At 41.0% G+C, this 115,343-nt stretch carries 62 protein-coding genes (2 of these 62 cut by a window edge); 28 read left to right on the top strand and 34 right to left on the bottom strand.

Going from position 1 to position 115,343, the window contains the following annotated elements; translation table 11 throughout:
• From R3E32_25530 to R3E32_25520, 3 genes are all read right to left on the bottom strand, one after another.
• Window positions 1-307, bottom strand: partial view of a hypothetical protein gene (locus R3E32_25530; protein MEZ4888115.1) — the beginning only. Its footprint begins 1,175 nt before the window's first position; only the first 307 of its 1,482 coding nucleotides appear in the window; its start codon is at window positions 305-307; its stop codon lies off the left edge, out of view.
• Window positions 308-460: 153 nt separating this feature from the next.
• Window positions 461-2,941, bottom strand: a complete 2,481-nt coding sequence (locus R3E32_25525) for a TonB-dependent receptor (GenBank protein MEZ4888114.1) — start codon at window positions 2,939-2,941, stop codon at window positions 461-463.
• A gap of 261 nt (window positions 2,942-3,202) precedes the next feature.
• On the bottom strand, window positions 3,203-4,141 hold the full coding sequence (locus R3E32_25520; protein MEZ4888113.1) for an alpha/beta hydrolase: 939 nt from the start codon (window positions 4,139-4,141) through the stop codon (window positions 3,203-3,205).
• Between the two features lie 818 nt (window positions 4,142-4,959).
• Between R3E32_25520 and fabG the strand changes: the two genes are divergently transcribed.
• Entirely contained in the window at window positions 4,960-5,703 is a 744-nt protein-coding gene (gene fabG / locus R3E32_25515) for a 3-oxoacyl-ACP reductase FabG (GenBank protein MEZ4888112.1), read from the top strand.
• A gap of 196 nt (window positions 5,704-5,899) precedes the next feature.
• Window positions 5,900-7,318 carry a hypothetical protein gene (locus tag R3E32_25510; GenBank protein MEZ4888111.1) on the top strand — a complete coding sequence of 473 codons (1,419 nt, stop codon included), beginning with the start codon at window positions 5,900-5,902 and terminating at the stop codon, window positions 7,316-7,318.
• On the opposite strand, the gene R3E32_25505 is transcribed toward R3E32_25510, so the two are convergent.
• On the bottom strand, window positions 7,315-8,322 hold the full coding sequence (locus R3E32_25505; protein MEZ4888110.1) for an AraC family transcriptional regulator: 1,008 nt from the start codon (window positions 8,320-8,322) through the stop codon (window positions 7,315-7,317). The two genes, R3E32_25510 and R3E32_25505, sit on opposite strands and share 4 nt — an antisense overlap.
• Before the next feature lie 142 nt (window positions 8,323-8,464).
• Here R3E32_25505 and R3E32_25500 point away from each other — a divergent pair, with 142 nt between their 5' ends.
• Together R3E32_25500 and R3E32_25495 are read left to right on the top strand one after the other, a co-directional pair.
• A complete protein-coding gene (locus tag R3E32_25500; protein ID MEZ4888109.1) occupies window positions 8,465-8,905 on the top strand; it encodes an SRPBCC domain-containing protein in 441 nt (146 codons plus the stop codon).
• 12 nt (window positions 8,906-8,917) lie between these two features.
• Window positions 8,918-9,139 carry a hypothetical protein gene (locus R3E32_25495; GenBank protein ID MEZ4888108.1) on the top strand — a complete coding sequence of 74 codons (222 nt, stop codon included), beginning with the start codon at window positions 8,918-8,920 and terminating at the stop codon, window positions 9,137-9,139.
• Between the two features lie 146 nt (window positions 9,140-9,285).
• Here the strand turns inward: R3E32_25495 and R3E32_25490 are convergent, their stop codons facing one another.
• Complete coding sequence (locus R3E32_25490) at window positions 9,286-11,343, bottom strand: SUMF1/EgtB/PvdO family nonheme iron enzyme (GenBank protein MEZ4888107.1); 2,058 nt, start codon at window positions 11,341-11,343, stop codon at window positions 9,286-9,288.
• 110 nt (window positions 11,344-11,453) lie between these two features.
• Here R3E32_25490 and R3E32_25485 point away from each other — a divergent pair, with 110 nt between their 5' ends.
• Window positions 11,454-11,591: a hypothetical protein gene (locus tag R3E32_25485; protein MEZ4888106.1), complete on the top strand. Its 138-nt coding sequence runs from the start codon at window positions 11,454-11,456 to the stop codon at window positions 11,589-11,591.
• Between the two features lie 131 nt (window positions 11,592-11,722).
• Here the strand turns inward: R3E32_25485 and R3E32_25480 are convergent, their stop codons facing one another.
• The 3 genes from R3E32_25480 to R3E32_25470 all read right to left on the bottom strand — a co-directional run bounded on the left by R3E32_25480 (window position 11,723) and on the right by R3E32_25470 (window position 51,389).
• Window positions 11,723-11,827, bottom strand: a complete 105-nt coding sequence (locus R3E32_25480) for a T9SS type A sorting domain-containing protein (GenBank protein ID MEZ4888105.1) — start codon at window positions 11,825-11,827, stop codon at window positions 11,723-11,725.
• A 19-nt stretch (window positions 11,828-11,846) separates the two neighbouring features.
• On the bottom strand, window positions 11,847-12,254 hold the full coding sequence (locus R3E32_25475; protein ID MEZ4888104.1) for a helix-turn-helix transcriptional regulator: 408 nt from the start codon (window positions 12,252-12,254) through the stop codon (window positions 11,847-11,849).
• A gap of 279 nt (window positions 12,255-12,533) precedes the next feature.
• Window positions 12,534-51,389, bottom strand: a complete 38,856-nt coding sequence (locus tag R3E32_25470) for an SdrD B-like domain-containing protein (GenBank protein ID MEZ4888103.1) — start codon at window positions 51,387-51,389, stop codon at window positions 12,534-12,536.
• Between the two features lie 736 nt (window positions 51,390-52,125).
• Between R3E32_25470 and R3E32_25465 the strand changes: the two genes are divergently transcribed.
• Window positions 52,126-55,287 carry a carboxypeptidase regulatory-like domain-containing protein gene (locus R3E32_25465; GenBank protein MEZ4888102.1) on the top strand — a complete coding sequence of 1,054 codons (3,162 nt, stop codon included), beginning with the start codon at window positions 52,126-52,128 and terminating at the stop codon, window positions 55,285-55,287.
• Window positions 55,288-55,393: 106 nt separating this feature from the next.
• On the opposite strand, the gene R3E32_25460 is transcribed toward R3E32_25465, so the two are convergent.
• A complete protein-coding gene (locus tag R3E32_25460) occupies window positions 55,394-56,503 on the bottom strand; it encodes a heparan-alpha-glucosaminide N-acetyltransferase domain-containing protein (protein ID MEZ4888101.1) in 1,110 nt (369 codons plus the stop codon).
• Between the two features lie 151 nt (window positions 56,504-56,654).
• On the opposite strand from R3E32_25460, the gene R3E32_25455 reads away from it, so the two are divergent.
• Complete coding sequence (locus R3E32_25455) at window positions 56,655-58,025, top strand: Gfo/Idh/MocA family oxidoreductase (GenBank protein ID MEZ4888100.1); 1,371 nt, start codon at window positions 56,655-56,657, stop codon at window positions 58,023-58,025.
• A gap of 195 nt (window positions 58,026-58,220) precedes the next feature.
• Here R3E32_25455 and R3E32_25450 read toward each other — a convergent pair whose 3' ends face one another.
• Window positions 58,221-58,889 (bottom strand): hypothetical protein, encoded by a 669-nt coding sequence (locus tag R3E32_25450; GenBank protein ID MEZ4888099.1) that lies wholly within the window; start codon window positions 58,887-58,889, stop codon window positions 58,221-58,223.
• A 293-nt stretch (window positions 58,890-59,182) separates the two neighbouring features.
• On the opposite strand from R3E32_25450, the gene R3E32_25445 reads away from it, so the two are divergent.
• The 11 genes from R3E32_25445 (at window position 59,183) to dusB (ending at window position 76,016) form a co-directional block, all read left to right on the top strand.
• Complete coding sequence (locus tag R3E32_25445; protein MEZ4888098.1) at window positions 59,183-60,277, top strand: thioredoxin family protein; 1,095 nt, start codon at window positions 59,183-59,185, stop codon at window positions 60,275-60,277.
• Window positions 60,278-60,665: 388 nt separating this feature from the next.
• Window positions 60,666-63,008 carry a 7TM diverse intracellular signaling domain-containing protein gene (locus tag R3E32_25440; GenBank protein MEZ4888097.1) on the top strand — a complete coding sequence of 781 codons (2,343 nt, stop codon included), beginning with the start codon at window positions 60,666-60,668 and terminating at the stop codon, window positions 63,006-63,008.
• 8 nt (window positions 63,009-63,016) lie between these two features.
• Window positions 63,017-63,634 (top strand): dephospho-CoA kinase, encoded by a 618-nt coding sequence (coaE, locus tag R3E32_25435; protein MEZ4888096.1) that lies wholly within the window; start codon window positions 63,017-63,019, stop codon window positions 63,632-63,634.
• A gap of 88 nt (window positions 63,635-63,722) precedes the next feature.
• Window positions 63,723-64,097 (top strand): response regulator, encoded by a 375-nt coding sequence (locus tag R3E32_25430; protein ID MEZ4888095.1) that lies wholly within the window; start codon window positions 63,723-63,725, stop codon window positions 64,095-64,097.
• Window positions 64,098-64,100: 3 nt separating this feature from the next.
• Window positions 64,101-65,417, top strand: a complete 1,317-nt coding sequence (locus R3E32_25425) for a hypothetical protein (protein ID MEZ4888094.1) — start codon at window positions 64,101-64,103, stop codon at window positions 65,415-65,417.
• Window positions 65,418-65,949: 532 nt separating this feature from the next.
• Complete coding sequence (locus R3E32_25420; GenBank protein ID MEZ4888093.1) at window positions 65,950-68,241, top strand: WG repeat-containing protein; 2,292 nt, start codon at window positions 65,950-65,952, stop codon at window positions 68,239-68,241.
• Window positions 68,242-68,394: 153 nt separating this feature from the next.
• Window positions 68,395-69,615, top strand: coding sequence for a hypothetical protein (locus R3E32_25415; protein ID MEZ4888092.1), 1,221 nt, complete (start codon window positions 68,395-68,397; stop codon window positions 69,613-69,615).
• A gap of 644 nt (window positions 69,616-70,259) precedes the next feature.
• Entirely contained in the window at window positions 70,260-72,566 is a 2,307-nt protein-coding gene (locus tag R3E32_25410; protein MEZ4888091.1) for a WG repeat-containing protein, read from the top strand.
• 297 nt (window positions 72,567-72,863) lie between these two features.
• Window positions 72,864-74,099, top strand: a complete 1,236-nt coding sequence (gene hutI, locus R3E32_25405; GenBank protein ID MEZ4888090.1) for an imidazolonepropionase — start codon at window positions 72,864-72,866, stop codon at window positions 74,097-74,099.
• Window positions 74,100-74,260: 161 nt separating this feature from the next.
• Complete coding sequence (locus R3E32_25400; GenBank protein MEZ4888089.1) at window positions 74,261-74,809, top strand: DinB family protein; 549 nt, start codon at window positions 74,261-74,263, stop codon at window positions 74,807-74,809.
• Window positions 74,810-74,981: 172 nt separating this feature from the next.
• A complete protein-coding gene (dusB, locus tag R3E32_25395) occupies window positions 74,982-76,016 on the top strand; it encodes a tRNA dihydrouridine synthase DusB (protein MEZ4888088.1) in 1,035 nt (344 codons plus the stop codon).
• Between the two features lie 85 nt (window positions 76,017-76,101).
• Here the strand turns inward: dusB and R3E32_25390 are convergent, their stop codons facing one another.
• The 8 genes from R3E32_25390 to R3E32_25355 form a co-directional block, all read right to left on the bottom strand.
• Window positions 76,102-76,374: a hypothetical protein gene (locus R3E32_25390; protein ID MEZ4888087.1), complete on the bottom strand. Its 273-nt coding sequence runs from the start codon at window positions 76,372-76,374 to the stop codon at window positions 76,102-76,104.
• 81 nt (window positions 76,375-76,455) lie between these two features.
• Window positions 76,456-77,295, bottom strand: a complete 840-nt coding sequence (locus R3E32_25385; GenBank protein MEZ4888086.1) for a hypothetical protein — start codon at window positions 77,293-77,295, stop codon at window positions 76,456-76,458.
• Between the two features lie 156 nt (window positions 77,296-77,451).
• Window positions 77,452-80,136 (bottom strand): CARDB domain-containing protein, encoded by a 2,685-nt coding sequence (locus R3E32_25380; protein ID MEZ4888085.1) that lies wholly within the window; start codon window positions 80,134-80,136, stop codon window positions 77,452-77,454.
• Window positions 80,137-80,382: 246 nt separating this feature from the next.
• A complete protein-coding gene (locus R3E32_25375; GenBank protein MEZ4888084.1) occupies window positions 80,383-80,832 on the bottom strand; it encodes a hypothetical protein in 450 nt (149 codons plus the stop codon).
• A 118-nt stretch (window positions 80,833-80,950) separates the two neighbouring features.
• Window positions 80,951-84,166: a PKD domain-containing protein gene (locus tag R3E32_25370; GenBank protein MEZ4888083.1), complete on the bottom strand. Its 3,216-nt coding sequence runs from the start codon at window positions 84,164-84,166 to the stop codon at window positions 80,951-80,953.
• A 79-nt stretch (window positions 84,167-84,245) separates the two neighbouring features.
• Window positions 84,246-85,052, bottom strand: a complete 807-nt coding sequence (locus R3E32_25365; protein MEZ4888082.1) for a mechanosensitive ion channel — start codon at window positions 85,050-85,052, stop codon at window positions 84,246-84,248.
• Between the two features lie 60 nt (window positions 85,053-85,112).
• Window positions 85,113-85,400 carry a hypothetical protein gene (locus R3E32_25360; protein MEZ4888081.1) on the bottom strand — a complete coding sequence of 96 codons (288 nt, stop codon included), beginning with the start codon at window positions 85,398-85,400 and terminating at the stop codon, window positions 85,113-85,115.
• Window positions 85,400-85,951 (bottom strand): sigma-70 family RNA polymerase sigma factor, encoded by a 552-nt coding sequence (locus tag R3E32_25355; protein MEZ4888080.1) that lies wholly within the window; start codon window positions 85,949-85,951, stop codon window positions 85,400-85,402. The genes R3E32_25360 and R3E32_25355 overlap by 1 nt, the downstream gene beginning before the upstream one ends.
• Window positions 85,952-86,260: 309 nt before the next feature.
• Between R3E32_25355 and R3E32_25350 the strand changes: the two genes are divergently transcribed.
• The 5 genes from R3E32_25350 (at window position 86,261) to R3E32_25330 (ending at window position 91,320) form a co-directional block, all read left to right on the top strand.
• Complete coding sequence (locus tag R3E32_25350; GenBank protein ID MEZ4888079.1) at window positions 86,261-87,529, top strand: YHS domain-containing (seleno)protein; 1,269 nt, start codon at window positions 86,261-86,263, stop codon at window positions 87,527-87,529.
• Window positions 87,522-88,649, top strand: coding sequence for a PAS domain-containing sensor histidine kinase (locus tag R3E32_25345; GenBank protein ID MEZ4888078.1), 1,128 nt, complete (start codon window positions 87,522-87,524; stop codon window positions 88,647-88,649). The genes R3E32_25350 and R3E32_25345 overlap by 8 nt, the downstream gene beginning before the upstream one ends.
• Before the next feature lie 20 nt (window positions 88,650-88,669).
• Window positions 88,670-89,734 carry a response regulator gene (locus tag R3E32_25340; GenBank protein ID MEZ4888077.1) on the top strand — a complete coding sequence of 355 codons (1,065 nt, stop codon included), beginning with the start codon at window positions 88,670-88,672 and terminating at the stop codon, window positions 89,732-89,734.
• A 55-nt stretch (window positions 89,735-89,789) separates the two neighbouring features.
• Window positions 89,790-90,776: an NAD(P)H-quinone oxidoreductase gene (locus tag R3E32_25335; GenBank protein ID MEZ4888076.1), complete on the top strand. Its 987-nt coding sequence runs from the start codon at window positions 89,790-89,792 to the stop codon at window positions 90,774-90,776.
• Window positions 90,777-91,080: 304 nt separating this feature from the next.
• Window positions 91,081-91,320, top strand: a complete 240-nt coding sequence (locus R3E32_25330; GenBank protein MEZ4888075.1) for a hypothetical protein — start codon at window positions 91,081-91,083, stop codon at window positions 91,318-91,320.
• Window positions 91,321-91,410: 90 nt separating this feature from the next.
• On the opposite strand, the gene R3E32_25325 is transcribed toward R3E32_25330, so the two are convergent.
• Window positions 91,411-92,358, bottom strand: coding sequence for a J domain-containing protein (locus R3E32_25325; protein MEZ4888074.1), 948 nt, complete (start codon window positions 92,356-92,358; stop codon window positions 91,411-91,413).
• A gap of 293 nt (window positions 92,359-92,651) precedes the next feature.
• Between R3E32_25325 and R3E32_25320 the strand changes: the two genes are divergently transcribed.
• On the top strand, window positions 92,652-93,827 hold the full coding sequence (locus R3E32_25320) for a CofH family radical SAM protein (GenBank protein ID MEZ4888073.1): 1,176 nt from the start codon (window positions 92,652-92,654) through the stop codon (window positions 93,825-93,827).
• 261 nt (window positions 93,828-94,088) lie between these two features.
• On the opposite strand, the gene yidD is transcribed toward R3E32_25320, so the two are convergent.
• The 4 genes from yidD to rho all read right to left on the bottom strand — a co-directional run bounded on the left by yidD (window position 94,089) and on the right by rho (window position 96,886).
• Entirely contained in the window at window positions 94,089-94,340 is a 252-nt protein-coding gene (gene yidD / locus R3E32_25315; protein MEZ4888072.1) for a membrane protein insertion efficiency factor YidD, read from the bottom strand.
• Window positions 94,340-94,792 (bottom strand): ribonuclease P protein component, encoded by a 453-nt coding sequence (locus R3E32_25310; GenBank protein ID MEZ4888071.1) that lies wholly within the window; start codon window positions 94,790-94,792, stop codon window positions 94,340-94,342. Before R3E32_25310 ends, yidD begins: the two co-directional genes overlap by 1 nt.
• A gap of 184 nt (window positions 94,793-94,976) precedes the next feature.
• Window positions 94,977-95,132, bottom strand: coding sequence for a 50S ribosomal protein L34 (gene rpmH, locus R3E32_25305; protein ID MEZ4888070.1), 156 nt, complete (start codon window positions 95,130-95,132; stop codon window positions 94,977-94,979).
• 62 nt (window positions 95,133-95,194) lie between these two features.
• Window positions 95,195-96,886: a transcription termination factor Rho gene (rho, locus tag R3E32_25300; protein MEZ4888069.1), complete on the bottom strand. Its 1,692-nt coding sequence runs from the start codon at window positions 96,884-96,886 to the stop codon at window positions 95,195-95,197.
• A gap of 401 nt (window positions 96,887-97,287) precedes the next feature.
• On the opposite strand from rho, the gene R3E32_25295 reads away from it, so the two are divergent.
• The gene (locus tag R3E32_25295; GenBank protein ID MEZ4888068.1) at window positions 97,288-97,956 is read left to right on the top strand and encodes a YceI family protein; all 669 of its coding nucleotides are present in this window, start codon (window positions 97,288-97,290) and stop codon (window positions 97,954-97,956) included.
• 84 nt (window positions 97,957-98,040) lie between these two features.
• On the opposite strand, the gene R3E32_25290 is transcribed toward R3E32_25295, so the two are convergent.
• The 3 genes from R3E32_25290 to R3E32_25280 all read right to left on the bottom strand — a co-directional run bounded on the left by R3E32_25290 (window position 98,041) and on the right by R3E32_25280 (window position 99,738).
• Entirely contained in the window at window positions 98,041-98,325 is a 285-nt protein-coding gene (locus R3E32_25290) for a hypothetical protein (GenBank protein MEZ4888067.1), read from the bottom strand.
• Between the two features lie 80 nt (window positions 98,326-98,405).
• Window positions 98,406-99,179, bottom strand: coding sequence for a hypothetical protein (locus R3E32_25285; protein MEZ4888066.1), 774 nt, complete (start codon window positions 99,177-99,179; stop codon window positions 98,406-98,408).
• Window positions 99,180-99,225: 46 nt separating this feature from the next.
• The gene (locus tag R3E32_25280; GenBank protein ID MEZ4888065.1) at window positions 99,226-99,738 is read right to left on the bottom strand and encodes a hypothetical protein; all 513 of its coding nucleotides are present in this window, start codon (window positions 99,736-99,738) and stop codon (window positions 99,226-99,228) included.
• A 406-nt stretch (window positions 99,739-100,144) separates the two neighbouring features.
• On the opposite strand from R3E32_25280, the gene R3E32_25275 reads away from it, so the two are divergent.
• Entirely contained in the window at window positions 100,145-100,546 is a 402-nt protein-coding gene (locus R3E32_25275) for a hypothetical protein (protein ID MEZ4888064.1), read from the top strand.
• Between the two features lie 14 nt (window positions 100,547-100,560).
• Here R3E32_25275 and R3E32_25270 read toward each other — a convergent pair whose 3' ends face one another.
• The 7 genes from R3E32_25270 to R3E32_25240 form a co-directional block, all read right to left on the bottom strand.
• Window positions 100,561-102,195: a hypothetical protein gene (locus R3E32_25270; protein ID MEZ4888063.1), complete on the bottom strand. Its 1,635-nt coding sequence runs from the start codon at window positions 102,193-102,195 to the stop codon at window positions 100,561-100,563.
• A gap of 19 nt (window positions 102,196-102,214) precedes the next feature.
• Entirely contained in the window at window positions 102,215-104,353 is a 2,139-nt protein-coding gene (locus R3E32_25265) for an AAA family ATPase (GenBank protein MEZ4888062.1), read from the bottom strand.
• Between the two features lie 21 nt (window positions 104,354-104,374).
• Window positions 104,375-105,850, bottom strand: a complete 1,476-nt coding sequence (locus R3E32_25260) for a sigma-54 dependent transcriptional regulator (GenBank protein MEZ4888061.1) — start codon at window positions 105,848-105,850, stop codon at window positions 104,375-104,377.
• A gap of 43 nt (window positions 105,851-105,893) precedes the next feature.
• A complete protein-coding gene (locus R3E32_25255) occupies window positions 105,894-106,721 on the bottom strand; it encodes a hypothetical protein (GenBank protein ID MEZ4888060.1) in 828 nt (275 codons plus the stop codon).
• A 22-nt stretch (window positions 106,722-106,743) separates the two neighbouring features.
• On the bottom strand, window positions 106,744-108,015 hold the full coding sequence (locus R3E32_25250) for a hypothetical protein (GenBank protein MEZ4888059.1): 1,272 nt from the start codon (window positions 108,013-108,015) through the stop codon (window positions 106,744-106,746).
• Complete coding sequence (locus R3E32_25245) at window positions 107,966-111,082, bottom strand: hypothetical protein (protein ID MEZ4888058.1); 3,117 nt, start codon at window positions 111,080-111,082, stop codon at window positions 107,966-107,968. The genes R3E32_25250 and R3E32_25245 overlap by 50 nt, the downstream gene beginning before the upstream one ends.
• Before the next feature lie 71 nt (window positions 111,083-111,153).
• Window positions 111,154-112,389, bottom strand: a complete 1,236-nt coding sequence (locus tag R3E32_25240; GenBank protein ID MEZ4888057.1) for a polyprenyl synthetase family protein — start codon at window positions 112,387-112,389, stop codon at window positions 111,154-111,156.
• A 528-nt stretch (window positions 112,390-112,917) separates the two neighbouring features.
• Here R3E32_25240 and R3E32_25235 point away from each other — a divergent pair.
• Entirely contained in the window at window positions 112,918-113,166 is a 249-nt protein-coding gene (locus R3E32_25235; GenBank protein MEZ4888056.1) for a hypothetical protein, read from the top strand.
• Here the strand turns inward: R3E32_25235 and R3E32_25230 are convergent.
• Window positions 113,163-114,470: a deoxyribodipyrimidine photo-lyase gene (locus tag R3E32_25230; GenBank protein ID MEZ4888055.1), complete on the bottom strand. Its 1,308-nt coding sequence runs from the start codon at window positions 114,468-114,470 to the stop codon at window positions 113,163-113,165. The genes R3E32_25235 and R3E32_25230 overlap by 4 nt on opposite strands.
• 215 nt (window positions 114,471-114,685) lie before the next feature.
• Between R3E32_25230 and mltG the strand changes: the two genes are divergently transcribed.
• Window positions 114,686-115,343: the 5' portion of an endolytic transglycosylase MltG gene (gene mltG / locus R3E32_25225; protein ID MEZ4888054.1), read on the top strand. The gene runs 422 nt beyond the window's last position; 658 of the gene's 1,080 nt are visible here — the first part of the coding sequence; the start codon lies at window positions 114,686-114,688; its stop codon lies beyond the right edge, outside the window.

The raw sequence follows: 115,343 nt of genomic DNA, 5'->3' as shown, positions 1-115,343 counted from the left end.
TCATTTCTTCTCCCATGCTCCGAAACCGAAAGGATAAAATGACCAACATGGTCACAAAACCCAAATAAACGCTGATACCCAAGTGCATAAATGCCGCCAATCCATCTACATACACAAAGCCTGGATTGATAATAAAAGTAGCCGCCGAAGCCGTTGCAGCAGCTAAAGTCACCCCGACTTGCAGCGGAGATAAGTCGCCTTTACCGATGGCGAAACTACTGAATCCATCTGTTTTTTTGTGTCCAAGCCATCCGAGGTAGGCTGTGCCAATAAGGTAAATTGAAAAGAGTATCCAAGCCAGTATCATAAATTGAAGGTAAATTTCATGCTAAAAAATAAGTTCCTCATTTGAATTAAAGACTTTTGAAGTTTTGCTTTAAAAATTTTCTATTGTAAAGAAAATCAATACTTTTCAAAGAAAAACTTCAAAAGTCCAAATCGGAAAGTTATTTTTTAAACATTACTTAGCAGAACTTATTGCAGGTAACTTCATCTTCAATTCTAAGGTGTATAAACCTCTTGTGGGAGCAGATGCTGTAAACTCTCTTAGTTCTTGATTGAACAAATTGCTGGCGGCTGCCGAGACCGTAAAACGGTCGTTAATGTGGTATCCTAAACTCAAATCTACGGTGGTGAATCCTCCAAGTGGCCCATAATTGTAAGTATCTCCACTGCGAGCGTCTTCTATGATAGGCACACCTCGATAGACCAATTCGGGATGACTTTGTGATGCAATTTGGAAGCTGGAGAAGTAATCGTAGGCTTGTACCCAACGTGCAAACACGCCTCCAAACCATTTGTCACTGCTGTAATTCAAACCTGCACCTGCTTTGTGTGTAGGTGCATTGACAAGAATATCCAAAAAATTCACCACACCATCTTTGTTGAAGTCGTTGTCGAGGTCATTTTCATCTACCGAATAGTCGAAGAAAGAGTAGTTGAATGTACCACTCAATTGAGGGGTGAAATAGTACGTTGCACCCAAGTCAAAACCATAGGTATTGACCTTTCCGAAATTGACGTAGGACAATACCAAACCATTCCAAGCTGCAAAACCTGACTGTACTTCTTCAATTGGTGTATCTCCCCGATGCGTAGCTACACCAATAACCGTAGCTGGACTTAGAAAATCTTCGGACACATTATAGTAAGCATTGACATCTATGAACAATTTACTATCTGCCATACTGCCACGATATCCCAACTCAAGCGACTGGATTTTTTCTACCTTTTGTTTTTCTACTTTAGAGCCATCTATTAGCGTAAAACCTTCTGCATTGCCCAAAATAAGCCCTGCAAACAAGTCTCCAAACATATTCAAAATCGTAGGGGAAGCAATTCCTTTTCCGTAGGTCAATCGCCAAGTTCCTTTTTCTCCAACGTTCAACAATCCAAATTTGGGGATAAAGTTGAAGTCATAGATTTCATGGTTGTCTGCTCTTGCTGCGGCAATCACTCTCCAGCGTTTGTCAATTTCATAATTTAGGTGGACATAACCTCCAAATTGACTCACATCTATGTATTCGCTACCATCCAACAAGTAACTTCCCAAGCTGTTCGCTTTGTCGAGTTGGTATTGCAGTCCTGTCACCAAAGACAATTTACCGAAAGTATTGTTGTATTGTACCTCAGCATTCCATCGACGAGAATCATCCTGAAACAATGCACCATTTCCATACGAACCTTCTCCTCTCGCTACGGCATCCGAAAATCCTGCATCCAACAATGCATAGTAGTTTTTGGTGCGCTGGTCAATCGCATAGGTGCTGTCAGTTTTACTGATGGTGTAGTAGGCTTGTGCAAACCAGTTTTTACCAGAAAATTTGAGTTGGTAATAGTTGATCATCCAATCCTTGATTTGGTTGCGACCAACATTGGTAGGCGAAAGGTAGGTGCTGTTGCTGTAGCCTGTATTGAAGGCAATGTCCAAATTATTGGAAGGGGTAAAATAAAGTCCTGCTTCGGCTCGAAGGAAGTTCACATCTTCATCAAGTTCCAATTCATTGTAGCCCTCTTTGATGCCATCGGGAATGGCATTTCCCATATCGTTCATCGCTCCTACTCGGTCAATGTAAACCGAATCAGAAAACTCAAACTCGGTAGCAGAAGTATATTCACCCACCACTTTGAAGGCAAATTTATCGCTTACCACTTGTGCATGACGTAAACGAGCAGAAAAAAACGAATTGCCATCGCCACTCACGCCAGGATTCAACACAACCGTTGTGCCTGCCGAAGTTCGAGGATCTTTGGTGATTGTATTCAGCAATCCATTGTGGGCATTAGGCCCGTACAAAGTCGAGTTGGGTCCCAAGATGACTTCAATCTGCTCAATGTCTTCTTTGACAGTCGTAGAAAGAGGACCGAATGGCAATCCCGTAGCTACCAATGTCGAAAAACGTCCATCGGTTACTTGCAGGTTTTTGGCGTTGAAATTGGAATTGAAGCCTCGAATATTGAAGGCGGGAGTCGCAATTCCCGCACGGAAATAATCTATCCCTTTTTGTCGGGCAATTAATTCACCAGGGTTTCCTGCATATTCTTCAATTTCTCTCGCAAAAACGGTTTCAATAGTTGCGGGACTTTCGGTTAGTTTTTCAGGTTTTCGAGAACCAGAGATGACCACTGCATCCAACTCTGTGCCTTTTGATAGCGTAAAGTCCATAGTAGTCGTACTCCCTGCGGTTACTGTCACCGCTTTTTCGATGGCACTAAAACCAATATAACTAACCACAAGCGTATGTTTGCCAGCTTCCACCGAAAGCGAATATGCACCATTTTCATCGCTCACTGTCCCCGTAGTTGTTCCTTTGATGACAAGGTTTGCGCCAATCAAAGTTTCTCCGTCTTGACTGTTTACCGTACCAGTTAATTTGCCTGTTTGTGCGACCACAACGGCACACCATAAACCAGTAATTATTAGAGTAAGTAGTTGTTTCATAAATACATGATGTTTTAAAGAAAGGTTATACAATTATGTATTAATCAATTAAATTGATTTGTTTGTTAAAAGGCTGTTTGTATCAAATTGGCGGCTAATTCAACGGAACGAATTTAAATGAAAAGCATTGAACTCTGAACAGACAAAATGAAAAATAAGGGGTGGACTTATCTATAAATAAAGTGCAAAAACTTCAATAAAACCCTGTTAATGATTATTTTATTAAAAACCATCTCTAACATAGACTAAATCCTTTTGGCACTACTTCAAAAAATTCAAAATAACGTTATTGACCTCCTCTGATTGTTCCCACTGTACGAAATGTCCTGCATTCGGAATCATCTTCAATGTGCTTTTTGCAATTCGTTCATCTCCACTTTTGGCGACTTCAATAGGCGTGAGTGTTGGATGTAGGTATTTGTTAGGGATGAGGTAATCGTTCTCCCCATAGATTACTAAAGTTGGAATATTGATTTCTGCCAAACGCTCAAAAACAGGCTCGTCCAACATTCCCTTCACACACTTCGGCACCATCTCACAATAGTCATCATACTCCGCTGTCTGACGCATATACAATCGGTCTTCAATCATAAACCGAGCATCGTCGGGCATTTGAAAAAAATTGATTTCAAAGTTTTTCGCAATTTGCTCTTCGGTCGTTGCTTTGATAAGTTCGGCAGTATAAACGCTTTGCAGCCAAGTGCTTTCTGTTTCGGTGAAAGTCTCAAAACCCGCTGGCGCAATGAGTATCAATTTTTTAATATTTTGGTCACTCTTCAAAACGGTGTGCATTGCAGTTTGACCTCCCATAGAATGTCCTACCAAAATCACCTTTTTGAGCTTCAATTCGTCCATAAAAGAGCGCACCGTTTCTGCAAAAAAGGTCATATCCGACACCTCATTTTTCTTGCTCGACTTTCCATAACCTGGCAAATCCACTGCAATACAACGATAGTCTTCCTTCAATACCTCTATGTTCTTTGTCCAAGCCTTGAGATAGCTGCCCAATCCATGCAAAAACAACAAAGTACATTTACCTTTTCCTTCGTCTATATAAGCGATTTTGGTGCTATCTAAAAGCTCAATATGATGCACTTCATAAGGGTATTCCCAATCTTGCATTGACTTTTGATTTTCGGTTTGAGCGAATAAATTACTGTTGAAGCACAAACTCAACAACACTATGAAAACGTTTTTCATTTCAGCGGGTTTTGCTTACAAATGTAGGCTAAAACTTTGCTTACAATCCACTCAAAAGCACTGCAATTCCCTCCAATTTGAAAAATTTTGCTACTTGACTTTTGAAGTAAAATAACTACATTTTGTGCAAAAAGTCAATTTGACTATTGAAGTAAATTTTGTTTTTTAGCCTTTTAAAAATTAATTTATAAAACAATCTGTTTACCTTGACCGAGTTTGTTTTTTAGACTGCAATTTTTTGGATTTATTTGGTTGCTCCTCATTCATAGCCCATAAATTAATTCTATCTGTGCCTTTAAGTTTTTGACAAGTTCTTGGAGCATGAAAGAGGGATTTGACCCTTCTTGATTGTAGTAAAAAAAGGGAAAAGAGGAGTTAAGAACAGATTGCTGTTTGAAGATGGAGCGAAGCGGAATCAAGTTTCAAGCTATTTAGCCTCTTTTTCTTTTTGGTTCTGTGACAATTTTTGTGGAAGCAATAAAGACTTCGGAAGTTTCATTTTATGAGAGGTTAATTTTTAGCGAAATAGTTTTTTGATTTTGTGAGCAGCAAACTTCCGAAGTCTCAAATCACAGATTTTGTCAAAGAACCAAAATATTTAAGCTTTCCATTAGTCCACCCACTTACTTTTTCAAATAAACAAGTCATTACCAAATAATTATTCCAACCAAAACCACAAAACCCTCCAAAGTCCGACACCTTTATCCCATATTCCATTTGATTTACCTTTTGTCAAAATGTATTTTTACAATTCATTCGACACATCATTTGTGCCGTTATCACAACAACTATTCACATTCAAACTGTTATACTAAAAAATGAAAAGATTACAAAACAAAGTCGCCATCATAACAGGTGGCGCACAAGGCATTGGCAAGGCAACAACCGAAAAATTTTTGAACGAAGGTGCATCCGTTGCGATATGGGACATCAACCAAGAAAAAGGGCAAATGGTGGCAGAATATTTGGCGGGTGAAGGGCGAGAAGTACGGTTTTACCGAGTCAATACCGTTGATTTGGAGCAAGTACATCAGGCGGCTCAAGCTGTTTTTGAAGACTTTGGGAGAATTGATATTTTGGTGAACAATGCAGGAATCACACGAGATACTTCCTTGAAGAATATGTCCTCGCTTCAATGGCAACAAGTAATTGATGTCAATCTAACAGGTGTATTTAATTGCACCAAAGCTATTTATCCTTATCTTGCAGAACAAGGTTCTGGGCGAATTCTCAATGCGGCTTCGGTAGTAGCACATTATGGCAATTTTGGACAGACCAACTACGTGGCTTCAAAGGCTGGTGTAATCGGTATGACCAAGGTTTGGGCGAGAGAATTTGGCAGAAAAGGAATCACCGTCAATACCGTCGCTCCTGGATTTGTAAATACCGAAATGGTGGAAACCGTTCCCGAAAAAATCATTGATGAATTGAAAGGGAAAACACCGCTTGGAAGATTGGGAGAAGCGGAAGACATCGCTAATGCCTACCTTTTCCTTGCGTCTGACGAAGCTGCTTTTATCACAGGAGCAGTTTTGAATGTAGATGGCGGATTGGTTTTGTAAATATACTATGATAAAAAATGATATTTAATCCTTACACTTACTTAGTCCTCCTCCTGCCCTCCTTAAATGATAAGTCCTTCTTTGGAGTGAGATTTAGGGGGAGGAAAGTTGAGAAGCTTGGCAATAGAGGAATTTTAAGAAATTCCTACTACATAAATATATTTTCTTCATTCCTAAGAAAAAAAATTGATTAGGCATGAGAAAACCATTACAGAAGTTCACCAACTTTGCGAATACACTTCTTCCACACGAAACAAAATACCTCTTGTCCATTCAGCAGTTTAACGACTCTCAAAGGTTGGATATATTGAAGCAGGTGGATTACAATGCCTATCACATCGAACAGTTTACGCCCTACAATGCGGCAATAGACAAGCGCAAATACAATCACCTCCAAAATTGGATAAAAGCACAATTGGATGCAATTGATGTCGACCAGCAATTCAATTGGATGCTCGACATGGAGCAGAAAATTATGATTGACACCATACAGATGGAGGAAGAAAGAGCTTTGTTGAAGTCCATCAAAAACTACCAACATGCGGCTTTCTTTTTCACCAAGTTTTATGAGTTGGTCGAACATTACCGACACTTTTTGCTGATTCGCCTACGCTATGCAGACCATCAGTTGGCGAATGATTTTTTGAAGAAACATCGAGATATATACTTGCAGAACAAGGAGATTCACGAAAAACTGCACGATGCGACTTTGGATATTGTAGAGCAGTATTCGGGCAAAACTGCCGAATCGAGCCAATGGGAGGCATGGTTGACCGATGTATTTTACAACGAAGAATTGGAGGGAAAAATTCGCTACCTCGCTTTGGTACGGCTCACATTTATCAGCTACAACTACCGAAAATACGACCTACTCCGTGAAAAATTTGACCACCTTGACGAAAAATTCTCGCAGGGAATTCACTACTCCAAAAGACTGCTGCTCAATTACTACAACAATCGCTTGATGCTTCATTCACACTTTCGAGAATACGACAAGGCAGTGTATTTTGGCTACCTTTCTGTGCGAACCCAAAACCACGATTACCTGCTCTATGCCAACAATCTCTGTGCGGTATTGCTGCGTTTGGATCGCAATCAGGAAGCATTGCAGCTGATGCGAACAGCCTCTCCTGCAGCCCAAAAAACCAAAAACTTTCACAATCGGGTCAGTTTTGTGGCTTTTTTTATGGAGGCTTTGAATAAAAATGGAATGTACAGCAATGCGGAAAATTATGGCAATATTTTTTTGAAGGCACACTACAAAGAGGTTTTGCAGTACCGATGGCATTTGTTCTTTTCGGTTTATTTGGAGGCATTTCTCCACCAAAAACAATATGAGAAACTATTGAAGACTGCTCAAAAATACCGATTGCAGGAACGTGATAAGTCTTATCGAAACAATGCCAACTACTTGCCGATTATCCCTTTATACATTGAAGTCGCCCGCTTCAAAGAGGCTTATATTCAGCGAAAAGATTTTATCCAAGTTTTGCAGGTTTATGCAGAGCAATATCAAAACGATGTAAACAAACATTCTGCCTTCAAAAAACTGTTGGATACATTGAGAACTTGGTTGCCTGAATTGAGCGGCTTTTTTTCGGAATTGAAGTACTAAAGTACCTGCCGATACGCCTCTGGACTTTTCTCCGTCCAACGCTTGAAAGACCGAATAAAAGAACTTGCATCCGCATAGTCCAATAAATAGGCAACCTCTTTCACACTCAGGGCTTTGTTCTTCAAATACTCTACTGCAAACTGCCGCTTCAAATTGTCCAATACATTTTTGTAGGTCAAGTCTTCTTCTTTAAGCCGCCTTTGAAGGGTTCGCACGCTGATGTTCAAATTTGAGGCAACTTGTTCTATGGTAGGGAATTGTGGCTTCAACAAATTGACGATGGACTGGCGCACTATTGTCGAAAATTTTCCTTCAGTTTGCAGACTCATTAGCTTCTGTTCGGCATATTGCACCAAAATCTGCAGCAAATAATAGTCACTTGTGATAACTGGCTCGGCAATGTGTTTTTTGTCCAAATAAAAGGCAGTAAAAGGCTGATTGAAGTAAATAGGACATTTGAAAAGTCGCTCGTACTCTTCCATTTGTGAAGGTCGGGAATAAGCAAAATGGATGCGGTTGGGGTAATATTGTTGACGGGTGAGGGTGTGAAATTCTCGGAGGGTAAACGCTACCGTACCATCCATCGTATGCCGCACAGCCTGTGGTGATTGCGCTGCCCAGATTGGATTGGGATGCAAAGACAATTCCCATTCGTCCTGCTTTTCCTTCAACTGAAAAGGCATCGCCTGACAACCCAAATTCGCAAACTCCACCATGTACTTCAATGCCTCCTCAACCGTTCGGCTACTCTGTACAATTTGCACAATCAAACCCGCCGCAGAAAGCGACAAATACTCTCCCAAATGCAAACCCAAACAAGCGTCAGCCGTGAGCTGCAATGCTTTTTCTATCACCGCATTGTATATTCCCGCCTCAAACATCAACTCATCATTGTTCAATTCATACATTCCCCTACCCACTAAATCAAGTAAAATTCTTTGGTCAGCTCCTTGTTTGGCCGCAAACTGAATGATGTGGGCGATAAATCTGGCTCTGAATGTCATATCGAATAAGGATTTGATTGGCTTCAAAAATAAGCATTTGACACGAAATGTCTATCCTTCGGCATCTAATGCTAATCCTTCAAGGGCGGTTTACCTGTATCTTTGCACTATCATTTTAACAATACTACAACACATTTTCAACATGAAAAATATTCGCACAGAAATCGTCATCAACGCTACTCCTTCAAGCATTTGGAAACACCTAATGGACTTCAACAAATACCCTCAATGGAATCCTTTTGTGCATATCACAGGAAAAGCCGAAGTAGGTAGCCAACTCGAAAACAGCTTTTTTTTGGAGGAACAAAAACCGCAGGTCTTTCGTCCAGTAGTTTTGGAAGTTGAAACGGAGAAGGCTTTTCGATGGGAAGGTAGTTTGTTTTTCAAAGGTTTGTTCGATGGTGAACACTACTTTCTATTGGAGTCTATATCCGACAACCAAACCCGCTTTGTGCATGGTGAAAATTTTCGAGGCATTTTGAGTGGCTTGATTTTGAACATGATTGGTGAAAAAACCCAACAGGGTTTTGAGAAAATGAATGACGCTTTGAAGCAGATTTGTGAGGAGGTCATTGTTGCCTAATAAGTAAGCAAAATGGGAACATCCCGATACAATCGTGGACAATTTCCAATTTTGGCAACAGTTGAGCGAAACGAAGTGAATTTCCATTTTCCTCCTCCGCTTCAACTGTTGGCAAAGCTGAAAGCTGTTGCCAAAGTCTTGCTCTACACAAACACAAGAAAAAATTCCTCCGAAACCCCAAATTCCTGTTCCCATACCCCACACACCAAAAACCACACAAGCTGTTCCTATTAAAATTCGTTGGGGGCAGCGCCCCCAAACCCCCTAACTCCATTTCGTTGTCTTTGCCGCCGACGCTGCTACCGCTTAGCGTCTTGCTTGCAAAGCCTACTCATTCCGTCCTTTCCTTTCTTTTGCTCAAAAGTAGGATGGATGAGCCGCTATAAACTATAGGCAAGGCGGAAGCCGAAGCTGCTGTACCTGCTGTACGGGGAGTTGCGGTCCCGATAGGCAACACGACAATACACCGAATTGAAGCTCCAGCCACCGCCCCGCAAAACGCGAGACGAGTTCCTCGATTCATCAATCCAAGCACTTCCATCGTCGGGGGCATTGTCATAATTTTCGTGATAATCATCTTCACACCACTCCCATACGTTTCCACTCATATCGTAAATGTCCAGTTCGTTAGGCTTCAACAAACCCACTTCTTGGGTTTGTTGCTTAGAATTCTTGTCAAACCATCCAACTTCTTCCAATTTATTGCTTCCTGCATATTCATAACCCTTGCTTTTGTTCCCTCCTCTTGCAGCAAATTCCCATTCAGCCTCCGTAGGCAATCTAAATTTTTTGCCCGTTTTTTGATTCAGTTTTTCGATGAATTTTTGGGCATCTTCCCAAGATACATTCTCTACTGGCAAATTTTCCCCTTTGAAGTGACTTGGATTATCACCCATAACCGCTGTCCATTGTTTTTGGGTCACGGGATATTGGGCCATAGAAAAACTCGGAACGGTCACCTTGTGAATGGGTTTTTCTCTATCCATTTTATTGCTTCCCATATCGAAACTACCTCCTTCTACAAAAACCATTTCTAAACCCAATTTCCCAAAAAATACTTCATTAAAAAACTTTTCTGCCATATCCCAACCCGTCCAGTCTATTGTCCCTACAAATGCCTCATTCTCCAATGCTTCTTTGGCAATGAAATACTCCAAGATGGATTTGTGGGCGAATTTCCAGTTGCCGTTTCCATCACGGGTCAGCAGGGATTTGCCTGTCATTTCGTAGTTTTTGAGTTGGAGTTGGTGTTTGGGAGCGATGTCGATTGCCGCTTGTCTGTCCAAACTTGTACTGCCTTTGTAGTAGAGTTCCAATGCGACCAAACGAGAAAATTGCAGCAGGTCTTTTTTGAATTGATTTTGTTTGGCTTCGGGCTGTCGAATAGTTTCTCTGTCCAACCATTTTTCGACCAAAGTTTCATAAATCTCATAGGTATTGTGGAATTCTTTTTTGCTTGTAACCAACAAGTCAATATAACTCAACAACATCGGGCGCACCATCAAATTTGGAGAACGGTTGATGATTTGTAGGGTGATGATTTGTAGGGCTTTGCGCTTTTGTTTCCAATTCCAAAAGCGGACAATCCCGTATTTCTTTCGCAGGTACTGTTTTACCTCTTTTTGGTCGAAGGGAGAAATATACAGAATACCAAGTTTGTGGTAGCCTCCGCCATCGTGTCGAGGGATTTTTAGCTCATAGTGTTTGTCTTCAATTTCGGGAAAATATTGGGTTCGACTTGTAATAATGACCCTTCTAAAATCCTGCACCGCTTCCATCACTTCATCTAATCGCTTGCGAAAACGCTCACTTTCCGTTAGTTCAGTATTGTTGTGCAATTGCAGCAAATGAACATCTTCGTCAAAAGCATCTAAAAGCAATATCGTGTTCAATGCATCTTCTTTGCCAATCGTCTTTATTTCCTCCAAGATACGCTTGTCCCTAAACGGGAACAAGCGTATTTTGAATTTCTTTGGATGCCAACTCCAAAAAGAATGATAGCGAACATAGAGGTTCAACATAAACGTTGTTTTACCCATTCCCGAACCCGCCAAAACCAAGTGGTATTTCCTACTTTTTTCTTTGTCATTGAATACTTTGTGGAGAAAAAACGGAATCATTTTTTCTTTCGCTACATAAGGTTTGCTATCCCCTGGCTCTTCCTCCTCCCGATTTGGAGCAATATTTTGCAGTTGGGTAGGAATGAAGTATTGACGTGCTTTTTGAATATCGGGATACTCCCAAAAAGGAGCTAAATCATTGGCAGTTTGTTGGTTCTTCCATCGGTTGTACAAGTATTTGCACAAATAATATAGCACAAACAACAATGCAACTGTGAGCAACACAGAAAACAATCTGCTGACCGATTCACTGAATCCCAATTTCATCAATAACGGTACAAATAAATCAACGATGGCTTGTATAATGGGTTCTTCCATGAGAAGTGTTTAGCGTGTGAGGAAAGTTTGTCAAATATAGCAACTAATTTAGAGAAGGAAATAGTTCCCCCCCATTCACATTCAACTCAAATGTTGATGAATCTTTGCCAATGGAACATCCAGATACAATCGTGGACAATTTCCAATTTTGGCAACAGTTGAGCGAAATACAAGAAAATCGCTCTTCACCTACCCGTTCCAAACGTTGCCAAACCTTTCAGGTGTTGGCAAGTTTTCCACTCCCCTAGCGATAATTCGCTAACGTTTGAAAAACTTGGCGACATTAGAAGCGGCTTAAGTTCAAAAAAAAATCGGCAACCCACTCCCGCAGATTGCCGATTCTTCAATAAAATCGAATATCAATTATCCAATATCCAACTTAATTCCCCTTCTTCAAAAACTTACTACTAATCGTCTGACCATTCACCTCAATCGTAATCACATACACACCCGTAGGATAAGGCCTAATGTCAATACGTTTCATATTCAAAAAAACGCAAGGTCTAATAACCACTCTCAAACAACTCTGGCAAAAACTCCTTGTAAGAAATATTCAGTTTTTGGCAATAGGTCATAATATCATTCAAACTCGCCAAGCCTTTATTGCTTTCAATTTGTTGAATAACTGCCTTTGATAAACCCGTAGTTTTAGATTTTACAGCAATCAAGTGTTTATCTTCCTTTGAAGTAGCAGCATTTTTTCGTAGATGTCGAAGTTGAGACAAAGACATATTCATCAATGAATCATCCATCAACTCATTCCCCAAGCTTTCATTACCTACTTCTACGCCCTCGTTTTTAAACAAATATTTACTTTGTTTGCTAAGGTTTTTGAGTTCCTTTACAGACAAATTTTGAAGAAAATCATCTTGTTCTTCTGTACTCTGAAAATGTAAATTAGTATAATTCATCGGATTCATGGGCTAAAAATAACAAACGTTTTTATATATTCAAAATACCAAATAAAATTTCACTCACAAGCAAAACCTTGTCAACAGTCGCAGACTTTGACAACGGTTAAGCGATAATCATTCAACTGTTGACGAGGTTTTCAACCGTCGTCAAAGTTTCTCTCCTACAAACAAAAAAAATCGGCAACCAACTCCCTCCCAGAAGCCAATTGCCGATTCCAAAAAAATCAAATCATATCAGACCAGTAACCAATCACAAGTCACCAGTCCACCAATCACTTAATTCCCCTTCTTCAAAAACTTACTACTATTCACCTGACCATTCACCTCAATCGTAATCACATACACACCCGTAGGATAAGCCGTGATGTCGATACGTTTCATGTTCATACCGTTCTCAGTACGGTAAGGAATTTGGTCGAGCAATTTACCAGTCAAGTCAAAGATAGAAATCATGGCATCACCATCTTGTGAAGTAAAGGTCACGTTGATAAAGTCAATCGCAGGAACAGGAATCAAGCTGTTGATGATCAGTTTTGTTTCATCCAAACCAATCATTTCCTTGCTTGGGTGAGCAGTTTTACCGCTACCACTGTCCTCGTCACCGCCAGTACCATCATCGCCTCCGTCCATAGGAGTATCCGTTTCTACGTTTGGCACACCCACAGGCGTAACCGTTGTATCACCCGCATTGTCACCAATCTCTACGGTACCGCCGTCGCCATCACCACAACCCGTCACTTGAATCTTCACCATTACCGTATCACAGATACCATCGCCATTGCAACCCACAATCGTCACCGTTTCCATACCTGCAAACAATGGTAGAGCCGTGTATTGCAAGCACTTGCCATCGTCGCCCAATTGAAGGCTACAGTTGTAAGTCGTGTGAGCGTTGGTAATCACCACATCATCGCTACCTTGAAGGTCGCAGAACTCAGGGCAAATTTGAAGCGGAGTCAAAGGTTCAGTACAGAAGAACAACTCATTGCTACATTCGCCAGGACGCACTTCAATTGTCACCGTTGCATAGTCACACAAACCTTCTGGGTCGCAAATCTGATAGGTAAACGAATCAACGCCCACAAAGTCAGGATCTGGCGTGTAGATGAAAACTCCACCCGATAAGACCACCGTACCGTTTGAAGGCTCGGTAAACGAAGTCACAGAAATTGGGTCACCGTCAGGGTCGCTATCATTGTTCAATACAGGAATTTTCACCGTTGTATCTTCCTCGGTCATTGTCAAGTCGTCTTCTGCAATAGGCGCGTTGTTGACCGATTGAGCGCAGTTTTCAGTCACTGTGATATAGACATAAGCCGTATCACATTGGAAAGCATCACAAGCAATAATGCGAATCGTATCGTTGCCTGCAAACAAAGGCAAGGCAGTGTAGCGCAAGCAGTTATCAATGATATTCAAGCTGCAATTGTAGGTCGTTTTTGCAGACTGCAATTGCCAACCTTCTTCCAAACATGGGAACTCAGGACATACCTCAACAGGGCTGATGGGCTCTGCACAAAGCGTATATTCAAGAGAACAAATCTCCTGTCCGCCGCCACCGCCGTCAATCGCAAATCCAAAGTCTGCATCCAAGAAGTCTTCACCATTGCTCAAATCCACATTGTAGCTACCAGTAGTCGATAAGACCGTATTTTCAGGACCTGCGCCCACTGTCACGGTGTAATCACCTGCTGGCAAGTCTTCAAAGAGATAGAATCCTTGACCGTTGGTAGTCGTTGTCAATGTGCTGCCATTTGGCAAGGTCAATGTCACCGTCACACCGTCAATTCCGAAGTCCAAACCATCTGCTATTCCATTGCCGTTTAAGTCGGTGAACACAAAGTCACCAATGCTACCCAATTGAGGTTGGAAACCAAAGTCCACATCGGTCACGTTTTCACCAGGGCCTAAGTCCACCACTTGCGTAGTTGAAGTCGTTGGGTTCATACCTGCTGGCGGATTCGTCACGCTTACGGTGTAGCCATCCACTGGCAAACCTGTGAAAATATACACGCCGTTTCCGTTGGTTGTGGTGATGATGTTTGGTCCATTATCAGGACTCAACAACACAATCACTCCTCCAATACCAGGCTCACCTGGGTCTTGAACGCCATTGCCATTCGTGTCTTCAAACACAGTTCCTGCAATAGAACCCAACTCAGCGGCTGGCTCAAATCCAAAGTCTGCCGTCAAATCTTCTTCACCCGCATCCAAGCTGATATTGAAGCTACCCGAAGTCGTCAAGGTCGAACCTTCTGGTCCTGCGCCTACTTCAACAATGTAATCACCTGCTGGCAATTCATCAAATAGATATTTTCCAATACCATTTGTGCTTGCAGTCTGCGTACTGCCATCAGACAAGGTCAAAGTGATGGTGATACCTGCAATGCCACCTTCACCCGCATCTTGAACGCCATTGCCGTTGGTATCTTCAAATACCGTATCGCCAATTGCACCCAACAGTTCTTCTGGTGCAAAGCCAAAGTCTGCATCCAAGAAGTCTTCTTCTTCGTCCAAATCAACGGTGTAGCTTCCTGCGGTTGTCAAGTTGGTGTTCGCTGGGCCTGCACCGACAAATACATTGTAAGTACCAGCAGGAAGGTCGTCAAACAAGTAGAAACCGTTGCCGTTGGTGGTCGTTGTTGCAGTGATGCCAGAAGGATAGACAAGCGTTACGGTGATTCCTGCAATGCCGTTTTCACCCTCGTCTTGTACGCCATCTTTGTCCGCATCCAACCAAACGAAATCTCCAATGCTACCCAAACCAGAGGCTGGTGCAAATCCAAAGTCTGCATCTAAGAAGTCTTCGCCTTCGTCCAATCCGACATTGTAAGCAGATGGACTTGTGATGGTTGAACCATTTGGCCCGTTGCCTACTGCCACATTGTAATTGCCCGTTGGCAAGTCGCTAAAGATGTATTCACCGTTGTTGTTCGTTGAAGTCGTCAAAGTCGAGCCGTTTGGCAAGGTCAAAGTCACTGCAATGTTCGGCAATCCAACTTCGCCATTGTCTTGAACGCCATTGCCGTTAGAGTCGCTAAAGACTGTATCGCCAATGCTGCCCAATTCTGCGGCTGGTTCAAATCCGAAGTCTGCGGTCAAGAAGTCCTGACCTTCCACCAAGTTCACATTGAAGCTACCTGCGGTCGTCAATGTTGCGCCACCAGGACCGTTGCCTACCGTTACGGTGTAGCTATCTGCAGGCAAGTCGCCAAACAAGTAGTTTCCATTGCCGCTCGTTGTAGTCGTAAGCGTAATGTCGCCATTGGTCAAAGTCACCACAATTCCGCCAATGCCAGGTTCGCCTGTATCTCTCACGCCATTGCCGTTCAAGTCCAACCAAACCAAATCTCCAATGCTGCCCAACTCTGCGGCTGGCTCAAATCCAAAGTCTGCTGCCAAGAAATCTTGACCTTCTGCCAAGCTCACATTGTAGCTATCTTGTGTCGTCAAAGTTGAACCTTGTGGCCCTGCGCCTACTTCAATGGTGTAGCTGCCTGTTGGCAAACCTTCAAAGAGGTATTCACCCAAGCCGTTTGTAGTTGTACTTTCGGTTGTTCCGTCAGGGTAAGTAATCGTTACGACTACTCCCGCAATACCTGGCTCACCCGCATCTCTCACACCGTCGCCATCCAAATCAGACCAAACCAAATCTCCAATGCTGCCCAGTTCTACGGCTGGTTCAAATCCGAAGTCTGCCAATAGGTAGTCTTCACCAGCATCTAAGCCCACATTGTAGGTTTGAGGGGTTGTCAAAGTCGAACCTTCTGGGCCTTGAGTCACTGTCACCACATAATCGCCTGCTGGCAAATCGGTAAACAAGTAGTTACCGTTGTTGTCAGTCGTTGCAGTGATGCTCAAGTTGCTTGGATAGGTCAAAATAACGACTACACCTGCAATGCCCTGCTCACCCGCATCTCTCACGCCATTGCCGTTCAAGTCCGACCAAACCAAATCTCCAATTGTTCCCAACTCTGCGGCTGGTTCAAATCCGAAGTCTGCCGTCAAGAAGTCTTCACCTTCATCCAATCCTACGCTGTAAGTAGTTGGAGTAGTGATGGTAGAACCTTGTGGGCCTGCGCCAACCGTTACGGTGTAGTTACCTGCTGGTAAGTCATTGAAGAGGTAGTCGCCTAGTCCATTGGTCACAGTAGTTGTGTTAGAACCGTTTGGATAAGTAAGGGTAACGATTACCCCTGCAATGCCAGGTTCACCCGCATCTCTCACTCCGTCGCCATCTAAGTCAGACCATACCAAATCTCCAATGCTACCCAATTCTGGGGCAGGCTCAAATCCAAAGTCTGCCAATACGTAGTCTTCGCCATTGCTCAAGTCCACATTGTAGGTATCGGTTGTTGTCAAGGTCGTTCCTGTTGGACCATTGCCAACTGTCACGATGTATTGACCTGCTGCCAAGTCTTCAAATAAGTAGCTGCCGTTTGTGCCTGTTGAAGTTGTTTCGGTGAACCCATTTGGATGAATCAAAGTGACGGTTACGCCTGTGATGCCAGGTTCACCCGCATCTTGTACGCCATCACCGTCCAAATCCGACCAAACTCTATCTCCAATTGTACCGTTTTGAGGCTCAAATCCGAAATCGGCTGTCAAATAGTCTTCACCTTCGTCCAAGCTCACATTGAAGGAAGCGGGAGTTGTCAAAGTTGTATTGGCAGGGCCTTCTCCTACTGCAACGGTATATTCACCTTTTGGCAAGTCAGAGAACAAATATTCGCCGTCATTATTGGTGGTAGTCGTTGAAGTAGTGCCATCAGGTCTGGTCAATGTAACCGTTACCCCTGAAATCCCTGGCTCATTTGGACTGTGCAATCCGTTGCCGTTCAAATCCAACCAAACGAAATCGCCAATCGTACCCAATTCTGGGGCAGGCTCAAATCCAAAGTCTGCAACCAAGAAGTTTTCACCCGTACTCAATACTACATTGTAGCTTTCGGTAGTCGTCAAGATTGTTCCTGTTGGGCCATTGCCGACTGTCACTACATAGGCTCCTGCTTCTAAGTCGAGGAACAGATAGTGTCCGTTGGCATTGGTGGTTTTTGTGACAGTAGAACCGTTTGGCAAGTTCAAGGTAACAGTTACACCATTGATGCCAGGCTCGCCCGCATCCTGATTGCCGTCGCCGTCAATATCCAACCAAACGAAATCGCCAATCGTACCCAAAGCTGCATCGGGTTCAAATCCGAAGTCTGCCGTCAAATAGTCTTCTCCAACGCCTAGGTCAATGTCGAAGTGATTAGGAGTTGTCAATACAGAACCTGTTGGGCCATTGCCGACTGTTGCAGTATAGTCACCTGCTTCTAAGCCAGTGAATAGGTATTGACCATCGTTGTTGGTTTGGGTCGTTGCAGTAGAACCATCAGGATAAGTCAAAGTAACACTTACACCTGAAAGACCTGGTTCGCCTGGACCGAACAAGCCATTGCCGTCCAAATCCAACCAAACGAAATCGCCAATCGTGCCGTCTTCTGGTGAAGGTGCAAAACCAAAGTCTGCATCTAAGAAGGCTTCCCCTGCGCCCAATCCTACATTGTAGCTTTGTGGAGTTGTCAAAGATGAACCCACTGGCCCATTGCCGACTGTCACCACATAATCACCTGGCACCAAGTCTGTAAAGTGGTATTCACCGTCATTGTTAGTCGTTGTACCAACTGTTGCCGAACCACCAGGAAGCGTCAAGGTAATCGCTACACCTGGAATACCTGGTTCGCCTGGGCTGTGCAATCCGTCGCCATTCAAGTCCAACCAAACGAAATCTCCAATGATTCCTGTTTCGGGTGAAGGCTCAAATCCGAAGTCTGCCAACAAGTAGTCTTGTCCTGCGCCCAAGTTAATATCGAGGCTTTGTGGAGTAGTCAAGCTCGAACCTTCTGGACCATCGCCAACTGTTGCCGTGTATTCACCTGCTTGCAAGCCTGTGAAAAGGTATTCGCCATCGTTGTTCGTAACAGTTGTTGCAGTTGTTCCATCAGGATAAGTCAAGGTAACGGTTACACCCGACAAAGCAGGTTCACCTGGTCCATAGATACCGTTGCCATTCAAGTCCAACCAAACGAAATCTCCGATTGTACCGTCTTCTGGTGCTGGCTCAAATCCGAAGTCTGCCAACAAGTAGTTTTGTCCAACGCCTAAGTCTATATCGAAAGATTCAGGGGTTGTCAAGGTCGTTCCTGTTGGGCCATCGCCTACGGTTACGGTATATGCTCCTGCTGGCAAGTCGGTGAACAAGTATTCACCAATTCCATTTGTGGTTGCCGTTGCAGTCGTGCCGTCTGGTTTGGTCAGCGTCAATGTGATGCCTGTCAATGGGCTTTCACCTGGGCTGAACAAGCCATTGCCGTTCAAATCCAACCAAACAAAATCGCCAATCGTGCCAAGTGGTGGAGCAGGTTGGAATCCAAAATCTGCATTGAGGAAGGAATCGCCATCGCCCAATGTGATGTCAAATTCACCTGCCGTAGTGAGGTTTGTTCCTGTTGGACCATTGCCCACTGTAGCGGTATAGTCTCCTGCTTCCAAGTCGGTAAACAAGTATTCACCATCTGCATTGGTCGTTTGGGTTTGAGTGTTTCCATCAGGGAAGGTCAAGGTGACTGTGATACCTGGTAATACGCTGTCGCCAGGGCCAAACACGCCATTTCCGTCGTTGTCCAACCATGTGAAATCTCCGATTGTTCCCAAGCCTGTCACCGTTACGGTTACTTGGTCTTGGTCGTCTTCTGCCAATACGTTGTTGGCTGGTGTAGAATCGGTGTCGTCTTGATTTGCAGCACTTACCTGAGCAGTGTTGGTGATGTTGCCCAATTGTTCGACTGTCACCACGATGTCTAAGGTAATCGTTTGACCGACTGCCATTTTATCTACATTCCAAACACCTGCACCTGGAGAGTAAGTACCTGCTTGTGCCGAGCTGCTTTCGTATTGAACGCCGCCTGGCAATTGGTCGAATACTTGAACACCTGTTGCAGGGTCGGGGCCTTTGTTGGTCAAAGTGATGGTGTAGGTAATTTGGTCGCCAATCGTAGCCGTTTCTACATTTGCGGTTTTGATTACCTCCAAGTCAATCACTTTGCCCGATACGCTGACCGTTGCGTCGTCTTGATCGTCTTCCGATGGGTCGTTGTTGGCTGGAGTAGAATCAGAATCGGGTTGGTCGGCTGCGCTCACTTGTGCAGTGTTCACTACCAAACCCTCGGCTGATGCGGTCACATTGATGGTCAATGTGGCACTTGCGCCCACTGCCAATTCTGCAATTTCCCAAACGCCTGTTGAAGAAATGTAAATACCTTTTGAAGCATTCGCTCCAATGTAAGATACGGTTGTCGGCAACTGGTCAGACACTTCAATGTTGGTCGCTTTTGAAGGACCGTCATTTGTGAGTGTCAATGTGTAAGAGAATTGCTGTCCTACTTTGACAGACTCCACATTTGCCGTTTTCTCCAATTGAAGGTCAATATCGCTAATCGTGCTAATGGTTGCACTTGCTTGGTCGTCTTCTCCTTCAACGTTGTTGGCTGGTGTAGAATCTACATCTGGTTGGTCTGCCGTATGTACTTCTGCGGTATTGGTAATCGTTCCTGGCTCGGTCACGTTCACCCAAATTCGCAACATGAATTCCTCGTCTGGTTGAACTGTGCCAACTGTCCAAATACCAGTGTTAGGGTTGTATGTGCCTTTGGTTGAAGTGAAACTGCTGTAAGTCAAACCTGCTGGAAGTGCATCCAAAACAGTGACACCTGTTGCAGCATATTCGCCTTCGTTTTTCAAGGTGACGAAGAAAGAAGTTGTTTCACCCACCAATGCATTCTCGGTTTCAGCTACTTTGGTCAATGTCAAATCGACTTGACTTGCTATAACGGTCACTTCGTCTTGGTCGTCCTCGCCGTCTTCGCCATTGCCTGGCGTGGAATCTGGGTCAGGTTGGTCACTTGCCGTAATTTCCGCCACGTTGGTCACGCTGCCTGTACCGTTCACGGTTGCGATGATGGTCAATACTTCGGATTCACCGACAATCAAGCCGCCTAATGTCCAAAGTCCTGTTTCGGCATTGTAGTCGCCTTTCGTTGCGTCTGCGCTGATGAAGGTCAAACCTGCTGGCAATAAGTCGGTTACTTCGACTCCTGTCGCGGGGCTGCTACCATTGTTTTCTACTTCTATGGTAAAGGTGACTTGACCATTGGCATTGACGATTAGCGGACTGGCAGTTTTGTTCAATTCCAAGTCGGCTGCAATGCCGCCTACGGTCACTTCGTCTTGATCGTCTTCAGTAGGCACATTGTTGTTTGGAGTAGAATCCGCATCTGGCTCATGTACGTGGCTGACTTGCGCTACGTTCACGATTTCGCCTTGTGTATCTACTGTTACGACAATATCAAGTGTCAAAGTCTGACCTTTTAATATTTTGCCTACTGTCCAAATACCTGTTGTGCTGTTGTATGTTCCCTGACTTGCAGTTGCTCCTACAAAGGTCAAACCTTGAGGCAACAAGTCTGTTACTTCTACTTCCGTTGCAGCATATTCGCTGTTGTTGAAGAGTTGCAATGTGTAAGTCACATTTTCGCCCAAGTTCACCTGTGTTGGAGAAGCGTTTTTGGTCAATTCCAAATCCACTTCAATTCCTTCAATAATGGCATTGTCTTGATCATCTTCCTCTGGGTCGCTATTGTTCGGACTTGAATCGGAGTCAGGTTGGTCGCTGGAAATTACCTGCGCTTCGTTGATAACCAATCCACCTTTCACCAATTCCACCTGAATCGCCAACATGGCTGTTTGACCAATCGGCATATTGCCAATGTTCCAAATTCCTGTCACTGGGCTGTATGTTCCTGCATCGGATTGACTGCTAACATAAACCACTTCTGAAGGCAAGTTGTCAAAAACTTGAACACCTGTTGCAGGGAACTGACCTTCGTTGGTTACTTCAATCAAGTAAGTGAATTGATCGCCTACATAGACAGTGCTTGCTTCAGTGTATTTCACCAATGCGAGGTCAATCTCGTTGCCATAAACCGTTGCATCGTCTTGGTCGTCTTCTGCTGGCACATTGTTGTCAGGCGTAGAATCTGGGTCGGCTTGGTCGCTTGCTGTTACCTCTGCTGAGTTGGTCACGCTGCCGCCTTGCAGTACCGTTGCTGTGATTTGAAGTGTTTCTTCTTCGCCTACGTGCAATTGTCCGATTGTCCAGATACCTGTTGTTTCGTCAAAAGTACCTGCGCTCACATCTGCACTCACAAACTGCAATCCTGCTGGCAATTGGTCGGTGACTTCAACGCCTGTGGCAATTGCAGAACCATTGTTTTCAACTGTAATGTTGAAAATCACGTTTTGACCGACATTCACATTCGGGTTATTGACCGTTTTGTTCAAGGACAAATCAGCTGCAAAACTACCAATGGTGATTTCGTCTTGGTCGTCTTCATACGGATTGTCGTTATCGGGAGTAGAATCCACATCTGGCTGGTCGGCGGCACTCACTTGCGCTACGTTGGTCACTTGTCCATCTTTGCTCAACTTGGCTTGTATGTCCAAAGTCACACTTTCGCCTGCTGCCAAATCTCCAATCGTCCAAATACCTGAAACTTGGTCGTAAGTACCTGCGTCTGCTTCTTGGTTCATATAAGATACACCAGTTGGCAAGTTGTCGGTCACTTCAACGCCTGTTGCGTCAAATTCGCTGTTGTTGGTAACGGTGATGTGGTATTGGAAGATACTGCCAATACCTAAGTTTTCGGGTGATGCGTCTTTGGTCAATTCCAAATCAATCGCTACACCACTGACAAGGGCATTGTCTTGGTCGTCTTCTTCTGGGTCGTTGTTGGCTGGCGTTGAGTCTTTGTCGGGTTGGTTGGCTGCGCTCACCTGTGCAATGTTGTCAAACGTTCCCGCTTGGTCAACTTTGACGGTGATGGTGATGTTCGCAAAACCACCGACTTCCAATGTTCCGACTGACCATGTGCCACTACCTGCTGCATACGTACCGATTGAAGGTGTGCTGCTGACATAGCTCAATCCACCTGGCAATTGGTCGAAGATTTGAACACCTGTTGCTGTTGAAGGGCCGTCGTTTACTACGCTGATGGTGAAGGTTACATTTTCACCCACATTGACCGCATCTTGGTTCACAATTTTGTTCACCCTCAAGTCAATCTGCAATCCTTCAACGTCCACCTCGTCTATATCGTCCTCAGTTGGATTGTTGTTGTCGGGTTCAGAATCGGGGTCAATTTGGTTGCTGGAAGTCACTTGTGCTACATTGGTCGTAATGCCTGCGGCTGTAACCTTTGCTTTCACACTTAAAATCGCTGCTGCACCATTTGCCAAGTTGCCAACTGTCCAAAGTCCAGTTGTGCTATTGTAAGCTCCTTGACTCGATGTATAACTTACAAAATTGAAGCCTGTCGGTAACAAGTCGGTCACATCAACACCTGTGGCATTGGAAGGGCCGCTGTTTTGGACGGTGATGGTGAAGGTTACATTTTCTCCTACGCCCACTACTTCGTGATTCACTGTTTTGGTCAAACTCAAATCTGCTACCCCCAATGCTTCAAAGATGGCGTTGTCCTGATCGTCTTCTTCGGGGTCGTTGTTGTTCGGACTTGAATCTGCATCAGGTTGGTCGGCTGCACTCACTTGTGCGATGTTTTCAATTGTACCTGTTTGGTTTACGGTGGCATTGATTTGACGGGTTTTTGTTTGACCAGCATCCAAATCTCCTACAAACCATGTCGCCAACAAGTAGTTGTAAATACCAGCACCATTGCTACCTGCAAAACTCAATTGGTAAGGCAATTGGTCGAATACCTCAACACCTGTTGCATCGGATGGGCCTTGATTGGTAATCGTCAAAGTATAGGTAACGATGTCGCCAACGGCTGCCGTTTCGACGTTCACTGTTTTCTCCAATTCTATGTCAATCACTTCTGCTCCAACGGTTACTTGGTCTTGGTCGTCCTCAGTAGGTACATCGTTGTCAGGAGTAGAATCAGGGTCGTTTTGGTCACTTGCACTCACTTGGGCAATGTTGGTAACATTGTCGGAAGAGTTTACGGTTACTTCAATTTCCAATGTTGCAGATGCGCCATTTTGAAGCGTACCGACTGTCCAAATGCCTGTTGTTTCATCGTAGCTACCTTCGTTGGTGTCAGATTCTACGAATGTCACTCCGTCAGGTAGTTGGTCTTCAATGGCTACGTTGGTTGCTGTTGAAGGGCCATCGTTGGTGACAGTGATTGTGTAAGTCACATTGTCGCCCAAGTTCACGATTTGTTCGCTCACGTTTTTGGTCAATTTCAAATCCGCAACGCCCGTAGATTCGATATCGACTGAATCTTGGTCGTCTTCTTCGGCCACATTGTTGTTCGGTGTAGAATCGCTGTCTTGCTCGTTGGCTGCGCTCACTTGTGCGGTATTGGTAATTGTACCAATACCCGAAACAGTAACGGTAATGGTCAATGTTTCGCTGCTGCCTGCCTCAACGTTTCCAATGTTCCAAATTCCTGAACCTGCCGAGTAAGTTCCTGATGTTGCGGAGTAGGCTACATACGATACGCCTCCAGGAAGGGCATCTGCTATTTGTACGCCTGTTGCATCAGATGGTCCGATGTTGGTCAAGTCAATGGTGTAGTTGATCAAATCACCTACATTAACTTCGGTTTGGCTGACGGCTTTGGTCAAACTCAAATCTATTAATGCTCCGCCTACGCTGACGCTGTCTTGGTCGTCTTCGGTTGGGTCGTCATTGTCGGGAGTTGAATCTGGGTCGTCTTGATCGCTTGCGGTTACTTCTGCGGAGTTGGTAATCGTACCTGCCGATGTTACAGTGGCTTCAATTTCCAATGTTGCAGTTGCTCCTGCGTTCAACAATCCTACATTCCACAATCCTGTTGCATTGTTGTATGTTCCTTGATTGCCGTTACTTGTTACGAAGGTCAAACCGTTTGGCAATTGGTCGGTCACTTGTACGCCCGTTGCAGGAAGTGGACCATCGTTGGTCAATGTCAAAGTGAAGATGACATTCTCGCCTACGTTCACATCGCTGTTATTGACGGTTTTATCCAATTTCAAGTCGGCAACTCCAACGGTGGTAATTTCTACCTCGTCTTGGTCGTCTTCATCAGGATTGTTGTTGTTTGGCGTAGAATCTACATCTGGTTCATTTGCAGCACTTACTTGTGCTACGTTCAAGATTTGTCCTTCACCTGTCACCTCAACGGTGATTTCCAAAGTTGCAAATGCTCCAACTGCCAATTCTCCAATTGTCCAATTTCCAGAACCTACGGCATACGTACCTTTGGTGGCAGCCGCATCAACGAAGGCTAATCCGCCTGGTAGTTGGTCGGCTACGACTACGCCTGTGGCAATTGAAGGGCCTGCGTTGGTAATGGTAATCGTGTAGTTGATTTCGTCGCCTGTCAATACATTGGTTTGGCTGACGGCTTTGGTCAAACTCAAGTCAATGGCATTTGCGCCTACGGTGACGCTGTCTTGGTCGTCTTCTTCTTCTACGCCATTGTTGGGGGTAGAATCGGGGTCGGGTTGGTCACTTGCGGTGATTTCTGCGGTGTTGGTCACGCTGTCTGTACCATCTACTGTGACGGTGATTTCTAGGGTTTCGGTTTCTCCCACGTTTAATTCTGGGATGCTCCATTCGCCTGTCGTTTGGTCAAAGTTGCCTTTGCTTGGGTTGTCGCTAACGTAGGTCAAACCGTCGGGCAATTCGTCTGTAACGACTACGTTGGTAGCAATTGCAGAACCGTTGTTTTCAATTGTCAAAGTGAAAGTCACTTGGTCGCCTTGGTTCACAATGGCAGAGCTTACCGCTTTGGTCAATTCCAAATCGGCTGCTGAACCTCCAATGGTCACTTCGTCTTGGTCGTCTTCGCTTGGGAAATCGTTGTTTGGTGTAGAGTCGATATCTGGCTGGTCGGCTGCGGTTACTTCGGCGGAGTTGCTTACTTCGCCTTGTACTTCCACCGTTGCAGTGATATTGATGCTCACTGTACTGTTTGCAGCTAAAGCTCCTACTGTCCATATTCCTGATGCGTCATCATAATCGCCATTGCTGTCGTCAATCACGTATTCTAAGCCAATCGGCAATTTGTCTTTCACAACTACGCCTGTTGCATCGGAAGGTCCTTTGTTTTCAAGAGTCAATGTGAAGGTAACAGGTTCACCCAATCCTACATCGCTGTCCGAAACCGTTTTGTCGAGTTCCAAGTCAATTTGAATACCTGTGATGGTTTCACTGTCTTGGTCGTCTTCTGTTGGGTCGCTGTTGTTGGGTGTAGAATTGATGTCTGGTTGGTCGGCTGCCGATACTTGCGAAACGTTGGTGATATCACCTGCTTGCATTACTTTGACGGTAATCGCTAAAGTTGCAAAGGCTTGTGGCTGTAAACTGCCAACTGTCCATATTCCTGTGTTTTTGTTGTACGTTCCAGAACTTGGAGCAGCACTTACAAAAGATACGCCTACTGGCAAGTCTTCCAATACTTGTACGCCTGTTGCTTTTGAAGGACCTTCGTTGGAAACGACGATGGAGTAGGTTACGTTTTCACCCACATTGACAGTAGATTTGTTCACATCTTTGGTCAATGAAAGGTTGATAATTGCACCCGAAACGCTTACTTCGTCTTGGTCGTCTTCGGTGATATCGTCATTGCCAGGTGTTGAATCTGGGTCAGGTTGGTCACTTGCCGTTACTTCTGCAACGTTTACAACTGGACCTGCACTGGTCAATGTGGCTACAATGGTCAATGTTTCAGACTCACCAACAGACAATTCTCCTACTGTCCAAACGCCTGTGTTTTGGTTATATGTTCCCACACTTGGGTCAGAACTTACATAAGTTAACCCTGCTGGCAATTGGTCGGTTACTTCTACATTGTCGGTATTTGCACCGCCGTTGTTTTCAATCGTAATGGTGAATGTTACTTCATCGCCTACGTTCAAGAAAGTCTTGTTCGCTGTTTTGGTCAATTCCAAATCGGCTGCTGTTCCGCCCACTGTCACCTCGTCTTGGTCGTCTTCAAACGGCAAGTCGTTCTCAGGAGTTGAATCCACATCAGGTTGGTCGGCTGCGGTCACTTCTGCACTGTTTGTTACAGAACCTTCCACATCCAATGTTGTGGTGAGGGTCAATGTGACGGTTTCGTTTGCATCCACATCACCTACTGTCCAAATGCCATTTGCATAAGAACCATCGCCGTTTGAACCGTCAAGGGTCAAACCGTCAGGCAAGTTGTCGGTCACGACTACGCCTGTTGCATCGGATGGGCCATTGTTGGTCAATGTCAATGTGAATGTCACCTCGTCGCCCACGCCTACGGTTGTTGGAGTGGCGGTTTTGCTCAATTCCAAGTCAATCTGAACACCTGTTACCTCTGCGTTGTCTTGGTCGTCTTCGCTTGGTACGTTGTTGTTTGGTGTAGAATTGGTGTCGGGTTGGTCGGCTGCGCTGACTTGTGCAATGTTGTTGATTGTACCCGCTTCTTCTACTTTTACAGTGACGGTCAAGGTAACGGTTTCATCTTTAGCGATGTTGCCGATGTTCCATTGTCCTGTGTTGTCGCTGTATGTTCCTCTACTTGGGATGTCACTTACATAAGTCACGCCTTCTGGCAGGTTGTCGAATACGACTACGCCTGTTGCGTTGTTGGGGCCAGCGTTGCTGACTTCAATGGTGTAGGTGAAATTGTCGCCTACATTGATTTCGGTCGCATCGGCTGTTTTGGTCAAAGACAAGTTGATGGCTTGACCTGAAACGGTTGCGCTGTCTTGGTCGTCTTCGCTTGCTACATCGTTGTCGGGAGTAGAGTCTGGGTCGGGTTGGTCGCTTGCCGTTACCTGTGCGGTGTTGGTAAAGCTACCTGCGGCATCAACTGTTGCAGTAATCAACAAGGTTTCTGACTCGCCGATATACAATTCCGAAATGCTCCATTCGCCTGTTGCTTCATTGAAGTTACCTACGCTTGGCATTGCAGAAACAAAGCCCAAACCTGCTGGCAATTCATCCGTCACGACTACATTGGTTGCAATTGCAGAACCATTGTTTTCTACTGTAATGGTGAAAGTGATTTCATCGCCAATGTTCACGATTTGCGTATTCACCAATTTGGTCAATTCCAAATCGGCTGCAATTCCTCCAATGGTTACTTGGTCTTGGTCGTCTTCACTCAAGATGTTGTTGTTCGGTGTAGAATCCACATCGGGTTGGTCGGCTGCGGTGACTTGCGCCACGTTGGTTACTTCACCTTCGGTGTTTACTGTCACCACAATTTCAATACTCTTTGTTGCGTTTGCAGCCAAATCGCCTACTGTCCAAGTGCTTCCAGAGTAAGTTCCATCGCCATTGGCTTCTTCAAAACTTACGCCTGCAGGCAAATTGTCGGTCACGACAACGCCTGTTGCATCCGATGGGCCGTTGTTGGTGATTTCCAAAGTGAATGTCACTTCTTCACCAATGCCTACGGATTCGGGTGCTGCGGTTTTGGTCAATTCCAAGTCAATTTGTACGCCTGTAATGGTGTCGCTGTCTTGGTCATCTTCTCCTTCAATGTTGTTGTTTGGAGTAGAATTGGTGTCGGGTTGGTCGGCTTTGCTGACTTGTGCAGTGTTGGTGATGTCACCTGCTGCTTCGACTTTCGCAATGATGGTTAAGGTAGCACTTGAACCGTTGTCCAAGTTTCCGATTACCCATACATTGGTGTTGCTGCTGTAAGTGCCTGTGCTTGCAGAAGCACTTACGAAGCTCACGCCTGTTGGTAATTGGTCGAATACTTCAACGCCTGTTGCATTGCTTGGGCCTGTGTTGGTCACGTCAATGGTGTAGGTGAAGTTTTCGCCTACATTGATGCTTTCGACACTTGCAACTTTTGTCAAAGACAAGTTGATGGATTCACCTCCAACGGTTGCGCTGTCTTGGTCGTCCTCTCCTTCTACATCGTTGTTAGGTGTAGAATCTGGGTCGGGTTGGTCGCTTGCCGTTACTTGTGCGGTGTTGGTGAAAGGGCCTGTGCCTGTTACTTTTGCAGTAAGGGTCAGTTTTTCATCTTCGCCCACATGGATTTCAGGAATGGTCCAATTTCCTGTTTGTTCGTCATAACTACCTTTTGTAACGGTTGCAGAAACAAAATCTAAGCCTTGCGGCAATTCGTCTGTTACGGTTACGTTGGTCGCTTTTGCTCCGCCATTGTTTTGTACTTCAATGGTAAACACCACGTTTTCGCCTACATTGACAAGTGTTGTGTTCACTTGTTTGACGACTTCCAAATCGGCTGCAATTCCGCCAATGGTGATTTCGTCTTGGTCGTCTTCAAACGGGATGTCGTTGTTAGGTGTAGAGTCGAAATCTGGCTGGTCGGCTGCGGTGACTTCTGCGCTGTTGGTTACTTCGTCTTCGGTCGTTACAGTTACTTCAATGTTTAAAGTTGCCGTTGCGCCTACTGCTAAGTCGCCTACTGTCCAAATATTTCCAACATAAGAGCCATCGCCTGTTGTTCCTACAAGGGTCAATCCTGCGGGCAATTGGTCAGTGACTTCAATGCCTGTTGCATCGGAAGGGCCTTTGTTGATAAGGGTCAAAGTGTAAATGATATTTTCACCTACGTTGACTTGGGTGTTGTCCACTGTTTTGCTCAACTCCAAGTCAATTTGTTCTCCTGCTACTTCTACGCTGTCTTCGTCGTCCTCGCTTTGGTCGCCGTTGTCGTTGTTTGGAGTAGAATCCTTGTCGGGTTCGTTTGCTGCCAAAACTTGTGCAACGTTCTTGATGGTGGTGGCTTCTGTGATTTCGACCACGATTTCAAGGGTTTCCGTTCCGCCATTTACCAAAGTTCCGATGTTCCAAATTCCTGTGCCTTCTGCATAACTACCTCTCGTTGCGGAGGAAGAAATATAGTTCACCTCACCTGGCAATTGGTCGAATACTTGAACGCCTGTTGCATCGGATGGGCCTTTGTTTTCCAACTCAATGGTAAAAGTGAACTGGTCGCCAATGTTTAAGGAAGTAGCATCTGCTGTTTTGGTCAATTCCAAATCAATTTGTTTTGGATTGACGGTTGCGCTGTCTTGGTCGTCTTCGTCAGGATTGCCGTTGTCGACTTCTGAATCGGGGTCGTTTTGGTCGCTTGCAGTGACTTCTGCAATGTTTTCAATTTCGCCCACCATGTTTGCGACTACATCTAAGGTCAAGGTAGCCGTTGCGCCTGATGCCAATGTGCCAACTTCCCAAACGCTTCCATTGAAGTCTCCTTGTGAAGTGGTGAAATCACCCAAACCAATGGTGTTTGGCAAGTTGTCGGTTACTTCTACATTGGTTGCAGCCGAAGGGCCTTTATTGACGAGGGTGATGGTGTATTGGAACATTTCGCCTACGCCAGGATTGGAGTTGCTTGCTACTTTGGTCAATTCCAAATCGGCTACGCCTGTGGCTGTTACAACCGCATCGTCTTGGTCGTCTTCCTGTGCATTGCCATTGTTTGGAGTTGAATCAACGTCTGGTTCATTTGCAGCACTTACTTGTGCAACATTGGTGAATGTGCCTGTGGTTGTCGCTTTTGCAGTCACTACTAAGGTGACGCTTTCTTGAACACCTAGGTTTCCGATTGCCCAAGTGTTGCTGCCATTGCTGTATGTTCCTGAACTTGGATTGTTGTTGACATACATCAAGCCTGCTGGCAAGGCATCGAATACGGCTACACCTGTTGCCGCATCTGGGCCATCGTTGGTGACGATAACGGTGAAGTCAAATTCTTCGCCTACTAAGACGGTTGATTTGCTCACTGTTTTCGCCAATTTGAGGTCAATTTGTGTACCTGAAACGGTGGCATCGTCTTGGTCGTCTTCGCTCAAATCATCGTTGTCGGGTGTAGAATCTGGGTCTGTTTGGTCAGATGCTACGACTTCTGCAACGTTGGTGTAAGGGCCTACGCCTGTGACGGTGGCTACAATGGTTAGTGTTTCGCTTTCGCCTACGGCAAGGTTGGCTACTGACCAAATTCCTGTTGCAGTGGTGTAAGTTCCTTTTGAAGCATCGCTGGAAACGAGGGTCAAACCTGCTGGCAATTGGTCTTCAATTTGAATACCTGTGGCATTTGCGCTTCCATTGTTTTCCAAAGTAACGGTGAAAGTTACTTGGTCGCCAATGTTCACTTTTGAAGGTGAAACTGTTTTGTTTACTTCCAAATCTGCTGCAATTCCTCCCACACTGATTTCGTCTTGATCGTCTTCGCTTGGGATGTTGTTGTTTGGAGTGGAGTCGCTGTCGGGTTGATCGGCTGTGGTGACTTGTGCGCTGTTGGTGACGGTGGATTGGGTCACTACGGTTGCAGTGATTTCCAATGTTGCCGTTCCGTTTGCAGCCAAATCGCCTACTGTCCAAATACCGCTTGTGCTATTGTAGTCCGTTGAAGGATTCGCACTTACGAAAGTCAATCCTGCTGGCAATTGGTCTTTGACGCTTACGCCTGTTGCATCGGATGGCCCGTTGTTTTCAAGTGTTAAGGTAAATACCACATCGTCGTTCAAGGCTACTTGTGTGTTGTTTGCAGATTTGGTGAGTTGGAGGTCAATTTGCTCGCCTGTGAAGGTGGCGTTGTCCTCGTCGTCTTCGCTTTGGTCGCCATCATCGTTTGCAGGGGTAGAATCCACATCTGGTTGGTCGGCTGCGCTGACTTGTGCGGTGTTTTTGATTTCACCTGCTTGTTCGACCTTCACTACGATGGTCAATGTGGCGGAACTTCCTGAATTGAGGTTTCCGACATTCCATTGCCCTGTTTGTGCGCTGTAGGTTCCTGTGGTTGGGAAGGCATTGACGAAGCTTACGCCTATTGGCAATTCGTCGAATACTTTCACGCCTGTCGCATGACTTGGTCCTTTGTTGGTGAGATCAAGAGTATAAACAACTTGGTCGCCTACGTTTGCAGAGGTTTTATTGACGGCTTTGGTCAATTCCAAATCAATTTCTTTGCCGCTTACACTTACGCTGCTTTGGTCGTCTTCGCTTTCTACGTTGTTGTCGGGTGTAGAATCGGGGTCTGTTTGGTCGGAGGTCAAGACTTGGGCAGTGTTGGTGACGGATGCAGTGCCTGTGACGGTTGCTTCAATGGATAAGGTTCGGACTGCGCCAACAGGTACTGTTCCGATTGTCCAAATTCCCGTTGCGTCGTTGTAGTTTCCTACGCTCGGAATAGCTCCTACAAAGTCCAATCCACTTGGCAACAAGTCTTCAACCGTTACGTTGGTGGCATCGGCTGAACCTTGGTTTTGAAGGGTCAAAGTGAAAATCACGTTTTCGCCTTTGTTTACGACTGTTTTGTTTACAGTTTTGGTCAATTCCAAATCTGCTTGTATTCCTCCAATGGTAACAGCATCTTGGTCGTCTTCGGTTGGGTTGTTGTTGTTTGGTGTAGAATCTTTGTCGGGTTGGTCGGCTGCGGTGACTTGTGCGCTGTTGGTCACTTCTTCATCCGTTGTTACCGTTGCAGTAATGGTCAAGGTTGTGCTGCTGTTTGCATCTAAATCACCTACTGTCCATTGACTATTTGCAGCATTGTAGTCTGCGGCAGGGTTGGCACTTACAAAGGTCAAACCTGCTGGCAATTGGTCGGTGATGACTACGCCTGTTGCATTGGAGTTGCTGTTGTTCGCCAAAGTCAAAGTGAAGGTAATGTTGCTGCCTACATTGACATTTGAAGCACTGGCGGTTTTGCTCAGTTCCAAGTCAATTTGTTCGCCTATGACGGTGACAGATTGTTGGTCGTCTTCTGCTTCAATGTTGTTATTAGGTGTTGAATCGGTGTCTGGTTCGTTGGCATCCGATACTTGTGCTGTGTTGGTGAATGTGCCTGCTGCTAAAACTTTGACGGTGATGGTCAAGGTTTCTTCAGAAGCATCATTGGGCAAGCTGCCTACTGTCCAAACGCCTGTTCCTGCGCTGTACGAACCTTGGCTGGCTACGTGGCTTACATAGGCTACGCTGCCTGGCAATTGGTCGAATACTTTTACGCCTGTTGCAGGGTTGTCGCCGTCGTTGGCTACGGTGATGGTGTAGGTGAAGTTGTCTCCTACATTCACTGAGCTTGCGCTGGCTGTTTTGGTCAATGAAACATCAATTTGTTTCCCTGAAACGCTTGCGCTGCTTTCGTCGTCTTCGCTTTGGTCGCCATCGTCGTTGTTTGGTGTTGAGTCTGGGTCGGTTTGGTCGGAAGCGGTGACTTGTGCCACGTTTTTGTAAAGTCCTACGCCTGTTACTTTTGCAGTAATCAACAAGGTTTCGATTTCGCCGACTCCAATTTCTGGAATACTCCAAACACCTGCTGTGTAAGCACCCGTTGAAGGAGATGCAACTACTAAGGTCAAGCCTGTTGGTAATTGGTCGGTGATTTCTACATTGGTTGCTTTTGCTCCACCGTTGTTTTCGAGTGTAATCGTGAACACTACATCGTTGCCAACATTGACCATTGTTTGGTCAACCGTTTTGGAAACTTCCAAATCGGCTTCAATGCCTCCAATGGTTACTTCGTCTTGGTCGTCTTCAAACGGTATGTCGTTGTCGGGTGTAGAGTCTGAATCTGGTTGGTCGGCGGCGGTTACTTCTGCGCTGTTGGTGATTTGAGTGGCAGCGGTTACGGTGGCTTCAATGTTCAAAGTTGCCGTTTCGTCTTTTGCCAAATCGCCTACAGTCCAAATACTTCCTGCATAAGAGCCGTCGCCTGTTGCTGCAACAAAGGTTAAGCCTGTTGGCAATTGGTCTGTGACTTCAATGCCTGTTGCATCAGATGGGCCTTTGTTGATAAGGGTCAAGGTGTAAATGATGTTAGAGCCTACATTGACTTCGGTGACATTTACTGTTTTGTCTAATTCCAAATCAATCTCCTCTCCTGCTACTTCAACGCTGTCTTCGTCGTCTTCGCTTTGGTCGCCATCGTCGTTGTTTGGAGTAGAATCCGCATCTGGTTGGTCGGCTGCAATTACTTGGGTAATGTTGGTTATAGTCGTTGCTTCCAAGATTTTAACAGTGATTTCCAAAGTAGCGGTTGCATCTTTTGCGAGGCTGTTGATGCTCCAAATACCAGAATTGACGCTAAAACCACCTGTTGATTGGGTGTGGCTCACATACTGTACTTCTCCTGGCAATTGGTCGAGCAATTCGATTCCTGTTGCCGTTGAAGGCCCGTTGTTGGTCACTTCAATGGTGAAGGTGAATTGGTCATCTACATTGAGAGAAGTAGCATCAGCTGTTTTGCTTACTTCTAAGTCAATTTGCTCACCTGTGATGGTTGTATTGTCTTGGTCGTCCTCAAATGGTTCATCGTTGTTTGGTGTTGAATCGGGATCTTCTTGGTCAGAAGCGGTGACTTCGGCAGAGTTGGCGATTGTTCCTGCTGCATCTACTCTTGCGGTGATGTTTAAAGTTGCTGTTGCACCTGCTGGTACGTTTCCTACTTCCCAAATACCTGTTGCAGCGGTGTAGTCTCCTTGTGAACCGTTGGCGGTTAAAAAGAATAGATTGCTGTCTAATAAGTCTGTCACCTCAACATTGGTTGCCGTTGAAGGGCCATTGTTGGTCAATGTGAGTGTATAAACGATATTTTCACCTACGCCTACGACTGTGTTGTTGGCTACTTTGGACAATTCCAAATCGGCTACTCCGCTGATAGTAACGGAAGCATTATCTTCGTCATCTTCGCTTTGGTCGCCGTTGTCGTTGTTTGGAGTTGAATCCACATCAGGTTCATTTGCAGCACTTACTTGTGCTACATTTGTATAAAATCCTGCGGTTGTTCCCCTTGCTACAATTTGAAGAGCAACACTTTCACCTATGCCCAATTCTCCTATTGTCCATGTATTGCTTGTTGAGCTATAAGTACCTGAACTTGGATTGCTGGACAAGTATTGAAGTCCTGTTGGTAGGGCATCAAATATAGCTACGCCTGTTGCTGCATCTGGGCCTTTGTTGATAACAGTTACCGTGAAAGTAAATGCTTCACCTACTAAGCCAGTGGCTTTATCGACTACTTTGGTCAATTCGAGGTCAATTTGTGTGCCTGAAACAGTTGCATCGTCTTGGTCGTCTTCACCTTCTTCGCCATTGTTTGGAGTAGAATCAGGGTCGGGTTGGTCAGAAGCGATGACTTCTGCAACATTGGTGTAAGGGCCTACGCCTGTGACGGTGGCTACAATGGTTAGGGTTTCACTTTCGCCTACGGCAAGGTTGGCTACTGACCAAATACCTGTTGAAGTGACATAGTTGCCTTTTGTTGCATCGCTTGAAACGAGGGTCAATCCTGCGGGCAATTGGTCTTCAATTTGGATGCCTGTGGCATTTGCGCTACCGTTGTTTTCGAGGGTAACGGTGAATGTCACTTGGTCGCCAATGTTCACTTTTGAAGGAGAAGCGGTTTTGTTTACTTCCAAATCTGCGGCAATTCCTCCCACACTGATTTCGTCTTGGTCGTCTTCCGTTGGAACGCTGTTGTTTGGTGTTGAATCCACATCGGGTTGGTCGGCTGCGGTTACTTGTGCTACGTTGGTAACGGTTTCTTCTGTCACAACGGTTGCTGTGATTTCCAAAGTCGTTGTTCCGTTTGCAGCCAAATCACCTACTGTCCACACGCCGCTGCCTGAGTTGTAGGCGGCAGATGGGTTGGCACTTACAAAAGTCAAACCTGCGGGCAGTTGGTCTTTGACGCTTACGCCTGTTGCATCGGATGGGCCTTTGTTTTCGAGCGTTAGGGTAAATACCACATTGTCGTTCAAGGCTACTTGTGTGTTATTGGCTGACTTGGTGAGTTCGAGGTCAATTTGCTCGCCTGTGAAGGTGGCATTGTCCTCATCGTCTTCGCTTTGGTCGCCGTTGTCGTTTGCAGGAGTGGAATCCACATCTGGTTGGTCAGCTGCGCTGACTTGTGCCACGTTTTTGATTGTTCCTGCTTGTTCGACTTTCACTACGATGGTCAAAGTTTCGGAATCTCCATTGGCGAGGTTGCCAATGTTCCATTGTCCCGTTTGTGCGCTGTATGTTCCTGTGCTTGGGAAGGCATTGACAAAACTTAGGCCTGATGGCAGTTCGTCAAAGACGGATACGCCTGTTGCGTTGGAAGGACCTTTGTTGGTCAAATCGACTGTATAAACTACTTGGTCGCCTACATTTGCGGAGGTTTTATTGACGGATTTGGTCAATTCCAAATCTATTTCCTTTCCGCTAACGGTTGCGCTGTCTTGGTCGTCTTCATTTTCATCGTTGTTATCTGGTGTTGAATCTGGGTCGGTTTGGTCGGAGCTGACTACTTCTGCAACGTTGGTGACTGCGGCTGTACCTGTCACGGTTGCTTCAATGGTCAAAGTCCGAACTCCGCCTACTTGCAGTGTTCCTACATTCCATATTCCTGTAACTTCGCTGTATGTTCCTACACTTGGCGTTGCGCTTACGAATGTCAATCCACTTGGTAGCAAGTCTTTGACGGTGACATTGGTTGCATTGGCTGAACCTTGGTTTTGAAGGGTCAAAGTGAAAATCACATTGTCGCCTTTGTTCACCACTGTTTTGTCGACTTCTTTGGTCAATTCCAAATCGGCTTGTATTCCTCCAATGGTGACTTCGTCTTGGTCGTCTTCGTTTGGATTGTCGTTGTTGGGTGTTGAGTCTTTGTCTGGTTGGTCGGCTTCGGTCACTTCTGCGCTGTTGGTCAATTGGGTATCAACTGTAACGGTTGCAGTGATGGTCAAAATTGTACTGCTGTTTGCAGCCAAATCGCCTACTGTCCATTTGCCATTTGCAGCATTGTAGTCTGCTGTTGGGTCGGCACTTACAAAGGTCAATCCTGCGGGCAATTGGTCTGTGACGACTACGCCTGTTGCATTGGAGTTGCTGTTGTTCGCCAAAGTCAAGGTGAAGGTGATGTTTTCGCCAACATTGACGCTGGAAGCACTGGCGGTTTTGCTCAACTCTAAGTCGATTTGTTCACCTGTTACTTCTGCATCGTCTTGGTCGTCTTCACTTGGAATGTTGTTGTTTGGAGTAGAGTCTGAGTCAGGTTGGTCGGCGGCACTGACTTGTGCAACGTTTTTGAAGCTACCTGATGCTACTACTTTCACCACGATGGTCAAAGTTTCAGAATCACCATTTCCAATATTTCCTACATTCCAAATTCCAGAGCCTGCGCTGTATGTTCCTGTTGAAGCGGTTGCACTGACATACGTTACATTGCTCGGCAATTGGTCGAATACTTGAACGCCTGTTGCATCGGAAGGTCCTTGATTTGTCAAGTCAATGGTGTAAACGAAGTTGTCGCCAATGTTTACAGATGTTGCACTTGCTGATTTTTCGATTTCCAAGTCAATTTCTAAGGCTTCAAAATCCGCTTTGTCTTGGTCGTCTTCAAATGGTTCGTTGTTGTTGGGCGTAGAATCGGGGTCGTCTTGGTCGCTTGCGGTGATTTCTGCACTGTTGGTGTAGTCACCTGCTTCGTCGACTCTTGCGGTGATGGTCAATGTTGCAGAAGCATCTTTTGCTAAATTGCCGACTGTCCAAACTGTTCCATTGAAGTTTCCCTGTGAGCTTTGGGCTGCAAGGAAGAACAAGCCGCTTGGCAGGTTGTCGGTGACTTCAATTCCTGTGGCATTGGAAGGTCCATCGTTGGTGACAGTGAGGGTAAATACCACATTGTCGCCCACACCTACCGTTTGTTGATTTACTTCTTTGGTCAAACTCAAATCTGCTACTGGGTCGCCCGAAAGCGTTGCATCGTCTTGGTCGTCTTCAGCTGCTACATTGTTGTTGGGCGTAGAATCGGTGTCAGGTTCGTTTGCTTCGATGACTTGCGCCACGTTGTAAATCGTTCCTTCTTCTGCAATGATGACACTGATAACCAAAGTAGCCGTTTCGTCTTTTGGCAAATTACCGATGTTCCAAATACCTGTGTTGTGGTTGTAAGTTCCGTAATCGGCATTGGAGTTTACAAAGGTTAATTGAAGCGGTAAATTGTCTGCTACTTTCACGCCTGTTGCATCACTCAATCCTTCATTCAAAACGGTGATGGTGTAGGCGAATGGCGTTCCTACTTGACCTTCCGTAATGCTTGCGGTTTTGGTCAAATTGAGGTCAATCGTACATGGATTGATGGTCACGTTGATGGAAGTTGTTCCGTTTTCGCAAGTATCATCAGTGGTTTCTACGGCGTAGTAACTGCCCGAAGTTGTTGGATTGTAGGTTGTTGCAGTTTCTCCATTGATGATGGTTCCTGTTGGGTACGTTCCTGTGTACCATTGGTAGGTTGAAGTGGCTGCTCCTGTCACTCTCAATGTTAGGGTTTCGTAAGAGCAAGCTACTGTTTTTCCATTGTCGGAAGTGAGAATAGGCTGTGGCAAATTGTTTTTGGTGATGGACACAGCAGAGGATGTTGCCGTACAATCGGTATCGTTGTTGATGATGGTAACGGTATAATATCCTGTTGTAGTGGCGGTATAAGTGTAAGTTGGGGTAGTAGTTGTTGCTACAATTACCTCGTCTTTTTTCCACTTCAAGGTGTAGTTTCCTGCTGGCGTAACTGCTGCAGTCAATACAATTCCATCTTCTCCTTGACAAAACTCTTGTGGGCCTGTTGGAGAAAGTGTGACTGATGTTCCTGAACAGTTGGGGTCGTTCAAGGTAACTGTTAAGCTCTTGATACAACCTTTGGCATCGGTGGCAGTGACAGTGTGTGTGCCTTTGCTTAGGTTGCTTGCCGTTGTGCCTGTTTGACCACTTGGCGACCAAGTGAGGGTGATTGGAGCAGTTCCGCCAGAAACGGATACTTCAATAGACCCGTCTGTGCCATTTACGGTTGTTGGGTCGCTGGATGAAACCAAAGAAAGTACAATGGCTGAAGGTTGGGTAATCGTTCCGCTTGCTTCTGCGGTGCAATTGTTGGCATCCGTTACAACCACATTGTAGGTATCGGGTGCTAAATTGTTTTGGTCTTTGGGGTTGTTGGCTCCTGCCAAGTTGTCCCAGTTGTATTTGTAAGGAGGTACTCCTCCTGCTACTGTCAATTGTAGGCTGCCATTGTCGAAACCGTTGCAGCTTACACTGGTAGTGGATACGCTTGCACTCAATTCGGAAGGTTGGGTGATTTGGACAGAGGCTGTTGCTTCACAGTTGCCATTGTCGGAAGTGACTTTGACGGTGTAAGTGCCTGCTGGCAAATCATCTGCTGTTGCAGTAGTTGCTACAACTGTTCCTCCAGCATTTTTCCATTCGTAAGTGTAAATGGTGTTGCCGCCTGAAGCGTTTACGGTTGCAGAACCTGTGCTACTGCCATTGCAGTTCACGTTTTCAGAATTGGTGATGTTTGCTTGTAGGTTGCAATCGGGACCGCCAACGATGATACCGCTCACTATCACTTGGCAATTGTTGGCATCTTTGATGGTGACGCTGTATGTACCTTCTACTAAACCTGTGAATTGTCCGTTGCTGTTGGTAACGTTGCCAGGGCTTAGGGTGAAGGTGTAAGGGGCGGTTCCGCCTGTTGCCGAAACGGTTACGCTTCCTTCGCTACCACCTACGGTTGTTGTGTTGGTGGTGGAATAGGTTGGTTGAATGCTGGTTGGTTCTAAGATGGTGACATTTCGCATATCGCTACATCCCAAACCATCTGTTACTTCAACGGTGTATGTTCCCGCTTGCAAATTGCTGGCAGTGGAAACGCCTGTGTTGTTGGTTTCGGTGAAGCCGTTGCTCCAAACAAAACTGTATGGGGCTTTTCCTTCCAATGCGCTTGCAGTGGCAGAACCATCGTTGCCTTCGTTGCACTCGGTAGCCAATGAGGTAATGTCCAATGTGGTTTCGCATTCCAAACTCAAACTCACACTCACGGATTCTTTACAATCGTTGTCGTCAATAACTTCAATGGTGTAGGCTCCTGCGGTTAAGCCTGTAAATGTGCCTGTTGCATTGGAAGCCGTTGCAGTTCCCGACAAATTGAAGGTGTATGGAGATGCGCCGCCAATAACGGTGATTGTGATACTTCCATCATTGCCGCCTGCGCTTGAAGTAGGGCTGGTTTTGGAAGATCCCAAAGTCAAGCCGTCTTCGCATGGGTCGGTCAAATTGAAGGATTCGGTTTGGTTGCAACCGTTGATATCGGTGATGGTGACAACGTGCGTACCTGCATTTAAGCCTGTGGCGGTTGTTCCTGTTTGTCCGCTTGGCTGCCATACAATGCTCAATACGCCTGTGCCGCCCGATACAGAAATTTCGATGCTGCCATCGCCTCCTGTTGCAGAAGGTTCTGTTTTGGTGACTAATGTAATTTCAATCAATTCTGGCTCGTCGACTGTTCCCGTTGCAGTAGCCGTACAATTGTTGGCATCTGTTACGATTACAGAGTAAGTACCTTGCGCCAAATCTACTTGGTCTTGTGGGTTGCTTGTTCCTGACAAGTTATCCCAATCGTAGTTGTAAGGAGGTGTTCCGCCTGTGACGGTCAAATCCACTTGTCCATCGTCGTAGCCAAAACAAGTAATATCGCTTACTGCAATTTCGGCACTGAGTTTGGATGGTTCGGTGATTTGGATGGAAGCCGTTGAAATGCAATTGCCGCCATCGGATGTCACCTTCAATACATAGGTTCCTGCAATGAGGTTGGTCGCATTTTCCGTTGAAGAAACGACTGTTCCACCAGCGTTTTTCCATTGATAGGTATAAGGTGCGTTTCCGCCTGTGACCAAAGCACTTGCCGAACCTGTGTTGTTGCCTTTGCAGTCAATGTGCTGGACATTGGAGATGACTGCTTGCAAATTGCAGCCTGGCTCGTTGATAATGATTCCACTTATTTCGACTTCGCAATCGTTGGCATCTTTGACGACTACACTATAAGTACCTGCTGTTAAGCCTGTGAATTGACCTGTGCTGTTGGTCACATTTCCTGGAGTGAGTGTGTAGCTGTAAGGTGCTGTTCCGCCTGATGTGGTGACGGTAATCGAGCCTTCGTTGCCGCCTGTGGTTGTTGCGTCACTTGTGATGTGAGAGGCATTGATGCTATTTGGCTCAAAAATGGTGACGGTGCGTTCTTTTTCACATCCCAAAGCGTCCACAACATTCACGGTGTAAGTTCCTGCGGGTAGGTTGGAGATGGTCGAAACGCCTGTTTGGTTGTTGGCATCTGTTGTATTGTTGCTCCAAGAGAAGGTGAACGGTGCTGTTCCGCCTGTTGCTGTTGCAGTGGCTGAGCCGTCTGTGCCGTCGTTGCAGCTTGCATTGGTTGGGTTGAATTCTACTTCCAATTCACAAATCAAATTCAAAACAACGCTTGTGCTTTCGGAACAATCGTTGGCATCTTTGGCAGAAACAGTGTAAGTTCCTGCATTGAGGTTGTTGAATACGCCTGTTTGATTGGTGGCCGATGCTGCTCCGCTCAATGTATAGACGATGGGTGCAGTTCCACCATTGGTTTCTGCTACAATAGAACCGTTGTTGCCGCCTCCGCTTGAAGTTGGGTCGGTTTTTTCGGTTGTCAAACCTAAGCCTGCTTCACATGGATTGTCCAAAATAAAGGTTTTGGATTTGGTACAACCGTTTACGTCTGTGACTTGTACGGTGTGTGTACCTGCGCCCAAATTGGAAGCCGTTTGTCCTGTTTGACCGCTTGGCGACCAAGTGTAGTTCAATACGCCTGTTCCGCCTGTTGCTTCAACGGTAATAGAACCGTTGTTGTTGGCAGCCGTTGGCGTGTTGATGTTGAGGGTTTGAATGCTGATGGCATCGGGTTCTTCTACAAATCCTTGTGCAGAAGTTGTGCAACCGTTGGCATCGGTGATATTGACGATGTATAAACCTTCCGATAATCCCGTTTGGTCTTGTGGTTGTCCAGTGCCTGAAAGGTTGTTCCAACTGTAAGTGTATGGGGTTGTTCCTCCATTGATGGTCAAATCAACTTCGCCATTGTTGAAGCCAAAGCAAGTGATGTTGCTCACTGCAATGCTTGCGCTCAAAATGGACGGTTGGGTGATTTGAATGGAATTGCTGTTGGAACAGTTTCCGCCATCAGAAAATACGGTGATGGTGTAAGTTCCTGCGGGCAAGTTATCGGCTGTTGCAGTAGTTGCTACGACTGTTCCGCCCGCATTTTTCCATTGGTAGGTGTAAGGTGCGTTTCCGCCTGATGGGGTAACGGTTGCTGAACCTGTGCTGTTGCCATTGCAATCCACATTTTCGGAGTTGGTGATGATTGCTTGAACGGTGCAACCTGGCTCGTTGATGATGATTCCGCTTACGACTGTTGGGCAATCGTTGTCATCTGTAACGGTGACGCTGTATTGTCCTGCGCTTAGGTTGTTGAATGTTCCTGTGCTGTTTGTACCAGAGCCATTGCCTCCCAAAGTGAAGGTATAGGGTGCTGTTCCGCCCGAAGCAGTGACGGTGATTGAACCGTTTGTACCGCCTGTGGTGCTTACGTCTGTTGTAGAAAGTGTGGTCAAAATGCTTGAAGGCTCAAGAATGGTGACTGTTCTTTCTTTTTCACATCCCAAAGCGTCCACGACATTGACGGTGTATGGACCTGCGGATAAACCTGTTGCAGTGGAAGTTCCGCTGGTTGATTCTGTAAAGCCGTTGCTCCAAGTGAAAGTGAATGGTGCTGTTCCGTCTATTGCTGTTGCAGTAGCTGAACCGTTGTTTCCTTCTTTGCAGCTTACATTGTTTTTGGTGAAAGTTGCATCCAATTCACAAATTAGGTTCAAGACTACGCTTGTTTGTGTTTGGCAATCTTCGTCGTCCACAACGGTAATGATGTATGTTCCTGCGCTTAGGTTGTTGAATACGCCTGTGCTGTTTGTTCCCGAACCATCACCACTTAAAGTGTAGGTGTAGGGTGCGTTGCCGTTGTTTGCCGTTGCGGTGATGTTGCCGTTGTTGCCGCCTCCTCCAGAAGTTGGGTCGACTTTTTGGGTCGTTAGGGTCATGCCGCTTGCACATGGATTGACCAAAGTGTAGGTAGCAGATTCGGTACATCCGTTTACGTCTTTGACGGTGACGGTGTAAGTGCCTTCTGTCAGGTTGGTAATGGCTGGGCCTGTTTGCCCTGTGTTCCAAGAGTAGGTCAAAATGCCTGTTCCGCCTGCTGCATTGACGATGATAGAACCGTCATTGCCTGCTGCGGTTGGGTCAGTTTTGGCTGTTAAGCTAATCGCAATCGGTGCTGGGTTATTGACTGTTGCTGTTTTGGTGACGGTACAACCGTTGGCGTCGGTCACGATTACGGCATACGTTCCTTGTGCTAAACCTGTTTGGTCTTGTGGGTCGTCTGTTCCTGCAAGGTTGTCCCAATCATAGTTGTAGGGCGATGTTCCGCCGCTTACGGTGAGGTCTAATTGTCCGTTGTTGAAGTTGTTGCAGGTGATGTTGGTGACTGCAATGCTGGCGTTCAATACAGAAGGTTGGGTTATCTGTATGGAGGCGGTTGCGGTACAGTTGCCATTGTCGGAAGAAGCGGTGACTACGTAAGTTCCTTTTGGTAGATTGTTTACCGTTGCCGTTGTTCCTACGGTTGTTCCACCTGCATTTTTCCATACATAAGCGTAAGGTTGGTTTCCGCCTGAAGCCAATGCCGTTGCAGAACCTGTGCTGTTGCCATTGCAGTCCACATTTTCGGAATCGCTGACGACTACACTGATGCTACAAGTGGGTTGTCCTACAATGATGCCGCTTACCACGACTTCGCAATCGTTGGCATCTTTGACTGTGACAGAATAGGTTGCAGCACTGAGGTTGTCAAAAAATCCATCGGTGCTTTCTACATTGCCAGGATTCAGGGTGAAGGTGTAAGGGGCTGTTCCGCCTGTTGCAGAAATGTTGATGCTGCCATCTGTGCCTCCTACTGTGCTCACGTTTTGTGAGGTGAAACTCGGTGAAATGTTGGTCGGTTCGGTGATGATAACACTGCTTTGTTTTTGACAACCCAATGCGTCTATCACTTCAACGGTGTAAGTTCCTGCCTCCAAATTTTCAATGGTTGCAGTGCCACTTGTGTTTTCGGAAAATCCATTGCTCCAATTGAAGGTGAATGGTGCTAAACCGTTTGTTGCAGTGGCAGTAGCAGAACCATCTTCGCCATCTTTGCAGTTTACGTTTGTTTTTTCAAAGGTAATTCCCAATTCGCAAACGGTGCTGAGGACTACGCTTGTCAAATTGGTACAACCATTCACATCTTCTACTTCAATGGTGTAGGTTCCTGCTCCAAGGCTTGTGAATTGTCCTGTTGGGCTGGTATCCGAACCGTCTCCTCCAAGTGTGTAAGTATAGGGTGATGTTCCGCCTGTAGTGGTTGCAGTGATGCTACCATTGTTGCCGCCTCCACTGGATGTAGGGTCGGTTTTGGAGGTCGAAAGGGTCAAGCCGCCTGCACATGGATTGATGAGGGTATAGGATTTGGAGGTTACACAATTGTTTACGTCTGTTACATTGACGGTGTAAGTTCCTGCGGATAAACCTGTTGCGGTTGTTCCTGTTTGTCCATTGCTCCAAACGGCAGTCAATACGCCTTTTCCACCTGAATAGGCTACTTCAATTGAGCCGTTGTTGTTGGCAGCAGAAGGTTGGTTCAATTCGACTAAGGTAATGGTGATTGGACCAGGTTCTTCTACTGTTCCGCTGGTCAAAACTGTACAGCCGTTTGCATCTGTTACCAGTACATTGTAGGTATCGGGAGCTAAGTCGGTTTGGTCTTGTGGATTGTTTGTTCCTGGCAAATTGCCCCAATCGTAGTTGTAGGGGGATGTTCCGCCATTGACGGTCAAATCCACTTGTCCGTTGTCGAAGCCAAAACAGGTAATGTCTGTCACTGCAATTTCGGCTGCCAATACAGAAGGTTGAGAAATTTGGATAGAGGCAGCAGCAGAACAATTGCCGTTGTCGGAAAAGACGGTGGCGATGTATGTATTGGCTGGTAAGTTGCTGACGGTTGCTGTTGTGCCTACTACTGTGCCTTCGGAGTTTTTCCACTCATAGGTATAGGGTTGGTTTCCTCCAACTGCGGTGACGGTGGCTGAACCTGTGCTGTTACCATTGCAGTCCACGTTTTGGGAACTGCTGATGGCTGCTTCTACTTCGCATCCTGGCTCATTGACGATGATTCCACTGATTTCGATGGGGCAGTTGTTGGCATCTTTGACCAAAACGGTGTAAGTATCTGCCGATAAACCTGTGAAATTACCTGTGCTGTTGGTGACATTGCCTGGGTTCAAAGTGAAAGTATAGTTTGGTGTCCCACCCGAAGCTGAAACGCTGATTTCGCCATTGCTGCCGCCTACGGTTGTAGCTGGTTCGACATTGAAGGAAGTGGCTACTGCGGTCGGTTCGGTGATGGTGACGGTGCGTTCTTTTTCGCATCCCAAAGCATCAACTACATTGACCGTATAGGGTCCTGCTTCTAAGCCTGAAATGGTAGAAGTTCCGCTTGTGGTTTCTGTTGTGCCATTGCTCCAAATGAAGGTGAAAGGTGCTGTGCCGTTTATTGCAGTGGCAGTGGCAGTACCATCGTTTCCTTCATTGCAGTTTACATTTGTTTTGGTGAAAGTGGCATCCAATTCACAAATCAAGTTTAAGACTACGCTGGTCACTTCCTGACATCCATCGGCATCAATTGCAGTGACGGTGTAAGTTCCTGCATTTAAGTTGTTGAATGTTCCTGTGCTGTTGGTGCCAGAACCATCGCCGCTTAAAGTGTAGGTATAAGGTGCTTCGCCTCCTGTTGCGGTTGCTTCAATGCTTCCGTTGTTGCCGCCTCCGCTTGAAGTTGGGTCGGTTTTTTGGGTAGCAAGATTGAAACCGCCAGTACATGGATTGATGAGGTTGAAGGTTTTGGATTCGGTACAGCCGTTTACATCTGTGACGGTGACAATGTATGTTCCTTCTGACAGATTGGTGGCGGCTGGTCCCGTTTGACCGTTGTTCCAGTTGTATATCAAAACGCCCGTTCCGCCTTCTGCATTGACGGTAATCGAGCCGTCGTTGCCTGCTGCGGTGGGTTGGTTTTCGGAAATGGTGATGATATTGAGCGCATCGGGTTCATTGACAGTTGCGGTTTTGGTGACTTGACATCCATTGAAGTCTGTGACGACTACGGTATAGGTTCCTGGCTGTAATCCTGTTTGGTCTTGCGGATTGTTGGTTCCTGCAATGTTGTTCCAATTGTATTTGTAAGGAGAAGTTCCTCCACTTACGGTTAAGTCCAATTGTCCGTTGTCGAAACCATTGCAGGTGATGTTGGTGACTGCAATGCTGGCGGTCAATACGGATGGTTCGGTGATTTGAACCGATGCGGATTTGGAACAGTTGCCATTGTCTGAAAAGACGGTGATGGTGTAAGTTCCTGCGGGGACATTGCTGATGCTTGCTGTTGTGCTGATGGTCGTTCCACCTGCGTTTTTCCATTGGTAGGTGTAAGGGGCATTTCCGCCCGAAGCGGTAGCAGTGGCTGAACCTGTGCTGTTGCCGTTGCAGTCCACATTTTGGGAATCGCTTACGACTACATCGACTGAGCAGCCTGGCTCGTTGATGATAATGCTGTTGATGACTGCTTCGCAATCATTGGCATCTTTGACGGTCACGCTGTAAGTTCCTGCAGTTAAGCCTGTAAAGTTGCCTGTGTTGTTGGTGACGTTTCCTGGGCTAAGTACGTAGCTGTAAGGGCTTGTTCCACCTGAAGCTGAAACGTTGATTTCGCCTTGGTTGCCGCCAACGGTTGTGGCATTTTGGACGGTGAAACTGGTCAATAGGTCGGTTGGTTCGAGTACGGTGACGGTGCGTTCTTTTTCACACCCCAGAGCGTCAACGACATTGACAGTGTAAGGGCCTGCTGCCAAACCTGTTGCAGTGGAAGGCCCGCTTTTTGTTTCGGTGAATCCATTGCTCCAAGTATAGGTGAATGGTGCTAAACCGTCAACGGCTGTTGCAGTGGCTGTTCCGTCATTTCCGCCTTTGCAGCTTACTTTTGTTTTGGTGAAAGTTGCATCTAATTCACATATCAAGTTGAGTACCACACTTGTTTGTTCTTGACATCCTTCATCATCTACTGCTGTAACGAGGTATGTTCCTGCGCTTAGGTTGTTGAAGTTTCCTGTGGCGTTTGTTCCTGTGCCATCACCGCTTAGGGTGTAGGTGTAAGGTGGATGTCCGTTTTGGGCTTCTGCTACAATGCTTCCGTTGTTGCCCCCGCCACCCGATGTTGGGTCGGTTTTTTGGGTCAAAAGGTCGAAACCTCCTGCACATGGGTCGGTGACTTCAATTGTTCCTGTATTGGAGCAGGAGATTCCTGCTTGGTCTTCAATGGTGTAGTTGAAGGTGACGGTGCCGATGAAGGTGGAGGAAGTATTGAAGGTGATTTCAGCGCCATTTTGGGTGAATAAACCTGCATTGGAGGGTTGGATATTGGAGAATACCAAACTTCCGAGATTGAGGTCTCCTTGTCCATCGGGGTCTGAAACATAAGTATAAATGTCGAATACAAAATCGTTGCTTTTTTGTACGCTTCCTGTAATAGCGTTACAAACGGGAGGTTCTGATTGGGGTTCTTCTTGGCAGAATACTTCCAAATCTCCTAAGCCGTTTGCTTTTCCTGTTGAAGGAGCATTTCCTGCATAGAGTTGGAAACTGCTTTTGGTGCGGCTTCCGTTGATATTGCTCAACCATAAGATTCCGCCTGCATTTGCTTGGTTGTTGTTGGGATTCATGGCTACTAAAGCTACTTCGCCAGAACCTGGGTGAAGGGCGATGCCTCCAAAACTTGTTTCTTGGTGGTAGCCGCTATAGGGTTGGAAGGGATTGTAATCCCAAACTTCTCCCCAATAAAATTCACCTCCGCCTGGACCTTGTCCGCTGCCTTGGCCTAGACTTGTGGTTAAACCATCGCAGCCTCCATTGCTCTCCAATTCAAAACAGCCGTTGTTGTTGCAAACTCGCAAGATGTCGCCTGCTGTTTGGGCTTGGGTCAAAGAGTTTGTTGAAGGATAACTACCTGGCAGGTAGTTGTTTGCTCCTACTTGATGCCCGTTTCTGTCCATAAATGCCAAAATCATCGCTCCGTCCACATCAAATTCGATGTCGGACAAAATTGGCTGTGGATAGATTCCATATTGTGCTTCGTTTGAAATAGTGGAGTAGGTATCGTGCCACGGTAGCCATTCTGCATCTTCTGATTGATTGCCACCTACTTTTCCTCTTGGATAATCCAATGCGAAATTGAAGATGGGTGTCCATGTTGAACCATTGTAGGCCATGACATGCGCCCAAAGATCGTCTGTGCTTTGTGAGGTTTCGGCCGAACAAACGATACCTACATAGACCAAACCGCCATAAACTTTCAAGCCAAATGGTCGGTAATCACCGTCTGAACATCCTGGGTCTGGAATGGTGATTTTATAGGTCAAGGTTGGGTTTGTCCCTGCAATGTTGATGGCAACCAATTCTTTTTGGAAAAGGTTGACTGTGTATAGGGTAGTTTCGTCTTCTGAAATATCTAAGTCACCCAAAGAACGCTTTCCGACTGCTTCAAAAGCCAGTGCATCCCATGAAGGAAGACCTGGCTCTTTTGCCAATTCGTTGGGGTCGTTCATGGGTGGAGAGGTTGGGGTTCTTGTGTCGCTTCCCACATTTACGCCCAAAGTGCTTAGGTCTATCAATGGGGTAACGGGTAATGTAGAGGAAATGGTGTTGTTGTTGATGGCGTAAATACCGCCTACGCCTAATGGACCGTAACCAACGTGTCGTTTTAAGAAAGCAGAGGTATAGAGGGTTTTGGTAGAGCTTTGGTAGGCTACTCCCCAAACAGAACCAACTTTGTCTGCGGTTACTTTTTTGATATTTGGATTGCCTTGTGCTGTTCCTGAACTGTTGTATGGGAATGAAACATAGGCTACTGCTGTTCCACTTCCTCCACCTGCTAATGGGTCGCCATTGACATAACAAGGAGTGGATAGTTGCAACACATCTGAACATACTACTGGAGTAGGGCCAGTAGGAGGAATGGATTTGATGGTGAATGTTCCTGTTCCATTGCAGATTTCACCGTCTTGGTCGGCTATGCTGTAATCGAAGCTTGCAGTGCCGATAAACAACGGAGCTGGTGTGAAGGTGACATTTGCACCATTTTTACTGATTGTTCCTGCGGTGGACGGTTCGAGATTGTTGAAGGTCAATGTGCTTACATCAATGTCGCTTTGGCCATCGGGGTCAGATACAAAATCGTATATACTGAAGGTGATGCTGCCGCTTGCCAATTGTTTACTTTTTGCAATGGTATTGCAGTTGGGCGATTGGTTGCAACCTTCTTGTGTGTTTTCTAGTAGAATACTTTGGAAATCATCTTCACAACTGAATGGGCCTTCAACGTACAATTGATATTCACCTGGAGGCAAATTGTTGTAAACTTGCGTTTTGTCGGTTGTGGTAGTGACGATTGGTGCGCCTATTGGGGGGGTGAAGGTGTATGTGTAAGTTCCGTTTGGACCGCCTACTTGGGCAGTGATTGATCCGTTGCTTTCGCCACATGAAGGCTGAGTAACTGGATTCAATACGGTGCTGCATGTCAATAGACAGGTTTCGGAGGCATCTACAAAAACCCCTGCGTAAACGGCTGATTGTCCATTTTTGCCGTTGGGGTTTGCAGCTGTTCCTCTGGAACATACTAAGACTTCGATTTGGGTGACAGAAGCAGGAACGTCTTGCATGGTGATTTCACCGATTGCGGCTTCATGTCCTGCGTTTTGGACGTTGAACCATGCTTCTGCTGGTGTGTATCCAGATACACCTATGGGGGTCAATCGCACGTAGGAGTTTCTGCCATCGTTCGTAAATTCGGAGAAGGCAAATTCAAAGTGTATGTCTCTGATAGTTGCTGCTGGTGGTACGCTGAATGTTTCTTGCACACAGTCGTCTGCTACGCCATCGGGTATCATGTCGTTGGTGCTGCCACTGCAACAGTATAGACTGGTGATTTTGCCTAATTGTCCAGAGAATGCCCCTTCAAAACCTGGTGGTTCGCTGAATACATAGGCAACGACTGAACGTATTGCTGTACCCGAAATTGGAGTGACAGTAAAGGTTGTAACATTTGTTGGTGCATTGAAGAAAAAGACAGTTCGGTAGTAGGTTGCGCCTTTTGTACCTGAATCTTGTTGTGGATAGGCGGTTTGGATTGTTCCGTTAACTGCAAAATTGACACTGTTCGGAAAACCTGAAGTGCCTTTGTAATATGCAATGAGTTCTAATTTGGTGACAAAATCTTCGTCAAATTCGGGGTCGTTTACCAAGCTGACTATATTGATGGTGTGTGTGGATTGATTGTACATTCCTTCGGTTATCATGTCAACTCTTACACCTTCGTCACATTCAAATACAAATGGCTCTTGACAGTCTTCAAAGACGGTTTGAGTACCTGTGACGGGGTCGCAAACTCCTCCGCTGACGTACTCGGGTGCGTTGGTGGCAGTTCCGTCTTGTAGGAAGATATTGTAATCTCCGTCGCATAAGCCTGTTATTTCGATAATGGAATTGCTGCTTGTGACTGTTCCGCTGCTTGTGCCTGAATAACTTACTTGATAAGGTGGTGTTCCATTGATGGGTTCTATGATTATTTTTCCATCGCAATTGGTATCGCAACTGGGCAGTTGGCTCAAACTCATCGCCAAATCGTCGGGTACTACTTCAATGGTGACGGTTGCTTTTGGGCTGCAAAACTCAATCGGTGTACACCCGTCGTAATCGTCACATACTTTGTATTGGAAGGTTTTTGTGCCTGTGAAATTGTTAGGAGGTGTGAAAGTAACATATCCATTAGAGGTATTGATATTGACTGTCCAACCTGCAGGGGTTGGGTCAAATTCGAGAGTGGTCAAATCCATGTTGCCTTCGTTGTCTGCATCGTTTTTGATGACATCAATGACTACAGAAGTGTTTATACAGGTTTCTCCGTGGTCGTCGTTAACTGCGATAGGGGCACGATTGATTAAACAATCTACCCCTTCAAAATCTGGCTTCGTTGTCCATGAAGTGACGACTTCTGTTATTTCCGAAATCACACCTGTTGTTTTATTGATGCGGAAAAAATATTGGTCGTCCACGCCATACAAATTTCCATCATTGTCAAATGCCAGTCCATCTACGTCTTGGCTCAATTGGGTAATGATGGTGGCATTTCCTGAATTGGGTGGAAGTTTCATTAAGAAGTCATTTCCTGCATCTGTTCCGTTGCTGTTTTTGAGATCGGTGGCAATATAAACATCTCCAGTACAGGGTTCGATTGCCATATCTTCGGGTTCACCCCAAATATAGTTGTTGGGATTGCTTCCTGTGATGGTCAGAGGAAGATAATCTTGTCCGTTGATACCGTTGTTTACAAATTGTCCTTTAGTTAAGTCGACTTGGGCGATATAAGTAGTTCCGCTGTTTCGTCCTGTACCATAAATTTTGTTGTTGAATATGTCAACATTTAAGCCAAACATATTGTCTAAAATCAAGTTACTGGGCGAATTGGCTGTTCCCCAATCTCCTGAACTGTTGATAATCGAAACCGCATCAGTTGCAGGGTTATAGCTCGCCAAATTGTCTCCATTAGCATAGGATAAGTAGAGTAAGTCGTTGAAAATAACCAATTCTACAATTAGGGTAATATTTGGTTGATAGACAAAATCAAAGTCTGAACTGTTTTTGGGTGTTTTGTCGGGATTTTCAATAACGTAGATATTGCCTCCATTGTACTCATCGGCAAAGAAACAGGCATAGCCGTATTCTGAGAATACTGAGTTGGTTTGGGTTTCTGTGCCTTCTGGCGGCAGAATGGCGGCTTTTACATGGGCAAATGGGGACAAAAAGTTGGATATCCACTCTAAGTTGCTGATTACATTGATTTGCAGCATGATTGGGATATTGCTTTTTTCTTTCAATTGAAGTGAAGAAAAAGAGGTAACAGGTGTATCTGCTGCTACTAAATGAATAGGATTTTGAATGAGTAATGCTGACATCAGCATTAGGGTCAATAAAATGCACTTTTTGGGGTGGCTTATTTCCCCTTTGTTTTTGGTTGATAACTTCATCTTTTGGGATTGGATGTTTCTGAAAGTTTTTGGTCGTACTTGTTTTTTCATGGACTTGTTTTTAGTTCGGGTAAATGGATTCATGGTCAACACATATATTTTTATTACTGGTTGATTCGTTGCTTGGCGATTAATTAGTTGGTTAAGTGGTGCTTAGTGGTTGGTTGTAGGCGTAAGTCTGCCATTAAATTTGGCGGTTACTATTTGTAAATATGAGGTAAGTAAAATGTGTTCGGTGGTTATTGGTTATACTAGTGATTCTACCAAAAAATGTGGCGATTAGTATATAAAATAAGTATGGAGTAAGTAAAATCGTGGTCAGGTGGTTAGATTGATTGAGGACTTGTTTTAACTTGGTTAGAGTTTGGACAAGCCCTAATTAGTATCCAATGTTTTCCAAATATCATACCAAAAGCATCATCTCAATGTCAAAAACAGTTTTATTTTGTTGATTTTGAAGGAAAAGAAAATCTTATTATTGGTGAAATGGAGCAGAAATAAGCATTTTCTTATACTTGACTTCCATTTTTTAGAACTACAATCTCCACCTATTTTGTTAAACATAACAAAGCATTAATAATTTAGGCAACTTCAATTTTTGAAAAAAAAGGATTGATTCAGACTACGGCAAAACCTATAACATTTGTTCCGTGTTGTCTGATTATTTCATACTTGGTTAATACAGAATTAACATACCATTAACATAGCTTTCTCTATTTTTGCGTAAAAATTAACCCACGCTTAAATCATTGTTAATTCTATTTTTCACCCCCTTAAACATTTGTTTATGCACTTCAAAAAATTACTTTTCAGCCTTATTATTTTTGTAATTTTCACAGGTCTTCCTTCTTGCCTTTTTGCTCAAGTTACCACCGCAACCATTAGCGGAACAGTTCTTAGTAAAAGTGGTGATGAAGATTTGGTAGCTGCGGCAGTCGTTGCGACACACGAACCTTCTGGCACACGCTATGGTACAACGACTCGTGACAATGGCACCTTTACGCTTCCCAACCTTAGAGTTGGTGGCCCTTATACGATTCAGGCTACATATTTGGGCTACAAGACTTCCACTTATGACAATGTTTTTTTGACACTTGGACAAAAACTAACTATCAATTTTGAGTTGGAAAGCGAAGACGTTCAGTTGGATGACATTGTGATTACAGCCAGTCCCAACAGCGTTATGAGCAGCGAAAGAACAGGGGCAGAAACCAATATCGGTAAAGACCAATTGCAGAAATTACCTACAATTTCTCGTTCTGCTTCTGATTTTACCCGATTGACCCCTTCAGCAAGTGGCAATTCTTTTGGTGGACGCAATGACCAATTCAACAACTTCTCTCTGGATGGTTCTATCTTCAACAACCCATTTGGTTTGGATGCTGCAACGCCTGGTGGTCAAACAGATGCACAACCTGTTTCATTGGATGCCATCGAACAAATCAATGTCTCACTAGCTCCTTATGATGTTACGCAAGCAGGCTTTACGGGTGCTGCGGTCAATGCCGTTACTAAAAGCGGAACAAATGAATTAAAGGGAACGGTTTTTGGATTTTATAGAAACCAAGATATGACAGGTTCTAAGGTTAGTGGCAATGACATCTTTGTGCCAGATTTAACTCAATTGCAAGCTGGATTCAGCTTAGGCGGTGCTTTGGTGAAAGACAAACTGTTTTTCTTCGCCAATTTTGAAATCGAAAGACGGGAAGACTTGGGTTCTAATTTCATTGCAGCCCGTCCTGGATTGGGTGGTGAGAATGTATCAAGAGTGGAAGCGGCTGATTTAGAGGCAGTTTCCAATGCTTTGAGTTCTCGATTTGGCTACAATACAGGCGCTTATGAAGGATTTTTGTTTGACAGAGACAATGAAAAAGGCATTTTTAAATTGGATTGGAATGTAAGCGACAAACACACTCTAACGGCTACTTACAACTTCTTGAATGCCTTGAAACAACAACCTGCTCACCCTTCTGCAATTGGTCGTCGTGGTCCTGATGCGACTACGCTTCAATTCAGAAATTCGGGCTACCAAATCAACAACAAAATTCAATCTGGTATTTTGGAGTTGCGTTCTTTGTTTAGCAACACCGTTTCCAATAAATTGCAGGTAGGATTGACTTCCTTCCGAGATTCTCGTGATGCTTTTTCGGATCCTTTTCCTGTCATCAATATCAACCGAGATGGAATTCGCTACATCGTGGCAGGACATGAGCCGTTTTCTATTAACAATGTCTTGGATCAAGATGTCTTTCAAATCAGTGACAACTTGAATATTTATTCAGGCGACCACACTTTTACTATTGGAGCATCTTTAGAGAAGTTTTCCTTCAACAACTCTTTCAATTTGGGAGCTTATGACGCAGGCTCCAATGTTGGTGGGACGTTTGGACCTGGGTTTGCAAGCGTTGAAGCCTTTGTAGATAGTGTCAGTACAGGTGCTTTTGACGATGAAGTTGCCTTTGCACAAGGCATTTATGCAGATAACGAAGCCAACGGAACTTGGGCTTTGGCTGAAACGAATGTAGGTCAGTTGGCTTTTTATGCGCAGGATGAATGGCAGATGAATAGCTATTTCACCTTGACTTATGGCGTGCGTATTGACCAACCTTTGTATTTTGATACACCCGAAAAAATTCAAGAGGTGATTGACCGCAATTGCTGCTTTATTCCAGATTTGCTCTATTCGGACGAAAACGGCAATCCCATCACCTTTACGCACACACAATTGCCAGAAAGTTCTACCTTGTTTTCGCCAAGAGTGGGCTTCAATTGGGATGTAAAAGGCAATCGAAGTTTGCAGGTAAGAGGTGGAACAGGTTTGTTTTCAGGACGTTTACCTTTTGTATGGATTGGCAATCAGGTGGCGAATCCCAACTTCTTTTTCTACAATGTAACCCATCCTGACTTCAAATTTCCACAGGTATTAAGAAGCAATTTGGGTGTGGATAAAAAATGGGAAAATGACTGGATTTTGTCTGCGGATGTGATTTACACCAAAGATGTGAACGGTATGATGGTTCGTAATTTTGGCATCAAACCGCCAACAGGCACTTTGCAGGGAGTGGACAATCGGGCGATTTACCAAGCTTCTGACCGCACCAACGATTTTGCGAACAATGCTTATGTTTTCACCAACACTGATTTGGGTTATTCCTTCAATGCTACCTTACAATTGCAGCGAAACTGGAACAATGGACTTTACACAAGCATTGCCTACAACTATTTGGATGCCAAAGATGCAAGTTCTATTGAAGCTGAAATTTCGAGTGATGCTTATGACCGAAACCCTGCTTTGGGCAATGTGAATCAAGCTGTTTTGTCTCCTTCTTTGTATGGAAACCGTCACCGAATTGTAGGTTCTGCTTACAAGCAGTTTCAATATGGTACGGACAACAAATGGGCAACAAGCTTCGCTTTGTTCTTTGAATATGTGGAAGGTGGACGATTTAGCTACACCTATTCTGGCGACATCAACGGCGACGGTTCGGGTTTGAACGATTTGCTTTACATTCCTACGAGCAGCGAATTGAATGAAATGAACTTTGCAGGTACAGATGCTGAACAAACTGCACAAAGAAATGCCTTCAATGCGTTTATTGAACAAGATGATTATTTGAGTGCAAATCGTGGTGGCTATATGGAAAAATACGGTATTTTGAGTCCGTGGTATTCAACTTGGGATGTGCGTATTTTGCAGGACTTGAACTTTGGAGAAGGAAAGAACAAAAATACAATTCAGTTGAGTTTAGACATTTTGAATGTTGGCAACCTCATCAGTTCTGATTGGGGTGTGCGTCAATTACCTGTCAATACGCAGCCTGTTGGTGTAAGTGTAACCGATGGTATTCCAACTTATGGTTTTGACACAGCTTTGACCAATACGTTTACGGATGACTTTAGCTTGAACTCTCGTTGGCAAGCACAGATTGGACTTCGTTATATTTTTTAAGAACGAGGGGCGAATGTACTGTAAATGATACAATTAAAAACGGCTCAAGGCTTTTGCTTTGTGCCGTTTTTTTTGACCAAAATCTTTTGTCTTGCATCTTTTTCCTCTAAACCCTCACATACCATTTCCTTCTATCCATCCACACTGCCACCGACCAACAAATCAGCGTCCATGTCAAGGCAAACAAGAAAGCTCCAAAATACGCTCCCACTTTGCTGAAAATATTGTGGTATAGCGCATTGTAGAGTGTCCCATTTGCGGCATTGGGAATCCAATAGAGGATGATTACACCGACTTCAGAAAGTAAATAAATAAACAAAGGGTTTTTGCCCATTGGAGTGAAAAAATTTAGGGAAGCATATTCTTTTTTTCGCCAATCCAATAGATAATGTAAGGCAACGAGCATCAACATAGCAATACCAGAAGTGAGTAAAACATAGGAGCTTGTCCACAATTTTTTGTTGATAGGGAAGCCATAATTCCACAAAAAAGCAACTGCAATCAATCCCGCTCCAATGAGTGCCAAACACAAACGAACTTCGAGGTCTTTCGGTTTTTGACGCAACCAATAAACGGTGGCATAACCCGCCACTACATTGCCGATACAAGGCAGCGTGCTCAACAATCCTTCTGGGTCGAAAGGAACGCCTTCACCTCCATACAAATGGTTTTCTCCAAGCAAAAACATATCCAACAAATGCCCCGCATTGCCGCTCATGGTTAAGTCACCAAAGCTCAACAGAATGAGCCAATAACCCACCAAAATACCAAGGGTGATATAAATTACATTTCGTAGCGAAAAATGGTACAACAACAAGGCTGACAGTCCATAAGCCAAAGCGATGCGCTGCAAAACACCCATGATACGGGTTTCTCCAATGGGTCGAAAAGTCAATGCGCCGTCTTTCCAATCGGTGAAGGGAAACCAATACATGAGAAAACCCAAAAGAAAAATAATGGCGGTTCGGGTCAAAATTTTGCGGTGGACTTCGCTGTTGGTTTTCTCGGTTTTCCAACGGGCCATCACAATCGCCAAAGATGCTCCTACTGCAAAGAGAAAGGACGGAAAAACAAGATCGGTGGGTGTGAATCCATGCCACTGAGCATGAAGCAATGGAGCGTAGGTAGTACTCCAATTGCCCGAAGAATTGACAATAATCATAAAGAAAACCGTCATGCCCCGAAAGACATCAAGAGATTGTAATCGTTGTTGCATTATTTGTTTGTTTTGTTCGGATTGTCTATCTTTAAGAGGTTCAAACGCAAAATACAAGGTCAAATGCAATTAGAATATTGGTTTTGAAATATTTGTATTTGAAGTTGAATTTTACTCATTTAAAGGTATCGAATTTAATCCTGTCAAAAAAATGAAAAAACACTTATCCCGCAGAAACCTCCTCAAAACCATGAGTCTTGCCGCTGGTGGATTTTTTGCCGCCCCTCTACATGGCTTCGATGAATTGGGTAATCGCTTGCTACTTCCCAGTCGAGTGAAATATCCTGCTCCTGACAAACCCATCACCGCAATTACGCTTGGCGCAGGAAATCGAGGAAATGTCTATGGTGATTATGCAGTGGAATATCCTGACAATATTGACATCATTGGTGTGGCGGAACCCATCAAAATCCGCAACGAACGCTATTGTGAAAAACACAACATTGCAGAAGAACATAGTTTTGTGACTTGGGAGCACGTCTTTGAAGTACCAAAATTTGCAGATGCCATCATCATCACAACGCCCGACGATTTACATTATGGCCCTTGTATGAAGGCATTGGAGATGGGTTATGACGTTTTGCTCGAAAAACCGATTTCACCGAGCGAGCAGGAATGTCGAGATATTTTGGCTTTAGCTGAAAAAACGGGAAGGATTGTAGCAGTCTGTCATGTTTTGCGGTATGCGCCTTATTTCATCAAATTGCGGGAAATGATTCAATCGGGCAGTATTGGCGAATTGGTGAGCATACAACATTTTGAACCTATCGAACACGTTCACATGGCGCACAGTTTTGTGAGAGGAAACTGGCATAATAGTAAGGCGACTACGCCGATTATTCTCGCCAAATCTTGCCACGATCTCGATATTTTGCGCTGGATGATTGGCAAACCTTGTGAGAAGATTACCGCTTTTGGAGGATTAAAATGGTTTAGAAAAGAGAACAAACCCGAAGGCGCAACGCCTCGCTGCATGGATGGCTGCGCTGTTGAAAAGGAATGTCCGTACAGTGCCATGAAAATCTATTACCGTGACCGACAACGTACCTATGTTTTTGACCTGCCCGAAGACCCCGAAAAACATGGCGATGCGATTTTGGAATACCTCCGCACGACTAATTATGGTCGCTGTGTGTATCAAATGGAAAACGATCAAGCAGACCATTATGTGGTGAATATGCAGTTTGCGGATGATGTGACGGCATCGTTCAGCATGGAGGCTTTTACTTCTTATCACGGACGACGCACCCGAATCATGGGTAGTCATGGCGATATTGTAGGTGATATGTCACAGTTTGTGCATACTGATTTTTTGACGGGTGAAAAGACGGAGTGGAAGATGGAAACGGATGGTCATGGCGGTGGTGACTGGAACTTAATTGCAGATTGGGTACAAGCGGTTTCCAAACAAAATGCCAGTTTACTCACATCGGGCATTGACGCTTCGGTGGAAAGTCATGTGATGGGTTTTGTGGCAGAGAAAAGCCGATTGGCAGGTACGGTTGAAGATGTTCGGCTGTGAGTTGAGGAGAAAACAACATTTTTTGTGGTTTGGTTTTTTTATTAGACGAGAGAGTAAAGGTGCGAGAAACAGGAATTTAATTGACTGATAACCAATTGTTTGCACTTATTCATATCAATAAATTAAAATGTTGATTATCAATTTTTTATATCTCGCATCTTGCTTCCTACTTCTTTCGTCCAAAGTCCAATCTTTTTAGGCGTGTTCTTCAAATTCAACAACCTTCGTTTCAAATTCCCATTCTAAAAAATCTTCTTCGCCTAACCAATATTCTGATGTAATCAATTCATATAAACTTCCTTCAAGTTTATACAGATTCCATATTATATTCTCAGCTTCTTCAAATTCAACATCGCCTAACAATTGCTCTGTAAACAATCTCTTGATAATAGACCTCTCACTCAGTCCTTCGGAAAAGGCTTTCAATACGATTTCTTTGGTAATAGGTGTGTCATTATCGTGTTGTGCAGTGATTTCGAACGTCAATTTGGTTGCTTTTCCGTGTGGAAATTTTCCATTGTACGCTTTGTAAAGCAGTTGATTGATGTTGAAGAGTTCGTTGTGTAAAGAAATTTCTGGATATTCTTCAAAAATTTTGTCCAACAACATATCGTGTGAAAGTTGGCTAATTTGACCTTCTGATAAAACCTCCGACAGTCTGTATTCCAATAAAATTGCTGCTGCTTCTGATGGATCATAGTCGGTAATAGCCATTAACAATAGCTCTCTAAGTTCTTTTTTGTCATATGATTCAGCGTTAGGAAAATTGAATTTACTGAGTAGTTCAATGTAATCATCCGTTGTCCATGTACCTTCCACTTCTTCAATTGAAGATAGCTCATTAATTTTGATCCTGTATTGCATTTTTTGTTATTTTAATGAATATCAAAGCGATGTCAACAAATCTTGTTGTCATTATATCCAACGTCAACTCTCAAATAAAGTTGGTAATAACGACTACAATCGCTAAAATAGTCCCTAATAACTTCAATTAACCGAAAATTCTTCACCATTCGCCGAAAATACCCTACAACTCAACGAATACTTCCCTTACTACTCTTTTCTTCCCTATACCTTTGTAATGTAATTGGTCATCAAGAAATCAATTACATATTTAATATAGGCACTGAAATTAAGCTAAACTTTCCCAAAAAAAAATGAAATCTATTTTTATTCTCTCTGTTTTTGTTTTCTACCTCTTTACTGTTCTCCCTCAGCGTATTGCTGCACAAAACACGATAGATTTTTTTGAAGGCGACTTAGAAACATTGTTCGCTACGGCAAAAAAACAAAACAAAGCCATTTTTATAGATACTTATACCGATTGGTGTTTGCCTTGTAAAAAAATGGAGACAGAGGTCTTTCCTCGCCCCGATGTACACATTTTTTACAATAACTTCTTTATAAACTACAAATTAAATATGTTTTCAGAAGAAGGTATTGCCTTTGCAAAAAAGCATAAAATAAACACATATCCGACCTATCTTTATTTCAATGCAGATGGAAGTCTAAATCATACAGTAATTGGCGCAAAAATTCCACAAAAATTTATTGAAGCAGGTAAAATAGGAGCAGTCAATCAGAAAAAGCTGGCCGAAATGACCTTTATGTATAAAAAAGGCAATACGAGCAAAAGTTTTATGGCAGAGTTTCTAACACTCCTGTGGCTTTCCAATGATCCTTTGTATCCGATATTAGTGAAAAAATACTGTGTATCAACTACATCAGCAGATTTACAAGAAGAAATACATCAACAAACTATCTATTCCTTAGCCAATGATTTGACACAAAATAGCTATCAATTATTCGCAAATCATAAAACACTTTTTGAAGAAAAATTTGGAGTAGAACAGGTTAAAAACAAACAATTGGCTGCTGCTTACAATAGTTTAGAAATTGCTATTCAACAAAAAAATTACGCTTTATTCAATGACATAATAACTATTATCCGTACTTTTCAAACACCTAAAACAAACGAATCCTTACTTACTATTTCTCTTCAATTTTATGAAGCGATGAAAGATTGGACAACTTATGCAGAAACTGCTTGTACTTTTTTGCCAAAAGTAAAAATCACAAATGCTGCCGATTTAAACAATATTGCATGGAATTTTTATGAGCAAATTGACAATATTGACTTCCTCGAAATAGCCTTGAAATGGGCAGCCCAATCCATCGAATTGGACAATCAACCCTACAACAACGACACCTACAAATCTTTATTAACCAAATTGGGAAGTCATCGTAGTTGATAGCCAAGAAATAAACCAATCTATTTCTCTATTTCTAAAATCATCCGTTCTTCACCTTTATCCATTTTAGCCCACCTATCAAACCTGCAAAGTATTATTTGTCTTACCTTATCCTCTCAAAACTTTGTTGATTGCAAAACAATGCCTATTTTTCCACATCAAAACCAAAGTCCTTTTAAACATAAGGAACATCATCAAAATAAATTAACCTCTACAAAACCTAAATATCTTTCAATCATCGGGTTTAAGAATTTTAATTTTTTAGTAAGAGATAAAAGCGACAAAACCTTCATATTTGCAAACATATACCACGAAAATAATACCTTTTATTTGGCTAATAGGCCTTTTTCTCCTCAGTAGTTGGCAAACAATAGGAGCTCAAATTGCTGTGTTAGAATTAGACCATAATTTTCAACACGCCACAATAAACGACTATATTTATCATCTTGAAGATGAGTATCAACAATTAAATATTGATGATTTACTGCAAAAAAGCATTCAAGAAGCTTTCACCAAGGGATATCCAGATGCAGCCAATTTCAAAATGACATCCTATACTCACTGGTACCGTTTAAAATTGAAGAATCTAAATGCCAAACCTCTTAAATTGATGCTTGAAATAAATTGGGCATTGATGAATGAAATAATTTGTTATGAAGTAAATGATAGCAATGATATAGACATACACTATGCCATTGGCAGAGTCGAACACCACAATAAATGGGAAACTCCTTTTCGCAACCCTGTTTTGCAGTTAAACCTCAATGCCAAAGAAAACCGAACCTATTTTATCAAACTTTCTAGCAAGCATTTTTTCATCACTCCACTCAGTCTATACACAGCTAAAGCTTTTGATGGCTACAAAGACAATAATTATTTACTCATTGGTTTGTTTTATGGAATGATATTCGTGATGGTTTTTTACCATCTATTTCTCTATTTTTCAATCGGTGATATTTCATACATTTACTACACATTTTATATTGTCAGTTTTTTCTTGTTCCAAGCCAGTTTTGATGGCATGACATTTCAATACCTGTATCCCACTTCAACTGTATGGATTGACTATGCAATAGATGTTTATGTATATGCTACTTTTTTATTTTTTTTATTATTTGTTCAATCCTATCTTGAAACCAAACAGCACTATACCCATTTACATATATTATTCAAAGGATTAATACTGACTATATTGGTAATTGGAGGACTATCTCTCACTTTCCATTACCCCATACGTTTTTACTTTCAAGAATTAATTTTTCTACTGACCACACTCCTGATGTTTTATACGGGTTTACACTATTTTCGCAACAAACACTTACCTGTTAGATACTATTTTTTTGCAATCATACCTTTGTTTCTTGGTTTAGTACTATTGTTGTTGATGCTCAACGACTGGCTAAGTCACCATTTTCTCAGTCGCCATTTTTACCAAATTGGATTTGGGATAGAGTTGTTACTGACCTCGCTGAACTTGGGCGAACGGTTCAATTTGGTAAAAGCAGAAAAAGAAACTGCTGAAGCGAAACAAAGGATTTCAGAAAAAATCGTCAACATCAGTAGCAGTTTCTCTGCAAATGTAGAGCTTAGGACTGCCTGTCAAGTACTTGCCGAAAATATTTCCACCTTCATTCAGTTCGATGCTTTGTTTGTGTTATTGAAGCAAACAGAAAGCAAATCCTTTCACTTGCCTTACCAAATCAATAACCACCAATTGGTTAATACTGCTTTGCTCCAACAAGTGCAGGATTTGGTAGTAAAAAACAACTATGAATCTGTAGAGGAAATCAAAAACCTCACTCCTATTATCAAGCAAACCCTCATTTTTCCGCTTACCTTCAAAGAGAAAACAGGAGGTTATGTGGTTTGCTTCAATAAAGAAGGAGATGCAGTCCCTTCTCAAACAGCTCTGGAAATCTGTGCCAACGTTGTTGCCCAAAGTAGTATGGCTTTGCAGCGAGCGGATTTGTGGACACAATTGAAGGAAAGCAGAGAAAAGTTTGAAGCATTGAAGGAAGAATTAGACCAATTTACCTATATGGTATCACATGATTTGAGAGAGCCTCTACGAACCATTTCCAGTTTTATCAAAGTATTGGAAAAACATTATGGCAAAAAACTAGATGATGCAGGCAATGAATTGATGCACTATATCAGCAATGGTTCGAATAGGATGCAGTTAATGATTGATAGCTTATTGAAATATGCACGCTTAAGCAAAGAGGTGACATTGAAGCAAATCTCCGTCAAGGAATGTATAAGTCAAGCAGTTGCAAATTTGAGCAGACGAATTTACGAACACAATGCTACAATAAATGTAGATATTTCTCATAATATTTTTGGGAATGAACAGCAATTGATACAATTGTTTCAGAACCTGATTAGCAATGCCATTAAGTATCAAAGAGAAGATATTGCTCCTATCATTAATATCACAGAAAAAATAGAAAACGAAGAAGTAATCATAGAAGTAGCAGACAATGGCATAGGTATTGCACCTGAAAATTATGATAGAGTTTTCGAGATTTTTAGCCGACTGGGCGATAGGTACTCTACCGATAGTGCGGGCATTGGCTTGTCTATTTGCAAAAAAATAATGGATAACCATGAGGGAGGAATTTGGTTGGAATCTACCATGAACGAAGGCACTCATTTTTTCCTTTCCTTCAAAAATGGAGCAATCACCCTAAGTAAGAACTTGCAAAATGAGGATACTTCAATAACAAATTAAATAAATCCATGCAAGATACAAATATCTATCACACACCACTTCAAGTAGGCCTAACGGGAGGAATTGGAAGCGGAAAAACAATGGTGAGCAAATTTTTTGCGCTTTTAGGCATTCCTATTTATTATGCCGATGATGCTGCTAAATGGTTGATGCAAAACGATACGACTCTGATTGAAGCCATCAAAACAACCTTTGGCGAACATCTGTACACCAAAGATCAACAACTGGATCGGAAACTATTGGCTAACATAGTATTCAATGATGTGGAAGCACTCCGAACCTTGGAAAGTTTAGTACATCCTGCTGTTTTCCAACATACTCAGGAATGGGCAACAAAACATAATTCTGCCCCATACCTCATTAGAGAAGCTGCGCTTACCTTTGAAAGCGGTTCTTACAAAATACTCGACAAGGTAATCACTGTTTATGCACCAAAAGATGTTCGGATTCAAAGGGTTTTGCAGCGAGATAATACCACCATAGAAGCCATTGAAGCACGAATGGACAAACAAATGCCAGATGAAAAGAAAATGGAGATGGCAGATTTTGTGGTTTTCAACGATGGGAAAACCTTATTGATACCCCAAATTTTACACATCCATAAGGAAATACTATCATCAAATTAATATAGAAAAAATCCGATACCGAACTTTTACCGTATCTATATAATTAGTATTAACACACACAGTATCAAATCACAAAAAAATTCCCCCCATGATTCAACTAATGCTAGTAGATGACGATAAATTAGCCATGCTAATTGCCAAAAAAATGCTCGACAGGCTTTCAGATAAATTCGAAGTCAGTGTTCATTTGAATGCCTTAAATGCCTTAAATGCTTTAAAGGCACACCGAGAAATCCCTGATGCAATTCTATTGGATATCAATATGCCTCAAATTGATGGTTGGTGTTTTTTGGAAGAACTCAACAAAATAGATGTATTCACAGATGTAATCATGCTAACATCTTCTATCTATGAGGAAGATATGGAGAAAGCAAAAAAATATCCACAAGTAAAAGGCTTTTTCCAAAAACCATTAAATAAAGATAAAATACTTAAATTGCAGCAATATTATAGTCGACCATAACTTGTGTTTTACTTCAATATTCTCAAATATTACCTACAATTGCGTATCCGCCCAACTTTTACCAATCGGCAAGATTTGGAACAGTGGCAGGAACAGCAAATTGAACGATTGTTGAAGCAAATTCAACAAAAATCCCCTTATTACAAAAACCTACTTCTACAATATGCTAGTTGGCGGCAATTCCCTGTTATGCAAAAAAAGCAATGGATGGAAGCCTTTGACCAAATCAATACATTGATAATCAAACAGGAAGAAGCATTGGAGGTGGCACTGAATGCTGAAATCAGTCGAGATTTTAGTCCAACACTGAAAAATGTAACAGTAGGTTTGTCTTCAGGAACTTCTGGAAGTCGGGGTTTGTTTTTGGTGACTCCAAAAGAAAGAGCGAGATGGGCTGCTTATGTAATGGACAAAATCCTCTCCCCTATTCAATTCAGACGGCGAAAAATTGCGTTTTTTCTACGAGCCAACAGCAATCTCTATAACTCGATGCAGTCGCTACTCTTTCACTTTCGTTTTTTTGATCTAAAAGAAAAAATGGACGTGAACCTGCAACAACTAAATCAATATCAACCCCATATCCTAGTTGCTCCCGCCTCAATTTTGCGACACATTGCTCAAGCACAAAGAACTAAAACGATTACAATTCAGCCTGAAAAAATATTATCTGTTGCAGAAATATTGGAACAAACGGATTCAGATTTTATAGAAACCGTTTTTCAGCAAATCATTCATCAAGCCTATCAATGTACCGAAGGTTTTTTGGCCCTTAGTTGTGAATACGGGACGCTGCACTTCAACGAAGATATAGTCAAAATCGAACGCCAATACATAGATGCCGAAAAACGCCGTTACCATCCCATTGTGACGGACTTCAATCGAATGGGGCAACCTATCATACGCTATTTACTGAATGACATTGTGATAGACAAACCCGAACCATGTGCCTGCGGTTCTATTTTTCAAGCGATTGATCATATTGAAGGGCGTGCGGATGATGTTTTTTACTTCAAAAACAAATACGGTAACACTACCGCTATTTATCCCGATTTTATCCGCCGGGCCATGATTGTTCCCGATACTTCAATGGAAGAATATGCGGTGGAACAACTTTCATGGCAGTCCATCCATATTTTTCTCCATACTTCTGATTTCGCACAAGACCAACAAATCCTTCACCATTCTTTCTTCCAACTTTTTGAAGAATACGGCATTGAAGACATTGCATTGCAGTTTTTTGAAGGATTACCTGCATTGAAGGAAAACAAACTAAGACGGGTGAAACGAAGTTTTGATGCCTCCAATGACCTATTGTGCTAAACTCCTTTTAAAATATTTTACACATATATTTTATTTTATCATCGTTTTTTCAAAAAAAAAAAGAAGTTTTTTGAAAAAACTGGTAATAAATTCTTCAAAATCACAACCTCAAAACGTCAACTATTATTGAAGGCGGAAAAGTAATGGTTCGTTTTGATAGAAACAACATTATTTTTTCGTCAAAAAAAGAGTAGAGACTGTTAATGTTTTTGCAAAAAAAAGCAACTGTAGATATAAGAGAGTGTGATGAAAAAACAATGAATGTTCATTGAATTAAATGCAATGTTTACCTTTTAACCAATTTTTTATATAAAAACAGGAATCTTGTTTTTTAAACAATTTGATTTTACACTCTTAAGGTAGTTTTATAACAATGAATATTTTAACAGCAAAGAACAACATTTTATTTTCAATTACTTAGCTCATTTCATTATTCACTAAACCTTCAAAAAAGCACTTAAGGTAGATTAAATTCTAAAAACCAAAACACATTATGAGCCCGATTTAACTTAGCACTTTAAATTTTTATACCATGAAAAAAAGCATCATTTTTTTAATTTCTTTATCTCTTGCTCTATCATCTTTTCTCTCTTTTGCACAGGAAGATGAAGATCAAATCGTTTTCAATAAAGAGGAATCAGCACCAATCAATACAGTAGTAAAAAAATACAAAGGTCTATTCCCTATAAAGAAAAAAGCCAACTTTAGTTTTATTCACAAGGAAACCAAAGAGAAAATTGACCTAAATGCAGAAGCGATATTTCCTTTTAGCGAAGGGCTTGCCGCTATAATGATTGATAAAAAGTATGGATTTGTTGACACACACGGAAAATTAGTGATTCCACTGGATTATGACTGGGTGAGTAATTTTTCCGAAGGCTTTGCTTCTATTATTATAGAGGGCAAACAAGGATTTATCAACCGAACAGGGAAAGTCGGCATAGAACCTCAGTTTGAAAATGTTCTTTCTTTCTCCGAAGGTTTATCGGCTGTACAGTTGAATGGCAAATGGGGATATATTGACCGACAAGGGAAAATGGTGATTGAACCACAATTCGAGATAGCATCTTCTTTTAATGATGGTTTGGCAAAAGTTATCAGTGCGGGTGAAACTGACTGTGGCTATATCAATCGCTCAGGAATATTTGTTGTGAAACCCAAATTTAATTTTGGTACTTCTGGCGATTTTTCAGAAGGTTTGGCCTGTGTAAAAACGTCTGGTAAATATGGCTTCATCAACACTAATGGCGAATGGATTATTAAGCCTATTTTTGATTATGCCAAGTCTTTTTCTGACGGCCTTGCATTAGTTGTATCTTTAAAAAATGGGATGTGCAATTATGGTTTTATTAATGAGTTTGGGAAGGTCGTTATAGAACCACAATTCAGACAAGCATGTTCTGGAAATATTGAGAATCCTGCTTCTTGTCTATCGAGTTCTTGTATCACTCCTAATACGAGCTTAGACAAACAAATATATACTTTTATTGAAGGTCTGGCGGCTGTTGCTTTGGGCAACAAATGGGGTTTTATTGACAAGCAAGGTGATTTTGCTATACCTCCTCAATTCGACGAAATCACTCCATTTTCTAATGGGCTTGCAAGTGTACGCAAAGGCGAAAAGAAAGGCTATATCAATACGGAAGGGCAATGGTATTTGACCTCCTATTACCAAGAGAATTTTTCATTTTCGGAGGACTGGGCAATAGTAGGAATTCCAGAAAAGTGGGGTTTTATCGATGAGCAGGGAAAAACAATCATTACGCCAGAATTTGATGATGTAAAATATTTTGATAATGGGAATATGTGGATAAAACAGGAGGGTATGTGGGGAATTATCAATACAAGTGGGGAAATAATTATCAAACCACGGTTTTCAGATATTTACACTTGCAGTCCAGGAAATGCCATTGGTATCCAACAGGGTAAAAAATATTTTGTAGGGAAGGAAAATAAGATTGTAGGACCTTACAACGATATATTGCCTTCTATTCAAGGATTTTTTGAAGAAGGGCTAGAAGCAGTTCAGATAGGTACATTGTGGGGATTTGTTAATGATCAGGGAAAAACTATCATTTCTCCCAAATTTGAACAAGTAAGCAGTTTTTCTAATGGTATTGCCTTGGTAGTCAAGGATGGTAAATATGATTTTATTGGCAAAAAAGGACAGCAACTGTTCCAACTTCACTTTGACTATGCAACTCCATTCATAAATGAAATGGCTACTGCTCAAAAAGGAGGTGTAAGTTATCTTCTATACTCCAATGGCAACATGACTCCCTTGAATGGAATAGAATCTGTAGCCAGTCAATTCAATGAAGAATTGGGTAGGGCGAAAAATGGAAACCTGTGGGGATTTATTGATACAAAAGGACAAGTAGTGATTGACTTTCAGTTTGAAGAAGTAAGCAACTTCAAAAACGGATTTGCGATGTTCAAGCAATTTAATAAATGGGGATTTATTGACACAAAGGGCAATATGATTGCCGTTCCACAATTCAATGAGGTTTTCCCCTTCAAAGAGGGCTTGGCTTGTGTGGTTGTGGGTAAAAAATATGGCTTCATTGACAAAAAAGGCACTCTATCCATTATGCCTGTTTATGACTCAGCTCGCTCTTTTGCCGAAGGAATGGCAGCAGTAGAAGTAAACGGAAAATGGGGTTATATAGACATGAAAGGAAATATCGTGATAGAACCTACCTTTCAAGAAGTAGAAGATTTTGATAATGGATTAGCAAAGGTAACTTACAAGAATCAAATGACTTATATTAATTACAAGGGAAAAGTAATCTGGAAACTTGAAACTGCTGCTTTCTCCAATTAATAAACAGAAACTTACAATGCAATTATTTTTATCATTACTCATCTAAACCTATTTAACTAAATGAAAAATCTAAACCATTTCTTTATCATTTATCTGTTGCTATGGGGGCTTTGTACATCAAACCACCAATCCCTTTTTGCGCAAACCAATTTTATGAATATTACTGCGGGCAGTCAGTTAGGAAACAACATCATCCATGACCTTGATATTTCAGGCAACCGCATTTATGCAGCTACTTTCTATAATGGTTTAGCCATATCTGAAAATGGAGGCAAGACTTTTATGTTTAAAACTATGGCGGACGGACTAGGACACAACCATATCAAAGAAGTATTTGTATCAGGGGAAAAAGTCTATGTAGCTACTTCAAACGGCTTGTCTATATCCACTGATCGTGGTAATTTTTTTACCAATAAAACCACTGAAAATGGACTAGCAAACAACGAAGTCTCCAGTGTATTCGCATCAGGAAATAATGTGTATGCTGTTATTAAAGGAGGAATAGCCATCTCGAATGATGGAGGAAATTCGTTCATTAGAACAACCTTTATAAATGAGCAATACATCGTGCACAATGTATTCGTATCTAACAATAATATCTATCTATCTATTCGAGGAGGAATAGCCATCTCTAATGACGGCGGAGATTCATTTACTCTCAAAACCTCAGCAGACGGACTCGGCAGCGATATAGTGTATCAAGTGTTTGTGTTGGATAACAATGTCTATGCCGCTACTACATGTGGTCTATCCATTTCAGAAGATGGTGGCAATTCATTTATCAACAAGACTATTGACGACGGACTTGGAGATAACAATGTATGGAAACTACACGCATCAGGTAAAAGTATCTATGCAGGTACACAAAACGGTTTATCCATTTCAGAAGATGGTGGCAATTCATTTACCAACTATACTACCAAAAATGGTATTGGAGACAACTTTATCATGAGTCTATTTGGTTCAGGTCGCAATGTATATGTAGGTACTTTTGGCGGTTTATACATGGGAACTATTTATCCTAAAATTGCAGCAGATGACCATAAAAATTTTACTATAGACGATGAAATAATTGTCAAAGAATTAGCAAAAGTTCCTGTTCTTGCTCTAACCAATATCAGTTTTTTACCCAATCCACACAACCTACAAACGACTATTATTTTGGAGTTGAGTGAGACTACCGATATTGCAGTAAACATATACAATACAAACTATCAGCAGGTAGCGACCATCTATAATGGCATACTTACTGAAACGACTCCCCATAGGTTTCTGATTGACACAAATAAGCTGGCAGCAGGAACTTACATTGTTGAATTCAGTGATGTTCGCACTGGTGCAAGACACTGCGAAAAAATGACCATATTGAATTGAAAGGTAAGCAAACCAAATTTTCAAAAAAACTCATTTATCAAGATTTTCTTTTTTGAATATTTATTAGTCCACTTAACAATTAAAATACATCATCCATATATGAACACTTTTTATATTATGCAGATATAGGAGCCTTTAAATTATCAATATTTTGTCATTTTATTCTTCTAAACCAAAAAAAGATTCGTTTTTTGAAACAAAAAAATATTGCCCAAAAAAAGCATTTTTTATTATTACTTATAACATTAAAATATTAAAATACATTTATTTTAAATTATATCAGAGCTTACTGTGGTTTATTATAACAAAACTTCGTTTATTATTTTTCATTTTGTTTTTGTGCATCATAGTACAATCATTTATAAACATCTAAATTTTATTTTTTTCAGGTATTTTTCTATAAAAAAATATGTAGTTTTAAGCGATTTTCTTTCCATTAATTCACCCATCGAAAGACATTCATTAACCTTTAAAAATTTTATACACAAGTCCATAACCACTATAAAATCCACCCTTCATCGAATCACTCTTTGCTTTTCAATTACTGTTTGTGAATATTTTCCCTATAAAGACACATTTAATTGAAGAAAAGAGTCGGACATGATTTTTAATTTATTTACCATAACAAACGTTTAATTTTAGTCATGAAAAAATTTACACTTTTTTTTATTGCGCTATGCATTCATCTAATACCATTTTCCTCCTATGCTCAAGAGGAAGAAGACGATCAAATAGCTTTGAACAAGGCTGACTCAGACATCTCCTACCCTATTGACAACCCACTCACAAAACCTACAGCCCTATTCCCAATCAAACAAAAAGCCGCCTACAGTTTTATTCACAAAGACACTAAAGAAAAAGTAGATCTCAATGCCGAAACTATTTTTCCATTTAGTGAAGGATTGGCGGCCATTAAGGTCGATGAACAATATGGTTTTATTGACACCTACGGAAGATTAGTCATTCCGTTAGAATACAATTGGGCCTACCAATTTTCAGAGGGTTTTGCATCGGTTCTTATTGAAGACAAACAGGGGTTTATCGATCGAACGGGCAAAATAGTCATCGAGCCACAATTTGAAAATGCACTTCCGTTTTCTGAAGGTCTTTCTGCAGTTCAATTGAATGGTAAGTGGGGATTTATTGACCGAACAGGTAAGGTAGTTGTTGAGCCGCAATTCCAGTTAGCTTCATCTTTCAAAGATGGATTGGCAAAGGCAAAAAGTATAGGCGAATCTACTTCGGGTTACATCAACCGCACAGGAACGTTTATTGTAAAACCCAAATTTGATTACAACAATTCTGCCGATTTTTCAGAAGGGTTGGCTTGTGTAAAATCAGATAATAAATATGGCTATATCAACACCTCTGGTGAATGGAAAATCAAACCCGTCTATGACTATGCCCAGTCATTTTCTGACGGACTTGCCCTAGTCGTTACTTTAAAAAATGACATGTGCAATTATGGCTTTATTGATGAATCGGGTAAAATGGTGATTGAATCCCAGTTTAGACAAGCCTGTTCTGCAAGCCCTGAAAATCCAACTGCCTGTTTGACAGGTTCCTGCATTACTCCCAATACCAGCTTAGACAAGAAGGTATATACCTTCGTAGAAGGACTAGCAGCTGTTGCATTGGGCAACAAATGGGGTTTTATCAACAAAGAAGGTGACTTTGCGATTCCTCCTCAATTTGACGAAGTTAGCCCATTTGCTAGCGGACTTGCGAGTGTACGAAAAGATGAAAAAAGAGGCTACATTGATACAGAAGGCAATTGGGTATTAAACTCATATTATCAAGAAAATTACTCCTTTTCTGAAAGTTGGGCAATCGTGGGAATGCCCGAAAAATGGGGTTTTATTGATGAAAAAGGAGAAACCATCATCCAACCTGATTTTGATGATGTCAAGCAATTTGAAAGTAACAGCATGTGGGTGAAACAAAATAATAAGTGGAGCCTCATCAATAAAGCTGGCGAAACCATCATCGAGCCACGTTTTTCAGACATTTATACTTGTAACCGAGGATGTGCAATAGCAACAGAGGATGGCAAAAAATATTTCGTAGGTAAAGATGATTTCATTTTAGGTCCTTATGATGATATTCTACCCACAACTGAGTCGTTTTTTATAGAAGGGCTAGAAGCAATTCAAATAGGCTCACTTTGGGGTTTTGTGAGTGAAAAAGGTCGCATAGTCATCACTCCAGAATATGAGCAAGTAACTGGATTTGTGGATGGTGCAGCATTGGTTGTCAAGGAAGGCAAATATCTTTATATTGGTAAAAAAGGACAAGATTTGTTTAAAATACATTTTGACCAAGCAAATCCATTCATCAATGGACTTGCCACGGCTCAAAAAGGAGATGCAAGTTATCTCTTGTATCCAAATGGAGACCTGATCTCATTGAAAGGTGTAGAATCTGTATCAGGCCAATTCTATGAAGGATTCGGCAAGGTTAGAAAAGGAGATTTATGGGGTTTTATGGACGAAACAGGAAATATTGCCATTGATTTTCAATATGAAGAAGTGGGTAACTTCAAAAATGGATTTGCTCCTTTCAAACAGTACAATAAATGGGGATTTCTTGACACTGAAGGCAATATGATTGCCGCTCCACAATTCAATAATATTTCTTCCTTCAAAGAAGGTTTGGCTTGTGTAGCAGTAGGTAAAAAATACGGTTTCATTGACCAAAAAGGTACATTGTCCATCATTCCTACCTATGATTTGGCCCGTTCTTTTTCTGAAGGAATGGCCGCCGTTCAAGTTGATGGAGAGTGGGGTTTTATTGATAAAGGTGGAAATATCATCATCGAACCTCATTTCCAAGAAGTGGAAGATTTTGACAATGGTTTGGCAAAAGTAAAGTCAAATAACCAAATGACTTATATCAACTACAAAGGAAAGGTTGTTTGGAAGACCGAAGAGACTTCGCTCCTTGACGAGTAACTTCGAGTATGTAAATAAATAAAAAAATTAACCTCCAATGGCTTCGGCTATTGGAGGTTTTTTAATACCACATTCAATTCAGAAACAGATTTTTGGTTATTTGACAAAATCTGTGATTTGAGACTTTGGAAGTTTGCCGCTTACAAAATCAAAAAACTATTTCGCTAAAAGTTAACTTCTTATAAAATGAAACTTCCGAAGTCTTTATTGCTTCCACAAAAATTGTCACAGAACCAGATTTTTAAAAAAAAATTGTAGTTTCACCACAATATCTCAACCTTCAAATCTTCAAAAACCATGCAAATACTCCTACGCAACATCCAACAACTCGTACAAATTGAAGAAAACAATCCCGCCAAATGGATTGCAGGAAAATACATGGCAACTTTGCCCAGCATCGAAAATGCCTTTTTATTGATAGAAGACGGCTTGATAGCCGATTTCGGAAAAATGGAAGATTGCCCAGTTCCGGCAAAAGAAGTAATAGACGCAAGCGGAAAAATGGTTTTCCCTTGTTGGTGCGATTCCCACACACACCTCGTTTTTGCCGCTACTCGTGAGCAAGAATTTCAAGACCGAATACAGGGCTTGACCTACCAAGAAATCGCTGAAAGAGGCGGTGGCATTTTGAACTCTGCAAGGCGGCTGCAAGAAAGCTCCGAAGAAGAACTCCTCGAAAGCACTTGGGAGCGATTGCAGGAAATCAAAAGTTTTGGAACAGGAGCAGTCGAAATCAAAAGCGGCTATGGACTCACCTACAAAAGTGAACTCAAAATCCTGAGAGTCATTCAACGCCTCAAAAAAATCTCCGACCTCACTATCAAAGCCACTTTTCTCGGCGCACACGCGATTCCATTGAAGTACAAAGAAAAGCGCAAAGACTACGTGGATTTGGTAGTCGACAAAATGCTACCAACGATTGCAGAAGAAGGATTGGCAGATTACATTGATGTATTTTGTGAAAAAGTAGCCTTCACAGTTGCCGAAACCGAGCGAATCATGCAAGCAGGCGCAAAATTCGGATTGAGAGCCAAAATCCACACCAATCAGTTCAACTGCATGGGCGGCATTGAAGCAGGCGTCGCTCACAATGCGCTGTCCGTTGACCACTTAGAAGTCCTCAACGACCAAGAAATTGCAGCCCTCCAAAACTCCAATACCATGTCGACTCTACTGCCCTCCGCCCCTTTTTTCATCAACGATGAACACTATCCTCCCGCACGAAAAATGCTGCAAGCTGGTCTGCCAGTTGCTTTGGCGACCGACTACAATCCTGGCTCGACTCCTTCGGGCAATATGCCTTTTGTCTTATCTTTGGCGTGTATTAAAATGCGGATGTTGCCCGAAGAAGCCATCAATGCCGCAACTATCAACGGAGCATATGCCATGGAATTGCAGAACGAATTGGGAAGTATTTGTCGGGGCAAAAAAGCCAATGTATTCATCACCAAACCCATTGACAGCATCGCACGGATACCCTATTCTTTTGGCAGCAATTTGGTGGAACAGGTCATCATTGAAGGGAAAAGATAAAACGGAATTTACTCTATTGGGTGATAAATCGGTCTGGTCAAACAAGTCGAGCCAGCACATCCTACCCGTTTCAGATTGAAGTGTTGGCACCATAAATTGTATTAATTTTGTAATTGCAGCAAAAAATAGTGAGTTTTGCAGTTCAAAAATACGCTAATAAAATGCCAATCAACAACAGCCTTTACTCCAAAGCAGACATTTTGGAGCAGATTCCCTTGATTTTTGACGAAGTAGCACAAGTGATTCAAAATACGCCTGATGAATTGTTCTCGAAACAAGTCATTGAAGGAAAATGGTCGATTGCCGAAAATTTTGACCACCTCATCAGAGGAGGCGCGCCTGTGGCTTCGGGCTTGAAAATGAATAAATTGATGATTCGCACCCTCGGCAAACCCAACCGCCTCTCTCGCACTTATGAGGGCTTGGTTGAACGCTACAAAGAAAAGCTGGCAGCTGGCGGAGTGAGTAGCGGGCCTTTTTCACCTGATGCGGCAAAGGAATACCACAAAGCCGAAATGCTTCAAAATTGGGAGATGGTGAAAGGAAAATTGATAGAGCGAGCCGATACAAAATGGTCGGAAAAGGACTTGGACAACTACTTGATGCCGCATCCACTTTTGGGTAAATTGACGGTGCGTGAAATATTGTTTTTCACCATTTTTCATACAGGACACCATTTGAAGGCGATTAATCGGATAGTGGAGAATTGAGATTGGTGATTTAGGAAGGAAACTAATTTGGGAGAAAATAGGTTTAGAAAAAACAATTCAACAATATGGCAATTTAGCCATAAAACAATCAAAAGTCTTCACACCATCGAAGAACTTATTTTATTGAAGTTAATTTTTTGATTTTCATTTAGATTTTAATTTTCATTGACCAATGGTTAAGATAGCCGATATAGAATTAGGAGAATTTCCGCTTTTGCTTGCTCCAATGGAGGATGTGAGCGACCCACCTTTCAGGGCTTTGTGTAAGAAATTGGGAGCGGATATGATGTACACGGAGTTTATCAGTTCGGAGGGTTTGATACGAGATGCGGCAAAAAGCGTGGAGAAATTGGACATTTATGACGACGAACGTCCCATTGGTATTCAGATATTTGGAGCCGATTTAGACTCGATGCGCCGCACTGCGGAGATTGTCGAAGAAGCCAAGCCTGAAGTATTGGACATCAACTATGGTTGCCCTGTCAAGAAAGTAACCTGCAAATTGGCGGGTGCGGGTATTTTGCAGGACATTGCCAAAATGGTGAGTTTGACCGACCATATTGTGAAGGCAACAAATCTTCCTGTAACAGTAAAAACCCGTCTGGGTTGGGACGAAAATACCTTGTTCATTGAAGAAGTGACTGAAAGATTGCAGGATGTAGGTATCAAAGCGATTTCGATTCACGGACGTACCCGCAAGCAGATGTATAAAGGGGAAGCGGATTGGACCTTGATTGGAAAGATTGTGGACAATCCCCGTATTCACATTCCTGTGTTTGGCAATGGGGATATAGATTCTGGCCCCAAGGCTTTGGAGATGAAAAACCGATATGGAGTAGATGGTATCATGATTGGTCGGGCTTCAATTGGTTATCCGTGGATTTTCAGGGAAATCAAACATTTTTTGGCGACTGGTGAAGAACTTCCTCCTCCCACAGTTGCCGAGCGTGTAGCAGTAGCAAAAGAGCATCTAACAAAGTCTTTGGAGTGGAAAGGCATACACCGAGGGGTAGTCGAAACTCGCCGACACTATACCAATTATTTTAGAGGGTTTCCGAATATCAAACCGTTTAGATTGAAGCTAGTGACGAGTTACGAACCTGCCGAATTGTTTGATACGTTGGAGGAGATTGGAGAGGAATACAAGGATTTTGAGGTGGCAGGTAAGCATGAATTGGTGGGGGCGACTTTGGCAGGGAAGAAATAAGGAGTAAATTAAAATGAGAATAAAAAAACACTTCAATATCAGTTTGTTATCAAATAAAATTGATAAAGTTATTTTTGAAGCGTTTCTAAGTTGCGTGAGGTAAAAAAGAAACTACAAAAGTCTTTAACTGCTCCACTAAAATCTTCGATGAACCCAACCCGTATAATTGGACGCTAGCATCCAGTGTCATAGAATCCGCCTCGCTTATTGGAGGAACAATAAACAAATCTATATTGGAGTCTGCATACACCCTGTCTTGCAAGTGATTAGAAGCCATATACATAGACTGTGTGATATTGGTGAGGATAGTCGGTCCGATTTTCTTTTTATTGAAAGGATTTAGTTTTCTTGCTAACAAACTCCATCCCGATATAGTGGGAGGGAATTCATTAGGAACTTCAATAAAATAAGTTCCCGATTTAAATTATAAGGTTTCGCATTATTGTTCACACAGTCGTACCAAACGTACTTTCAAACGTGTGTCCATATTTATTGAATAGCCTAATTCTTGCATTTCCCTGACTGCCTGAGTAGTAGGGTGCATATCAATGATTTGTTGTTTTTTACCTGATTCTACAAATCGCTTGATTTGAATGCTAAACTCGGGGCTGCTGCGCATCACAAAATCTAACTTGCGCTCCAAATGTTCATAAATCATACGAAAACCCACAAATTTCGCATCGTACAACATCAAAGAGCGTTCGGTCTCACTCATTTCCGCCTGCAAGGTATCTAACCAGTCATAGACAATCGCATTTTCTGAGGTCTTTATCTTATCCATTCTACCCAACACAATCAATTCATTCAGAACATCATAGCAAACCATCAAACGTGCCATCACCTTACCTCTATGTAAACCAAAATATTCCTCCATTTTATTCGCCTTATCATTAAATAAATAAGCGGTAGAACCATCTGTAGCTTTCAGGGTAAAGCCTTTCCACTTGCGTACACTCTCTCCTGCTTGTTCATAGTATGTTTGAAACAATACCTTGTTCCAATCTTCGAAGAACTCCTTTTTGAGTTTCTTACGAGCCATACTAAAAGTACTCTTAGCCACCAGTTCGTCTAATGCTCCGATTTGTGAAAAGAAATCTATTAGTTCCACAGACAAACTTCTCTTTAAACAATTTAGTATCAATAGTGTAACTCTTGAAAAAGTCAGCTTGCGTTTACGAGTAAAAGCACTATTGTGAACACAGTATTTTGATTTTTCATGTTCTGCTCTTTCCATAAACTTTTTTAACTCAGAGATAATCTGTAAATTTACTGCTCGCATTAGAGGGGATTTTTAGTGATTTTCAAGTAATTGTATGAATCTGTAAAATTACTATATTATCTCCTCTTTTGCTTTTTTTACCTTAATTGAATGACATTGAACTAAAGTCAAATAGAAAAGCCCACTTCTAACGAAGTGGGCTTTTCTATTTGAAAACTATCGCTTCAAAAACTTCCCTCGCACAAACCCCTCTGGCGTTTCCAAAGAAATCGTATAAAAACCAACAGCCAAATCACCGACCTCCAATTGCAGGGCATTCTCACCACGATTCACCTGCAATGATTTTTGCTGAATCAAACGCCCATTCACATCATACAATAACAGATTCACCTGAAAACCATCCGTTCCAAACACCACATTGAGGTAATCATCGGCTGGAATAGGAAACATCTGGTAAATCTTCAAAGTATTAGACGCTGCAATTGGGTTCTCCAAAACATCTTTTCCACTTCCACTGCCAAAATTGACAGGCGTAATTTTCACTGCCGTCTCATCGTCTTCATTTGGAATCTTCGTATTGTTGTTATTTGGAGTCGAATCTATATCCATTTGATCGAGCGATTTGACCTGAGCAAATTTCACAATTTGAGCATCGTTGAAGAGCGTAAACAATACCAAATTGAGCGTTGCCGTTTCGCCAGCCGCCAGTTCGGGAATCGTCCACGTTTGAAACCACAGATTGTAGGTTCCTTTTGATACTGTTTTGCTGGTGAATGCCATACCAAAAGGAATCGGGTCAGAAATAACGAGATTAGTCGCCTTTTCTGTGCCTGTATTGGTGGCGGTCAAAGTGTAGTTCACACGTTCCCATTGACGGTAGATTTTACGGTCGGCAGTGTATTGCAGTTCGATGTCAACACCTTCTGTCTGAATTGGAGGAGTCAAATTGGTTTCACTGTCTAGCCTTGCAGCAAACACCTCCCCTTCCTTCGAACCTGCCATGAGAAAACCTCCATCACTGGTTTGAATCAATACATTTCCGACTTTTCCAATGAAATTTGTCCATTCTTCCACCCCGTTTTCATCCAACTTGAAGAAATTGGCAGGTGGATTGTTGGGAGCAGCAAAGTCAATGTAATCTCCTACGAGCATATACCCTCCATCATTGGTTTCGACTACGTCATTGAAGTAAGCAGTGCCAAATTTAGAGCCTGACCGAGCATATTCCCAAGATTGAGTACCGCCTCCTTTCGTTGCAAAGGCGATTTGTCCCCCATTCCCTACATAGTTAAGCAAATGCAAATACACATAACCGTCATCATTTGTTGGTATTAATTCGCTCACGCTTGTAAAAGCTCCCAATTGCCCTGCTCCTCCTTCCACATTCGTTTGGTTTCCATTTGCATCTATCTGATAAATACTGACCGAACTGCCATTTGAGAAACTGAGGGGATGGCCATTGGGATTTGCTACCCTTCTGTTAGCTGCAATAACATAAGCCCCATTTTGACGTTGAACAATCTGCAAACCACTTTCATAGTAAAAATCAAGCCCTGTTATGCCTATTTGAGTTTGATAAAAATTGAACCATTGTTGATTGCCGTTAGCGTTTACCTTCAAGGCAAAAGGATGTTCCGTTATACGATCCAAGGTATTTCCTTGATATATAACTTGATCTTTCACAAAGACCGAACCCGTAGCAATAAAGCCATTGTCTGCTGTTGCTTCAATATCTACGGCTTGCAATTCCAAACTAGAATCGAGCTGGTATTCTTGCAGCCAAACAATTGCAGCATTTTCATTTCGTTTGGCAATGTAAAGGGTGTTTTCGTCTTTGTTGCCGAATTCTACAAAGCCATTGTTGATTCGTTTGAAGACTTTTCCTTCATATTCAGCAGTAATTTGAAGTGGTAATGGGCTATCTGTTAAATTGCCTGTCTTGCTTACATTCGCAAAAGTATAGTTTTTTTCTGAGCCTGTAAATTGTGTAACCAATTCATATCCAGTAGAATTTTCCACCAATTGAAGTGGAAAACCTGTGCCAAACTGCTGCAAAAAGTAGGTTTGGCTGGTTTCGTTTGCTGCTCGGGTAATTCGCACAAAATATTGGTTATCAGATTCATTGGTTTCTTCAATCGTGTTATTGGAGTCCATTACCCAAATCAAATAGTATTCGCCAATAGGTTCAGTCAATCCCTGAGCTATGGTGGAAAATTCAATGGTTTGTCCGACATTGACAGCAGGCATTTGTGTTGAAGCAATTATTCTATCGTCACTACTCACTGTTTGGTCAGTAGAGGCATAAACGGTATAGATTCCATTTGGTGCATTTGCTTGCCCATTGTTCTGGATTTCACAGGTCAAATAGATGGAAGCATTGTTTCCCTGTCCTGTATAACGAGCGTTTTTGGGGTAAATGTTGGGGCGAAGATTGTTGCTCCCTTCATTGACAACTGCTAAAGCCTCATCGTCTTCTATTGGACTAAAAAGGGTATTGTTATTAGGTGTTGAATCCGAATCGGATTGGTCTGCTGCAATGACTTGTGCAAACCCTTTGAAGGGCTTGTCTTTGATGAGGGTAAAAACAATAAGCTCTAAAGTAGCACTTTCGCCTACTGCCAATTTATTGATAGACCATGTTTTGGTCCACAAGGCATAGTTTCCCTTTGAAGTAGTGCTGCTCGTGTAGGCAGTATTTTCAGGAAGCGGAAATTCGATTTTAACACCCGTAGCTGCCTCATTTCCATTATTTTGAATAATTAGAGTGTAGATTAGGTTTTTGTAGATTTCTACATTGGTTTTGTCGGCTGTCATAGATAGTTCGAGGTCTATGGATGCAAAGGTAGAGGTGGTAAAAAGAAGGGCACAAAACAGACTCACCCACTTGGTAAATTTTGGCATGGTTGCAGGCATTTATGGTTAAGAAATCGCTGTTTAATTGAATGGGAATGGGAATGGGAGGAACTTCCATAAATATAAGCATATTATTTATGAAATGAAGAAAATACTCCTAAAAAAAAAGCTCTTATTGAAGACTATCCTTCAATAAGAGCTTTTGTGAGCAATGGTTGTTTGCTATATGATTGAATAATTCTATTACTACATAGCTCATTTAACAACCATCCAACAGTTTAGCCATACAAGCCATCATTTCTTGTTGCTATTTTTACTCTTAATATCTTCACTATACGTATATCGAGTAGAACAAAGCACATTTACCCAATCTGGTGGAACAGTCGCAAAAATGCAGGTAGGGTCTTCTTTCGATTTTTCTACTTTTACTGCAACGTCTTCTCCTTTTCGAGTTTGTGCTACAAGGTTGTATTTGTGGGTATAAGGGTTGTAATTGGCAAATAGTTTAATGCCACTTGCTTGGTCTGTGTGTAGCAAGTTTTTACCCGCTTTCAAGCCCATGTAATCCAATTGATAGTTGACAACAGCCGTTGCATAATCCGCATTGGGTGGAGTAGGAAAACTACTGTCTTCTACTTTCATGTCAAAATCTCCCATTGAGCCTTTAGCATCTTGTGCAAATACAACGCTGCTCAAACCGCAGCCAATCAATAGTGTGAATAAAAATAATCTCAAAATGTTCATTTAGGAAATATTTTATTTTTAGAAAATTCATTTGTTGAAACGATGGTAGTTTACAAAATATTTCACAAACCTTCATCAAGTTCTTTGCCTTATTTAGACATTTTTTGATATCCAAAGTTTAATCGTTCAGCAAAATTACCTTTTCTTGCCGTTCTTTTCCGCCAATGTTTGACCACAGTAAATATACGCCCGAAGGAATGGCTACAATGTCTAAATAATAGTTTCGATTGTTGCCGTCCAAAGACCACTCTCCCACCAAACGACCTTCAAGGCTGTATATTTTGAAGGAAACAGGAATATCTGAGGGATTGTTGTTGTAGAAATACAAAGTGCCATCACTGACAGGATTTGGATAGACCAAAAAACCATCTGGTGCTTCCACTGCCGTTTTCAAAGGGATTTCCAACGTTTTTTGACATCCTTTTTCGTTGGTGACAATAACAGTATAAGCACCTTCCGCCAAATTGGAGCGTTCGCTGCTGGTTGGTCCACCGATATTCCATTGATAGGTTGTAGCAGGACTGGCATTTTCGACCGTCAATTTGATTGTTCCATTGTCTTTCCCAATTTCAGGAGGCGTAGTTTGTACCACCACATCAGGAATGTTTCCGACCTCAACATAGTTGTTGAGTGTGAGTGTATCGGTCGTGTAGGCATCCGATACAATGAGGCGCACGGAGTAAATTCCTGGTTGCAGATAGGAAATCACTGGGTTTTCATCGTTGCTACTGACCGTTTCTGCTCCAAAAAATTCCCATTGACGCACAGTTGCTTTATTGTTGCTCACATCTTCAAAAACAATGGATTCACCTTCGCATATACGGTGTTTATCCGTTTGAATCATTGCCACTATGGGCAGAATATCCGAATCTATAAAAACATTTTTCTTTGTACTACAACCATTTGCATCCGTCACCACCACACTGTAATTTCCTCTCGTCAATTTATCTGGATTTGCAATTGTCGCACCGTTGCTCCAATTGAAGGTCAAATTCTCCATTGACGAACTACTCGAAATATCCAATTCTACGCCGCCATCTTGTATAATAGGATTGCTGGCATTGAAGGTGAGAATGTCGAGATTTGTTCCATTTACACGAATATAGTTTTCCACCTCCAATTCGTCTTCCGAAACACTGTTGGTCACTTTCAATGACACATTGAAGTCACCCCAATTTTCAAATACCACCAAAGGATTTGGTTCAGCAGAAATAGCGGGTGTTCCTCCTTCAAACACCCATGCGTAAGTAGCTGCGGCACCTGACAAAGCTGTAAACTGAACCGCATCACCGCTGCAAACCTCTGTTTGGTCAGCACTGAAAGCAGCTTGCAACACCAATTTGTCTTCAATGCAGAAGGTTACAGACTCCGACGAACGAAATTCTCCTCCTTCTCCAAACACGATTCCTCCTTCCAAACCAACCATATAACTGCCATTGCCATTCTGACAACATATTCCATCACCCAAACCATCAGGTCCTTCAAAGCTATCAAAAATGGTAAAGACATAACAATCGGGTGTCAAGCAAAAGTCAAAGTTATACTTTCTATCACTATCGAAATTTGTTCTCTCTACCACGATATTCCCTGCATCATCCTTGATTTGAAAAGAAGTTTCTGAGCCAAATCTATCCGTATTCAAATCCACCTTCAAAACAGTTCCATTCAGCACTTCAAAATCATACATAATCACATTGTTGGTTTCATTCATATCCAGCTCTCCATTGGGATTTTGGATAGAAATAACCAAAGTGTGCGTTCCTGCTTCTACTTCAATGGGCGGCAAAGCGACCCACTCCGAATCGAAAAAATCTAAATTTCCCTCCCATGTCATCATTTCATTTGTAGAACCATCAATCGAATACAAAAAACTGATACTTGTAAGTGATTGTGCGCCTACATTTCGAAACAAAATCACAGGGTTAATACTTTGTGCGCCACAGATAGACTTATCAGGAGAAGCAATGGACAAAATACTTGCATCCAAGTCCAATTTTGGAGCATTTCCTTCGACTCCATCTATGATTAAAGTTCCTGTATTATCTGGATCGAGCCAATCTTTGAGTCTTGAAGCGTTGCTGTCACCACTGTTCCACGAATAGGAAAATTTTCCATACTTATCCCAACTACTATTGAAGCAAGATGCAAAGCCACCGTACAATTGACCAACGATTCGTTTGTTGGGATCAAACAAGGGAGAACCTGACGAACCTCCTTCGGTTGTACCTTTTTCCCATTCTGTCACTTTCCAAAAACTATTCAGAGGTGTTCCTCCAATATTGTCACTCACAAGTGGATTTTCATTGAAAGTGATTTTCTTGATATCTCCTGCGGGATGGTGAATACACGTTGATTGAATTGCTGCCACATTTTCAGCCGACCAACCAGCAAAATAAACTCCGTATTCTATTGGAGGAATTTCACTCAGTTCGACCAGCGCAAAATCGGAATCGGCAGAAGATGCTCTCAGTATCGAACCCGATACTGTTTGGTCGGTTCGTCCATCTTCGTCTATACAACTGAGACTTTCGTAGTTGAACATAAACAACCACGTTTGTACTTCGTTGAGATTGTTGGGCAAACAGTGGTTGGCAGTCAATAAATAAGGTGTGCCGTCTTGCCGCACATTGTTGACCAAAGCCCCTGTACAATCCCGTTTTCCACCTGCAATAATCATGGCTACTGCTCGCTTCTGTATTTGCCAATCGTTTCCTTCTGAGCAGTTAATATTCACATTGCAGCCTCCCGAATCACCATAGCCTTTTTCGACCGTTGGCTCAAAACCTCTGTACCCATGTATCACTTCCGAAATCTGAACAATACCTTTGCCAGCTACATTTGCAGGTTCGTAATACTCCAAAATGGTCTTGTCGCCTTTGAGTAAAGTAGTTGAAAATTTGCGGTAAGGCTTGTTATTGCGTTCGGTAAATGCTCCAATGACTTCGCTTTTGTCGGCATTGTAGAGGAATAGTTTCGCACCTTTGGGTAGGTAAAAATCGTTGTAAATCAAGTTGATGGTTTTTGCACCTTTGGCAAAAATCTGCAATCGCCAGAGTTTATCTCCATTCTTCAATGTTTCCCAAACGCCTGCATTGTCTAAATTAAAATTCACTTCAATAGACTTTCCAAACCGAAAAACTTGTTTGTCACCATCATTGAGGGCATCTTCTGCTTTCAGTGCTGCAAGGTTGATGCTTGGCATAGAAGCTGTTGGCACTTTGGAGGTCAGTGAAGAATGAGTGAAACTATAGGGAGTACCTCCACTACTTATTTGTGCAGGAAGATATGTGCAAAAGCTTAACAACAAGTATGTAAGGGCTATGTATTGCTTCATCTTGTAGGTTTTTAAACGAGTCGAAAGAGGAACAAAGATAGCATTATTAAAGCAATCAATTTGTCATTCAAGCAGCTAGTTACAATATCTCTACCGTTGTATTTGTCAATTTGGACAAAGGCATTACCACTTTTTTATCATCTGATTGCAAAACAATCGAAGTACTGTCAATTTGTAGAATTTTTCCTTCAATCCCTTCTACTCTAATCGTCTGTCCTATCATGAATTTGCCTTTGCTGTAAAATGACCCAAGCATATTCGCCATCAAATCTTTTGAGGCAATCGCATACCCCAGTGCAATGGCAAAGAAAATAGAACCGATGAGGATGGTAACATTTTGGGTAAGAATTTCGGTTTGAATACCTGTTTGGTTAATGGCAGTAATCGCAATCATCACCACCAAAAAGTAGAAAATAAAACTACTGATTACCCGTCCAGCTGCAATATTCATTGACGCACAAGCTGCTGCAATGACTTCTTTGATAATGTTGGCGATAAATACTCCCGCAATAAAAAACAATATGGCACTCAACAGGGTAGGAATGTACGCAATGAAGCTCGAAATACCATTGGCAACAGCGTCTAAGCCCATTGCCCGACTCGTCTCAAGAATAATAATGGTCATCAAAAACCAATAAATAGCCCCTGCAATGGTTTTGCTGAGTTTGAAGTCAAGATTAGCAAATAAATCCACTTCCTTCAATTTATCTCCCAAATTATCCACTTTAATAGCAACCAACACTTTGTAGGTAACCTTGTAAATAAGTTTGGCAATCAACCAAGCAACGAATAGCAAAACCAAACCACCAATTACATCTGGTAAAACAGCGACTAATTCTACCGTTCTATTTGTCAAAGCTTCTTTTACAGTTTCAAATATCTTCATCGTTTATGGATTGTATATTTTTTAATTTTTGTTTGCAATTTCAGCAAATCCTTCTTCCTCCTATTCATCTTCCTCTTCCTCTTCCTCTAAAGATACATCTTCAATATCTTCGTTCTCCTCTAAATACGAACTTAAGCCCATTATCTGCTGCTGAGGATTGGTAGGTGTCACATGGTCAAATAAGCCCAGCATCCCCGTAAGTACATTGGTCAAACTACCAAAAATAAATTCTACTATTCTGGCAATATTCGTAATAAAACCATAAGATCCCATCACCTTATTTTTGATAGATGCGGGGGCTTTTATAGATTCTTCTAATTCGTCTAACTCTTTAAATGGGTTTGACATTACATATAATTTTCTGCGTAAGTATTTTTATACAATTCATGTACCTTTTCTTTTGCACGCTTGAGTCTCATTTTTACAGCACTTTCAGACACCTTTAAAACCTCTTGTATATCTTTGATACTCATATCATCTTTGTATTTCATCAGCAAGATCATGCGTTCTTCTGGTTTGATTTTTTCTAGTAAAACCTTTAACCTTGTAGCTTTTATATGTGCAAAATCATCTACTGATTCTACCTCTATATTCTTCACCCGCTCCTCATCGTCAATAGAAACTGTTTTCGTCTTACTATTTTTCCGTGTATAATCTACACAAAAATTATACGTGATAGAATACAGCCATGTTGAAAACCTTGAATTACCTTTAAAAGAAGCCAACTTCATATAAACTTTGATAAAAATATCGTGTGTCAAGTCAGAAGCAATACTTTCCTCCTTCACAAAGGAAATGCACTTTCTAAAAACCTTATCAGCATAGCGTTCATACAGCACCTCTACAAGAGTAGCACTCTGAGTACGAACTATTTCTGCCACAATTTCTTCGTCAGACAATTCATTTTTTTTATGCTGCTTCTTTGTACTAGAAAAGCTGAATGAAAGTATGACTGCAAAGATTGATTTTAAAGTAAACATAGATTACCTAGTAAATAATTGTCGGGTAGAATCTCACATAATACAAATAAAAAACAAGAAGCGATTTTTATGACGTTAAAAAACAAAAAAGTTTCTTGATTTATTAACCATATTTATTTTTTCATGCTAAATTGACAATTAATTGTGGCAAATATGCTATCTTATCATCTTCAAATTAATAGGGAAAAATTTGACATCATTTTTATCTCGTTTAATAAAAGTCTCATTATGAGTTTGCAAAAATTAATCAAGTCCTATTCACCAACTAAGTTTTTTCATAGAATTTCACTTGTAAATGTATTTTTCATTTATTTCATTTCAAAATACCTTTTTATTATTTTTCTTCTACCACTACTTTTCTCGAATATCTATTCTTTTGCCGTTCCGTCACCCTATACTTTTCAAGAAGCAACAACTACTACTTTCTACATCGTGCGGCATACCGAAACAAATACTAACGCAATAGGAGAAGTATCCTTGAGTAATCTCGGACAACAACGTGCCAAAGATTTGGCAGAAATGCTGCAATCCGAAACCATCAATGCCATTTATACAAGCTACAATACATGTGATAAAGAAACGGCAAAAGATGTTGCTAAAAACAAACGGATCATTATCAATACTTACGATAGCCAACAGATCGAATCTTTCTTACAACGCATTTTGCAGCAGCGAAAAGGGCAAAACATACTGATTGTGGGGAACTTAGAAGTCATCACCACCATACTACAAAACCTATCGCAGTCCTTTTCTCCTAGTAGCATCAACCAGATGGATTACAGTACTTTATTTGAAGTATCTATCACAGATGACAACACAACGCAAATAACAAGGATACAATACAGCCAGTCTAAAGCCATTATTGGGCCTCCAAACAACCTAACAGTCAGCAATCAGAACCTTCCTGAAAAATCAGCAACTCCCACCAAGTTTTCAAATAATATGGCTACTGATATGCCTGTCTTGTTCAACAATGATGAAACAGTTGAGGCAACCGAAACCAATACAATAAATAGCACTGCAACAGTATCGGTTCCTCAAAAAACCATTGAAGAGAAACAATTGCCGCCACTCAAAAAATCTTGCAATCTGACCAAAAAAGGGCTTATGTTATTGGGTTATGACCCAGTTGCTTACTTCAAAAGTAACAAAGCCATTAAAGGAGAAGAAAAACATACTACTACATACCGAAGTGCTACATTTCAGTTTAGCAGCCGCAAAAACCTAAATACATTTACCGAAAATCCAGAAAATTATTTACCCAAATACGGAGGATGGTGTGCTTTAGGAATGTCCATAGAAGGCGTGAAGGATGGTTATACTGCTGATAAATATGATGCCGATCCAGAAAACTTCAAAATCATTGATGGGGAACTCTATCTTTTCTATAAAACATCGGACTACGATGCCTTATTGAAGTGGAATGAACAAGCAGATGAAAGCCTCGCCATCGAAAGAGCCAATAAATTTTGGGAACAAATCACCAACGATGAATAATAAAGAACAACAAATAGATACTCAGTCAAGATTACAGGCCATTATCGACACTGCAACTGATGGGATAGTAACCATTGATACCAAAGGGAATATAGAAAGTATCAATCCCGCTGGTGCAAATTTATTTGGATATGATCCCCAAGAACTGATTGGTAAGAATGTAAGCATATTGATGCCAGAACCTTATCGCAAAGAACACGATAAATATCTGGACAACTATCTTAAAACAGGGCATAAAAAGATAATCGGTATCGGCAGAGAAGTAGTGGGTTTACGCAGTGATGGCTCCGTATTTCCCGCAAGATTGAGTGTAGCAGAGGTTCAACTAAATAAAGGGAGAATCTTTACAGGCATTATTCACGACATCAGCGATAAAGTATTAGCAGCCGAAGCGCAAGAAGCATTGAAACGAGAAAAAGAACTCAATGCACTAAAATCCAGATTTATTACTACGGCTTCACATGAATTTCGTACTCCCCTGACCTCCATTTTATCCTCTGCAACACTTATTGGAAAATACAATAAAACGGAACTGCAAGATAAACGTGTCAAACACATTGACCGCATACAACGGTCGGTACGAAACCTCAACAACATCCTCAATGATTTTCTATCTATCAGCAAATTGGAGGAAGGAAAAGTCAAACATATTCCTTTTTCCTTCAATCTCAAAGAAGCGATTGAAGAAAGTATTGAAGAATTGGAAGCCATGACCAAGGCAAATCAAAAAATTATTTTTCAGCATTTTACTACAAAAGAGCAGGTTTTTTTAGATAAAAAATTACTCCACAATGTCCTAATCAATCTACTCTCCAATGCCATCAAATACTCAAATGAAGGACAACAAATAGACATACGAAGCGCAGTGAGCCAAGAAAACATTCTAATTGAAGTACAAGATTATGGCATCGGAATTCCCCACAAAGCACAAGTCCATCTATTTGAGCGTTTTTTCAGAGCCGATAATGTTTCCAATATTCAAGGAACAGGTCTCGGATTGAACATTATTAGGCGATATTTGCAGTTGATGGGCGGTTCTATTACCTTCGATAGTGAATTGAATAAAGGAACAACTTTTAGGATAGAATTTCCAATATATCATGACTCAAACGTTCATTAAAAAAACCTAAAACATTAAAAATGAACCATCTAAAAACCATACTACTAATAGAAGACAATGAAGATGTGCGAGAAAATACGGCTGAAATTTTGGAACTTGCCAATTACCATGTTTTGACCGCTACCAATGGCAAGGAGGGTGTTATGAAAGCAAAAGAACACCTTCCCGATTTGATTATTTGCGATATTATGATGCCCGAACTTGACGGTTATGGTGTACTGCATATTCTCAGTCACGATGCCAAAACGGCCACCCTTCCTTTTATTTTTCTCACAGCAAAAACCGAAAAAAACGACCTGCGAAAAGGAATGAATATGGGAGCAGATGACTACATCACCAAACCCTTTGAAGAATTAGACCTGCTCGACACCATTAAGCGACGGCTCGAAAAAGCAGATATGCTGGTACAAAAATATGATGATACAGAAGATGCGGTTTTTCGTGGATTTTACAATCCTCAAAAAGTGCGAGAAATCCTCCAAACCATTGCCGATGAGCATAAAAAATTGTCGGTGTCTACTAAATACATGCTCTTTCACGAAGACAGCTATCCCTGCTATCTTTACTACATCATCCAAGGTCGGGTCAAAACCTACAAAACCAACGAAGACGGCAAAGAAATCATCTCAGCCATATACCAAACAGGCGATTTTTTTGGCTATCGGTCGCTATTTGGTGATAGAAAATATGAGGGTTCGGCAATGAGTTTAGAAGACAGCGAAATTGTATTAATTCCCAAAACTATATTTTTAGAGCTTGTCAATAAGAATCAACACATTGCCAAATTCTTCATTACCTTGCTGACAAATAGCCTCGAACAACAGGAAAAACGTTTGTTAAATTTGGCGTATGATTCAGTTAGAAAGCGTGTGACGGATGCACTCTTACATTTTTGCAAACAATATGCACCCGATAACTTCAAAGAAAACCAACGCATTAGCTTAGATATTTCAAGAGAAGATTTGGCAAACTGGGTCGGAACAAGCAAAGAAACACTTATCCGCACTCTTTCAGATTTGAAGCAAGAAAAAATCATTGTCACCAAAGGACGCTATATTACCGTTCTAAATCAAGCAAAACTATAGCAACTTTGAATCAATTCACAATACCTAAAACTCCGTTGATCAAAAATTTCTAAAAATGAAAGCCATACAACTCCGTCAATTCGGCAGTCCAGATAATTTTTACATCGCCGAGTACGATACTCCTCAACCCAATGCTTACGAAATACAAGTAAAAGTCACTGCCACGGCTTTGAATCGAGCCGATACACTTCAACGAATGGGTAAATATCCACCGCCCCAAGGCGCAAGCCCCATTCTCGGTTTGGAAATGTCTGGAACCGTCAGCAAATTGGGAAGCGAAGTCAGCAAATGGAAAATCGGTGATAAAGTTTGTGCCTTGTTATCAGGTGGTGGTTATGCTGAATACGTCACTATTCACGAAAATTTAGCTGCTTCAATCCCTTCAAACTTGACACTTTTAGAAAGTGCTGCCATCCCAGAAGTATTCCTAACTGCTTATCAAGCACTGATTTGGCTCGCTCAATTGCAGCAGGGCGAAAGCATTTTAATTCATGCAGGAGCAAGCGGTGTTGGAACTGCTGCCATTCAAATTGCACGTGAGAAAGGCGCAAAGGTTTATATTACCGCTTCAAAATCAAAACACTCCATTTGTCTGCAATTGGGTGCAAGCAAAGCAATTGACTACAAAGCAGAAAACTTTGAAGAAGTGGTATTGAAGGAAACAGACGGTAAAGGCGTAGATGTAGTTTTGGATTTTTTAGCAGCCCCCTATTTTCAAAAAAACCTCAATTGTTTGGCTGTTGACGGACGCATGGTCATGCTTGCTTTGATGGGAGGCATCAAAGTAGAAAACCTCAATGTAGCACCTATTCTTCAAAAACGTCTCAAAATAATGGGCAGTACTTTGCGAAGTCGAACATTGGAGTATAAAGTCCAACTTACGCACGATTTTTGGGAATTTGCTCACGAACTTTTCGTGGAAAAACGTTTGCAGCCCGTTGTTGACAGCACTTTCAACTGGAGTGATGTTGCAGAGGCGCACCAGTACATGGAAGCCAATAAAAACAAAGGGAAAGTATTGTTAAAGGTTTCAGGTGATTAATTTTCTGAGAGTTTAAATTTATTTTAAACTTTGAATAAAGGAACAAAGAAGTAAGATGCAATAATTTAATTTATTGATAACCAATTGTTTACACCTAATCGCATCAATGGGGCAATATTCTGATTGTCAATTTTTTATATCTCACATCTTGCTTTCTACTTCTTTCGTCTAAAGTCTAATATTTATTTGTTTTTTATTTTAAATGATACAGGCAAGTCAACATTTTTTTACTGATGGCGTTTAAAGCACACATTACTACTTGGCAAAAGCAGAAAATCATTTATAACAAAAAACAATCTTAACTATGAATTTTTCAAAAATGTTGAATCAAACAACAGGAATTATATTCCGATTAACGGCATTTGTATACCTGTTATCCTGCAATTTTCTTGTATTTGCACAAGATGGAGACAAAGGTCTTGATATTGATGTAGATATAGGTGGAGGCGATGAAGCTGTATGGTACACCAATCCAATGATATGGGTTATTGTGGGACTTTTTGTTATTGTCATTGTAGCCATAAGCACAAGAGGTAAAAAATAATAAATGTTGATTTGAATTAAAAAACCCGACTTGCTTGGTTTTCGGTATTAAAAACACTGAAAATCAAGTAAGTCGACTTTTTTATGCGGTTTATTTCCGCAATTCTGCCAATTCTTCAAACCGTTTCTTTTCGTCTTCGCTCAAATCCTTTGGAACTTGTATATTAACCTTCACATACAAATTACCAAATGTAGAAAGGTTATCGGATTTTGGCATTCCCAAATTCTTCAATCGCAGTACCTTACCACCGTCCGTTCCAGCAGAAATATTCACATTCATATCGCCCTTCAAGGTGTGAATTTTTTCTTTTCCGCCCAAAACCGCCTTGTACACATCAATAGGCATTTCTACATGCAAATCATCACCTTTACGCTCAAAAATAGGGTGTTTCTCAACGTGAATTTTGAGATACAAATCACCGTTCGGCCCACCATTTTTACCCATTCCTCCTTTGCCTTTTATCTTCAACACACTGCCGTCCTCCACTCCTTTCTTGATGGTAATACGTAGTTTATTTCCATTGACTTCAATGACCCTTTTCCCTCCTTTATACGCATCCTCTAGCGAAATACTAAAAACGGCTTCAACATCCGCTCCTTTATAAGCAAACTGTCCACCGCCACTACTGCCTCTCTTAAAAAACTGCTCAAAAACATCTCCCGCTTCATGTGATTGACCACCACCCCCAAATTGATTGAAGAAATCTTCTATGTTTCCTTCAAATTCTACACGAGTGCCTTGTCCGCCTGTTCCTTTCGAAAAATCGTAATAATTACCCGATGACTCACTTCCATTTGCTCCAGCCTGTTCGTACATTTTCCATTTATGACCAAACTGATCATACTTCTTGCGTTTATCGACATCGCTCAATACTTCATAGGCTTCAGTCGCTTCTTTAAATTTTTCTTCCGCTTCCTTATCATCTGGATTTCGATCAGGATGGTACTTCAAGGCTACCTTACGGTAAGCTTTTTTTATGTCTTCAGCCGTTGCAGCCTTCGGTACATCCAATATTTTGTAGTAATCCCTGTTTTGCATGGCTTATGATTATTTGATATTTGCTGTTTTATATGGTAAACTGCACCCTCAAATGAACGTGCTACTAATGACCAACAATCTATATGCCATCCACCTTTTACTGTAAATATGGCACATCTTCAATGCTCATTATGTCAAGATGGCATATATACAAAAATCAACCTGTCAAAACCTCAATTTTCAAAAAATACTGAAAATTGTGAAAACTTTTTGATGGTTTTCGACATTATTTGTGCGTCCTAAACAATTATCGTAGTAACTTTGTAAGAAATAAATTCCATACGATTTACTACATGGAAAAATATACTAACAATATGAATATCTCCAATCTACTTGAGAGAGCCATACTCTCGCACCGCAATGAAGCTGAGCCTTTAACCATTGAAGAAGGCACTTTTTTGTTTCACAATGCAACGACTGCTGAGTTGATGTATGTGGGCAATGAGCTTAGAAAATACCACAAAAAAGATACTTTAGGCAAAGTAACATGGATCATTGACCGCAATGTAAATACGACCAATGTTTGTGTGGCAAACTGCAAATTTTGTAATTTCTTTGTGCCACCTTCTGCAAAATATGCTGATAAAGCATACATTACAAGCATTGAAACGTATAAGCAAAAAATTGAAGAAACGTTTCGTTATGGTGGTGAGCAATTGTTATTGCAGGGAGGACATCACCCTGATTTGGGTGTAGATTATTATGCCAACCTTTTTCGAGAACTCAAAAGTCTTTATCCAAATTTGAAATTACATGCTTTGGGTCCTCCTGAAATAGCTCACATCGCAAAAATTAGTAAAAAAAGCCATCAAGAGGTTTTGGAGGCTTTGATAGAAGCGGGACTCGATTCACTACCAGGAGCTGGTGCAGAAATTTTGGTGGATAGAGTACGCTACAACATTGCAAATGGTAAGTGTGGGTCAGATGAATGGCTTGAAGTGATGCGTGTAGCCCATCAATTGGGTCTAACGACTTCTGCAACAATGATGTTCGGACACGTCGAAACGATTGAAGAACGCATGGAACATTTGGTGAGAATCAGGGAAATACAAAGTTTGAAGCCCGATGGAGCAAATGGTTTTTTGGCCTTTATTCCATGGCCTTACCAAGATGAGGATACCATGCTTCGCCGAATTCGGGATGTCCGCAATGAGGTAACTGGTGATGAATATGTGCGAATGATTGCACTGAGTAGAATAATGCTCTCCAATATCGAGAATATTCAGGCTTCATGGCTCACAATCGGCAAGGCAGTTGGTCAAATTTGTTTACATGCTGGAGCCAATGATTTTGGTTCGATTATGATTGAAGAGAATGTAGTATCGGCAGCAGGCGCACCGCACCGTTTCACATCTAATGCTATTCAACAAGCTATTCGTGAGGCTGGTTTTACACCACAACTTCGCAATCAACACTATGAATTTAGAGAGCTTCCCGAAATGGTAGAACAACAAGTGATTAATTATTAGTTTGTTGCCTATGTTTCGGTCATATTTCACAGAGCATTGAAAATCAAATTTAATAACAATTAAAAATCTATCAATTGAGATAAAAATAATTTCTTAGTAATTTGATTTTTATTTTATTATAAAAAAGTTATCGAAATGTAGGTTGTTGATGTGTTGATGTGTTGATGTGTTGATGTGTTTAGTGATATACGATTTACCCTTTATAAACAATTGGCATTAAAAACAGTAATTATCAATTCGGTGATTACTGGTCGCTAATAACTACGGCACAGGATCATGCCCATGTCCTCCCCAAGGGTGACAAGACAATATGCGTTTTGTCGCCAAAAAACTACCATATAGAAAACCATGTTTTTGAAGTGCCTCTAGAGCATATTGTGAGCAGGTAGGTGTATAGCGACAGGTAGGCATCGTATAGGGTGAAATAGCTGTACGATAAAACTTTATCAACAATAATAAGATAAACTTCAAGGGAGTAAAAAAGAAATCCAGTATTTTTCGGATAAGTTGCATCATTTTTTAGGAGTATATTGATTGCTTAAATATCGGATACAGGCACACATTTTACCATAAATGAAAGAATAAGGTAATGGCTGCCTTCCTAAATAAATAAACAACAAAGCAACTTGAATAGTTGGGCGGGCAACAAAGTGTTCTTCATTTTCTATTTGTGAAAGGAAATCGGGGAATTGGCCGTAAAGCTGGTGTTTGTTTTGACGATAAGCCTCTTTGATTTGCCTTTTGATAAGGTTGCGGTTATTCGCTTTTGGAATCGAACGTTTGGGAACGCTTACCATAAACTGCACAGGAAAAGGTGTTGGCAATTCCGTTTCGAACCATACAATTCGGAAAGGGTAAATTACCTTAGATTTAGACCGCCCTTTGTCAAACAATTGATCAATTATTTTTTTGCTTTTGAGGCGTTCCACTTTATGGAAAGTGAATCGGGGTCGGTCACTGGTCATTTTTGCAGTTGAAGTATAAAAACAACAATATGGCAACCAAACTTTTGAAGTCTGATTGCCATATTTAATATGTAGAAAAAGATATTTTAAACCAAAAAAATTAAATTCAGATACATAAACTTTGGAAATCAAAGTTTTATTGTACTTGCATTAGAATTTTAAGTTCGAATTCTAAGAGGAAGAACTATTTTAGTTTCAACTCGTCAGAAACGGTTAGTTTCTTTCTGCCTTTGGCACGTCTCCGTGCCAAAACCTTGCGACCATTTTTACTACTCATTCGCTCTCTAAAACCGTGTTTGTTCTTTCTTTTTCGCCTTGATGGTTGAAATGTACGTTTCATTTTCTTCGTTTTTTATAATTGGGCTGCAAATTTAGCATTTATTGATAGAATATGAAAATTTATTAGCCATTCATTGAAATTAAAAATTCTTCATTGGAGCGTGTCCCCCTCATGTGGTTCAATAAAAAGTTCATGGCTTCTTCAGTATTCATATCTGCCAAATGATTTCGCAGGATCCACATACGCTGCAATACATCGCGATCCAACAATAAGTCTTCACGGCGGGTACTAGATGCAACAACATTGATGGAAGGATAAACACGTCGGTTGGAGAGTTTTCGATCCAATTGAAGTTCCATATTACCTGTTCCCTTGAACTCTTCAAAGATGACTTCATCCATTCGAGAACCTGTGTCAATCAGGGCGGTTGCCAAAATAGTCAAAGATCCTCCATGCTCAATATTTCGTGCTGCGCCAAAGAATTTCTTAGGTTTGTGCAAAGCATTGGCTTCCACACCACCTGACAATACTTTACCAGAAGCAGGTGCTACGGTATTGTAAGCTCGAGCAAGTCGGGTGATAGAATCCAACAAGATGACTACATCATGCCCACATTCTACCAATCGTTTCGCTTTTTGCAGTACAATACTGGCGACTTTTACGTGTCGTTCGGCAGGTTCGTCAAACGTTGAAGCAATTACCTCCGCATTCACACTTCTTTCCATGTCTGTCACCTCCTCTGGTCGTTCATCAATCAACAAAATCATCAGGTAGGCTTCAGGGTGATTGGTAGCAATAGCATTGGCTACATCCTTCAATAAGAAAGTTTTACCAGTCTTAGGCTGTGCTACAATCAAACCTCTTTGCCCTTTGCCAATTGGCGTAAAGAGGTCAATGACACGAGTAGAATAAAGCGTTGGGTCGGTAATCAGATTGAACTTTTCGAGCGGAAACAATGGAGTCAAGTAGTCGAAAGGAACCCTATCTCTTACCTCCTCAGGACGCTTGCCATTGATTAATTCCACCTTCAATAGCGCAAAATATTTCTCTCCTTCTTTTGGAGGGCGAATTGCACCACGAACGGTATCACCTGTTTTCAGCCCAAAAAGTTTGATTTGAGAAGGGGAAACGTAGATATCATCTGGAGAAGTAAGGTAGTTGTAATCCGCAGACCGAAGAAATCCATAGCCATCTGTCATCATTTCTAAGACGCCCTCGCCTTGAATAACGCCGTCAAACTCAATATTGAAAACTTCTTTTTTGCTATAACGATCGTCTTTTCTCGAATCACGGCTTTCACGATTGCGAGAATCTCTATCTTGATCCCTATCCCTTGTTTCGCGAGGTTCTCGATCTCTCTCCTTTGGTTCACGAGATTCGCGTTCTCTATCTCTTGGCTCACGAGATTCGCGTTCTTTATCTCTCGACTCACGGGGTTCTCGATCTCTAAATTTTTCTACTTTGCGCTCTCTATCCCGAGGAGTAGATTCTTGGTTTTCTTCCTCCTCTTCGGGAAGTTGTTGAACAGGTTCTTCTGTTTTTGGTTTGTTATCAGAGTTTTTCTTCTTGAGACTGGTTTTGGCAGGAATTCGAGTTTTTGGTTTGGTGTCGGTAAGCTCCACTGGCTGTTCTTCTTCCTGTGGTGTTTCGACGACATCAATATTAGCAGGAGTGGATATTTTGGCTTGTCTGTCCAAAATTTTAAAGATTAAATCTTTTTTGGTTAATCTTTGGTGGCTATCTACCTGAAAACTCTCTGCAATATCTTTCAATTCGGGAACCAGCATCTCATTCAGTTGCAGAATGTCGTACATACGGATATGATTTTAAACAATTGAAGTGAACATACTTGTTTGAGGTGATAAAAAAGGGGTTGAATATTGTTAATTGATTAGAATATTGTGATTAAAAATGGTAATTATTGTAACTAAAAGTAGTGTTGGGTAAATGATACAGTGTGGCTGTAAAATCTAAGGAGGCACTTATGTTGGAATCTGTGCTGCAATATTACAGCAAGTTTTTGGAAATACCTATTAAAAACGCAATAAAATTAGGCAACATTATAATTCAGCACATATTTCATGCCAAAGGGTTGTTAATATGCTGTTGGCCAAACTATCTTTGCAAACATTTTTAACTTCGTGTTAAACAATCTAATGCTAAGATAGTTTTTATTTCATAATAGTTTACTCAATTTTTTAAAGAACGTTTCAAAATGAATAAATTTTTGCAATTTTTTGTTGCTTTAGTATTAACAATTGGTATGGTTTCTTGCCAATCTGCTCCAGATGCCCCAAAAGCGGATACGCAAGAGGCAAAAGATACAACTACCCCTACTAAGGCTGGGGAAGAACTGATGATTGACTTGGAGCAAAGTTCTGTTACATTCATCGGCACTAAGCCTACTGGACAGCATACGGGTGTTGTTAAGATTTCTAAAGGAAGTAGTCTTACCATTAACAATGGTGAAATTACTGGCGGCAAATTCGAAATGGATTTGACCAGTTTCAAAATTACAGATCTTGAGGGCGAAAATGGTGAAAAATTGACCAATCATCTTAAAAGTAATGATTTCTTTGATGTGGTCAATCACCCTACTGCAACTTTTGAGGTTACAGGCGTGAAACCTTATGCTGGTGAAGAAGGTAATGAGGCTTCAGGTGCAACGCACATGATTTCTGGTAATTTGACTTTGAAAGGTGTTACCAAAAACATCGCTTTTCCTGCTAGTTTGGGTGTTGATCGGGGAATGGCGAGAGGACGTGCCAATTTTAACATCGACCGAACAGAGTGGGGTTTGGCGTATGGTAATGATAAATCCCTCGGCGACCGCTTTATCAATCCTCAGGTGAATATTCAATTGATGATTATGACTGAGAAGTAATTTTCGAGATTTAATTGAAATTTAAAAAAGGCAGTTTCTTTTGGGTGGGAAGGAGAGACTGCCTTTTTTATGGACTTCTACTTTTTATGCTGTGGTATCAAGACCTTCAATCTGCCCTGTAATTTTCCAAATAGCAAATACGAAGTTTCCAAAGCCAATGCCAAATAAGGCAATAAAAGTCAATATTCTCCATTCTTCTTCTAATCCAATTTTTTGGATCAGTGCCGCCCCTACTAAACTGAAAACAATTAAGCTGACAAGCGCAATAATGACTAAGGAGTGTTTGACGAAACCTAAAGAACATCGTTTTTTGATGAAAACGTTTGTTTTTTGTTGGGAGATGTCGTGTTTTGTTGTTTGTTTTTTCATTATTATTGAGGGTTTAGTGCCGCGCAGATTGAAAATTAATCCACACGACAAGGTTTAGAAAATTTTGAATCGGAAGAAATTTAGAGAAAAGCATCATCATCAAATACATCGAGGTGCCCTTTAACCATTTTCAAAACAAATTTGTAAGGCGTTTTGAGTAAATGTAATCCATTGCTTATAACCCATAAGCCAAAGAGAACCAATAAAACTGTAAACGAAACTCTAACGATTCTATCCAGCCACTTGTGCTTTTCTCTACATGCTTTGAACCATTCTGCCTTTTTATCTATTTTCAAGGCATAGTATAAGGTAGATAACTTATGCTCAAGGATTTGATTAACTCGGTCGGTAATACTGATAGCTTTCTGGTAGATATGATTTTGTTGTATGCGATTGAACAATATGCCTATGATTTTTAGAACTGCATTTGCATAGGTCAAATCACTTTTGAAGTTTTTCAGAAATTCCATTAATTTCCCAACAGAGCCAAAGTTACCTTCTTGTAATTCTTGATTTTCAATCTCCTCTTCGACTTCTTCTTCCATCGTATCCAATTTCTCCCCTTCCTCTTGAACCGTCTGTTCTTGGTAATGTTGCTGGTTGGATGCATAGCCCAAAAACCAAATCCAACTACTTATCAACTTAGGCGACATAAGAGGCTGAATGCGAATCAATTCATCTGTGAAAATTTGGCGATGGCTATCAAAAGATGCAATCAGTTCGGAAAAGCTTTCAACACCATTCAATTGTTCTATCAATTCAATTGGTTCATTGAAGGACTGTAAATCTCGTTCGTAGGCTACCAAGATAGGGGTAATGGTGCCAATGATTTTTAGATAGTTTGTACTACTCATTTTTATTTATAGGTTATTGTTATTGAATAAAGCTTGTCTAATGGATTCAGAATATCGCGGCGATTTTTCTTACCCCTTGAACAAAACTTGATAGTTTGTTCTGCAATGTCTGCTTTTCAGGAACTACCCATTCTTTGTTGTATTTTTCTTTGACATAGCTAAAATCGCAGGTATTAGCTTTAGCCACCTTTAGATGTTTATACCATGTTCGAGCATCAGGGGGGAAAGGATAAGGGCGTAGAATAGATTGTAGGGTTCGGATTTTTTTATTGCCAGACCATACTGCTTTTTGAAAAGTAATAATGCCAACTTCTCCTAAATTACTAACCCGCCCTTCTTCAATCAATTTCTGTAAAAAGACGTAACTGTTAAACAGTTGGTCCTTGTGCCCGCTTTTTAGGTGCTGCTGGAATAAGAGATAGTTATAACCATTGGTTAGAATTTTTTCTTCAAGCTCGGAATCATATAGGGGGCAGATGTCGCAGCCTATCTCCAAGAAGTGATGATACCTGTCTTTGTTTTCGTTTGCTATGATTAAGGTTTTGTTTGATACGATCATTTGGATATTTGTTTTGGTTTTGTTTGAAATATCTTGAATGTCGTATAGTATAGGCAAGGATAAAGCCAAGAGGAGAAATATTTCTTGTTGGCTGATTATCAGTAGAATAATTTTTGAAACGTTTTTAGGTATGCGAAAATATTTAGCGTTTTATTTCAATAGTCACGAAAACTTTCGGATTTTGAGTACGAGGGAGGTTGTAGGATGGAATTTTAAGGTATGTTAGTAGATGAATTAGAGCATTCAGAAAAATTTTCGGATTTGAAATTTATTTAACGATACTAATTCGGAAAAAAATACGAGATAAATATTTTCACATTGATTTACATCTGTTTACAAATTGATTGCATTTTGGAATACCTATTGTAGAGTAATAACATGATTTCATCACAAAAAAATATCATTCATGGAGAATTTAGTTGAGTATAAGATTTTTATTTCAAGTGATTTTTTTAAGGCAGAAGAGCTTTTTGAGTCGTTGAATACTCCAATTGAGTCTGAAAGTGATTTAGCACTTGAATTAGAAGAAATTCCAGAGGGTAGTAGAGCTTGGTTTGACCCTTATCTTTTAGCTCTTATTACGTCGGGGACATTGTTGGGAACATTAAAGTTGATTGTTGGACACTTGCAATATATGCATAAATCTAAGTATCAAAAGTACATTATTGTTGAGATGAAAGACGGAACGACATTTGAGTTCCCTCTTGATTTTGTTGACGATGATGAGGCAATTAAAAAATGGCTAAGAGATAATGGCTTACTCCTTAAAGATGTTAAAAGTATAAGAGTTAGGAAAGAGTGGGAGTAAATGATGTTAAGTTGTTACACTCTATTATATATTTTTTGCAGCTCTTTATAGGTATATTTACAACTGTTTATGTAAATAATGTACTGACTTTCTTGAGCTTTATTTATTGATATATCTAGCTTATTACAAGCTTCTAAAAATGCTTGTTCATAACATTTTTTATTTTTTAGAGCCTTGTAATAAGCTTTTGAAAAAGGAATAGCTGTTTTTTCCGCAGATATATAATGATTGACTCCTATTACATAAGGAATGCCTGTTTCTGCAATTTTTTTAGCTTGTTCACTTGAAAAACACGCATTTAGTACAACACATTCAATATGAAAATCCTGATTGATCAGTTTGAATAAATTCCGTATTCCATAGTGTGACGTACTTTCAGGTTGATTCGGGTGACGATCAGAATTAAGTACTAAATGCCCATTAGGACTACCATGACCTGAAAAGTGAATAATTGGATAGTTAGTTCCTGGTTTTTGAAAGAAATTCCATAAACCTGAGGGGGTTAGTTCGGGCTTGTATTTTGTTTTGATCTGTTCATCAATTATGTTTTCCTCCTTCTCTATAGTAAGTTTGTCTATTTGAGGACAAGCTGCCAAAAATAGAATTTCACTATCTTCCTTAAATTGCACTTTTTGATGTTTGTATTGCAATCTTATGATAGCATTTTTCTCTTCTTTTAAGAATTCAGCTTCTTTCTTTAAGTGGGTGATATATTCACTAATAAAATTGGGGGAATCAACTGTCCACAACGCTTTAGGAACGTGATCATACCAAGTGGGAGTAGTAGGCATACCTTTTTCTATAAAAAATGAATACACAGATTTTCCTTTATGAGGTTTAAAAAAATGAATATAGTCTGTTTTATATGTTTCTTTATACTGTAGCCCCATAAACTGGTAGAGGTAGAGGTATTCTTCATCTACAAAGTGATTATCGTCACTAATTTTTCCTGTTATTTTACCTTTAGTTTTCAGAAATTTAATAAAGGAGTGTGCGAAATAGTTGTGTTTCGTTTCTTCAGAAGGTTCTATTATCTCTGCTATTTCTAATAGCAGATAATCTTCCTCTTTTAAGGAAGGTAGAACATATTGTGAGAACGAAGCATAAGATACATACCATAATTTTCTTTCTGTAAGCACTTTGTATGCAAAATTAAATTTACTTCTTTCGGTTTCACTCAAAGTAAGATAGTTGTGGTAGTTGGCTTTTGTTAAATCCAAAATAATTTTTGACTTGGTGAGTTGATAACCCCCATTAAGTGTTTTAACTTTTAATGGAGGTTTAGGGTTCTCTTTCTCTTGATTTTTATCCAACTCTTCCTCATATTTTTCAACCAGCTTTAGTAGAGTTACTAGATAATTATCTTTGGGATTCCGTTCTATATCCACGTTTACGTTTTCTACTACTTCTTCAACCGTTTTATATATTTCTGTATTGATTTCTACCTGCAAATCTTTTTGGGATACTGCTTCAAAATCTGTTTTTGAAGTTTCATTCATAAACACACCTTGCAAGTTATATTTTTTTAGGATTGCATGTCTCTTATCGGTTTTTAAATCACTCAAGCTGTTTTCGCTAAAACATTTTATGATATCCTGATAAATAGCGTTTTTTACTGCGGGTAATTTCTTATTGAATGGATTGGGCATTGTATAGCGGATTTGTTTATCAATGTCTATTTTCAATTTCTATTTGAAGACGATTAATTTCTTTATTTAAATCTTCAATTTCTTTACAAAATTTCGAACTCAATCTTTCATTTTCTTCCAGAGTAATTTTTAAATATTTATTGATTTCTTCCAATGTAGTGTAATCGAAACTATGGCTATTATCCTGAAGATGATTATTTTCTATGCGTTCAATCTTTCTTTCCAATAATTGATTCCAATCTTCACTTTTTTGTAAGTGATACAAAAGGAGTTCCTTTTTCCTTTGAACCTCCCTATAATTCCGTGCATTTTCAAAGCTTTTAAGGTGCTTCAATAGTCGTTCCTTTTGTTTCCAATCTATTAAATCTTCTTTATTGAGACTATACGATTCAAATTCAATCTCGTATTTTTTCACAACTGCTTCAATATCTTTTTTATTTATGAATAAATAATCTCTATACTTATCAATAAAATCTATTTCTTCGTCTTTGATTTCAAACACTATCTCATACAACTGCGGAGTCGTAAATCCTATAAAATTTCGACTGTATTGTTCTAAATAAATTTTTTCATCCTTCTTTTGTAACTTACATACTTCTTTCTCCAAACATCCCATCACAACCAAAGAACTATGCGAATTCAAGAAAAACTGCACATTTGGAAAATGCTTTCTCAATAAAGGAACAATCTTCTGCTGCCAAGAAGGGTGTAAATGACTGTCAATTTCATCAATAAAAACAATTCCATGTGTTTTGCTTGCGTCCTTTATTTCTGATTCTTCTTCTTGGATTTTAGATGGTGAATTTTCCTCTGGAGGAGGCATATTTTTTAATTCCAAATAATGGTAAATCAAGCCAAAAATAACCATCACAGAAAGCGTTCCCTGCGAAGCATCTTGTAGTTTAATGATTTCTCCATTGGTAAATGAGGACTTGACATAGAGATTGTTATCCCCTTTAGTTGCGAGGCCTACCTTCACAAACTCAAAATATTCCTCCCCTCCTATCAATTCCCTATATACTTCTTCCAATAATGCAAAGATTGGATGCTTCTTTGTGCCTTTGATTTCACTTTCCCTATAATACCCACAAAGCAAATTCAGCAAATGCAAAATGGTATTGTTAAAAGGTCGTTTTTCGATATAAGCACTTGCGCTATTTCCAACAATATCTTCTTGTATATCTGTCGGAAGTTGTTTGCGTGCTTTGTCAAAAGTTCGAACATCTGGAATCGCTAAAATGGGGATTTTGGGAGTAGCAGAATTGAAGAAGGCTTTGCTTTGATGGATGTCCATTGGTTTTTCCTCTCCTTGTACTTTGATGCGAATTTTTGCTTGAATATTTTGTGGTTCATTGTTTCTGTGCATTTGTGTATCAATTCCAAAGAAATCCAAAGCATAGTTGCTATCACACATCAAAGAGAGAAGTATTCGACTCAAAAAGGTTTTTCCATAGCCGTTTCGACCCAATAAAATATTGATATTGGGTTGTGGATTCCAAGAAACATCTTTGAAAACAACCAAGTTGGATAGATGGATTTTATCAATAGTGAGTTTTTGTTGGAGTAGTTTTTTGTATTGGAGTTTTTGTTTTCTTTCTCGATAACGCATAGGATAGGAATAGTGAGACAACTTTATTCTATCATAGGCAATAATAATTTCGTCCAAAGTTTTAATCCTGTCATCTATGGATTGTATATCTATATCATCTTCTTCTTCTTTTGAAAGAAAAGCATGTTTTTCCAGCAAAGAAGGAATAGTGTTTTCAATTTGGTGTAAGATTTCTTTTGGAATTACCCTTGTGTGATTCTTATCAATATAGGCGTTTGCCCCTACATCAAGTAATCTATGAATGGTTTCTCTATGGGAGGAAATGACCAAAATAGGAATCATCGTATTTTTTTCTAGTCTAAGTTTTTTGATAAAACCCTTTCTTTTCTCCTTTTCCTGTTCAATATTCTCCCTATTACCATGTCCATCTCTATTCAAAACAAAGTCTATTGTCAGCAAGTCATATCCTCCATTTTCTACTTTGATAATTACCTCGTCTTCACTTCTAGCTTGCTCGACTTCAATATTACTTCTTTTTAGTTGTCTCCGAACTTTTTTGACAAAATTCTCGTCATTCTCCAACATCAATATCTTATAGTTTCTACTCATTTTTTTGTGGTTAAAGTGGTTTTATCTACAAATGGTTTTATACTTTTCTACAATAATTGGATGGGTTTCCACTAATTTTTGATTCTTTTTCCAATAGGTTTTAATCAAACTTCTTAAATTATCTGAATCCCAATTAGTGTCAATTTTCCGAGCAATATCCATTTTTTTCTCTTTGTTTTCCAAACCTTTAGCTATCAATTGAAGATTACGAATGATTTCTTTTGTCTTTGCATCTTGGGCTGTTATTGAAGAAGAAGCCCCCTGCATTTTAGCAGAAACTTTCAATTCATCCGTCAAACAATCCATATCTACTTGTTCTTTGTCTTGAATCATAGCCACCATTACCATTTTTTCGACATTTGATTTTAACTGACGGATATTGCCCTCCCAGTGGTGGTTATTCATCAATTGTAACACCTCTTTACTGAAAACTTGTCTAACATCTTCATCAATAAAATAATTGGCTAAAGGAACAATATCTTCCCTTCGTTCTCTAAGAGGAGGCAAGTGAATTTCCATGCCCCTTTTCAATCGGTGGTACAAATCCAGCAAAAATCGGTCTTCTGTTACTTCTTTTTCCAAATCCTTGTTGGTGGCACATACGATTAAGATGTCTAATTTTTTATAACTGTTTTGTCCCAATTTCCGAACCTTATACGACTCCAAAAAACGCAAGAGTAGCCTTTGCGTTTTTTTGTCAATCTTGCCAATTTCATCCAAAAAAAGAATACCTCCATCGGCAGCCTCAAACAATCCTGTTTTGTCCTCAGTTGCATCTGTAAAAGACCCTTTTTTGTGACCAAACAACATACTTTCCATCATGCTTTCCTGTATTTCAGCAAAATGCACTTCCACAAAAGGTTGGTCTTTGCGCTTGCTCACTTGATGATAATACCTCGCTACCACCTCTTTTCCTGTCCCTGTTTCGCCAGTAACGAACAAATGTACCTTATCCAATTCAGCCAGTCTTTGGAGCTTTTGTTTTACTGTCATCAATTCTTCATTGGCAGTGATGAATTGATGAATTTCTTCTGCTGTTTTTTTGGCTCTTTTGACTGACTTTTGAAGGTTTTGATTTTTTTTTGCCAACCGCTTATTGGAGAGAGAGGGGCGGATGGCTTTCATAAACTTTTTATTCCATTCTTCTCCATTGTATTCCTGTTTCGACAAAAAATTAACTGCCCCTTCCGAGATAGTATCCATTACATTTCTAATCACACCTTCATTAATGGGAATGGCACTGACGACAATAATGGGTGTATTATCATCTACTCCTTTGATGGTTTGAATATTCTGAATACCTTCTTCAAACAATTCATTTCCCTCTAAATCCAAATCCAATAAAATCAAATGGGGATTCCATTCTTTGATTTTCATCAAACCTTTTGATAGATTCTCAGCACCTTCAAACTCAAACCTTCTACGAAAAGCCATCCGAATTTTGCGGTGAAATTCTTTGTCATCGTCAATAATCAATATTTTATAATTGGTTGCCATAAAAAAGGTTTTAGGTGATAGAATGGGGTAGAGATAGTAATGCTTACAAATAAACAAGTAAGTGACGGGTCAGCAAATGGTCAATTTTTTCCAATTCTACTTCAAAATTTCCCTGTTCAAACAAGGCTTCATTTTTGGATAAATCTATGGAACTAGTTTTAAGTGCTTGGAAATAAACAGATAGTTTTTGCATAGCACTTTCTACTTCCTTCAAATGTTTTTGAAATGGGGTATGTTTTAAAAAAGGCTTGTAAAATTGCCACCTTTCCAACATCTGCTCCCATTCCAATTGTCCAGATGCTCGTATGGATTCATTTTCAATCGTTTCATAATCCCATTTGTATTCATCTTCGAGGGCATTGTATTCATCATAAGCTACGGTCATGGTATGTTTCAAGGCAGTTAAATACTTGCAAAAACCTTGTCGGTTGTGTCCGTCCGTAAAGCGTTTGAGATAATGTTTGATGTCCCATTCGCTCAGTCTGTCTTCTAGAACCTCTTCTTCGGCATAAACTTGCTCCAAAGTTGGAAAAGAAGAACTGACCAAACTCGTTTGCCAATCTCCCAAATCCAAAATATCTCGGTAATTTTCACAGCTCATTCTATCACAGCTCCAATAACCTATGTTCATCAGTCGAATATTGGGATAATAATCCAATAAATAGGCTTCCCAAAAATAGGAAGTGTCTATCCATCTAGTAGAACTTCCTTTTAGGTCTATTTTTGTCGGGCTGATGATCAATAAATACTGTACTTTGTCCAATTGCTTCAAATCCTCCAATGGAATCAGACGGTTTTCTGTGGTCAATTGCGATTGAAGAAATTGAAGAGCATCGGGATTGTCGCCTGTATAATAAATAGCTGGGTTCATAGTGGTTTTGATTTTGCTTGGTTTAGAGATTGTTTCCTGGAAGAACAGCAATTAATTTTCCCATTTCATCTCGAATGTCCATCAACTCTTGTTTTGTTATATTTCCTTTGTGTGGTACATCTTTTAGAAAAATGGGGCGCATGGCTTTTTCGAGTTTTTTATAAATATTGTGTGCTTCTATATCCTTTGCATCATTCTCCTGTTTGTGTTCTAAGTTGGCTCGTACATCATCGAAGGTGTAGGATTTTTTGCGCTTTTTCTCAAATTTTGACAGCTGCTCAATTTCCTCATTCAATAATTCATATTCTTCTTCATTCGTTGGCGGATTGAATTCATCATACTCTTCAGGTTCTATTTCGTCATAACAACCTAAAAAACTTTTTATTCGATAATAAATTAAGTCGCTTTTGGGGTACTTAGCAACATCATTCACATCTTCCAAATATTCAATAAGAAGGTCTTTTTCTATTTTATTTTGTAGAAGAAGCTTTTCCAAACCCAATAATATCTTAACAAAATCGATGAATAAAATTTTTAGCTTTCTTTTAAACTCTTGTTTGTAATAGTTCCATACATTATTGAAATACCATTTATCAACGATTTTTTCTTGTTCATTTTCATACTCGCTGTTTTCAACCATGTGGTAAGTTCTGAGAACTTTCTTTCCTTGTTTTCCTCTATAAAATCTTCCGATATGGTCTAATAAGCCTTTTCTTTCTGAATGATAGTAGATGTAATCACGACCTGTTTCAAATAAAAAGCAATTGACAATATATTTTCCTTTCTCCTCCAAAAATTGCAGCACATCGTTATAGTCGTAGTGATGTCCTCTATGTAGAAAAAGCATGATTTCTACCCTATCTCCATTTTTACTGTATTTTGTGTAAGTTTCTTCTATCAACCGATTTAATATTTGACGTGTTTTATTGCCTTTGTAAATATTGCAGCAGATAATTCTCGCACCTTTTACTATCTGTAAAGAAGAAGATTGCTCTTGATTTTCTTCTTTTTCATTATTGCTTGAGTCATATATTTTGAGTCCTCCTATCCTTAGGGTTTCATAAAAAGGTTTTTTTTCTTTTTGATTGAAAAAATCATCAATAGTGTGTTTTTCTAAATATGTATCGTTTAATTGATAATCAACCAAACATCGCCACTTCCAGTTAATCAGTAGAATACGCCGTGTAAGTTTTTTAGCCATCTTTTTGTTTTTAATCGTTGAACAAACTTTTGTATGAATGATGTTAAGAACCAAATAATACCTTTGTTGTATAATATTTGAGATTGAAATCATCGTTCAATAAAATGGCATCTTCTACGGCTGCCAATAAGCTTTCAATAGGGCGAAAGGTGACAAAACGGTCGTATTGATTTTTCTTCAATTTGTCCCACCATTCGATTCTTCCTCTACCTGTAATGATGACCAAAACAAAATTATCGGGAACTTCACTTGGTTTTTTGCCCTTCAATACCCGTTCTTCAATAAAATCAACTATTCCTCCTTCACCGTAGTGTTCATTTGGGTTTTTCTTTTGCTTCATACGTTCGATAAAAGAAAGGTGAACCACCAAAAAGTGATACTGTGTTAAATCTTGTGGTTCCATGACCTCTTCCCATTGCTCAAAATTCTCATCGTAAAACTCCAATTGCAGTGCATCACTAAAATAATCCACTCTATCAGGAGGAATTCGTCTAAAAACCCTTTCATCAATAATAACTGCTTTGGTAATAAACGTTTCGTACAGTTCATAAGCAAGCAAAGGCTTCAATTCTGAATCCGCCAAACCTCCAATATCTTCCACATCAAAGAAATTCCTCAACAGAATTCCTGTTGAGCGGAAATTGCACATATTCGTATTGGCTATGCCCCCACCATGTGCAACGGTAAGAGACCTTTTGTCGGAAATAGAATCATAAAGATTTTCGGTTATGGAATCATCTTCAAGGATTGCATCGGCATTTTCAAAATATAAACTGCCATTGTGGTAAACAAAACGGTATAAAACATCTTGTTTGTCTTTTATTTCCTCCTCGTCCTCTGAATCTACAGAAATCGCCAACTCAATGGAAACAGGTTCTTGTGTCTTGCTCCATTTGTGAAGCCATTTTTTATAAGCCTCTTGTATATCATTGTTCGGGATAGGTTGTTGTAAAATGCGAATAAAGCCTTCTTGTCTAAGCTTGACATACGCATCTCTATTGTCTTTTTCAATATGTAAAAACTTAAAGCGCGCCTTATTTTCCCAACTAATTCCCGCTTCTCCTCGAAAATAATGAATGTTCTCTGCTTTCCACAGATGAATGTATTTTTTGTAATACACTTCCTTAGATTCGCCTCCATATTTTTTCAAAAACTCATGGTATTCATCATCATAGGTGTTTTCTTTTGTGGTAATTTCGTACTTGCGTTGACTGATTTCAAATTCATATACATCTTCCGCTCTATTTGCTACTGGACTAACTGCTGCTTTCACCCAAGGATAATAACGTGCGTCTCTATCTGTCATTTTTTCAGGCTGTACACTGTCAAATGAATTGTTGAACAACATCGCAGCACATATTTTATCTTGATACATTCCGCCCAGTCTGGGACGATAGGTTTCTTCCGTAATGATGTCTTTTGCCAAGCTTTCAAAACGCTGTCCAATCAGTCTTCCATCCAAGTCAATAGAAGGATGCTTCAGCCAGATTCCTAATTTATAAAGTTCATACTTTTTAAAAGGAGTAGCAACATCCTTATCTGAATTTACAGGTCGGGTATGAATAGAAAGGTTGACAATTAGACCATTATCTTGAGCGTCTGTGAGTGCTAGCCCTTTGTAGTGCTTGATGTTTCTAATTTCGTTTTCCAATACCGTAAATAGAGCATGTTTGCCCACTACACCACTCGGAAAGAAGGCAATCGTGTTGATTAACTCTTCTCTAAACAAGTCAAAGTTATCTCCTCTTTCAATAAAAATACTATCCACAAATTCCAAGTTTTTAGTAGCTTCCTTTTGCTGACTATCTCGAACTTTGCGTTTGGCTTGATTCTCTTCCAAATAAAAATCTTTGAAATTGATAGTCGCCAATCTTCCGTCGAGCAATACATTCCCTACCTTTTTGATGGTTTTTCGATTGGTAACAGGAGTAAGTTCATATTCTTCTGTATAAATGGTAAAATGAAAATGGATTTTTTGGATTTTTTCTGAATTGGCAATAGAGCCCAAGTACAAAGGATTGTTGATAAATTCTTTGAAAAGCACATTGTATAGATTAAAAAATTGACCTGTAAAATTGGTCTTGCGGGTAATGGCATTCCAAAAAATGGCTTTTTCCGCCAAAAAACGCAAAAAGGCACTCAATTCAGTTGATAGTGGTTCGTTTACACGTTTTTTGTGTAATACCAAAGGGTTTTGATTGATGTCGTTTTTGTATTTGTCTAATAATCTCTTTAGATTATTTTTCTTGGCATTGGAATAAATAGCTCTTTCTGCAAACCACCATGCCAAAGCAGTCAAACTATGTGTGCTGATATTGTGGGCAAAACTGTCTATAAGTATAGAAATGATGGCGTTTTGGCGGTGTTGGGATAGGATTTGTTTTTGTTGAGTCAATATTTTTTTTGTCGCTTCATTGCTAATCGCAATTCTTTTTTTATGGAAATAATCGGAAATTTCATAAAATTTTCGAAACTTACATTCTTTCATAATTGGATTCTGACTAACGTATTCAACATCATAGTCTAACTGGTCTAATTTTATTTGAGTGTATTGTTCTATATTTTCAAAAGCTACATCCCAATCCAATAGTAAACTTTCAAATTCTAAACTAAAAATCTTAATAATGCGTTCAATCGTATCTTGAATACTTAATTTTTCTATTACACTCAATTGTCCAATAATATGAACTACTCCTTCAAAATTTCCAAACGCAATAATGGGAATAGATATAAAGGCATCCTTTTCTAAATCCAAAAAGCTTTCGAAAATAGCTTTTTCTGTAGTTCTAATTTTGGTTCTCGTATCGTTTTCAAGAGGTTCAACAAAATATCCTCGCAAGTTACCCATCTTTATATCTTTCAAAGATAGTTCTCCCTTTCTAAACTTATTCAACATCTGATAAGTATGTGAGCTTTCATAATCAATGACTGTATCATCTAAAAACTGCCAATACTCCTTCAAGTTTCGTTTAATGGTCTTTTTTTTTCTTAAAATTCGCCTTTGTATTTCGATACCTCCATAGACAATAGGTGTTATATTTTTATTTCTGTATTTTGGTAGTCTTGCTAAATCTTTATCAACAAAGTTAGTAGAAATGGTAAAATTTCCTTTTATGTTTTCAATGTGATAGAGTACGGCATGTAATCTATCATGAAGCATGTTTGTAAACTCCCTGAATTGGGGTATGGTATATTCTAAAGGTTTGGTTATTGATATCATAGGAGGCTGTATTATTTGGTTTTTTCAATTTTATTTAATTCGTAATAGTATTTATTCCATTTTGTTTTCTCAATTATATCCATAATTAAGGAAGCGGATGGATTTTTTATATTTAGGTAATTATCCGCTAAATTAGCTATATTTTGCCCTACCTTTTTTGCTTTTTGGATAGCTCTACTCTTTAAAATTTCTTTGGTAACTTCCAAAGAGTAATTATCAATATCGTTAGGCTTTGTAGGCTTTGATAGGTAATTTTCAATAAGGCGTTGTTGATTTTTTGACAAGTGATATATTAGAGGTAAAGTAATGTTTCCATTTTTCAAATCACTATAGGAATCCGTTGAGTTCTTACCAACTGTATTAGAGGATAGGTTTTTCCCGTTATTTTTTATTGGAGGAACAAAATCTACGATATCATTCGTAATTTGAGTAGCAACTCCAAATATAACTGCAAAATTGGATAAATCTTCTTTTTTTGATTCATCCTTATACCCCAAAATGTTCAGGACAAGCTGAGTCATAAACGTATAAAAACATCCATTCGTTAAATAGATGCGTCTAAAATAAACTTCAATAAAATCTATTTTCTGAGGAATTTCTCCTTTAATGGATTCAATAATAGGACGAATACAGTCTAAGTCAGAAAACAAGCCAATTGAAGTCTGGCAAATAGATAAGGGAGGATTTTTTTTGTAGGAATCGTAGTGATTGTATTCTTGCTCAAGACGCTGACCCAAATCCACATGAAGCAGGATATTCGAGATACTTTTTTCTACCACTTGTTTAATCTCATGCCCATAGCCTTCAATCTCTTGCTGAATATATTGAAATAAAATTTCTCTCAGAATATTGCTCGCTATCAAATTACGTCTAACTGCGGCGATATTTTTAACATCAAACTTCTCATCAATTATCTGATTGTGTAAATATTGAATCACAATTGTTACTTCCATAATAAAGCCCAGTTTAACCTTAAACAATTCTTCAAGTTGAGCATCGGGTTTTTCCACACCTTGTTCCCAAAGTATGTATTCATATATTTTTCGGAGGAAATAGGCTCTTTGAGGCAGTATATTCTTTTTCCACCTTCGGTTCAATAACTCAAAGCAATAAGCAGGCAAATCATCCTGTTCAAACAATTGATATTTTGACAATAGTTTTTCCATTACCCTCATTTCGGGTTTAATTAGTCGGAAAGTTTCCTTCATTTCCTCGAAACGACGGTCGGATATATTGTCCTCTTTCATAGTGGCTTGTAATTGGCAGTTGAATCAAAAAGTTTGCACTGCTAATAAAAATTTAAACCACATTATTTTCAACAAGACTTATTGGAGATAACACCTTCGTCTTTCCAAGTCAACAAGTATAGGCAAATACATAGCCACTTTAAATATTTACTGGTTATCAGACATTTAAGAGAAATTGAGTTTGAGAAAAACGAAAAAAAAACGTATCAATAACATCATTGACCCGAAGAATTTTCGGATTTGCTTTATTATGGTTTTGCAAGATTGACGACAAATCAATACCGCCTTGATAATCAATATTATATTTTTATTTTTCTGATGTGAGTTTCTTAAAAACCTAACTTTTTTCGGAAATTTCTCTTTTAGTCGAGTTATTTTAGGGCTAATTGTAGAGAATTGAATGAGTTTAAGCTTGTGCAAAATATTGATTAATAAAACATTAACTAACAAATGTTAGTTTTGGTACACTACTTGACTATCTTAATCAAGTAACCAAATTGGTTATTCCACTCTAAAAAAGCAACACAAATGAAAAATCGAAAAAACAATTTCTTAGAAGAATTAGACATCACCAAATTAGAACTCCCATGTGGTTGCCGTCAAATACCACAAAAAATGATTCTTATAAAGTTTCAGCCCAAAGGATGGTGGACTTATTTTAATACTGCCTACTATAAATGTATGGTTTGCGGTTGTACGAAGAAAGTATTTGTAAAAATACCTTGGTTCGATCAACCTGAATTGATTGTGGAGGTTGTGAGAAATGGAGACTCTTAGTTTTTATACGCTTCAAGCGTCTCCTTAAACACCCTCAAAACTCTTTCCCTCGCCTCCTTATGCACTACCATAGGCTGAGGATAGCTTGAAGTCCCATACTCCGCCACCCACTTTTTCACATACCTCAACTCCTTATCAAACTTCTCCAACTGAGAAGTCGGATTAAACACCCGAAAATAAGGAGCTGCATCACAGCCCGTACTTGCAGCCCATTGCCAGCCACCGTTATTAGAAGCCAACTCAAAATCCAAAAGTTTTTCGGCGAAATAGGCTTCACCCCATCGCCAATCAATGAGCAGGTGTTTGGTGAGGAAGCTCGCCACGACCATACGCACCCGATTGTGCATAAAACCCGTTTCGTTGAGTTCACGCATACCCGCATCTACAAGCGGATAGCCCGTTTTTCCTTGACACCATTTCTCAAACTCAGCTTCATCATTGCGCCACGGAATATGCTCATAAGCAGGTTTGAAAGCTTTATGGACGACATGCGGAAAATTGTAGAGAATCATTTGGTAGAAATCTCGCCAAATCAACTCGTTGAGCCAACCTGCACTGAGTTCCAAACCTTTTGCAGCCATTTTGCGGATGCTGATGGTGCCGAAGCGGAAATGTACACTTAGGCGGCTTGTGTGGTCTTTGGCGGGAAAATCACGGAGGGTTTTGTAGTCGTCCAGTAGGCTTTCGTCCAAATCCATTGAAGGGAAATCGGTGTCAGTTTCTTCAAAGCCGAGGTCTGCTAAAGTAGGGAATGGCAATAGTTGTGTTTCATAGAAGTTTTTGAAGTAGAGGGCAGAGGAATTGATTTTGGGTGGAGTTTCTTTGTAGGCAGCGAGCCATTTTTTGCTGTAGGGAGTGAAGACGGTATAAGGTGTTCCATCGTTTTTGACCACTTCCTTTTTCTCAAAAATTACGTGGTCTTTGCAGCCTTTGAAGGGGATATTTTGGGATTGCAGCAATTCGTAAATGGCTTTGTCTCTTTCCTGTGCGTAGGGTTCATAATCTCGATTTGTATAGACTGCGGCGATATCGTATTCCTTCAATAGTTGTTTCCATACTTCAATGGGTTTGCCGTGTTTGATGAGCAAACTCGAACCTTTTGCAGCCATATCTTCTTGGAGGCGAGAGAGTTCTCGATGGATAAAATGTACTCGGCTATCTCGTTTGTTTTCGAGTTGGTCGAGGATGTTGGTGTCAAATATGAATAAGGGAAGGACAGGCAAATCACCGCTGAGGGCTTTGTGAAGTGCAGTGTTATCATCCCATCGAAGGTCTCGACGGAACCAGTGTATGGCTATTTTCATTTTTTTTTTGAAGGTTGTATGATTCTTGAGGAGATTACGGAAATTTTTAAAATTTCCGTAATCTGTAGGCCTATATAAAACGGAGTAAAAACAGTTTGAAGGGGAAATGGTTTAAATAAGGCGAAAATGCTATTTTTGCAGCCATTTGCTCACTATCGGAGGGTTTTGAAACCCTCCGATAGTGAGCAAGTTAATTATTAAAACATTTACTTCTTATGACGCAAGAACAAGAATCAGTACCTAACAAAAAAAGAAGTTCTTTTTGGAAAGTATTGCTGATGTTTACTTTTGTGGGATTGATTGCAGCAGCAGGATTTGGTTGGTCGTTTTACCAAAAAATATATGCTCCCAATGTGACCGATAACAATGGGCAAGCACACAATTTGTATATTCCAACAGGTGCAGGCTACAGTCAGGTGTTGGAGATTTTGAAGGAGCAGGAAATACTCAAAAATGTAGCGGATTTTGATTGGGTAGCGCAAAAAATGAATTACCCTAACAAAATCTATCCGGGGCGTTATGTCGTGAAACAAGGCATGAGCAACCGAGAATTGGTAACAAAATTGAGAATTGGAGAACAAACGCCTTTTAATATCATCATCAATAATATACGAACCAAAGCGCAGTTGATTGACTTGGTAGAAAGCCAATTGGAGGCAGATTCTATAGAGTTGGTCAATTTGCTGAACGACAATGCTTACTTGCGCTCCAAAGGGTTTGACAAAGAGAGTGTGATGGCGGTGTTTATATCGGACACCTATCAATTCAACTGGAATACGAGTGCCGAGCAGTTTTTTGAGCGGGCATTGAAGGAGTACCAGAAATTTTGGTCAAATGAACGAAAGGCGAAAGCAGATGCGCTGAAATTTACCC

Source organism: Chitinophagales bacterium (assembly GCA_041392475.1).
GTDB lineage: Bacteria > Bacteroidota > Bacteroidia > Chitinophagales > UBA2359 > JAUHXA01.
Note: the sequence above shows the minus strand (reverse complement) of the source record. Positions and strands in the feature narration are given on the sequence as shown.

Coding starts and splice junctions, on each gene's coding strand:
- R3E32_25525 (MEZ4888114.1), bottom strand. CDS start 2,941: ATGAAACAACTACTTACTCTAATAATTACTGGTTTATGGTGTGCCGTT.
- R3E32_25520 (MEZ4888113.1), bottom strand. CDS start 4,141: ATGAAAAACGTTTTCATAGTGTTGTTGAGTTTGTGCTTCAACAGTAAT.
- fabG (MEZ4888112.1), top strand. CDS start 4,960: ATGAAAAGATTACAAAACAAAGTCGCCATCATAACAGGTGGCGCACAA.
- R3E32_25510 (MEZ4888111.1), top strand. CDS start 5,900: ATGAGAAAACCATTACAGAAGTTCACCAACTTTGCGAATACACTTCTT.
- R3E32_25505 (MEZ4888110.1), bottom strand. CDS start 8,322: ATGACATTCAGAGCCAGATTTATCGCCCACATCATTCAGTTTGCGGCC.
- R3E32_25500 (MEZ4888109.1), top strand. CDS start 8,465: ATGAAAAATATTCGCACAGAAATCGTCATCAACGCTACTCCTTCAAGC.
- R3E32_25495 (MEZ4888108.1), top strand. CDS start 8,918: ATGGGAACATCCCGATACAATCGTGGACAATTTCCAATTTTGGCAACA.
- R3E32_25490 (MEZ4888107.1), bottom strand. CDS start 11,343: ATGGAAGAACCCATTATACAAGCCATCGTTGATTTATTTGTACCGTTA.
- R3E32_25485 (MEZ4888106.1), top strand. CDS start 11,454: ATGGAACATCCAGATACAATCGTGGACAATTTCCAATTTTGGCAACAG.
- R3E32_25480 (MEZ4888105.1), bottom strand. CDS start 11,827: ATGAAACGTATTGACATTAGGCCTTATCCTACGGGTGTGTATGTGATT.
- R3E32_25475 (MEZ4888104.1), bottom strand. CDS start 12,254: ATGAATTATACTAATTTACATTTTCAGAGTACAGAAGAACAAGATGAT.
- R3E32_25470 (MEZ4888103.1), bottom strand. CDS start 51,389: ATGAAAAAACAAGTACGACCAAAAACTTTCAGAAACATCCAATCCCAA.
- R3E32_25465 (MEZ4888102.1), top strand. CDS start 52,126: ATGCACTTCAAAAAATTACTTTTCAGCCTTATTATTTTTGTAATTTTC.
- R3E32_25460 (MEZ4888101.1), bottom strand. CDS start 56,503: ATGCAACAACGATTACAATCTCTTGATGTCTTTCGGGGCATGACGGTT.
- R3E32_25455 (MEZ4888100.1), top strand. CDS start 56,655: ATGAAAAAACACTTATCCCGCAGAAACCTCCTCAAAACCATGAGTCTT.
- R3E32_25450 (MEZ4888099.1), bottom strand. CDS start 58,889: ATGCAATACAGGATCAAAATTAATGAGCTATCTTCAATTGAAGAAGTG.
- R3E32_25445 (MEZ4888098.1), top strand. CDS start 59,183: ATGAAATCTATTTTTATTCTCTCTGTTTTTGTTTTCTACCTCTTTACT.
- coaE (MEZ4888096.1), top strand. CDS start 63,017: ATGCAAGATACAAATATCTATCACACACCACTTCAAGTAGGCCTAACG.
- R3E32_25430 (MEZ4888095.1), top strand. CDS start 63,723: ATGATTCAACTAATGCTAGTAGATGACGATAAATTAGCCATGCTAATT.
- R3E32_25420 (MEZ4888093.1), top strand. CDS start 65,950: ATGAAAAAAAGCATCATTTTTTTAATTTCTTTATCTCTTGCTCTATCA.
- R3E32_25415 (MEZ4888092.1), top strand. CDS start 68,395: ATGAATATTACTGCGGGCAGTCAGTTAGGAAACAACATCATCCATGAC.
- R3E32_25410 (MEZ4888091.1), top strand. CDS start 70,260: ATGAAAAAATTTACACTTTTTTTTATTGCGCTATGCATTCATCTAATA.
- hutI (MEZ4888090.1), top strand. CDS start 72,864: ATGCAAATACTCCTACGCAACATCCAACAACTCGTACAAATTGAAGAA.
- R3E32_25400 (MEZ4888089.1), top strand. CDS start 74,261: ATGCCAATCAACAACAGCCTTTACTCCAAAGCAGACATTTTGGAGCAG.
- dusB (MEZ4888088.1), top strand. CDS start 74,982: ATGGTTAAGATAGCCGATATAGAATTAGGAGAATTTCCGCTTTTGCTT.
- R3E32_25385 (MEZ4888086.1), bottom strand. CDS start 77,295: ATGCGAGCAGTAAATTTACAGATTATCTCTGAGTTAAAAAAGTTTATG.
- R3E32_25380 (MEZ4888085.1), bottom strand. CDS start 80,136: ATGCCAAAATTTACCAAGTGGGTGAGTCTGTTTTGTGCCCTTCTTTTT.
- R3E32_25375 (MEZ4888084.1), bottom strand. CDS start 80,832: ATGAACATTTTGAGATTATTTTTATTCACACTATTGATTGGCTGCGGT.
- R3E32_25370 (MEZ4888083.1), bottom strand. CDS start 84,166: ATGAAGCAATACATAGCCCTTACATACTTGTTGTTAAGCTTTTGCACA.
- R3E32_25365 (MEZ4888082.1), bottom strand. CDS start 85,052: ATGAAGATATTTGAAACTGTAAAAGAAGCTTTGACAAATAGAACGGTA.
- R3E32_25360 (MEZ4888081.1), bottom strand. CDS start 85,400: ATGTCAAACCCATTTAAAGAGTTAGACGAATTAGAAGAATCTATAAAA.
- R3E32_25350 (MEZ4888079.1), top strand. CDS start 86,261: ATGAGTTTGCAAAAATTAATCAAGTCCTATTCACCAACTAAGTTTTTT.
- R3E32_25345 (MEZ4888078.1), top strand. CDS start 87,522: ATGAATAATAAAGAACAACAAATAGATACTCAGTCAAGATTACAGGCC.
- R3E32_25340 (MEZ4888077.1), top strand. CDS start 88,670: ATGAACCATCTAAAAACCATACTACTAATAGAAGACAATGAAGATGTG.
- R3E32_25335 (MEZ4888076.1), top strand. CDS start 89,790: ATGAAAGCCATACAACTCCGTCAATTCGGCAGTCCAGATAATTTTTAC.
- R3E32_25330 (MEZ4888075.1), top strand. CDS start 91,081: ATGAATTTTTCAAAAATGTTGAATCAAACAACAGGAATTATATTCCGA.
- R3E32_25325 (MEZ4888074.1), bottom strand. CDS start 92,358: ATGCAAAACAGGGATTACTACAAAATATTGGATGTACCGAAGGCTGCA.
- R3E32_25320 (MEZ4888073.1), top strand. CDS start 92,652: ATGGAAAAATATACTAACAATATGAATATCTCCAATCTACTTGAGAGA.
- yidD (MEZ4888072.1), bottom strand. CDS start 94,340: ATGCAACTTATCCGAAAAATACTGGATTTCTTTTTTACTCCCTTGAAG.
- R3E32_25310 (MEZ4888071.1), bottom strand. CDS start 94,792: ATGACCAGTGACCGACCCCGATTCACTTTCCATAAAGTGGAACGCCTC.
- rpmH (MEZ4888070.1), bottom strand. CDS start 95,132: ATGAAACGTACATTTCAACCATCAAGGCGAAAAAGAAAGAACAAACAC.
- rho (MEZ4888069.1), bottom strand. CDS start 96,886: ATGTACGACATTCTGCAACTGAATGAGATGCTGGTTCCCGAATTGAAA.
- R3E32_25295 (MEZ4888068.1), top strand. CDS start 97,288: ATGAATAAATTTTTGCAATTTTTTGTTGCTTTAGTATTAACAATTGGT.
- R3E32_25290 (MEZ4888067.1), bottom strand. CDS start 98,325: ATGAAAAAACAAACAACAAAACACGACATCTCCCAACAAAAAACAAAC.
- R3E32_25285 (MEZ4888066.1), bottom strand. CDS start 99,179: ATGAGTAGTACAAACTATCTAAAAATCATTGGCACCATTACCCCTATC.
- R3E32_25280 (MEZ4888065.1), bottom strand. CDS start 99,738: ATGATCGTATCAAACAAAACCTTAATCATAGCAAACGAAAACAAAGAC.
- R3E32_25275 (MEZ4888064.1), top strand. CDS start 100,145: ATGGAGAATTTAGTTGAGTATAAGATTTTTATTTCAAGTGATTTTTTT.
- R3E32_25270 (MEZ4888063.1), bottom strand. CDS start 102,195: ATGCCCAATCCATTCAATAAGAAATTACCCGCAGTAAAAAACGCTATT.
- R3E32_25265 (MEZ4888062.1), bottom strand. CDS start 104,353: ATGAGTAGAAACTATAAGATATTGATGTTGGAGAATGACGAGAATTTT.
- R3E32_25260 (MEZ4888061.1), bottom strand. CDS start 105,850: ATGGCAACCAATTATAAAATATTGATTATTGACGATGACAAAGAATTT.
- R3E32_25255 (MEZ4888060.1), bottom strand. CDS start 106,721: ATGAACCCAGCTATTTATTATACAGGCGACAATCCCGATGCTCTTCAA.
- R3E32_25250 (MEZ4888059.1), bottom strand. CDS start 108,015: ATGATTTCAATCTCAAATATTATACAACAAAGGTATTATTTGGTTCTT.
- R3E32_25245 (MEZ4888058.1), bottom strand. CDS start 111,082: ATGCTTCATGATAGATTACATGCCGTACTCTATCACATTGAAAACATA.
- R3E32_25240 (MEZ4888057.1), bottom strand. CDS start 112,389: ATGAAAGAGGACAATATATCCGACCGTCGTTTCGAGGAAATGAAGGAA.
- R3E32_25235 (MEZ4888056.1), top strand. CDS start 112,918: ATGAAAAATCGAAAAAACAATTTCTTAGAAGAATTAGACATCACCAAA.
- R3E32_25230 (MEZ4888055.1), bottom strand. CDS start 114,470: ATGAAAATAGCCATACACTGGTTCCGTCGAGACCTTCGATGGGATGAT.